This is a genomic window from Bradyrhizobium sp. Mp19, assembly GCF_029952935.1.
Classification (GTDB): Bacteria; Pseudomonadota; Alphaproteobacteria; order Rhizobiales; family Xanthobacteraceae; genus Bradyrhizobium; species Bradyrhizobium elkanii.
Genome location: NZ_JASAUT010000003.1, coordinates 1 through 115065 on the forward strand (window position 1 = coordinate 1; position 115065 = coordinate 115065).

Below are 115065 nucleotides of genomic sequence, written 5' to 3' on the forward strand. Positions count from 1 at the left end.
TGAAAGCAGAGAATCATTCGACTCACCGTTCCGCAAACGGAAACGCCTCAAATCACATAGATTCACAGCCTCTCAGGGTGACGGATCGGGCTGGTGCGCAAGCCGCGCTATCGCAACGCCCGCGCAGCTTCCACCAAGCGGATGCTGCTGCTCGCGGTCGCGAGCAGCGTGCCGTCGGCGGCGGTCAGCCTCCCCTCGACAAAGGCGATGGTCTTGCCGAGCTGGGTCACCGTGGCCTCGCCGGTGATCGGTCCGGGCTTTGCCGGCGCCAGGAAATTCACGGTCATCGTGATGGTCGTGGTGAAGAGCCGGCCCTCGGTCATCACGAACACCGCCGGCCCCATCGTGTCGTCGAGCATTGCCGAGAGCATGCCGCCCTGGATGAAGCCGGCCGGATTGCAAAACTCCTGCTTGCCGTCGAAGGCCATTTTGATCCAGCCCTCCCGCGGACGTGCGTCAACGAGACGCCAGCCGAGCAATTTGGCGACTGATGGCATCGGGATGTGGTCGAGCGCGGTTGCGATCATGGCGGGCCTCCGTTGTGGCGGAGGTGATAGCCGAACGCTGCTGCCAGCATGGTGTCAGCAGAAGAACACGCGTCAGAGATCGAGCCCATGCGCGATGACCTTGCGCATCACGTTCGGAAACGCCTCGCCGTCCAGCGTCGCCACCGGCACCCAGCGCATGCCCTCCGGCGCGCGGCTCCGCGGCGGAACGCTGGCGGTATAGACGACGAGTTCGAGGGGGAAGTGCGTGAACACGTGACTGACGACGCCCGCCTTGCGGTGCCAGCGCATGACGCCTTTCAGTTCCGGCGCCTGTGCCAGTGCCGCCGCATCGTCCTGCCCGGCAAGCCATTGCGACCCCGGCACCTCGGTCATGCCGCCGAGCAGGCCTTTTTCCGCGCGCGAGCGCACCAGGAGCTCGCCGCCCCGCGTCACCACGAAGGCCGCGCCGCGGCGCAAGATGCCGCTCTTCTTCGGCGCCTTGCGCGGGAACGCTTCCTGGTCGCCGCGCGTGCGCGCCGCGCAGTCGTCGTTCAGCGGACACAATGCGCAGGCCGGCTTCTTCGGCGTGCAGATCGTGGCGCCCAAATCCATCAGCGCCTGAGCACTGTCGCCGGCGCGGGACGGACCGAGCAATGTCGCCGCCATCTCCTTGATCAGCGGCTTGGCCTGCGGCAGCGCCTCCTCGATAGCATAGAGCCGACTGACCACGCGCTCGATGTTGCCGTCCACCGGCATGGTGCGGCGGTCGAAGGCGATGGCGGCGATCGCGGCCGCGGTGTACGGCCCGATGCCGGGCAGCGCGCGCAGGCCGCCCTCGGTGTCCGGAAACACCCCGCCATGGTTGCCCATCACCGCGACCGCGCAGGCGTGCAAATTGCGCGCCCGCGAATAATAGCCGAGCCCGGCCCACATCCTTAAGACGTCGTCGAGCGAGGCACGCCCAAGCGCGGTCACGTCGGGCCAGCGCGACACGAATTTCTCGAAATACGGCCCGACCGCCCGCACCGTGGTTTGCTGCAGCATGATCTCCGACAACCAGACGCGGTACGGATCGGCCCGCTCCCCCGCCACCGCGCGCCACGGCAGCGTCCGACGATGCCGGTCATACCAGGCGAGCAGCCGCGCCGGGCGGTCGGCCTGCTGATCGGTCGATTTGATTTTGGCGGCCGCGCGAGAACTCATGAACGTATCTTAAGCCACATCTCGCCATGTCATGCCCGGGCTTGACCCGGGCATCCACGTCTTTCTTCGCCCGGCACGGAAAACGCCGCCACAATGATGAACACGGTTTCAGCCACATCACCACCACTGCTATAACCCTCCCATGTCCAAACCTGGCCCGATCAGCGCCAAGCCCCTGTCGATCCTGCTCAGCGACGTCTTCACCGACGCCTATGCCAAGCAGGGCTTTGCCGCGCGCGAATTGGTGACGCGCTGGACCGAGATCGCGGGCGAGCGGATCGCCGCCTATTGCGAGCCGCTGAAGATGCAGTGGCCGCGACCGGTGGAGGGAAAGCCGCAGGAGCCGGCGACGCTGGTGCTGCGGGTCGAAGGCCCGATGGCGCTGGAGATCCAGCACTCCTCCGACGTCATCCTGGAACGGGTGAACCGCTTCTTCGGCTGGCATGCGGTCGGCCGCCTGACCATCCGGCAGGCGCCGCTGTCGCGCCGCAGCCGCCCGGTACGGCCGCGCCCGCCGGACGCCAAAACCGTGGCCCGGGAGGCGGCCAACCTCGCGGCCGTCGAGGACGACGATCTGCGCGCGGCGCTGGCCCGTTTGGGTGCCTCGATCAAGCGAAATTGACGCTTTTCGGCAGGCCGGCCGCGAGACCGCGGCATTGCCACAATGGCCGTTTCAAGCTAGCGAAGGCTTCCTTTTTCGGGACCCCTTCATTGTGGCGTGAATGCGCCAATCCGGGAGCTGACCTTGATCATCACGCGCCGCGCTTTCACCACCGCTCTCTCGCTGACCGGGCTCGCCGCCCTCGCCGGCCTGTCGCCGCTGCGCCTGATCACCGACGCGTTCGCGCAGACCGCCGCCGAGGTCGCCAAGCCGCAGTCGCTGCCGGACATGGGGCTCGGCCCGCAGGACGCCAAGGTGACGATCGTCGAATACGCCTCGATGACCTGCCCGCATTGCGCCAATTTCAACGAGACCGTGTTCCCGAAGATCAAGTCGACCTACATCGACCCCGGCAAGGTCCGTTACGTGTTCCGCGAATTCCCGCTCGACATCAAGGCCGCCGCCGGCTCGATGCTGGCGCGCTGCATCGCCAAGGACGACGCGCCGAAGTATTTTGCCGTGATCGACCTGTTGTTCCGCCAGCAGAACGACTGGGTGGTGAAGAACACCACCGAGACGCTGACGCGGATCGGCAAGCAGGCCGGCCTCACCCAGCAGCAGGTCGAGGACTGCCTGAAGGATCAGAAGCTGCTCGACAAGATCGCGGCCGACCAGAAATACGCCAACGAGGTGCTGAAGGTGAACTCGACGCCGACCTTCTTCGTCAACGGCGAAATGCTGAAGGGCGAGACCTCGTTCGAGGAGTTCAGCAAGCACATCGATCCGCTGCTGAAGAGCTGATTGCGCGTCGTTGAGCCTGACGTCGTCGTGCCCCGCTTTTGAGTCGGGGCACGATAATTGTGGATGATTTGCGATCACGGCATGCGGCCGTCGCATTATTTCGTTGTTGAAAACCTGATTCGCGTGATGCGAATCTCCGAGGACATGCAGAGGCCACAAAACCCCTGCAAATCCCTTGGGAAAAGCTTGGTCAAGCGGTTGCCCTGACGCACGGGCATCGCCATTGTCGCCGCTCATGAGAGCTGCACGCAGCAACTCACCCACACACCGACATTGCCTTCCATGGTATTGTCACGGCAGGGAGATTCGCGCCCGGCCAAACGAGATTTGTGTACATGAAGCTCACGCGCCTCCGCCTGCACGGTTTCAAGTCGTTCGTTGAACCCACCGATTTCATGATCGAGCCGGGCCTGACCGGCGTCGTCGGACCGAACGGCTGCGGCAAATCCAATCTCGTCGAAGCGCTGCGCTGGGCGATGGGTGAGACCTCGCACAAGTCGCTGCGTGCCGCCGACATGGATGCGGTGATCTTCGCCGGTTCGGGCAACCGTCCGGCGCGCAACCACGCCGAAGTCGTGATGACGATCGACAATTCCGATCGCTCGGCGCCGGCCGCGGTGAACGACAGCCAGCACTTGGAAATCTCTCGCCGCATCGAGCGCGAGGCCGGCTCGGTCTACCGCATCAACGGCCGCGACGTCCGCGCCCGCGACGTGCAGATCCTGTTCGCCGACGCCGCCACCGGCGCGCGTTCGCCGGCGCTGGTCCACCAGGGCAAGATCGGCGAGATCATCCAGGCCAAGCCCGAGCAGCGCCGCCGCGTGCTGGAAGACGCCGCCGGCGTGGCGGGCCTGCATGCCCGCCGTCACGAGGCGGAACTGCGGCTCAAGGCGGCCGAAACCAATCTCACCCGCGTCGAGGACGTGATCGGCCAGCTCACCGGCCAGATGGAAGGCCTGAAGAAGCAGGCGCGCCAGGCGATCCGCTACCGCGAAGTCGCGGCCAAGGTGCGTAAGTCCGAGGCGATGCTGTTCCATCTGCGCTGGATCGAGGCCAATGCCGACGTCAACGACGCCGCGCAGACCCATGATATCTCCGTGCGCGAGATGGCCGAGCGCACCCGCGAGCAGGCCGAATCCGCCCGCATCCAGGCGATCCGCGCCGCCGAATTGCCGGCGCTGCGCGATGCCGAGGCGCGCGCCGCCGCCGGCCTGCAGCGACTGACCAACACGCGCGAGATGCTCGACCGCGAGGAGCAGCGCGCCAAGGAGCGCGTCGGCGAGCTCGATCGCCGCCTCACCCAGTTCGCCCAGGACATCGCGCGCGAGCAGCAGCAGACCTCGGATGCCGACATCGCGCTGCATCGGCTCGACACCGAAGACGCCGAGCTCAAGGAAGAGATCAAGTCGCGCGTCGAGAAGCGCTCCGGCGTCGACGAGCGCGTCGCCGAGGCCGAAGAGATCCTGGCCGCGACCGAACGCCAATTCTCGGAGCTGACCACGCAGCTCGCCGATCTCACCGCCAAGCGCAACCAGCTCGAAGCCGGCGTGCGTACGCATCGCGAGCGGCTGGCCCGGCTCGATCAGGAGATCGCCAACGTCCAGGCCGAGGAAACCAAGCTCGCGCAGGAGACCGGCAATCTCGGCGACATCGACGCGCTCGCCGCCGCCATGGAGATGGCGCAGCAGACGCTTGCCGAGTCCGAGGCCGCCGTGCAGACCAGCGAGGCGCATCACGCCGCCGCGCGGCAGACGCTGGAAGCCTCGCGCAATCCGCTCACCGAAGCCGAGAAGCGCGTGCAGCGGCTGGAGACCGAAGCCCGCACCATCTCCAAGCTCGTCACCAGCGAGACCAAGAACCTGTGGCCGCCGATCATCGACGGCATCACCGTCGCCAAGGGCTATGAGAAGGCGATCGGCGCGGTGCTCGGCGACGACCTCGATGCGCCGGTGGATTCCTCCGCGCCGATGCGCTGGACCAATATCGGCGTGGCCGGCGAAGATCCGGCGCTACCCGATGGCGTCGAGCGGCTGGCCGACCATGTCCAGGCGCCGCCGGAACTGGCACGCCGCCTGGCCCAGATCGGCGTCATCGCCAAGGAACGCGGCGCCGCGCTGGTGTCGCAGCTGAAGACCGGCCAGCGGCTGGTGTCGCTCGAAGGCGACGTCTGGCGCTGGGACGGCTTTGTCGCCGACGCGCATGCGCCGACCGGCGCCGCCCGCCGCCTCGCCGAGCGCGCCCGCCTGGTCGACATCGAGCACGAGCTGGAACAGGCCCGCATCGACGCCGCCGCCAAGCGCCAGGCGCTGGAGACGGCCGAAGAAGAATTGCGCTCGGCGTCCGCCGCCGAGGGCGCCTCGCGCGAAGCCGTGCGCGCCACCCGCCGCGAGGCCGACGCCGCGCGCGAACGCCATGCCGCCACCGAGCGCGAGATCAACCGCCACGCGGCGCGCAAATCGGCGCTGACCGAGGCGCACAGCCGCGTCGCCGCCGACCGCGCCGAGGCCGAAGCCGCGCATGAGAGCGCGGCTGCCGCGCTCGCCGAACTGCCGCCGGGCGTCGAGACCGAGGCCCAGCTCGCGGCGGTTCGCGCCGAGATCGACAATCAGCGCCGTGCCGCGGCGCAAGTCCGCGCCGAGGCGCAGGCGCTCGCCCGCGAGGCCGAGCTCGCCGACCGCCGCGTGCAGGCGATCGTTGCCGAGCGCAATGAGTGGCAGAACCGCAAGACCAGCGCCGCTTCGCAGGTCGAGACCGTCGAGGCGCGCATCGCCGAAGTGTCGGCCGAGCGCGAGGAACTCGCCAATGCGCCGGAAGTGTTCGCCGAGAAGCGCAGCGCGCTGATCACGGAGATCGAGCACGCCGAGGGCGATCGCCGCATCGCCGCCGACGCGCTGGCGACCGCGGAAGCCGCGATGGCGGAAACCGATCGCCTCGCCAAGGCCTCGCTCGAAGCGCTCTCCTCGTCCCGCGAAGCCACCGCGCGCGCCGAGGAGCGCATGGAAGGCACCCGCCGCCGCCTCTCCGACATCGAGCGCGAGATCCACGACATGCTCGAGGTCGAGCCCAGCGCGGTCGTCGGCATGGCCGAGATCGAGCCCGGGCAGGAGCTGCCGCCGGTCGCGCAGGTCGAGGAAGAGCTCGAAAAACTGCGCCGCGACCGCGAGCGGCTTGGCGCCGTCAATTTGCGCGCCGAGGAAGAGCTCAAGGAAGTCGAGACCCAGCACACCGCGCTGACAACCGAACGCGACGATCTCGTCGAAGCGATCAAGCGGCTGCGGCAGGGCATCCAGAGCCTCAACCGCGAAGCACGCGAGCGCCTGCTGACCTCGTTCGAGACCGTCAACAACCACTTCAAGCGGCTGTTCACCGAGCTGTTCGGCGGCGGCGAGGCCGCACTGCATCTGATCGAGAGCGACGATCCGCTCGAGGCCGGCCTCGAGATCATCGCCAAGCCGCCCGGCAAGAAGCCGCAGACGCTCTCGCTGCTCTCGGGCGGTGAGCAGGCGCTGACGGCGCTCGCGCTGATCTTCGCGGTGTTCCTGACCAACCCGTCGCCGATCTGCGTGCTGGACGAGGTCGACGCGCCGCTCGACGACCACAACGTCGAACGGTTCTGCACCCTGCTGAACGAGATGACCGGCTCGACCGAGACACGCTTCATCATCATCACGCACAATCCGATCACGATGGCGCGGATGAACCGGCTGTTCGGCGTCACCATGGCCGAGCGCGGCGTGTCGCAGCTGGTGTCGGTCGACCTGCAGGGCGCGGTGGACATCCTCGACCAGAACGTGGCGTAGGCGTAGCACCTGCGCGTCGACGTCATTTCGTGATACCTGCGCCTACGCATCGTCATTGCGAGGAGCGATAGCGACGAAGCAATCCATACCTCAGCACGCGGCGCTATGGATTGCTTCGCTCCGCTCGCAATGACGTGGGATAGTCCGTCACATGACTTCGCCCGATCTCCCCGCCGAACTCAGAGCAGCCCTCAACGCCCGCCTCGAAGGCCTGTCGCGCAGCGACGCCGCCGGCCGCGCGGCGGTGATCTCGCAGACCTATCGCGAAGGCGGCGGCTCCTCGACGATCAGGACCGCGACCGATGCGCTGGCCTATGCGTTGGCGCGGATGCCGGCGACCTATGCCGCCGTGGTGGCGAGCCTCAATGCGCTGACGGAGATCAGGCCGGACTTCGCGCCGGCACGCCTGCTCGATGTCGGTGCCGGTCCGGGCACCGCGACCTGGGCCGCTGCGGAGGCGTTCACGTCGCTGCGGGAATTCAGCCTGCTCGACGCCAACAGCGCGCTGCGGTCATTGGCCGAGGAGCTGTTTCACGGCAGCATTCGCCTGCACGACACCAGCTACGAACTCGGCCAGGCGCGTGCGCTGCTCGACAAGGCCGAAGCTGCCGACCTCGTCGTCGCCAGCTACATGATCGGCGAATTGAGCGAAGCCGAGCGCGCGGCACTGGCCGATGCGCTGTGGGCGAAGACCGGCGACACGCTGCTGGTCGTCGAGCCCGGCACGCCCGCCGGCTATGCGCGGATCATCGCATTGCGCGCACGCCTGATCGCCGCCGGGGCGCATGTCGTGGCACCCTGCCCGCATGACGGCGGCTGTCCGCTGGTCGCGCCGGACTGGTGCCACTTCTCGCAGCGCCTGCAGCGCTCCCGCGCGCACAAGCAGGTCAAGGGCGCCGAGCTACCCTTCGAGGACGAGCGCTTCGCCTATGTCGCGCTGAGCCGCGCGCGCGTTGAGAACAGGCCATCGCGCGTGCTGGCGCAGCCGGACGTCGGCAAGGTCGAGGTTGCGGCCAAGCTGTGCACGCCCGAGGGCGTATCGGTTGCGAGGATCCCGCGTCGCTCCAGGGCCGAATACGCAAGCGCCCGGCGCTGGCGCTGGGGCGATGCGGTATCTCGTCGTCCCGGCGAAAGCCGGGACCTATAACCACCGAGGTTTGTTGTGAGTGAAGCCGTCGCCGCTTGTGCCCCTTCCGCGGGCCGCGGCGTATGGGTCCCGGCTTTCGCCGGGACGACGGAATATATTGAACCGATGTCGGCCAACCTTCGACTAACGCTTGCCCACCTTTCCGCGGCGGGCTGCCCTGCGCCCCGATCTTGGGCTACGGTGCCGCCGTCTCGTCCATCAGGAGCTGCCCCGTCATGTCGACCAGCTGGATCGTTATCGGCGTCATCGTGCTTCTCGTGCTGTTTGCGTTCGGCGCCTACAACCGCCTCGTGGCGCTCAGCCAGCGGGTCGGACAGGCCTTTGCCGACATCGACGTGCAACTCAAGCAGCGCCACGACCTAATCCCGAATCTGGTCGAGACCGTGAAGGGCTACGCGGCGCATGAGCGCGGCACGCTCGACGACGTCATCAAGGCGCGCAATTCGGCAATGTCGGCGCAGGGCCCAGCCCAGGTCTCGGCGGCGGAGAACCAGCTCTCCGGCGCGCTCGGCCGGCTGATCGCGCTGTCGGAGGCCTATCCGGACCTCAAGGCCAACGCCAATTTCCAGCAGCTTGCCTCCGAGCTTTCCGATCTCGAGAACAAGATCGCCGCCAGCCGCCGCTTCTTCAACAACGCGGTCCAGGAATACAACACCGGCATCCAGCAGATGCCGGCCGCGCTGTTCGCCGGCATGTTCGGCTTCACCCGCAAGGATTTCTTCGACCTCGGCACTAGCCGCACGGAGGTCGAGGCGGCGCCCAGCGTGAAGTTCTGAGGCGCAACGCGCGCCGGCGAGAGGCTGCTCCGTCATGGCCGCCTATGGTCTCTACACGCATATCGCATCGAACAAGTTTCGTTCGATGCTGCTGCTTGCCGGCCTGTTCCTGCTGATCTACGTGCTGGTCTATGCCGGCGCACTGGTCGCGGAGGTGATGATCGATAGCGGCCGCACCGTCGACTATTACCTGACGCGGGCCTTGCGCGACCTGGTCTCGGCCTTGCCGTGGGCGACGATCGCGGCGGTGGCCTGGATCGCGATCGCCTATTTCTTCCACCAGAAGATGATCGACGCCGTCACCGGCGGCGAGAGCGTGACGCGGCAGCAAGAGCCGCGGCTCTACAACCTGCTGGAAAATCTCTGCATCTCGCGCGGCATCCCGATGCCGAAGCTGAAGGTGATGGACAGCCCGGCGCTGAATGCGTTCGCGACCGGATTGAACCGGAGCCAATACGCCATCACGGTCACCACCGGCCTGTTGAACGCGCTGAACGATAAGGAGATCGAGGCCGTGCTCGGCCACGAGCTCACCCATATCAAGAACGGCGACGTACAGCTGATGGTGATCGCCGTGATCATCGCCGGCGTGGTCGGCTTCTTCGGCGAGCTGTTCTTCCGCCTGTTCACAAACCTGTCGTGGAATTCGAGCGGCGGCGGTGGCGGCTGGTCGTCATCCTCACGATCGTCGTCATCCTCGTCGGACCGCGACAGCAAGGGCTCGGGTGGCGGCGCGATCATCGTGATCATCATCGCGGTCGCGTTGATCGTGCTGGCCTGGCTGCTGTCGCAGGTGGTCAAGCTCGCACTGTCGCGCTCGCGCGAATTCCTCGCCGATGCCGGATCGGTCGAGCTGACCAAGAACCCCGATGCGATGATCTCGGCGCTGCGCAAGATCGAGAACCGCGGCGAGCTGCCGGACGCCACCTCGGCCGTGATGGAACTCTGCGTCGACAACCCGCGCGAGGGGTTTGCCGACCTGTTCGCCACCCATCCCTCGGTGAAGTCCCGGGTCGATGCCCTGGTGAAATACGCCGGCGGCCACGATCCCGGACCGCTGGCGCTGCCGGACGAGACGGAGCCGCAGGATGAGCCGTCCGCGGCGGGCGACCGGCCTCCGCCAGCGACCCATGGCCCGTGGGGCGACAAGCCGCGTGCACCGGCGAACAATCCGCCAGCGCTGCCGGGCAACAACCCCACGCAGGGACCATTGGGTCCTCTCCAGGGCCCTTGGGGACGACACCGCTAATCGCGCCCTAGCCTACTCAGTCCATTAAGGAAATTCCCACCAAACCGATCGTGGGCGCCTTAAGGAATTGAATTCTCCCTCGTTTCTGCCATGTTCGCGCCCAAAGCAGTGTGGGGACTTGCCGATCGCCATCGCGGTCGGGAGCGCGCTTTAAGGGACTTCCATGGCAAAGCCGGTTGTGATCGTGGTGGGCGCCGACAAGGGCGGGGTCGGCAAGACCACCGTTTCGCGGACGCTCCTGGACTATTTCAGTGCCAACAACGTGCAGACCCGGGCGTTCGACACCGAATCGCCGCGCGGCACGCTGAAGCGCTTCCATCCTGACATCACCGAGATCGTCGACATGACGACGACCGCGGACCAGATGAAGATCTTCGATACGCTGAACTCGGGGCCCTCGGTCACCGTGATCGACGTCCGCGCCGGCCTGTTGTCGCCCGCGCTGGCCTCGCTGCGCGATATCGGCTTCCTCGACGCGGCGCGCTCCGGCCAGATCACCTTCGCCGTGTTCCATATCCTCGGCCCGTCGATCGCCTCGCTGGACGAGATCGCCGAAACCGCCAACTTCATGAGCGGCGCGAAGTATTTCCTGGTGAAGAACTTCATCAACGACACCCAGTTCTTCCAGTGGGACCAGGCGACCTACAATTCCTACTTCCATCGCATCAAGGACGCGACCGACCTCACGATCCCCAAGCTCAACGAAATGGCCTATGAGCAGGTCGAGGTCTCCTCGGTTCCGTTCCTGAAATTTGTCGCCAACAAGGGCAAGGAAGACGAGGCCGCGAACTACTCCTTCGTGCTGCGCGGCTATGTCCGGCACTGGCTCGCCAATGTCTGGAGCGAGTTCGACCGGATCAAGCTGACCGACTTGGTCGGCGCCAAGTCGGCCAAAGGCGAAAAATAGTCGGACCTTCGACCTTGATGGGGCTGGATTAGGCGAAAATTTGGCCTGATATAGCGGGCGATGTCGTCCACGCCTGTTTACATCATCTGCTCGCCCCGCCCGCAGGTCGGCAAGACGCTGATTGCGCGGCTGCTCGGCGAATTCCTGTTGCTCAAGAACGGCGACGTGGTCTGCTACGACATCAATCTGAAGGAGCCGTCGCTGCTCGACTACCTGCCGCGGATCACCGAAACCGCTGACGTGATCGACACCTACGGCAAGATGCAGCTGATGGACCGCGTCATCGCCAATGACGGCATCGGCAAGGTGATCGACCTCGGCTACCACGCCTTCGACGAATTCTTCAGAATGTGCGACGAGATCGGGCTGATGAAGGAGGCGCTGCGTCGCCGCGTCGCGCCGATCATCCTGTACGTCGCCGATACCGACCGCGCCTCGGTGCGCGCCTACCAGACGCTGCACGGCATGATCCCGCCGAATGCGCTGATCGTCATCGACAACGAGTTCGTGGTGCGCGGCGAGTTGCCGCCTGCCATGACCGCCAGCCGGGTGCTGCGCTTCCGCGCGCTGCCGGTGTTCCTGAAGACCTATATCGACCGGTTGAACTTCTCCTTCACCGGCTATCTGCGCCAGGAAAAGGATTCATCGACCGAGCTGCATCAATGGATCCGGCGGAATTACACCACGTTCCGCGATCTTGAATTGAGCGTGCTGTTGCAGAGGTCGTAACTGTCGTCCCGGCCAAGCGAAGCGCGAGGCGGGACCCATAACCACCGCAGTGCGTTTGGTGAAGGCTGGGGCTGCAGCGGTCTTCATAACCACTATTGGTGGTTATGGGTCCCGGCCTTCGCCGGGACGACTATGTGGAGAGAGTGGCGCTAATGCCCCTCGAACGCCATCAGCGTGCGCACCGGAACGTCCATCGCGCGCAGCTTGGCGGCGCCGCCGAGATCGGGGAGGTCGACGATGAAGCAGGCCGCGACCACATTGGCGCCGATCTGGCGCAGCAGCTTCACCGCGCCCTCCGCAGTGCCGCCGGTCGCGATCAGATCGTCGACCAGGATCACGCGCTCGCCCGGCTGCACGGCGTCGGCATGCATCTCCATCTCGTCGATGCCGTATTCCAGCGAGTAGGCGATCCGCACCGTGGTGTGCGGAAGCTTGCCCTTCTTGCGGATCGGCACGAAGCCGGCGGAGAGTTGATGCGCCACCGCGCCGCCGAGGATGAAGCCGCGGGCCTCGATGCCCGCGACCTTGTCCACCTTCGCCCCCGCCCAGGGATGCACCAGCTCGTCGACGGCCCGGCGGAAGGCCCTGGCATCCGCGAGCAGCGTCGTGATGTCGCGAAACAGGATGCCCTTCTTCGGGTAGTCCGGGATGGTACGAACGGTCGCCTTGATGTCGTGGTCGAAGGTCATTGGTCTCGCAATCCTCAATTGGCCGGCGGATTAAGCCGGAATGCATTCTCGACAATGCGCAGGCCGACCTCGTTGCCGAGCGACATCAGCGATTCCGGATGGAATTGCACGCCGCCGACCGGCAGGGTCTTGTGCTCGATCACCATCGCGACGCCGTCTTCGGTGGTCGCGGTCACCGCCAGCACCTCGGGCACGCTGTCGCGCTCGACAAACAGCGAGTGGTAGCGGCCGATCACGATCTCATTGGGCAGGTTCCGCATCAGCCGGCCGCCGCGCACCTGGACGCGCGACGGACGGCCATGCGCGGGCTGACCGAGCTGGCCGAGCTGGCCGCCGAAATACTCGCCGATCGCCTGCACGCCGAGGCAGACGCCGAAGATCGGCAGCTTCTTTTCCAGCGCGGTATCGATGGTTTTCGCGATGCCGAAATCCTCCGGCCGACCCGGTCCGGGCGACAGCACCAGCAGGTCCCAGCCCTTCTTCTTGAGCATGTCCTGGGCATGGATATGCCTGACCACGGTGACGTTGGCACCGACCTGGCGGAAGTAATCGGCCAGCATGTGCACGAAGCTGTCGTCGTGATCGATCAAGAGCACGTTCTTGCCGGAACCGGTGGCGTCGGGCGCGAAATCCGACAGCGGCTTCGGCGGATCGCCGCGCAACGCCTGGAACAGCGCCGCGGCCTTGACCTGGCACTCGCGGTCCTCGGCGGCGGGATCGGAGTCAAACAGGCAGGTCGCGCCGACGCGCACCTCGGCGAGACCGTCTTTCATGCGGATGGTGCGGATGGTGAGCCCGGTGTTGATGCTGCCGTCGAAATTGACGCAGCCGATCGCGCCGGCATACCAGCGCCGCGGCGACCGCTCGTGATCCTCGACGAACTGCATCGCCCACAGTTTCGGCGCGCCGGTCACGGTGACCGCCCAGGCATGGGTCAGGAAGGCGTCGAGCGAATCGAAGCCCGGCCGCAGCATGCCCTCGACGTGATCGACGGTGTGGAACAGCTTTGAGTAGGTCTCGATCTGACGCCGCGCCAGCACCTTGATGGTGCCGGGCACGCAGACGCGCGCCTTGTCGTTGCGGTCGACGTCGGTGCACATATTGAGCTCGAACTCGTCCTTCTCCGAGTTCAACAGCTTGCGGATCTGCTCGGCATCGCCGATCGAGTCCGAGCCGCGCGCGATGGTGCCCGAGATCGGGCAGGTCTCGACCCGGCGGCCGTCGGAGCGCACGAACATCTCCGGCGACGCGGAGACCAGGAATTCGCCGTCGCCGAGATTCATCAGCGCGCCATAGGGCGACGGGTTGATGCGGCAGAGCCGCTGGAACACTTCCGCCGGCGAGCGCTCGCAGGGCTCGGCAAACAGCTGCCCGGGCACCGCCTCGAACAGGTCGCCGCGGGCAAACGCCGCGCGCGCGACCTCGACAGTCGCCTGATATTCGCCGGGCGCGTGATCGGCAAAGCCCTGCCGGCCGTTCCTGGCGTAGAGGCTCGGTGCGGTCTCCTGCGGCAGGCCCGCGGTGAATTTGCCCTTCCACGCGAACTCGTAAGTGAGCGCCACGCCGCGGCCGGTGGCGCGGTCATAGGCCAGCAGCCGGTCCGGCACGTAGAGCACGATGTCGCGCTGGTCGGCCTCGCGGGCGCGCTTCTGCACGAGGTCCTCGATCTGGAACACGAGGTCGTAGGCGAAGGCGCCGAACAGGCCGAGCAGCGGATCGGCATTGGAGGTGAACGCCGCCACCATGTCGCGCACCAGCGACATCACGCTGGCGCGGCGGGTGCGCTGGTCTTCTTCGACCGGCGCGGCGCCGCGGATAATTTGGCCGGCGAGCCGCGTTGGAGTCCGCTCCGATATCACGACGCAGGCATCGCGCAGCACGTCGCCGAGGAAGGCGATCAACACCTCGCCGCGCGGGTTCAGCGCCTGCAACGAGAAGTTGGTGCCTGATGTCTCCAGCACCAGCGGCGGATCGGCGAAGCCGAGGTCAAAGCTCTCGTAGCGGCCCGGTACCGTCGTGCCTGAGGACAGCACCACGCCGCGGCGGCGGTCCAGCAGCGCGATCAAATCGTCGAGGCGGTTGGCGCCGCCGGTGAACTGCTCGACCACGCGCGCGACCGCAAGGCCGCCATTGGTCAGATATTCGCTCTTGGCCGGCAGGGAGAAGACTGTCCTGTTCATGTGATCCTCTTACGAGACTTGCCGGGAGAGCGCCACACAGGACAAACGAAGGGCAAATAAACTAACCATCGGTCGCACTGCGATGGCGACCTTCGACGTTTGTGAAAAAAGAAAACGCACCGGCCACCTATGAGAAGGTGGGCCACCAACGACGGGATGGGCTGGCAACGGTGCTCATGGCACGTTACTCACCACCGGGCGCGGGCCGTGTCAAGAGTTGGCCCGGCACCCCTGCCCCAAGGCGGGACGCCCCCTGGACGGCATTTTCGGGGTTTGAAGGGGCAAGAAACCGCGTAGCATTTGACGAAATGGCGGCCGGCCGGCCGCCCAAAAAACGGACAGATGGCGGAGGCGCAGATGGCGATTTTGGGTCTCGGATATGCCGGCTTCGGCTCCGACGCGCTCGACGACTGGCGGCAGTTCGGCACTGGCCTCGTCGGGCTGCAGGCGGTCGAGCGCGGCAACTCGTTGCTCGCGTTCCGGATGGACGACCGCAAGCAGCGCATCGTGATCGACCGCGCCCAGGGCGAAGGCACCCGGTTCTTCGGCTGGGAGGTGGCTGACCGTGCGGCCCTCGACGCGCTGGCGGCACGGCTGGAACGTGCCGGCGTCGCCGTAACCGCGGAGCCGCAGGCGCTCGCTGACGCGAGGCGGGTGCGCGGCCTGATCTCGTTTCGCGACCCCGCCGGCAACCGTCTCGAGGCGTTTCACGGCGCCGAGATCGACGACACGCCGTTCAGGCCGGGGCGCTCGATCTCCGGCTTCCGCACCGGGCCGCTCGGCCTCGGCCACGCGGTGCTGACGGTCGAGCACATCGCCCCGGTGATGAGCTTCTATGTCGACGTGCTCGGTTTCGGCTTAAGCGACTACATCGAAAAACCGTTCCGCGCCTATTTCTTCCACGTCAACGCCCGCCACCACTCGCTGGCGCTGATCGAGACCGGCACGAACGGCATGCATCATCTGATGGTGGAGCTGTTCTCGCTCGACGATGTCGGCCAAGCCTATGATGTCGCCCAGCAGGAAGACCGGGTCAACGTCACGCTCGGCCGTCACACCAATGATCTGATGACGTCGTTCTACGCCAGGTCGCCGTCCGCCTTCATGGTCGAGTGCGGCTGGGGCGGCCGCGAGATCGATCCGGCGAACTGGACACCGTTCGAGATGCATGACGGCCCGAGCCTGTGGGGCCACGAGCGGGTCTGGCTGTCGCCGGAGGACCGCGCCGTCGCGCGCGAGATGCGAATGCGCGCCGCCGCCGAGGGCAAGCGCGCACCGGTGCAGGTGATGGAAGGCAATTTCGGGCTGATGTCGGGGACCTGCCCGTGGTGGGACGGGGTGAAGGCGGAGAGCTAGATCTCGCCGTCGTCCCTGCCTAGTGCGCAATTGCGCACGGGAGCAGGGACCCATAACCACAGGGCGTAGTTATTTTGGCGAGATGACTGCCCGAGTGCCTATTACGACGGCCGCGGCGTATGGGTCCCTGCTTTCGCAGGGACGACACAACGTGTGCGCGTCGTACCTCTACCCCAGATGCTTCTTGAAGAAGTCCGTGGCGCGGCCCCAGGCGAGTTCGGCGGCCTCGCGGTCGTGCACCGACTGGCGCTGCTCGTTGACGAAGGCGTGCTCGGCGTCATAGCGGAACAGCTCGAGCGACTTGCCGGCAGTCTTCATCGCCTTCTCGAAATTGCTGACGAGCTCCGGCGTGCACCAGTCGTCCTTGTTGGCGAAATGCGCCTGCAGCGGAATCCTGACGTCGGCGGGCTTGGCGGCCTGCTCCGGCGGGATGCCGTAGAACACGACGCCCGCGGTCAATTCCGGCACATGCACCGAACCGACGATGGTCACCGCGCCGCCGAGACAGAAGCCGGTCAGGCCGACCTTGGCGCCGTTCTTGGCGAGATACTGCGCGGCGCCGCGCACCGTCTGCGTGGTGGCGTCCATGAAATCGAGCGAGTTCATCTCTTTGCCCGCGGCATCGGTGTCGTGATACGGCACCACCTTGCCCTTGTAGAGATCGGGCGCCAGCGCATCGAAGCCGGCCACCGCGAAACGGTCGCACAGGCCCTTGATCTGGTCCGACAGGCCCCACCATTCCTGGATCACGACGACGCCGGGCGCGTTGCCGCGCGCCGCATTGGCGAGATAGCCCGACGCTTCCTTGCCGTCCGGACGCTTGAAGCTGATGCTGGTACCCATGAGTTCCTCCGCAATGTTTGCCGGCTGATTGGCCGGCATCTTGTCCGCACTCGGCGGCCGACGCAATTGACGACACTGTCATTCCGGGTTCGATGCTACCGCGTCACCCCGGAATGACGGAGAGATTGCAAACAAAAAAGCCCCCGAAGGGGCTTTTTCAAAGTCGCTATACCGTACCCGAGATCAGTGGGCGTTGGCCCAGACCTTGCGCTTGGTGAAGTACATCAGGAAGGCGAAGACGACCAGGAAGAAGAACACCTGCATGCCGATCCGCTTGCGCTCCTCCATGTGCGGCTCGGCGGCCCACATCAGGAACGTGGTGACGTCATGCGCGTACTGCTTGACCGTCGCCGGCGAACCGTCGTCGAAGGTCACCTGACCATCGGTCAGCGGCTTCGGCATCTTGATGGCGTGGCCGGGGAAGTACTTGTTGTAGTAGGATCCCTCCGGGATCGTGACGCCTGCCGGAGCCTTGTCCTCGAAGCCCTGCAGGATGGCGTCGACGTAATCAGGTCCCTGCTCCTGGTACTGGGTGAAGAAGTCGATCGCGAACTGCGGGAAGCCGCGCTTGTAGGACCGCGCCTTGGTGATCAGCGAGAGGTCGGGCGGCGCCGCGCCGCCATTGGCCGCGCGCGCGGCCTGCTCGTTCGGGAACGGCGACGGGAAGTAATCCGCCGGACGGCCCGGACGCTCGAACATCTCGCCCTGGTCGTTCGGACCGTCCTTGATCTTGTACTCGGACGCGAACGCCGCCGCCTGCGCCGGCGAATAGCCGGGGCCGCCGGGATCGGCGAGGTTGCGGAACGCGACATAGGACAGGCCGTGACAGGCGGCACAGACTTCCTTGTAGACCTTCAAGCCGCGCTGCAGCGAGCCACGGTCATAGGTGCCGAAAGGACCGGAGAACGACCACTTCTGGGCCGGCGGCGCGTTGCCACCCTCCTCGGCCTTGGCGTTCTGGGAGCCGCCGACGAGTAGGCTGCCGGCCACCACCATCGCGAGCATCACAGAGGCCGCGGTCGCGGCCCTGCCCTTGCTCTTCGCCAGCACGTCGTCGGCGATCGAGTTCGGCACCGGACGCGGGGTCTCGATGCGGGCGAGCAGCGGCAGCACGATCAGGAAGTAGGCGAAGTAGCAGACCGTCAGGATGCGGCCGGCGATTACATAGATGCCTTCCGGCGGCTGCGAGCCGAGGTAGCCGAGCAGGATGCAGACCACCACGAAGATCCAGAAGAACTGCTTGGCCAGCGGACGATACTTCGACGAACGGGTCCGTGCGCTGTCGAGCCAGGGCAGGAAGCACAGGATGATGATCGCCGAGAACATCGCCACGACACCGGCGAGCTTGTTCGGGATCGAACGCAGGATCGCGTAGAACGGCAGGTAGTACCATTCAGGCACGATGTGCGCCGGCGTCACGCCCGGGTTCGCCGGGATGTAGTTGTCGGCGTCGCCGAGATAGTTCGGCATGTAGAAGATGAACCAGGCGAAGAAGATCAGGAAGCAGGACACGCCGAACATGTCCTTGATCGTCGCATACGGCGTGAACGCAACGGTGTCCTTCTCGGTCTTGGCCTCGACGCCGGCCGGGTTGTTCTGACCCGCGACGTGCAGCGCCCAGACGTGCAGCACGACCACGCCGGCGATCACGAACGGCAGCAGATAGTGCAGCGAGAAGAAGCGGTTCAGCGTCGGGTTGCCGACCGAATAGCCGCCCCACAGCAGGGTCACGATGCTCTCGCCGAAATAGGGCACGGCCGAGAACAGATTGGTGATGACGGTGGCGCCCCAGAAGCTCATCTGGCCCCACGGCAGCACGTAGCCCATGAAGCCCGTCGCCATCATCAGGAGGTAGATGATGACGCCGAGGATCCACAGCACCTCACGCGGCTCCTTGTACGACCCGTAATAGAGGCCGCGGAACATATGGATGTAGACGGCGAAGAAGAACATCGACGCGCCGCACGCATGCATGTTGCGCAGCAGCCAGCCGTAGTTGACGTCGCGGACGATCAGCTCGACCGACTTGAAGGCGAGGTCGGCGTGCGGCGTGTAGTGCATCGCCAGGATCACGCCGGTCAGGATCTGCAGCGCCAGCATCATCGAAAGGATGGCGCCGAAGGTCCACCAATAGTTCAGGTTGCGGGGCGTCGGATAGGCCACGAACGAGGAGTGGATCAGGCCGAAGATCGGAAGGCGCCGTTCGATCCACTTCAAGGCGGGGTTGCTCGGTTGGAAATCAGATGGTCCGCTCATTGATGCGATCCTGAAGAAGAAAAACGACGCGATGGGTCCAAGTGGAAGCCGAAATCCCGGAGGGGCCGGGACTTAGCCGATCTGGATTTTGGTGTCGGAAAGGAAGGCGTAGGGCGGCACCGCCAGGTTGGCGGGCGCCGGCCCCTGGCGGATACGACCGGAGGAGTCGTACTGCGAGCCATGGCAGGGGCAGAAGAAGCCGTCGTAATTGCCTTCATGGGCGATCGGGATGCAGCCGAGATGGGTGCAGATGCCAATCACAACCAGCCACTGGTCGTGGCCGGCCTTGACGCGGGCCGAGTCGGGCTGCGGATCGGGCAGGCTCGAGAGCGCCACGCTCTGGGCCTCCTGGATCTGCTTCTTGGTGCGATGGCTGATGTAGATCGGCTTGCCGCGCCAGAAGACCTTGACGTCCTGGCCCTCGGCGATCGGCGTCAGATCGACCTCGATCGGCGCGCCGGCCGCGATCGTCGCGGCATCCGGGTTCATCTGGGCAACCAGCGGCCAGACGGTGGCGGCTGCGCCGACCGCGGCGGCAGCTCCGGTTGCAACAAAGAGAAAATCACGGCGTGTCGGATGGTCCGCCGAAGACGCTGTCGTCACGATTCCTAGCCCTTTCTTTTCTGCAGCCGGTGGAACCGCCCTGGAGACGCAGGACGCGCCCCAAGAAAGGCTGCCGGCGCCCGCGGCCCCCGCGGCGGCAGAAAACCGCTATTCCCCACCCCAAATGGCGGAACAGCAGTCCAGAATCGTTCTATTGGCACCCTTGCCGGACGAGCGCAAGCCCGCTATCGGCTCGCACACGTGCAATGCACGAAATCCGCGCCGAGCGATGTTTTATTGAGACAATTTCATCCGGATTTCACAGGCCGCCCGCACCATGCAGATCGCGCTGTTCCAGCCCGACATCCCCCAGAATACAGGGACGATTCTGCGCCTCTGCGCCTGCCTGGACGTGGCGGCCCATATCATCGAACCGGCGGGATTCGACACCTCGGATCGGAATTTCCGCCGGGCGGGTATGGACTATCTCGACCATGTGCGGTTGAAGCGTCACGACTCATGGTCGAAATTCGAGGAATGGCGGGCCGAGGCCGGATGCCGGCTGGTGCTGTTCACGACCAAGGCGGCGAAATCCTACCTTGATTTCGCGTATACGGCCTCCGATGTCCTGCTGTTCGGGCGCGAGACGGCAGGGGTGACCGCCGCGGTGGTGGCCGCAGCGGATGCGCGGCTGGTAATTCCGATCCGGCCGACCATGCGTTCGCTCAATGTGGCCGTCACGGCGGCCATGGCCGTCGGCGAGGCGCTGCGGCAGACCGGTTCAGGAATTGCCGGTTCGGCAACTTAAGGGATTTTTGGTGAGCTACGCGGTCAACGAGATCTTTCTCACCCTGCAGGGCGAAGGCGCCCATGCGGGCCGGGCCTCCGTGTTCTGCCGCTTCGCCGGCTGCAACCTCTGGAGCGGCCGCGAGCAGGACCGCGCCGGCGCCGTCTGCAAATTCTGCGACACCGATTTCGTCGGCACCGACGGCACGCTCGGCGGCCGTTATGCGACCGCGGAAGAGCTTGCCGGCACCATTGCCGCGCAATGGACCGGAGGCGAGGCCGACCGCTACGTCGTCCTGACCGGCGGCGAGCCGCTGCTGCAGGTCGACGCGGCCCTGATCGAGGCCCTGCACGACCACGGCTTTGCGATCGCGATCGAGACCAACGGCACCATCGCCCCGCCCGACGGGCTCGACTGGATCTGCGTCAGTCCCAAGGCTGCAGCCGAGCTCGTGGTGCGCAAGGGGCACGAGCTCAAACTGGTCTATCCGCAGGTGGAGAACACTCCGGAGGATTTCGCGGGCCTCGCCTTCGAGCGCTTCTCGCTGCAGCCGATGGACGGCCCCGACGTGATCGAGAATACCGAGCGGGCGATCGCCTATTGCCTGAAGCACCCGCAATGGCGCCTTAGCGTGCAGACGCACAAGACGCTCGGGATTAGATGAACTAACAGAATCGGATTGTTGAACGAGATGTGGGAATTGACGAAAGCGTTTCGGTTCGAGGCTGCGCATGCGCTGTCCGGAACGACATTTGGCACCGCCAGCGAGGAGATTCACGGCCACTCCTTCCGCGCCGAAGTCACGGTGCGCGGCACGCCCGACCCGAAAACCGGCATGGTGATCGATCTCGGCCTGCTCGAACGCGCGATGGCCGAGGTGCAGAAGACGCTCGACCATAAGTTCCTGAACAAGATCGAGGCGATCGGCGTGCCGACGCTGGAGAATCTGTCGCGCTTCATCTGGGAGCGGCTGCAACACGCAGGCAAGCTGAGCCGCGTCAGCGTCCATCGCGACAGCTGCAACGAGAGCTGCACCTACTTCGGCCCGCAAGGTTAGTCATGCTGCCAACAGACCCCGCCATCATCGAGGACCGCAAGGCGCGTGCGCGCGGCTGGTTCGAGGCGCTGCGCAACGACATCTGCGCGGCCTTCGAGAAGCTCGAGGACGACGCCCCATCCAGGCTTTATCCCGGCGCCGCCGGCCGGTTCGCGCGGACCCCCTGGGACCGCACCGACCACACCGGCAAGCCGGGCGGCGGCGGCGTGATGTCGATCATGAAGGGCCGGCTGTTCGAAAAGGTCGGCGTGCACTGCTCGACCGTGCACGGCGAGTTCGCGCCCGAATTCCGCGCGCAGATTCCAGGTGCCGCCGACGATCCACGATTTTGGGCCTCGGGCATTTCGCTGATCGCGCATTTGCGCAATCCGAACGTGCCTGCCGTGCACATGAACACCCGCTTCGTCGTCACCACCAAGGCCTGGTTCGGCGGCGGCGCCGACCTGACGCCGGTGCTGAACCGCAGGCGCACCCAGGAGGACCCCGACACGGTCGCCTTCCACGCCGCGATGAAGGAGGCGTGCAACGGGCCGAACGGCGTCGCCGACTACGACAAGTACAAGAAATGGTGCGATGACTATTTCTACCTGCCGCACCGCAAGGAAGCCCGCGGCATCGGCGGCATCTTCTATGACTGGCACGACAGCGGCGACTGGGAGGCCGATCTCGCCTTCACCCAGGACGTCGGGCGCAGCTTCCTGAAAATCTATCCCGACCTGGTGCGGCGCAATTTCGAGGCCGCCTGGAGCGCGGAGGATCGCGACGAGCAGCTGGTCCGCCGCGGTCGCTATGTCGAGTTCAACCTGCTCTATGATCGCGGCACCATCTTCGGCCTGAAGACCGGCGGCAATGTGGATTCGATCCTGTCGTCGCTGCCGCCGGAGGTGAAATGGCCGTGATGAACCTGCCGCGCGCGATGCTGATCGACATGGACGACACCATCCTGTCGGCCTATGGACGCCCCGAGATCGCCTGGAACACGATCACCACGGAGTTCGCCGCGGAGCTGGCGCCCCTGCCCCCGGATCAGGTCGCGACGGCGCTGTTGGCCTATGCGCGGCAATTCTGGTCAACCGCCGAGCCGATCTGGCGGATCAAGCTCGGCGAGGCGCGACGGCTCACCGTGAAGGGCGGCTTCGCGGCGCTTGCGGCGGCCGGTCACCGCGCGCTGCCGGACGATCTCGCCGACCGCATCGCCGATCGCTTCACCGCCTATCGCGAGGAGGAGATGTTCGTCTTCCCCGGCGCGCATGAAGCGATCGATGCCTTGAAGGCGCTCGGCATCAAGCTCGCGCTGGTCACCAACGGCGCCGCCGACATGCAGCGCGCCAAGGTCGAGCGCTTCGCGCTCGGCCATCGCTTCGATCACATCCAGATCGAGGGCGAGCACGGCTTCGGCAAGCCGGAGGAGCGCGCCTACCTGCACGCGATGGAAGCACTCGGCGTCACCGCATCCGACACCTGGATGATCGGCGACAATCTCGAGTGGGAAGTCGTGGCGCCGCAGCGGCTTGGCATCTATGCGATCTGGATGGACGTGCACGGTGTCGGGCTGCCGCCGGGATCGACCATCAAGCCCGACCGCATCATCCGCTCGCTGAGCGAACTGGTTCCTGCCGCGCGCAAATAGCGCATCGCGGCCGTTTTCCACGTCAATTCCATTCAAGCTGCCGCCGGCCGTGATTTGACTGTCATCACCGGTCGCTAGCCTGCCGTCCGCGTCATCCAGCGCGGAGGGAAAATCATGGAACTGAAACCAGGCGATGTCGTCATGCTGAAGTCCGGCGGCCATCCGATCACGGTCGTCGAAATCGACGAGGACAAGGTCGCGTGTCTGTGGATGGGCACGGACGGCGACCTGTTTCGCGAAACCTTGCCGCTCGTCGCACTCGAATCGACCGAGCTCGATCCGGAGGACGATGAAGAGGAAGACGACGAAGACGAGGACGACGAGGAAGAAGACGACGAGGACGAAGACGGCGACCGCAAGAAGAAGCGCAAGGCGGCGTGAGATCCGTTGGCGCGATGCTGACTGGCAGGCGCCGGCAGCATCGCCTCCGCCTCCCGTCAGAGCGCGCGCAGCGCGCTTGCAATCATCACCACGCCGCCGGTGACCACGGCGGCATCGAGGATCGCGGTGTGGATATGCACCGGCATCCGCTCGACAAAGGCCTTGGCCAGGAACGCGCCGGGTATGGCGACCAGGCCGATCAGCAGCGCAAGCGCCAGCACCTGCGCGGTGATGACGCCGGTCAAGCCGAACACCGAAATCTTGACCGCGGCACTTGTCAGCGAAATCACCGCATCGGTCGCGACCACGGCGGCGCCTTCGAGCCCGGCCGCCATCAGCAGCGACAGCAGGATGACGCCCGAGCCCGCGGTGCCGCCGACCACGACGCCATAACCGACGGCACCGGCCGCAAGGCCCCGCTCACCGATCCTGACGCTGTGCTTGCGCAACAGCCGCCTGAGCGGCACGCTCAGGATCAGCATGCTCCCGATCACGAGCGAGGCGCCGGCACTGGTCAGCCTTGTATAGCCGTAGGCGCCGAGCGCCGTGGAGCATAGCGCCGCCGCGATCACGATGATTGCCTTGCGGCGGTCGGCAAACCTGACAAAGGCGACGAAGCGGCTCGAATTGGTGAAGATCGACGAGATCGCGATGATCGGCACGACCGGCTCGGCACCGACCATCGGCACCAGCACCAGCGGCATCAGGGCGCCGGTGCCATAGCCGGCAAGACCACCGATCACGGAAGCAAACAGCGCAACGGCTGCGACAAGCAGAATTTGAAGGAGCGAGATATCTGCGAAGCCGGAGAGGAAATTCAAAGCCGATGATCGCGGGTGAAACGGGAAACGGTCTGGTCGGCGATGCCAGACAACACCTGCGGATCCAGCGGGAAATCCGCGGCTAGCCAAGCATCCTCGGCCAAGGTCAGTACATGCCCCAGTGCCGGTCCCTCGGCAATGCCGCGCGCGACGAAATCCGACGCCCTCAAGGGAAAGTGAGGCGCGCGCCAGCGCTCTGGCAGCGTGGCGAGCGCGCGCCATTGATCGACATCCTGGCCCGCGCCGGTGCGCGCCCAAGCGAGCAGCAACCGGTCGCGATACGGCCCCTCGTCGAGCCGGTAGAGCCTGCGCTTGGCGTGCGCCTCGTCCATGCCGGGCAGGCGCCACCAGCGATGCCCCATCGAATCGAGCGCCTTGGCCTCGGCGTTGGAGAGCCGCAGCCGGCTGGCGATGCGCCGCGCGTCCTCGGTCACGGCGACCGTCAGCGCGGCCAGCCTTCGCATCGCGCTCGGCGCGAGCTTCATCAGTTGCTCGATCTCGATCATCGCCGCGAACGGGCCGGTATAGGCGACGCCGCCGAACAGCGGCTGCAGCAAGCCGCCGTCACTCATCGCGACCACTGCACTCGCGGCGCCGTTCGCGACCACGAGCTTGAGCATCTCCATGCGAATCCGCTCGGCCGAGAGGCCGGCCAATCCGGCGCGCCCGCTGACGCAGGCGAGATAACCGGCGCGATCGACCTCGCCCGCGCCATAGGCGGCATGGAAACGGAAGAAGCGCAGGATGCGCAGATAGTCCTCGGCAATCCGCTGCGCGGGATCGCCGATGAAGCGCACGCGCCTCGCTTCGATGTCGGCGAGGCCGCCGACGTGATCGTGCACGACGCCCGAGGCGTCGACCGACAGGCCGTTGATGGTGAAGTCGCGCCGCTCGGCGTCGCGCACCCAGTCGCGCCCGAACGCCACCCTGGCCTTGCGGCCATAGGTCTCGGTATCCTCGCGCAGCGTCGTCACCTCGAAGGGCTGGCTGTCGACGACCAGGGTCACCGTGCCGTGCTCGATGCCGGTCGGCACGCTCTTGATGCCCGCCCGCTTGGCGCGGCGGATCACCTCCTCCGGCAGCGCCGTGGTGGCGATGTCGATATCGGCGAGCGGAATCTGCATCAAGGCGTTGCGCACGGCCCCGCCGATCACCCGCGCTTCCTCGCCATCGGCATTGAGCAGGCCGAGCACGTGCGCCGCGGGCCCGGAAGCGAGCCATGGCGCGTCGGACAACAGGCGCACCTCGCTCATTTCTCAACTCCCGGCACCAGCTTGCCGTTCTCGATATGGGCGGGAACGTAGGTCGAGTTCGGCGGCGCGCCGGTCAATTCGGCCAGCAGCACGAAGCTCACGATCACCATGACCAGCGCCACCAGCGTCAGCTTCGCCAGCATGTCGAGCGGCCATGACGCCGGCAGCGTCACGCCGGACCGCGTCGCGATGAGGAAGATGGCATAGACCGCGAACGGGACCAGAAAGATTCCGATCTCGGTCAATACCGTGCGGATCATGACAGATAGATCCGCTCATACAACACCCGCAGGATGCCCGCGGTCGCGCCCCAGATGTAGCGCTCGGCGAACGGCATCGCGTAATAGGACCGGTCCATGCCGCGGAATTCCTTGGTGTGGATCTGATGATTCTCGGGATTCATCAGGAAGGCGAGCGGCACCTCGAACGCATCGACCACCTCCGCCTCGTTGATCGCAAGCGTGAATCCCGGCTTCACCTTGGCGACCGTCGGCAGGATGCGGAAGCCGAACGCGGTACCATAAAGGTCGAGATAGCCGACCGGGTCGATGAATTCCCGCTTCAGCCCGACTTCCTCGCAGGCCTCGCGCAGCGCGGCATCGAGCGGCGAGGCGTCGGTGGCGTCGATCTTGCCGCCGGGAAACGAGATCTGGCCGGCATGGCTCGACAGATTGGGCGAGCGCTGCGTCAACAGCACGGTCGGCTCGGGGTGATCGACCACCGGGATCAGCACCGCGGCCGGCCGCACCGGCTGCTCCTGCGCCACGATCTCGAGCATGCGGTCGTTGCCGGAGTCTCCGGTGCGCGGAATGATATGCGGATCGACCAGGCCCGGCGGCACATCGAAAGTGAGCCGCGTGCGGGCCCGCGCGAAGAATTCCGTCGAGCTGATCGTCGCCGGCTCCACCTTCAGCAACGGCTCGTTCAAAGTGCGTCCCTCACCTGACTGGCATCGGCCATCGCGAAGAACTCGCCGCCGGACTCGATACCGAACATCTCTTGACCATCGACCATCCGCTGCTCGCCCATGTCAACCAGATCGTAATAGAGCGCGCGGGTGACCTTGGCCCACAAATCGGCGCGGACATGCAGATAGGGCGTCAATCCGCCGTCCTCGGCCGCCTCGAATCTCAGGCCGTGGCCTTTCTCGCAATCGACCCAATCGTCGACATTGGTGCGGAACCTGAGCAGGCGGCCGCGCGCGTCTTCCCCGGTCTGCATTTCCACGGCAAGGAACGGCGCGTCGTCGACGCGGATGCCGACCTTCTCCACCGGAGTCACGAGAAAGTGCTTGCCGTCCTCGCGCTTCAGGATCGTGGAGAACAGCCGCACCAGCGCGGGGCGGCCGATCGGCGTTCCCATGTAGAACCAGGTGCCGTCAGGCGCGATTCGCATGTCGAGATCGCCGCAGAATGGCGGATTCCACAGGTGAACCGGCGGCAGGCCCTTGCGTCCGGCCGGACCGGATGTTGCAGCTTGATTGGCGGCCGTGGTGAGCCCTTCGAGACCCTTGCTCCCGAGGCCCGTAGTTTCCCTGCCGGAATCGCTCTGCCCTTGCTTCGCCATTGTTTGCCTTAAGGTTTCCTACCTTCAATCTGGCACGTTTGGTGCACATATCCTGAGATGTGGTCGGGATGTCATTCTCGCCACATCGTGATGCCGTTCATACCCTGAAACACCGATAAGGTGGGGATAGTTTAATTCAACGAATACATGGCCTTCGCTCAGGTTTAGCATGAGGGCCAAGATGACGACAGGTGATGACGACAGATGACGGCGCGCCAATGTGCGCGCATCGTCAAGAAGGAGCGGATCGAATGGCTGGTGCAGACAGCGTCGAGAAACTGGAGGATGTGATCGTCCGTTCGGCCGAGCAGGTCGCGGGGCAGATCAAGGCCGCCAAGGAAGCGGTCTCCACCGTCATCTTCGGCCAGGAGCAGGTGATCGAAAACACCCTGGTGACGATCCTGTCCGGCGGCCACGCGCTGTTGATCGGCGTGCCCGGCCTCGCCAAGACCAAGCTGGTCGAAACGCTCGGCGTCACGCTCGGCCTCGATGCCAAGCGAATTCAGTTCACGCCGGACCTGATGCCGTCGGATATTCTCGGCGCCGAAGTGCTCGACGAGAGCTCGGCCGGCAAGCGTTCGTTTCGCTTCATCGCAGGTCCGGTGTTCGCGCAGCTGCTGATGGCCGACGAGATCAACCGCGCCAGCCCGCGCACCCAGTCGGCGCTGCTGCAAGCCATGCAGGAGCAGCACATCACCATTGCCGGCGCGCGGCATGATTTGCCAAAGCCGTTCCACGTGCTCGCGACCCAAAACCCACTCGAGCAGGAAGGCACCTACCCGCTGCCCGAAGCGCAGCTCGACCGCTTCCTGATGGAAATCGACGTCGACTATCCCGATCGCGACGCCGAGCGGCGCATCCTGTTCGAAACCACCGGCGCCGAAGAAGCGCGTGCCACGCCGTCGATGGACGCCGAGACGCTGCTCACCGCGCAACGCCTGGTGCGGCGCCTGCCGGTCGGCGATTCCGTGGTCGAGGCGATCCTGACGCTGGTCCGCGCCGCGCGTCCCGGCACCGAGGGCGGCGAGGCCGGCAAGCTGATCGCATGGGGACCGGGTCCGCGCGCCAGCCAGGCCTTGATGCTCGCGGTGCGCGCCCGTGCATTGCTCGACGGGAGACTCGCGCCGTCGATCGACGATGTGCTCGATCTCGCCGAGCCCGTGCTCAAGCACCGCATGGCGCTGACCTTCTCGGCGCGCGCCGAGGGCCGCACCATTCCCGACGTGATCAAGCAACTGAAGACCCGGATCGGTTGATGGCCGCAGACAACAGGCACCAGAACGAGGAGATCCTTGCGGTTCGACGTGCCGATGGCGAAAGCCGAACGCTCGCCGCGTCGCTGCCGCGTCTGGTGCTTGAGGCCCGCCGTGTCGCCGCCAACGTCATCCATGGGCTGCACGGCCGCCGCCGCGCCGGCTCGGGCGAGAATTTCTGGCAATACCGCCGCTTCGTCTCCGGTGAGCCGTCGCAGCGCGTCGACTGGCGCCGCTCGGCACGCGACGACCATCTCTATGTCCGCGAGCAGGAGTGGGAAGCCGCGCACACGGTGTGGATCTGGCCCGACCGCTCGCCGTCGATGGCCTTTGCCTCGCGCGAGGCGCGCGACAGCAAGCTGGAGCGCGGACTGATCGTCGCCTTCGCGCTCGCCGAGTTGCTCGTTGCGGGCGGAGAACGCGTCGGCATTCCCGGCCTGATGAACCCGACCGCAAGCCTCAACGTGATCGACAAGATGGCGGAAGCGATGTTGCACGACGAGAAGACGCGCGCGAGCCTGCCGCCGTCCTTCGTGCCGTCGTCGCTGGCCGAAGTCGTCGTGTTGTCGGATTTCTGGTCGCCGATAGCAGAAATCACGGCGATGCTGGCCGGGCTTTCCTCCTCCGGCGCGCACGGCGCCATGATCCAGGTCGTCGATCCGGCCGAAGAGACCTTCCCTTATTCCGGCCGTGTCGAATTCGTCGAGCCGGAGGCCGGCAGCGTCATCACCGCGGGCCGCGCGGAAAGCTGGGCGAACGACTATGTCGCGCGCGTCGCGCTGCATCGCGACCAGATCCGCAATGAGACCAACCGGCTCGACTGGCTGTTCTCGACCCACACCACCAGCCGCTCCGCGGCCGAGCTGCTGTTGTTCCTGCATGCCGGCATGATGGTGAGCAAGGGCGGCGGTCGCTCAACAGTCAAGGCGGGACGCAGCGCATGATCGCAGGGCTCCCCCTCTCCTTTGCCGAACCGCTGCTGCTGCTGGGGTTGGTCAGCCTGCCGGTGCTGTGGTGGCTCTTGCGCGTGATGCCGCCGCGGCCGCGCCGGATCGAATTCCCGCCGACGCGGCTATTGTTCGACATCGCGCCCAAGGAGGAGACGCCGTCGCGCACGCCATGGTGGCTGACGCTGCTGCGGCTCGCCGCCGCCGCGCTCGTCATCTTCGCCGCCGCCGGCCCGATCTGGAATCCGCAGACCGGCGTCGCCGCCGGTAAATTGCCGCTGGTGATCTTGCTCGACGACGGCTGGAGCGCGGCCTCGAGCTGGGATGCGCGGATCAGGGCCGCGGACGAACTGGTCGCCAACGCCGACAGCGACCGTCGCGGTGTCGCGCTGGTGCCGCTGTCCGAGCCCGCGCGCGACATCACGCTGATGCCGGCCGGCGCCGCGCGCGTCGCGCTGCGCCAGCTCGCGCCAAAGCCCTACTCGGTCGATCGGGTTGAAACCCTCAGTGCGCTGGAACGTTTCCTCAAATCGACCGGCGACTGCGACATCGCCTGGCTGTCCGACGGGGTCGACACCGGCCGCGGCAGCGAATTCACCGGGGGGCTCGGCAAGGTGATCGAGAGCCGCAATCTGACGATCTATGCGGGCGGAGCGCAGTCGGCGCAGGCGCTGGTCGCGGCCGAGAACGCCGCCGCCAAGATGACGGTGAAGGTGCTGCGCACCGAGAGCGGCATCGCGGCGGGAACGGTGCGCGCGGTCGACGCCAAGGGCTCGCCGATCGGCGAGGCCCGCTACACATTCGGACCGCAGGATCGCGAGACCGACGCCGCCTTCGATCTTCCGGTCGAGTTGCGCAATGACATCGCACGACTCGAAATCTCCGGCGAGCATTCGGCCGGCGCCGTGCAGCTGCTCGACCGGCGCTGGCGCCGCCGCGCCATCGGCGTGGTCTCGGGTGCGAGCAACGACACCGCGCAGCCGCTCTTGGCGTCGACCTTCTATCTCTCCCGCGCGCTGTCGCCATTCGCCGATGTCAGGCTCGGCGATCGCGGCGCGCCGCAGCAGGTGATCGGGCAATTCCTCGACCAGCGGCTGCCGATGATCGTGATGGCCGACGTCGGCACGCTATCGCCGGAGATCCGCGACCGGCTCAATGCCTGGATCGAGCAAGGCGGCGTGCTGGTGCGCTTCGCCGGTCCGCGCCTCGCCCAAGCCGATGACGACCTCGTTCCCGTCAAGCTGCGCCGCGGCGGACGCACGCTCGGCGGCAGCCTGACCTGGGAGAAGCCGCAGCACATGGCCTCGTTCGCCGCCGATGGCCCGTTCTCGGGCCTCACCGTGCCGAAGGACATCACCGTCAACCGCCAGGTGCTGGCCGAGCCCGACGCCGTGCTCGCGACCAAGAGCTGGGCCTCGCTGGAGGACGGCACGCCGCTCGTCACCGGCGAGCGTCGCGGCAAGGGCGTGGTCAGCCTGTTCCATGTCGGCGCCGACATGCGTTGGTCGGATCTGCCGATGTCCGGCACCTTCGTCGAGATGCTGCGCCGGCTGATCGACATGTCCGGCTATACCTCGAAGCCCGGCCCCGGCGTCGCCAGCGATCCCAACGCCGAGACGGTGGCGCCGCTGCGCACGCTCGACGGCTTCGGCGTCTTCGGGCCGCCGCCATCGAGCGCCAAGCCGATGTCGGCAGACTATCGCGATCGCGGCACCGCCGACCATCCGCCCGGCTTCTACGGCACGGTCGAGAGCCCGATCGCGGTCAACACGCTCGCCTCCGCCGATCGGATCGCGCCGCTCGACACCTCGGCCCTGCGCGCGACGCGTGCGAGCTACACCAACGCCGAGCCGCGCGACCTGCGCGGCATCATGCTGTCGACGGCGCTGGCGCTGTTCCTGCTCGATGCGATCGTGGTGGCCATGCTCGGCGGCGGCCTCGCCGCGCTGATCCGGCGGCGCGCGGCACCGGCCGTGCTCGCGCTGGCCTTCATCCTTGTGACCACGATGGTGCCCTCGCCGAGCCGCGCGCAGAACGCCAGCAGCGACGACTTCGCCATCAAGGCGGTGTCGCAGACGCGGCTGGCCTATGTCGTCACCGGCAATGCCGACGTCGATTCCATCGTCAAGGCGGGGATGTCCGGACTGACGCTGTTCCTCGGGCAGCGCACCGCGCTGGAAGCCGGCGATCCCGTCGGCATCGATCCCGCGCGCGACGAGCTGGCGTTCTTCCCCTTGATCTACTGGCCGATCGTGCCGGGCGCGCCGAAGCCGCCGCAGGACGCCATCAACAAGATCGACGCCTACATGAAGCAGGGCGGCACCGTCATCTTCGATACCCGCGACGCCGTCGAAGCGCCGCCGGGTGACAACGGCTCATCGCAAACGCCCGGCATGCAGACGCTGCGCGAATTGCTGTCGACCCTCGACGTGCCCGAGCTCGAGCCGGTGCCGCGCGAGCACGTGTTGACCAAGACGTTCTATCTGCTGCGCGACTTCCCCGGCCGCTTCAACTCCGGCCAGACCTGGGTCGAGGCGCTGCCGCGCGAGGACGACGACGAGGCTGCACAGCGCCCGGCGCGCGGCGGCGACGGCGTCTCGCCGATCATCATCACGTCGAACGACCTCGCCGGTGCCTGGGCGATCCGCCCCGACGGTCAGCCGATGCTGCCGCTGACGCCGGGCGAGCCGCGCCAGCGCGAATTCGCCTTCCGCGCCGGCGTCAACATCGTGATGTACACGCTGACCGGCAACTACAAGGCCGACCAGGTGCACGCGCCTGCTTTGATCGAGCGGCTGGGACAGTAGAGATGCGAGTGATTCAGCTGCCAACACCGTCATTCCGGGATGGTCCGAAGGACCAGACCCGGAATCTCGAGATTCCGGGTTCGATGCTTTCGCATCGCCCCGGAATGACGGAGTGACGTCATGAACTACGGCATCGCGTTCACACCGCTGGTTCCTTCGCTCGTGCTGTGGCTCGCGCTCGGCGCGATCGTCGTCATCGCCGTGCTGCTCCTGGTGTCGCGCGCACGGGGCGCCGCGGTGCGGGTCGCGGCGCTGGCGCTGATCCTGCTGGCACTGGCCAATCCCTCCTTCACCCGCGAGGACCGCGAGCCGCTGTCCTCGGTCGCGGCCGTCGTGGTCGACAAGAGCCCGAGCCAGAATTTCGGCACGCGCAACCAGGAGACCGACAAGGCGCGGCAGGCGCTGGTCGACAGCCTGAAGCAGATCAAGGGCCTCGAGGTCCGCGTCGTCGAGGCCGGTCAGGCCGATGGCGAGACCGACGGCACAAAACTGTTCGGCGCGCTGACGTCGGCGCTGTCGGACGTTCCGGTCGAGCGCGTCGCCGGCGCCTTCATGATCACCGATGGCCGCGTGCATGACATTCCCGCCAATGCCCAGGCGCTCGGCTTCCAGGCGCCGGTCCACGCGCTGATCACCGGCCGCAAGGACGAGCGCGACCGCCGCATCGCGATCACAGCCGCGCCGCGCTTCGGCATCGTCGGCCAGACCCAGACCATCACCTTCCGGCTCGACGACCAGGGCGTCACCGGCGAGCGCGCCAAGGTCACGGTCCGCCGCGACGGCGAAGTGATCAACGAGCGCACGCTGACCAGCGGCCAGACCTCGAGCGTCGACATCGACATCAAGCACGCCGGACCCAACATCGTCGAGATCGAGGCCTCGCCGCTCGAGAACGAGCTGACGCCGGTCAACAACCGCGCCGTGGTCGCGATCGACGGCGTCCGCGACAAGCTGCGCGTGCTGCTGGTTTCCGGCGAGCCGCATTCCGGCGAGCGCACCTGGCGCAACCTCTTGAAGTCCGACCCCAGCGTCGATCTCGTGCACTTCACCATTCTGCGTCCGCCGGAGAAGCAGGACGGCACGCCGATCAACGAGCTGTCGCTGATCGCATTTCCGACCCGCGAGCTGTTCCAGCAGAAGATCAACGAATTCCAGCTGATCATCTTCGACCGCTACGCCCGCCAGGGCGTGCTGCCGATCGCCTATTTCGACAACATCGCGCGCTACGTCCGCGCCGGCGGCGCGGTGCTGGTGTCCGCCGGCCCCGACTACGCCTCGACCACCAGCATCTGGCGCACGCCGCTGGACTCGGTGCTGCCGGCCGAACCGGTCGGCGTGACCGAGAAGCCGTTCTACGCGCATCTGAGCGATGCCGGTAAGCGCCATCCGGTGACGCGCGGGCTGGAAGGCTCGAATGCCGAGCCGCCGCATTGGAGCCGGTTCTTCCGCACCGTCGATACCCGCAACGCGATCAATCCGCCGGTCATGACCGGCGCCGACGGCAAGCCGCTGCTGCTGCTGTCGCGCTTCGGCGAAGGCCGCGTCGCGCTGCTGCTCTCCGACCACATCTGGCTGTGGGCGCGCGGCTACGAGGGCGGCGGCCCGCATCTCGATTTGTTGCGGCGGGTGTCGCACTGGCTGATGAAGCAGCCCGACCTCGATGAAGAGGCGCTGCGCATGCAGGTGCAGGGCAAGGATCTCATGGTGGTGCGCCAGACCATGGCCGACACCGTCTCGCCGGTCACCGTGACCTCGCCGAGCGGCACCACGCGCGAACTGACGCTCACCGCCGGCGATACCGGCGAGTGGCGCGCGACGCTGCCCGCCAACGAGCTCGGCCTGTGGCAGGCCACCGACGGCACGCTGAAGGCGCTGATCAATGTCGGCCCGACCAACCCGAAGGAATTCTCGGAGGTCACCTCGACCACCGACATGCTGAAGCCGCTGGCGCAGACCACCGGCGGCGATGCACGGCGCATCGTCGACGGTTCGAGCCTCGATATGCCGCGCGTCGTGCCGGTGCGTTCCTCCTCGATCTTCCGCGGCGACGGCTGGCTCGGCGTCAAGATGCGCGACGCCAGCGTCGTCAAGGGTGTCGGCGTGCTGCCGATGTTCGCCGGCCTGGTCGGCCTGCTGCTGTTGCTCGGTGCATTCGCGGCAACATGGCTGCGCGAGGGACGCTGAGCCCGGCCGGGCTCAGGTCTGCGTTGCATCAAGCACACACAGGCAACGCATCGACACGGTTTGTCTGAACGCTGGTTGACATCGCGCACGCCATCCGATGTTATAATGTAACATCGGGGCGCTGGGGTGTTGATGCGCTCCCGACGGGTGGGCGTTATCGGCATGCAGTGGTTCCGGCGACACATCAAGACTGGCTCGCGGCTGGCGCTGTTCGCGCTCGCCGTCCAGTTCATGCTGTCGTTCGGGCATTTCCATCCGATCGCGGCCGCGCAAGCGGCGCCCGCGGTCCAGACCGGGCTGTCGCTGGTCGATCTCGCCTATATCGGGACCTCCGCGACGCCGGACCTCGCGGTCCAGGTGACCGGGACGCCACAGCCTGCCAATCACGACAACGACCGGCATCCGGCCGACAATTGCGCGATCTGCGCCGTCATCTCGCTCGCGAGCAGCATGCTGTTCACGGCGCCGCCGGTGCTGTTGCTGCCGGAAGCCATCGAGCTTCTGTTCCGCACCACCAATGCCGAATTCGCCCATCTGAAATCGGCGCCGGCGGCCTTCCACTCCCGCGCACCTCCCCTGTCCTGACATCGACTGATTGCTGCACGCCCTGAGCGGACGGCCGCGTCACATTTGCGGCCTGCGCCAGCGGGGCAAATCGGAATCGATCCGTCATTTCGACGGGCCTGGATCGGGACAATGACACTTCAGAAGAAACGAGCACTCCACATCGGGAGCGTGAGTTGCCTATTGCTGGGCGCGATGAGCCACAATGCGCTGGCCGACGACACGCCGACGCAACTCCCTGACATCACCGTGACGGCACCGAGCCCGATCCAACGGCACCGGACCGCGCCAACGCGCACGCCGAGCCATGTTGTCCGGGCCGCGCCGAGCCGCAACCGCGAACGCGCCGCGGCCGTGCAACCGGCGCCTGCGGCACCCGCGCCGGCACCGCAGCAGGGCGTGCTGCCCGTGGTTACCAATCAGTTCGCCACCGTCACCGTGATACCCAACGAGGAACTGCGGCGCTCCGGCGCCGCCACGCTCGGCGATCTCCTGTTCTCCAAGCCCGGCATCACCGGCTCGAGCTTCGCGCCCGGCGCGTCGAGCCGGCCGATCATCCGCGGCCTCGACGTCAACCGCGTCGGCATCGTCGAAAACGGTCTCGGCGGCGGCGGCGTGTCGGATCTCGGCGAGGATCATTTCGTCCCGATCGATCCGCTCTCGACCAACCAGATCGAAGTGGTGCGCGGCCCGGCCGCGCTGCGCTACGGCTCGACCTCGATCGGCGGCGTCGTCAGCGCCACCAACAACCGGATTCCCGATGCGATGCCGACCTGCGCGGCGGCGCCGTTCCAGAGCTACGGATTGCCGGTGAAGGCTCCGCTGGCCGACGCCGGCGCGCCGGGTTGCCTCAATGTCGAGACCCGCACGTCGGTCAGCTCGGTCAATCGCGCCGTCGAGGGCGGCATGCTGCTGGACGCCGGCGGCAACAATGTCGCCGTGCATGCCGATGTCTATGGCCGCACCACCAGCGACTACAGCATCCCCAGCTATCCTTATTTATTTGTGCCCGGCCAGCCATTCAACGGCCGTCAGCCGAACTCCGCGACGCAGTCGGACGGCGCGTCGGTCGGCGCCTCCTATTTCTTCCAGGGCGGCTATGTCGGCGCGGCGATCACCCAGAACGACTCGCTCTACCATATCCCCGGCATCGACGGCGCCGATCACCAGACCCGGATCGACGCGCATCAGACCAAGATCGCGGTCAAGGGCGAGTACCGGCCCGATGCTGCTGCAATCGACGCGGTGCGGTTCTGGGTCGGCGCGACCGACTATCGACACAACGAGCTCGGCCTTGCCGATCCGACCGACCTGTTCAGCGACGGCGTGCGGCAGACCTTCACCAACAAGGAGCAGGAAGCCCGCGTCGAGGTGCAGATGATGCCGTTCAACGCGCGCTTCGCCACGGTGACGACCGCGTTCGGCGTGCAGGCCGGGCATCAGGAGCTGACCGCGCCGAGCCCGGACGATCCGACCTCGCTGTTCAACGGCCTGTGGAGTCCGAACAACAACAACCGCGTCGCGGGTTACGTGTTCAACGAGTTCAAGTTCACGGATTCGACTAAGGCGCAGATCGCCGGCCGCATCGAGCATGTCGACCTGCACGGATCGATGCCGAATTTCCCGGCGGACTATCTGCCTGACGGCGCACCGCAGAGCTCGATTGCACGCAATCCGTCCTACACGCCGGTCAGCGGCAGCATCGGGCTGCTGCAGAACCTGCCCGGCGACCTCGTCGGCAGCATCACTGCGCAATATGTCGAACGCGCGCCGAAGCCTGCGGAGCTGTTCTCGCGCGGCGCGCATGATGCGACCGCGACTTTCGACATCGGCAATCCGAACCTGACCATCGAGACCGCGAAATCGGTCGAGATCGGCCTGCGCAAGGCGACCGGACCGTTCCGCTTCGAGGCCACCGCCTACTACACCCGCTTCAGCAACTTCATCTATCGCCGCCTGACCGGGGTGATGTGCGGCGACGATTTCGACTCCTGCGGCAATGGCGATCCCAACAATGAGGCGCGGCAGGCGGTTTATTCGCAGCGTGACGCGATCTTCCGCGGCGCCGAATTCCAGAGCCAGTTCGACATCGGCCCGCTCAACGGCGGCATCTGGGGCATCGAGAACCAGTTCGACGTGGTGCGCGCGACCTTCACCGACGGCACCAACGTGCCGCGGATTCCACCGGTGCGGCTTGGCGGCGGCTTCTATTGGCGCGACAGCAACTGGCTGACCCGCATCAATCTGGTGCACGCCTTCGCGCAGAACGACATCGCCGTGATCGGCGAGACCCCGACCGCGGGCTACAATCTCCTCAACGCGGAGATCACCTACAACACCAAGCTCAACCAGTCATGGATCGGCGCGCGCGAGATGACGCTTGGCCTGGTCGGCAACAATCTGCTCAACCAGAACATCCGCAACTCGGTGTCCTACACCAAGGACGAGGTGCTGATGCCGGGCCTCGGCGTGCGGGCGTTCGCCAATCTGAAGTTCTGAGCCGAGTATGTCCCTCTGCCGTACGCGGCAGAGGGATTTTTCGCGTAGCCCGGATGGAGCGCAACGCAATCCGGGAACAGCGCAATCCGGGAACACTGTGTCCGCGGTTGCCGATCCCGGATTTCGCTTCGCTTCATCCGGGCTACGAACATGTCCGATGGACGAGCGTGTGAGCCTTGCCGCCCGCGTCGACGATCAGTGGCCGACGACGACTTCGCTGATCTGAATCACCGGCTGCTGATCGGTGTAGTTCGGGATGTCGCCCAAGATCTCCTGGGCGTGCTTGCCCATGCCGGCCGCGAAGGCCTCAACCGAGTCGCAGAAGATGTGGCACATCCCGACATAGGTTGCGGGTTGCCCCGGGGCGCCGCCGGCGAGCCCCTTGTCGACGGTGTAGTATTTGCATGCGTCGCCGAGGCGCGCCTTCACCAGCGGCATGTGCTTGTCGCGATAATAGTCGTGATCAAAGCGTGCGCCTGGATTGTTCGGATACATCACACTGACCTTGATCATGACGCGCACTCTCCCTGTTGATATGACATGCGCCGGTCTTGTCCCGGCGCTTGCCTCAACTGTGCTTCAGTTTCCGATAGCGCGCAACAGTTCCGGCGACGCTCGCGAGAACGTCAGATCGCCTTGCTCCAGTCCGGCTGGATCGGTCCGGACACGCCCTCGGCCGCGCCGTCGACCAGTTCCATGACAAGCAGGCGACTGTAATCGACCGGACCGGGCATGGTCATTTGCCCCTTCGGGACCGGCTTGAAGCCGACCCGCGCGTAGTATGGCTCGTCGCCGACCAGCACGATCAGCCGGTGGCCCTTAGCGCGGGCGTCGTTGATCGCACGCTCGAGCAGCGCACGGCCGACGCCGCGGCTGCGAAACGGCGGCTCGACCGTTAGCGGCCCAAGCATCAGCGCCGGCGTATCGCCGATCGTGATCGGCAGCTGGCGCACCGAGCCGACCAGCAGCGTGCCGATCCGCGCCGTGAAGGAGACATCGAGCAGATGATCGACATGCTCACGCAGCCGGTAGGCGCTGAGCACGAAGCGGCCGGGCCCGAAGGTGCGCTCGTGCAGGCGCTCGATCGCCTGGGCGTCTTTCGGGGTCTCGGGCAGGATGGTCAGGGACAATTCGGTCATTGTGGGGCGCGGGATAGCATCTGGCGCGGGCGCGGTCCATCACCGCCATGTCGCCGTCGGCGGCTTGCCTTCGAGTACCTCCGCGATCCGCAGCCGCGTGCCGGGGGTGGTCTCGTCAGGCAGATCAGCCGGATCGAAGAAGCCGCAGGCCACGATCTCGCGATTCGGCTCCGGCAGGCGGTCCTGCCGGTAGTTTCTGACGACGTAGACCGCGACATGATCGCGCGGCGAAACGTGGCTGTTGTGGAAGATGCCGTGCAGCACCGGCTCGCCCTTGAGCTCGATCCGCCCCTCCTCCTCCAATTCGCGCCGCAGCGACTCGATAAAACTTTCGCCGACCTCGACCCCGCCGCCAGGCAGATACCAGCCATGGACGTAGCTGTGCTTGACCAGGAACACCCTGTTGTCGGCATCGAGCACGACGGCACGGACCCCGAGCGTCATGCTGCGGACCAGCCGCCAGTAGAAATGAAACACCCATCTGATCTGCGGCTCGTAGCGCTTGCGTAAATCGAGCAGGACCGTCACTGAACCCTCGACATCATGGTGTTTGATTCGTGCTTTGATCCTTGCGCGCCTGCGCAGCTCTTGCCAATACAGGGCAGGACGTTCGGGATAGCACGACATGACCGGCTGCCGGCCACTTTTCGCGGACAATCCGAAGGGAATCGCATGATGGCGGCGTTCCGCCTCGCGCATCTGTCGGACCCGCATTTGCCGCCGCTGCCGGCGGCGCGGCTGCGCGATCTGGCCGGCAAGCGCGCCTTCGGCTACCTGAACTGGACGCGCAACCGTCACAAATATCACCGCCGCGACGTGCTCGACGCGCTGGTGTCGGACATGCAGGCGCAGCAGCCGGACCATATCGCCGTGACCGGCGACCTCGTCAATCTGGCGCTGGATGCCGAGTTCAATCCGGCCCGGCAATGGCTGGAGGGCGTGGGTTCGCCTGCCGACGTCACCGTGATCCCCGGCAACCACGACGCCTATGTGCGCGCGACCCGGCATCGCTTCGTCAGTCACTTCGGCGACTATCTGCGCGGCGACGCCGATGGCGCGGCAACGCATTTTCCGTTCGTGCGCCGTCGCGGGCCGCTGGCGCTGATCGGCGTCTCCTCGGCGGTGCCGACGCCACCGCTGATGGCGACCGGCTGGCTCGGCCATCCCCAGCTCGATGCGCTTGATGCGATCCTCGCGCAGCTGTCGCGGGAGGATGCCTTCCGCGTGCTGCTTGTGCATCACCCGCTGCACTCCGACGGCCGCGCCAAGCGCCTGACCGATTCGCATCAGCTGCTGGCGCTGCTCAGGCGCCACGGCGTCGAGCTGGTGCTGCATGGCCACGACCACATCCATTCGACGATGTGGTTCGACGGCCCGGAGCGGAAGATCCCGGCGATCGGCGTGCCGTCGGCATCGGCGCTGGCGCGCAAGCACTATCCGGCGGCGGCCTACAATTTGTTCTCGATCGAGCGTGACGGCAATGCCTGGCGCTGCGAGCAGACCGTGCGCGGCCTCGGCGATCACGACGGCATTCGCGAATTGAAGCAAGTACGACTGTCCTAATCGCCGCCCCCGCCGCCGCCACAGCCACCGCCGCAGCCGCCTCCGCTGTCGCCACCACCACTGTCGCCGCCGCCATCGCTGCCACTGCTCCCGTCGCTGCCGGCATCGCCGAAACCCGCTGACGATCCGTCGATCGACGAGTCGGAGAAATCGCCGCCGCAATAGGGACTGCTGCCGCCGATGCCGCTGCGGCGCAGCGCCTCGCAGTCGGTGTGGTAGATGAAGCCGTTCGCGATGTTCAGCTTGGCGTCGAGCGCGAACAGCAGCGGCAGCCGCGTCGGCCTGACCGGATCGATGTTCTCGTATTTGCAGCAATACCACCAGACCCGCCGCAGCCCCTCATTGCTCCTGCGCCGCTCCTTCACCAGGACGACCGCGGGGGTGTGATGCATGAAGCCGCCGAAGGCGCGGCGACAGAACGCATCATACTCGCGGGTGTAGAGAATGAATTCGTGCCAGAGGTCGTCGGCCGCTTGCGAGGGCATCGAGACGTAACGCTTGCCGCTCATCAGATAGGCGAGCAAGAACTGCCGCAGGCCGCGCGAGACCAGCGCGCTGTCCTTGCGGGTGAAGCCGGGGTGACGCTTCTCGAGCCGCGCCAACAGGCCCGCCGGCCAGTGAAAGGTGCGGATGTATTCGGCGCGCCGCAACGTCTGCCACTTGCCGAACAGCACGGCGCTGCCGACCACCGCGGCGGCCGCCAGGACGCCGAAAAATGCCGAGGCGGGTGTTATGACCACGATGCCCCCGCCCCTCGAGCGGCTAGAAGTTTTGCAAGCTCGCAAACAGCGCGAGACCGAACAGCGCGAGCGCGCCCATGACGAAGCCGAACACGAACATGCCGATCCCGCCGCGGCGCTTCGGCGCCACCACCGGGACGGGCGGCGGCGCCGTCGGCTCGGCGACCGGAAGCGGCGTTGCCACCATCGCATGCTCGCGCTCGATCAGGCGGCGCGCGACATAATCGGTGACGGCATCGACGATCGCGGCGACGTCATGCGATTCGGCGAGCACGATGCGGCCGAACCTCGTGTCCTGCACGAAGCGGTAGATCCGCTTGTCGCGCCCCATCAGCACATGCGCGACGACGTCGATCCACAGCCGCGGCGTCTCGCCCTGGCTGATGCCGCGGTCGAACAGATCGACCTTGTCCGGCACCTGCGCGAACAACGGATCGAGCGCATCGTTGAGGATCTCGAGCCGCGCCACCTCGGCGTCGCGCAACTCGACGACGACACCGGTGCGATCGGCCGCCTCGATCCGCGCCCGTCGCAGCGCCTCTCGCAGCGTCGGCCGCATCTCGCGCGCCTCGCTGCCGGTGTTCTGCGGATCGGACATGCCTTGCGGTCTCGTGGTGACGGGTTTCCTGCGCATTAACCTATCAGCAACCAAGATGTCCGCAAAGGGCGTTGGTTCCCAAGCACTTAGACCGCCACTTATCCCCAGATCAAAGACCTGACGCTGTCCCAAAAGCGGTCGACCCCACCCGGATGAAACCGGATGGGGCCGCCGTCCTTGGACGTTTTCTTAGCTGCGTTAGGATGCGATTGCGTATCGCGACGTCATCTCTTGTTTGAGCATGATCTCCGCGCAAACGCTTGCGTTAGTCGCGAGGGAAAACCGGTTCCCACTTTTCCCGATCATGCTCGTTCAGGCCGAAACCCGCGACGGCTCCTCGACGATGGAGAAGCGCACGCCGGCCTTGTGGCGGCTCTCTTCCGAAACTTCCTTCCAGCACTCTTCGGCTTCCTTGCGGGTCTTGAACGGACCGCGGACCTGGGCCGAGCCTTCGACCAGCTTGTGAAAGTTCATCGAACCGAACTCGCCGCCGATCACCCAGAAATTGCTGCCCTTGCTCATCGTCAGTCTCCTTCAAAATCGGGCTGCCTTTGCCCAGCCGCCTGCACCTGATCCCCGCAACCTGCTCGCCGGATCGACATTCTTGACAGAGCATTGCGAACTGCGTGTCAGGAGATAAACGCGAAAACGCGAAGTTCGTATAGATGCCTTGTTTTTTATTTGTGATGTCATGTAACATCTGAACTTGTAATAAATGTCGATTTGTAAATCTTGTCACAAAATAGGTCAGGAAACCTGCCATGCCCGCCGGTCTTTCTTCTCCCTCTCCCCGTTCTTACGGGGAGAGAGTTGGGGTGAGGGGCTGTCTCCGCAGCGAGACTCGCGGAGAGTCCCCCTCACCCGGATCGCATCTAGCGATGCGATCCGGCCTCTCCCCGCGCGCGGGGCGAGGCGGTCAGAATTTGCTGCGGCAATCGAGACCAACCCGTGCCCGGTGAGTCCGGAAAGAAGCTGTTCGTCGGTCCGCGCTTCCGGCGGATCCGCCAGCAATTAGGGCTGTCGCAGACCCAGATCGCCGAGGGGCTCGGCATCTCGCCCTCCTACATCAACCTGATCGAGCGCAACCAGCGCCCGGTGACGGCGCAGATCCTGCTGCGGCTGGCCGAGACCTACGACCTCGATTTGCGCGACCTCGCCACCGCTGACGAGGATCGCTTCTTCGCGGAACTCAACGAGATATTCTCCGATCCCCTGTTCCGCCAGATCGACCTGCCGAAGCAGGAGCTGCGCGACCTCGCCGAGCTCTGCCCCGGCGTGACGCATGCGCTGCAGCGGCTCTACGCCGCCTACACCGAGGCGCGCCGCGGCGAGACGCTGGTGGCGGCGCAGATGGCCGACCGCGAAGGCTCGCAATTCGACGCCAATCCGATCGAGCGGGTGCGCGACCTGATCGAGGCCAACCGCAACTATTTTCCGGAGCTCGAGACCGCCGCGGAGAGTTTGCGCGACGAGCTCAACGTGCCGACCGAAGGCCTGTTCACGGCGCTGACTACGCGCTTGCGCGAAAGACATTCGATCCTGACCCGCGTGATGCCGGTCGACGTGATGCGCGAGACGCTGCGCCGTTTCGATCGGCACCGCCGGCAGCTCTTGATCTCCGAACTCGTCGACAGCTCCGGCCGCAGCTTCCAGCTTGCGCTGCAGATCGGCTTTGTCGAGTGCGGCGCCGCGATCGACGCCATCGTCAGCCGCGCCGGTCCGCTCGACGATACCGCGCGCCGGCTCTACCGCATCACGCTCGCCAATTACTTCGCAGCCGCTGCGATGATGCCCTATCAGGCGTTTCATTCCGCAGCCGAAGCCTTGAGCTACGACGTCCATGTACTGGCGCAGCGCTTCAACGCCGGCTTCGAGCAGGTCTGCCACCGCCTCACCACGCTGCAACGGCCGAACGCGCGCGGCGTGCCGTTCTTCCTGCTCCGCGTCGACAATGCCGGCAACGTGTCGAAGCGGTTTTCCTCGGGCACCTTCCCGTTCTCCAAGTTCGGCGGCACCTGCCCGCTCTGGAACGTGCACTCGACCTTCGACATGCCGGATCGCCTGCTCAGCCAGGTGATCGAATTGCCGGACGGCACGCGCTATTTCTCGATCGCACAGATGGTGCGCCGGCCGGTGGCGCCCTACCCGCAGCCGCAGCCGCGCTTTGCGATCGGGCTCGGCTGCGAGATCCGTCATGCGGCCAAGCTCGTCTATGCCACCGGCATGGATCTGGAAAAGGTCGAGGGCACCCCGATCGGCGTCAACTGCCGGCTCTGCGAGCGCGAGAATTGCAGCCAGCGCGCCGAGCCGCCGATCACGCGCACCCTGATCCTGGACGAGACGACGCGGCGGGTGTCGTCGTTCGCGTTCTCGAATGCGCGGGAGTTGTGAGCCAAGGATCAGTCCACCGCGGCAAAGGCCTTGCACCAGCCGTCCTTGCTGATCGGGCCCTCGACCACCTTGCAGCCATCGGGTGCGACGAACAGCGTGCACATCTCCTGCACGAGGCGCTGGTCCGGCGCGGCGCCTGGCCGCCGAAAACGGAGGAGGATTCGACCGAGGACGACGTGCGCTAAAGCAGGATCCGGAAAAGTGCGAAGCGGCTTTCCCTCGCGACAACGCGTTTGCGCGAATCACACACCAAACTAAAGCGCGATGACGATTCGACCCAGCGCGTGTACTCGACGCGACTAATCCGTTGACGTCGTGACCTGACCGCAGGTTCACCCAATGAAAACGGCGGGAGGAACTTTCGGTTCCGCTGCGAGTCATGTTTGTGACGCGATGTGGCCTGGGCCGCCAAGGGAGAGACCGAGGGAGAGATCATGTCAAAGTCCCGCCTTGGAATGGCTGCGGCCGGCGTTGCAATTGGCGTTCTGGGAGCGCTGCCGAGCGCGGCCGAGGCGGGTTTCCGCCTGCGCGTTGGCGGCCCCGTGAGTGTCGCGCGCTTCGCGATGGCCGGCGTGCTGTCGGTCGCAGGTCTCCGCCACGCACGCATGGCGGCGCGCCACAGCCGCGTCCGCATGGCTGCTCTAAGACCGCAAGATCTTCGCCCCGCCGCCGAGTCGATCGGCCCGAGTGAGCGCGCGCAGCTCACTGCCGTCGCCGCGCTGGCCGGCTGGCAGGGCGGCCGAGCTGCGCAAGGCTGGTGGCAGCACTCCGACGGTTCATACGGCTGGGTCGGTCCGCTCTTCTGGCCGTTTGCCTATAGCGATCTCTATGACTACGCGCTTCTCAATGATGGCAGCGGCTTCTGGGCCTATGGCTACGGCGATCTCTACGCCGCGATCTTCTCGCCTTACGCTGCGAGCGATCTCTCAGCGTTTGCGGCCGAGCGCCCCGCCGGGAAGCGGCATCGCAAAGCGCCCTCGGTGCAGGAATTCTGTAGCGGCGACACCGCCGAGACGACCGGCCTTCCCCTCGAGCGGATCGGCCTGGCGGTCGCGGCGAACGAGGCGCAGCGCGCAGCCTTCGACGAGCTCGCGAGCGCCTGGATTTCCGCCGGCAACACCATCCGCGCTTCCTGTCCAGCACAGACCGCAACCACCGCGCTGGAGCGACTCGCGGCCATGCAGAGCCGCGTCAACGCGATGCTGAGCGCAGTTGCGACCGTTATGCCGCCATTTCAAAAATTCTACGATCTCCTAAGCGATGAACAGAAGGCCCAGCTCAACACGCCCGAACGTGACCGCCGCGCTAACGCTGCGGCCGCGAAGCTGAAGGAGATGCAGGACGCCGCCTGCCAGGCGAGCCGTGAACCGCAAGACGAGCAACAGGCCGAAAAGCAATACCGCCAGCTCGTCGCCCAGCAATGGCCCCTCGACGACATCGTCGCCAGCCTGAAACTGAACGATACGCAACGCGCCGCGCTCGAAGTGGTGCAGGATACCACGATGGGCACCATGGAAGCCTTAAACCCATGCCCGCCAAAGGACGCGCTCACCCCGCCGGCCCGCCTTAAGGCCGCAAAGGGGCGGTTGGAAGCGATGAGAGAGGCGATCATCAGCGTGAACGACGCGGTCGACGATTTCCGTTGGAACCTGAGTGACGAGCAGAAGACGCAGTTCGAGGGGCTCGGTCTGAAGAAGCGGGGGGTGTGATTTTTCCATCCCCAAGCGGCGCTGGTCGGCCAAGGCGATACTTCGCATCCCCTGTCGCATTTGCTAGTCGTCCGCTAAGAAGGGCTGTACATGCGAGCATGCGTTATAGGGGCGGGCTCTAAGTAGTTCGGTCGCGCGACCGAGACGCCGTTCAACATGAACTTTGAGGCCCGCACGTAGTCAACTGAACTTCTTTGGATGTTGCTTATTGGCCCAAGGCCGACATACGGCAATGTCGGCCTCAACGTCAGCTTCCGAGATCAAAGCGGACGCGAAGAATTCATGAGTACACGCCCTGATCTCATCGCGCCTTAGCGCGTACCGCGCTCGACTTGCCCAAGCGGAGGCCGAGCGAGGCGGCGGACGTCATGCGACGGCACAACCAGCCGGGGCTTGCGAGCCGGCATGCGCGCAGGACATCCGCCTGAGCGACTGCCCATCCGTCGACCGCGCCCCGGATCTGTGGCGCGCAACGGCCCTCGCCTTCGCGCGGCGCGCCGGAAAGCGCAGCCGCGCGAGAGAGACGACAGCGTCAGATCAATCTGCGCCGTTTTGGATCGCTCGGCCTGCTAACCGCCGGGCGGCGTGTAGGCGGCCTTGAGCTTGGTCGCGTGCTGACGCACCACCTTGATCTCGTCCTGGGTAAAGAGCCGGATCAGCCTCACATTCTGCATGGCACCGGCCGCGACGACCACGCCGCTGACCGCAGGCGCGAAGCTCGGATCCGGCACGTCGAAGATCACCATCACGCCGGGACCATCGGTCGCCGTGCTGTACATCGAAATCAGTTTCCCGCCGGCGGCCTCGATCAACTTCTTCGCGGCCTCGTATCGATTGGTCGTCGGGTTTTCCATGATGTTGTTCAGGGAACGCGGGGTGTATTCACCAGAGAAGCAGAAATGCATGGCAATCGCTCCATTTGGTTGGAATGAAAAAACATTCACCCAGGCGCGCGGCCCGGGCAGAGCATTTCGTACTGAAAAATGGGAAGAAATGGCCTGCCGATGGCCAGTCGCGCTGCCGCTCATTCTCCGGATTTCGGCGCAACCGGTGGCAGCTCACTGCGCAATCTACATCAAATAGCCGGCAAATGAAATCGCGCTCTATCGAGGTGGCACCGTAGGGCAGCCTGCCTGACACACGAGCGAGCATGGTGAGTCCACGACCAACTCGGACTTCACCCGCACCCTTTGCCTCACATCACGCGACAGGCACCAACGCCTTGCAAACAAGGGCGATCTGCCTCAGTGTCCGGCGCCCGCCACCAAGAACAAGCGAAAGAAAACTCATGAAGCATCGCGCGCTCGGCCGCTCCGGCCTCACTGTTCCTCCCCTGTGCTTCGGCTGCAATGTATTCGGCTGGACCGTGGACGAGACGTCATCGTTTCGCCTGCTCGACACCGTGCTCGATCAGGGGCTGACCTTCCTGGATACGGCGGATGTCTATTCACGCTGGGTGCCGGGCCACAGCGGCGGCGAATCCGAGACCATCATCGGCAAATGGATGAAGGCGCGCGGCAACCGCAACCGCGTCATCCTCGCCACCAAGGTCGGCATGGACATGGGAGACGGCAATGTCGGGCTGAAGCCGGACTACATCGCGCGCGCCGTCGAGGATTCGCTGCGGCGGCTGCAGACCGATTTCATCGATCTCTACCAGTCCCACAAGGACGATGAGACGACACCGCAGGAAGAGACGCTCGCGGCCTACGACAAACTGATCAAGGCCGGCAAGGTCAGGGCGATCGGCGCCTCGAACTTCTCGGCGGAGCGGCTCCAGAGTGCGCTCGACATTGCCAAGGCAAACGGGTTGCCGCGCTACGAGAGCATGCAGCCCGAATATAGCTTGGCGGAGCGCTCAAGCTACGAAGGCGCGTTGCAACGCGTCTGCGAGGCGAACGACGTCGGCGTGATCACGTTCTTTTCGCTCGCCGCAGGATTCTTGACCGGCAAATATCGCTCGGAGAGCGACTTCGCCAAGAGCCCGCGCGGTGCGCGCAGCATTCCGAAATACATGAACCCGCGCGGCATGCGCATCCTGGCCGGTCTCGACGAGGTCGCCGCGGAAACCCGCGCCGAGCCGGCCGCGGTCGCGCTCGCCTGGCTGATGGCAAAACCCTCGGTCACCGCGCCGATTGCCAGCGCCACCAGGCCCGAGCAGGTCGCAACGCTGGTCGCGGCGACCAAACTTGAGTTGAGCAAGGACCAGGTCGAACGGCTGGACGCCGCGAGCGCGTAGCGCGGCTCCACTTCACCTCGCCCCGCGTGCGGGGAGAGGTCGGAACGCATCGCTAGATGCGTTCCGGGTGAGGGTGAGCCTCCGCGAATGCAGCTATCGCCGGATCTGCGGAGACAGCCCCTCACCCCAACCCTCTCCCCGTAAGAACGAGGCGAGGGAGCACACCGCCTTCGCGGCTGCCGTTCAATCCCGCCTCACCTCGCCTATCCCCACGGGCCGCGCTGGCTCGACGATCCGCCCCACGGGCTGCGCGGCGGATAGCTTCCACCGGCCGGGCGCGGCGCGGTTTGGGTGCCGAGCTCGGCGGCGAGCTGCTGCAGCGCGGCGATGCGGTTCGCGGTCGAGGGGTGGGTCGCGAACAGGTTGTCGACGCCGTGGCCCGACAGCGGGTTGATGATGAACATGTGCGCGGTGGCCGGATTGCGCTCGGCCTCCATGTTCGGCACCTGATGCGCGGCGTTCTCGATTTTCGCGAGCGCCGAGGCCAGCCACATCGGCTGGCCGACGATGCGCGCGCCGTAATTGTCGGCGGCGTATTCGCGGGTGCGGCTGATCGCCATCTGCACCAACATGGCGCCGAGCGGCGCCAGGATCATCATCGCGATCGAGCCGACGATGCCGGGGCCGTTGTTGTTGCGGTTGCCGCCGAAGAACATGCCGAACTGCGCCAGCATCGAGATCGCACCGGCGATCGTCGCCGTGATCGTCATGGTCAGCGTGTCGTGGTGCTTGATATGCGCAAGCTCATGCGCGATCACACCGGCGAGCTCCTCGCGGCTGAGCTGCTGCATGAGGCCCGTGGTGACGGCGACCGCCGCGTTCTCCGGATTGCGGCCGGTCGCGAATGCATTGGGCTGCGCCTCGTCCATCAGGAACACGCGCGGCATCGGGAGAGCGGCGCGCTGCGCCAACTCGGCGACGAGATTGTAGAGTTCGGGCGCCGAGCCCGCATCGACCTGATGGGCGCCGTACATCGACAGCACCATGCGATCGGAATTCCAGTAGGCGAACAGATTTGTCGCAGCCGCGACCATCAGCGCGATCACGGCGCCGGTGCCGCCGCCGATCAGATAGCCGACCCCCATGAACAGGGCGGTGAGGCCGGCAAGCAGGAGCGCGGTGCGGAAATAGTTCATCGTTGTTCCCTCACGGCGAGCGGAATGCTGCCACAACTGACGCCGCTCAGGTAGGGATTTTGACGCTGAAGCCGCAAGGGGAACCAGTGCGTCGCAGCGACGCGGCGCGGGTTAATGATTGGTCATGTGCGGCGCCGTTCGTAGCCCGCATGAGCGAAGCGACATGCGGGGGCACCGCCCCGGATATCGCTTCGCTCATCCGGGCTACGAGATCGTGCCTACGCCGCCGGTTCGGAAGCACGCTACGCCGCCGGCTCCTGCGCGATCACCGCTTCGTCCTCGCGCAGCGCGACGCGCAACATGCGGGCGAGCTCGGCGCGGCTGTAGGGTTTTGCCAGGAACAGGATGCCCTGTTCCAGCTTGCCGTCCTGGTCGATGGCGTCATCGGTATAGCCCGACGTGAAGAGGACGCGGAGACTCGGGCGACGCTTCCGCGCCTCGGTGGCAAGGTCGCGCCCGTTCATCGCGCCCGGCATGATGACGTCGGTGAACAAGAGATCGATCGGCGCGCCGCTGTCGAGCACGGCAAGGGCTTCGCGGCCATCATTGGCCGACAGCGTGGTGTAGCCGAGGCTCTCGATCTGGGTCAGCACATAAGAGCGCACCAGCTTGTCGTCCTCGACGACAAGCACGATTTCCCGCGCGCCGCGCGCGTCCGGCTGCCGCCGCTCGGGCACTGCTGCCGGCGAGACCACCGCCGCGCGCGGCAGATAGAGCATCACCCTGGTGCCGCGGCCGACCTCGCTGTCGAGCACGACGTGGCCGTTGGATTGCCTGACGAAGCCGTAGACCATGCTCAGCCCGAGCCCGGTGCCCTTGCCGACGTCCTTGGTGGTGAAGAACGGCTCGAACACCTTGGCCAGGTCGGCTTCCGCAATGCCCCGGCCGTTGTCGGTCAGCGCGATCGCGACATAATCGCCGGCGGCAAGCCCGTCATGGCCGTTCACGTCCGATGGCTTGAGCTCGGCGGTGCGGGTCTCGATCGTCAGCCGGCCGCCCTTCGGCATCGCGTCGCGCGCGTTGAGCGCAAGGTTGATGATCGCGGTGACGAGTTGGTTGCCATCGACCAGTGCGCGCGGCAGATCGGGTGCGGAGTGAAAATCGATGTCGACATGGTCGCCGATGGTCGGCCGCAGCAGCTCGATGGTGTCGACCATCAACGCGTTGACGTCGACGTCGCTCGGCTGCAGCGGCTGCTTGCGCGCGAAGGCGAGCAGATGCCGCGTCAGCGATGCGCCGCGCTCGGCGGCGTCGCGGATCAGCGAGGTGATCTCGGTGAGTTGGCGGTTGTGGGTGACTGCCTCGGCCAGGATGTCGATGGTGCCGGTGATGACGGTGAGGATGTTGTTGAAGTCGGGCGCGATGCCACCGGTGAGCTGGCCGACCGCTTCCATCTTCTGCGCCTGGCGGATCTTGCTCTCATTGGCCTCGGCCTCGCGGAAACGCTCGAGCAGGAATTCCGAGCGCTGGCGCTGCCGTTCCTCCTCGGCGAGCGCAACATGCGCCTCGCGCAGCTGCGCTTCGGTCGGGATCGCGAGGATCAGCGGGATCAGCGGCCAGAGCAGCACGGCGGTGAAGATCGATGCGACAGCGGTGAGCGCCTTGAGCAGGCCCTCGAGACCGTAGATCGGCACCCACAGCGTGTAGATCGAGAACACGTGGGTGAGGCCGCAGGCGAGGATGAACGCGGCGAACGGCCAGGCCATCCAGCCGAACTGGAAATCGCGCCGCTTGGAGACGAGGATCGCCAGCGCAAACGGGATCGAGAAATACGAAGCGGCAATGATCGCGTCTGAAATCACGTGGAGCCAGATCAGCTCCGGCTCCCACAACAGGCAGATGCCGTGCGGCGAAAACGTCGACGAATCCAAGAGACGCTCGAGAAAACTCCACATGGGTCCCTCCGGGCGTGATCGATCCGCCGACACCCCTGCCCGCGAATCACCGGCCGATCATAGCCGCGGCGGCTGAACCTACCTCAGCCCAATTGGTCTAAGAGCGGCACCCCCGTTGTTGCCCGGTGTCGCGCTGGTGTATGCAGATTGGGCTTCAATTCCCCTTTTTTCCAGCCGGTGACATCGATGCCAGCCTCTCCCCTCCGCGCCCCGATCATGATCGCAGCGATCGCGGGGGCGCTGGCCCTCTCCACCCTCGCCTCGGCGCAGCAGCCGCTGCCCAGCCCGTTGAATCCCGCGCCAGTCAGGCCGCGACCTGCCGCCGTCGCCTCGCCGAGGGCTGCGTCCTGCCACAACGGGCAAAACTTCGATCGCTTCCTCGCCGAGCTGAAGCAGAAGGCGGTCGGCGCCGGCGTCTCGCAGCGCACGATCGCGGAGGCCGCGCCCTACCTGATCTACGACCAGGGCATCGTCAACCGCGACCGCGGCCAGCGCGTGTTCGGGCAGATCTTCACCCAATTCGCCGGCCGCATGGCCGCGAACTATCGCATGCAGCAGGGCCAGCAATACATCCGGACCTATGCCGCCGCGTTCGCGCGCGCCGAGAAGGAGTATGGTGTGCCGCCGGCGGTGATCGCCGCGTTCTGGGGGCTGGAGAGCGATTTCGGCGTCCAGATGGGCAATTTGCCGACGCTGAAATCGCTGGTGTCGCTGGCCTATGATTGCCGCCGCTCGGAGATGTTCCAGGGCGAGACCATCGCCGCGCTGAAGATCATCGAGCGCGGCGACCTGACGCCCGACGAGATGATCGGCTCGTGGGCCGGCGAGCTCGGCCAGACGCAATTCTTGCCGACGCACTATTTCAACTACGCGGTCGACTATGACGGCGACGGCCACCGCAATCTCCTGCAAAGCGGCCCCGACGTGATCGGCTCGACCGCGAACTACATCGCCACCGGATTGAAGTGGCGGCGCGGCGAGCCGTGGCTGCAGGAGGTGCGCGTGCCGCAGGCGGCCAATTTCCCGTGGGACCAGGCCGATCTCACCATCAAGCTGCCGCGCTCGAAATGGGTATCGCTTGGCGTCAGCTTGACCGACGGCAAGCCGCTTCCGAGTGATGAGATGCCGGCCTCGCTGCTGCTGCCGATGGGCCGGATGGGTCCGGCGTTCCTCGCCTATGCGAACTTCGCCGCCTACACCGAGTGGAACAACTCGCTGATCTATTCCACCACCGCCGGCTATCTCGCCGGCCGCATCGCGGGCGCGCCGCCGATGCAGCGGCCGCACGCACCGGTCGCGCAACTGCCGTTCGGCGAGATCAAGGAGTTGCAGGGATTGCTGGCGCGCGCCGGCTACGACGTCGGCAAGATCGACGGCGTGCTCGGACAGGCAAGCCGCAGCGCGGTGAAGACGATGCAGATGAAATACGGCCTGCCGGCGGATTCCTGGCCGACCGCGGAGCTCCTGGCGCGGATGCGCGGCGGGCCCCGCACCCAGCCGGCCGCCGATGCCGCGGCACCGGGGATGCGGTAGAGCAAACGCCCATTTTCCGTAGCCCGGATGCAGCGCAGCGAAATCCGGGACAAGCCCCGATGCGCCTCCCCGGATTGCGCTGCGCTCCATCCGAGCTACGCAGACTATGGTGAACCGTCATCCTGAGGTGCGAGCGGAGCGAGCCTCGAAGGATGAATCGGCCACACTGGGGGCCGTCCATCCTTCGAGGCTCGCCGAAGAGGCTCGCACCTCAGGATGACGGGTCCAAGACAGGTGCTGCGCGAAATATTTGACCAAGTGTTACAGCTCCCCGCAGTTGTATTCTTCCCCTTGCCGCCCCACTTGCAGCATCGCCGTTCGGTAACATCCGGATTTCATCAGAACAGGGAGCATCACATGTCCTTTCATGACGCCGTCGTCCCCGCTTATTTGCAGATCCTCAACAGCCTCACCGGCGAGCTGACCAAGGCCGAGGCGCATTGCGAGGCCAAGAAGATCGCGCCCGAGGTGCTGCTGGGATCGCGGCTCTATCCCGACATGCTGCCGCTGACCAAGCAGGTGCAGCTGGTCTGCGATCACGCCGCACGCGGCTGCGCGCGGCTGACCCATAGCGAGGTGCCGTCGACGCCCGACACCGAGAAGAGCTTCGGTGAACTGAAGCAGCGGCTCGCCAAGACCATCGACTATGTAAAGTCGTTCAAGCCGGCGCAGTTCGACGGCGCCGACGCCCGGGACGTCACCTTCCCGATCGGCCCCGATCGCACCATGACCCTGAAGGGTCAGCAATTCCTAAGCGCGTTCTCGTTCCCGAACTTCTACTTCCACGCCGTGACCGCGCACGACATCCTGCGCCACAACGGCGTCGAGATCGGCAAGCGCGATTTCCTCGGCGTGGCCTGACGCGCTTCGTCCCTCATGGTGAGGAGCGCGTCTTCGCGCGTCCCGAACCATGAGGCCCCACTCGGGCCACATCCTTCGAGACGCCGCTTCGCGGCTCCTCAGGATGAGGACCTACAAGGGCCGGGGTAATCGATATTCCCCGGCGCGGGATTTTCCGCCTTCGCCTAGGCTGCGGCGCGACACGTCGCCTCGCATGCGCAGCCGTGCTACTGCTCCCTGACAACAACAAGACGTCAGGGAGCACGCCATGTCGACCACAACCCACGCACCGAAAGCCATCGATCCGTCCGCTTCACTGCATGCCGAAGCGCTGGGACTGGCGAAGAACCACGGCCGCCTCGCCGGGCGGCGCATCATCGTGGTCGGCGCGGGACAGCGCACGACGGTGGATGAAGCGCCGCCGATCGGCAACGGCCGCGCCATGAGCGTGCTGTTCGCGCGCGAGGGCGCCTCGGTCGCCTGCCTCGACCTCAACAAGGACGCGGCCGACGACACCGTCGCGCAGATCACAGGCGAAGGCGGCAAGGCCTTCACCGATGTGGTCGATGTCTCCGACATCGCGGCGATCGCTCCCGCGGTCGAACGCTGCGCGCAAAGGCTCGGCGGTCTCGACGGGCTGGCGCTCAATGTCGGCATCTCCTCCGGCCTGTCGCTGCCCAAGATGACGGCCGAAGCCTGGGACCGCGACTACGCCGTCAATGTGCGCAGCCACATGCTGTTCGCGCAGAAGGCGCTGGAGGTGATGGCGCCGGGTGGCGCGATCATCCTGATCTCCTCGATGGCGAGCCAGCGCGCCGGCGGCCGCAACCCGGCCTATGAATCCTCCAAGGCGGCGCAGATCGCGCTGGGGCGGGCGATCGCGCGGGCCGGCGAGGAAAAGGGCATTCGCTGCAATGTGATCGCGCCCGGCTTCATGGACACGCCGATGGGCCGCGACGCCAGCCGCAGGCGATCGGACCGCGCCGTGACAGTGCCTTTCGGCCGCCAGGGCACCGGCTGGGAGGTTGCCTATACTGCGCTGTTCCTGGTTTCGAATGAATCCTCCTACGTGAACGCGCACACCCTGTTCCTCGATGCCGGCCACATGGGCGGAATTGTGCGCAGCTAGCCTGCGGAGCGCGAATACCTCGGGCATTGCGCTCGTCGCGGCAATGCACAATTCTCCTCCATCAGTCATCCTCTGGAACATTTACATGAGCCAATCGACCAAACTTCTCGAGCCCTACAAGCTCGGCGCGCTGACGCTGCCGAACCGCCTGGTGATGGCGCCACTGACGCGCAACCGCGCGGTGCCGCCCGGCATGGTGCCGAGCCCGCTCGCGGTGGACTATTACAGCCAGCGCGCCTCCGCCGGCCTTCTGATCACCGAGGCGAGCCAGGTCTCGCAGCAGGGCCAGGGTTACCAGGACACGCCCGGCATCTATTCGAAGGAACAGGTCGAGGGCTGGCGCAAGGTCACCGATCGCGTGCATGAGCGCGGCGGCCGCATCTTCATCCAGCTCTGGCATGTCGGCCGCATCTCGCATGTCGCACTGCAGCCGAACGGCGGCGCACCGGTGGCGCCGAGCGCCATCAAGGCCAAGACCAAGACCTTCGTAAACGGCACGTTTGCCGATGTCTCCGAGCCGCGCGCGCTCGAGCTGTCGGAAATTCCCGGGATCATCGAGGACTTCAAGCGCGGCACGGCGAATGCGCTGGCGGCCGGCTTTGACGGCGTCGAGATCCACGGCGCCAACGGCTATTTGCTCGACCAGTTCGCCCGCGACGGCACCAACAAGCGCACCGACGCTTATGGCGGCGGAATCGAGAACCGCGCCAAGCTGATGCTGGACGTGTCCAAGGCGGTCGCCATCGAGGCCGGCGCCGATCGCACCGGCATCCGGATCTCGCCGGTGACGCCGGCCAACGACATCACCGACTCCAATCCGCAAGCGCTGTTCGACTACATCGTCGACCAGCTCAGTGCGCTGAAGCTGACCTATCTCCACGTCGTCGAGGGCGCGACCGGCGGCCCGCGCGATATCGCGCCGTTCGACTACGCCTCGCTGCGCAAGCGCTTCAAGCAGGCCTATGTCGCCAACAACGGCTACGATTTCGCGCTGGCGGAGAAAGTGCTGGAGGCCGGCGCGGCCGACCTGATCGCGTTCGGCAAGCCGTTCATCTCCAACCCCGATCTGGTCGAGCGGCTCAAGACCGGCGCGAGGCTCAACGAGTGGGACAAGGCGACCTTCTACGGCGGCGGCGCCAAGGGCTACACCGACTATCCGACGCTGAAGGCGACCGAGGCGGCGGAGTAGGGAGCGCTCCTCTCTCCACATCGTCATTCCGGGGCGATGCGAAGCATCGAACCCGGAATCTCGAGATTCCGGGTCTGGTGCTTGCGCACCATCCCGGAATGACCTGGCAAACAACAAAAAGGCCGGGATCGCTCCCGGCCTTTCGTCGTTCTCGGATGGCGTGGGCTGGTACGCCTTACTTCGCTTCGGCGCGCTTCGGCGGGTTGGCCGGCCACGACTTGATCAGCGTGTCGTAGTCGATCGTCTCGCCCTTCGGCTTCTCGTTCGCGAGCTTGCGCTGCGGAGCGATGGTGCCGTCCTTCTCGGCCTTCTTGTACCAGAATTCGGCGGATTCCTTCTTGTTCAGCTTCGGTCCGCAGGCGCCCTGCACACCGGACTTCTCAAGACGCTCCATCACCGAATCCTGGGCCGCGGCCAGCGCGTCCATCGCCTGCTGCGGCGTCTTGGTACCGGACGACGCATCGCCGATGTTCTGCCACCACAGCTGCGCGAGCTTCGGATAGTCGGGCACGTTGTTGCCGGTCGGGGTCCACTGCACGCGCGCGGGCGAGCGGTAGAACTCGATCAGGCCGCCGAGCTTCGGCGCACGCTCGGTGAACGACTTGTCCCAGATATCGGACTCACGGATGAAGGTGAGACCGACATGGCTCTTCTTCAGCGACACCGACTTCGAGATGATGAACTGCAGATAGAGCCAGGCCGCCTTGCGGCGATCCGGCGGGGTCGACTTCAACAGCGTCACGGAGCCGGCGTCCTGATAGCCGAGCTTCATGCCTTCCTTCCAGTAAGAGCCGTGAGGCGACGGAGCCATACGCCACTTCGGCGTACCGTCCGCGTTCATCACGGCGATGCCCGGCTTCACCATGTCGGCGGTGAAGGCGGTGTACCAGAACATCTGCTGGGCGATGTTGCCTTGCGCCGGCACAGGCCCTGCTTCCGAGAAGGTCATGCCCTGGGCCTGCGGCGGGGCATACTTCTTCAGCCAGTCGAGATATTTGGTGATCGAGTAGACCGCGGCCGGGCCGTTGGTGTCGCCACCACGTTCGACCGAGGAGCCGACCGGGCGGCAGCCTTCCATGCGGATGCCCCACTCGTCGACCGGCAGGCCGTTCGGGATACCCTTGTCGCCGTTGCCGGCCATCGACAGCCAGGCGTCGGTGAACCGCCAGCCGAGCGAGGGATCCTTCTTGCCGTAGTCCATATGGCCGTAGATCTTGACGCCGTTGATCTCCTTGATGTCGTTGGTGAAGAACTCGGCGATGTCTTCATAGGCCGACCAGTTCACGGGCACGCCGAGCTCATAGCCATACTTGGCCTTGAACTTGGCCTTGTACTCGGGGTTGGTGAACCAGTCGTAGCGGAACCAATAGAGGTTCGCGAACTGCTGGTCGGGCAGCTGGTAGAGCTTGCCGTCCGGCGCCGTGGTGAACGACTTGCCGATGAAGTCATCGACGTCGAGCATCGGGTCGGTGACCTCCTTGCCCTCACCCTTCATGTAGTCCGACAGGATGATGGTCTGACCGTAGCGGAAGTGGGTGCCGATCAGGTCGGAGTCGTTGATCCAGCCGTCATAGACGTTCTTGCCCGACTGCATCTGGGTCTGCAGCTTCTCGACGACGTCACCTTCCTGGATGATGTCGTGCTTGAGCTTGATGCCGGTCAGTTCGGAGAACGCCTTGGCCAGCGTCTGCGATTCATATTCATGCGTCGTGATCGTTTCCGAGACGACGTTGATCTCCATGCCCTTGAAGGGTTCGGCGGCCTTGGCGAACCACTCGAGCTCCTTCTTCTGGTCTTCCTTCGACAGCGTCGAGGGCTGGAATTCCGCGATCCACTTCTGGATCACGGCATCGTCGGCGGCGCGGGCCGGCGTGGCGACCGCGAGCGAGGCTGCGATCAGCGCGGCGGCGCTGGTCATAGTCAAAAGACTATCCTTTGTCGTTCTCAAATGTCGCATTATGATTCCTCCGGTTGCAGCGACAAACCCCAGGCCCGGGTTGACCCCGGATCTGCTCTTCTTCGCTTTCGTCAGACGGTGCGAAAGATCGCCACGGCTGAAAGAAGCGAAATCAGCGTTGCGAGCCACAGGCTCGAAATTTCCACGCCCTCGCCGATCGGCAGGGTGAGGATCGGATCGGTGCCGACGAGGCCGATCCACACCAGGTGGATCACCGCCGCCAGCACCAGCGAAATGAACAAACGATCGCCGCGCGTGGTCGGGATGCGCAGCACGCCGACCCGCTCGGCCTCGGGATAGACCGCCGCGAGCCAGGTCATCACGCCGAGCGTCGAGGCCAGCAGCACGAAGAAGATCGCGGTCGGCAGCGTCCAGGCCATCCATGCGATGCTTTCCATGATCGCCTCCTAGACCCGGCCGAGCGCGAAGCCGCGCGCGATGTAGTTGCGGACGAACCAGATCACCAGCGCGCCCGGAATGATGGTGAGCACGCCGGCGGCGGCAAGCAAGCCCCAGTCCATGCCGGCCGCCGAGACCGTGCGCGTCATGATCGCCGCGATCGGCTTGGCCTGCACCGAGGTCAGCGTGCGCGCCAGCAGCAGCTCGACCCAGGAGAACATGAAGCAGAAGAAGGCGGCGACGCCGATGCCGCTCGCGATCAGCGGCACCAGGATCTTGATGAAGAAGCGCGGGAACGAATAGCCGTCGAGGAAGGCGGTCTCGTCGATCTCGCGCGGCACGCCGGAGACGAAGCCTTCGAGGATCCACACCGCCAACGGCACGTTGAAGATGCAGTGCGCGAGCGCGACCGCCCACGGCGTATCGAACAGGCCGATTGCCGAATAGAGGTTGAAGAACGGCAGCGCGTAGACCGCCGCCGGCGCCATGCGGTTCGACAGCAGCCAGAAGAACAGGTGCTTGTCGCCGAGGAAGCGGTAGCGCGAGAACGCATAGGCCGCCGGCAACGCCACCGCGATCGAGATGATGGTGTTGAGCACGACGTATTCGAGCGAATTGATGTAGCCCGAATACCAGCTCTCGTCGGTGAAGATGCGCTTGTAGTGCTGCAGCGTCGGCGTGTGCGGCCACAGCGTCATCGTCGAGACGATCTCGGCGTTGGTCTTGAAGCTCATGTTGACGAGCCAGTAGATCGGCAACAGCAGGAAGATCAAAAACAGCGCCATGATCAGGCGGCGGCCGGGGATCGAATGCATCACGCCGCTCCTTCCTTGGCCGGACGCTCGGAGCCGGCATTGACCATCACGGTGTAGAACACCCAGCACACGATCAGGATGATCAAATTGTAGACCAGCGACAGCGCCGCGGCCTTTCCGAGGTCGAACTGGCCGAGCGCGATCTTGACGAGCTCGATCGAGACGAAGGTCGTCGAATTGCCGGGGCCGCCGCCGGTGACCACGAACGGCTCGGTGTAGATCATGAAGCTGTCCATGAAGCGCAGCAGCACCGCGATCAGCAGCACGCGGTTCATCTTCGGCAGCTGGATCGCCTTGAACACCGCCCAGCGCGAGGCGCCGTCGATCTGCGCGGCCTGGTAATAGGCGTCGGGGATCGACTTCAGGCCGGCATAGCAGAGCAGCGCGACGAGGCTGGTCCAGTGCCAGACGTCCATCACGATGACCGTGACCCAGGCGTCGACCTCGTTGGACACGTAATTGTAGTTGAGGCCGAGGTGGTTCAGCACATAGCCGAGCAGGCCGATATCGGGCCGGCCGAATATCTGCCAGATGGTGCCGACCACGTTCCACGGAATCAGCAGCGGCAAGGCGAGGATGACGAGGCAGGCCGCGACGCTCCAGCCCTCGCGCGGCATCGACAGCGCGACGATGATGCCGAGCGGCACCTCGATCGCGAGGATCACGGCAGAGAAGAACAGGTTGCGGCCGAGCGAGGCCAGGAAGCGCCCGCCGAGATCGGTCGATGGATCGAGCAGCTCCTTGAACCAGCCGACGCCGTTCCAGAAGAACTGGTTGTTGCCGAAGGTGTCCTGCATCGAATAGTTCACGACGGTCATCAGCGGCAGCACCGCCGAGAACGCGACCACCAGGAACACCGGCAGCACCAGGAACCAGGCTTTTTGGTTGATCGTCTTGTCCATCAGGCGACCCCCTCCACCAAATGGCTGTCGGCATAGACGTGGACATGCGCGGGATTGAAGATCAGCCCGGCGGTATCGCCGGAGACCGAGAAGCCCGGCGGCACGCGCGCGGCGAATTTGGTATCGCCGACCCGCACGCGGGCGAACTGGATGCGGCCGAGATCGTCGATCCGCTCGATGGTGGCCGACAGCAACCCTGACGCCGGCGACGCGACGTCGACGAATTCCGGCCGCACGCCGATCTCGATCTTCTTGCCCGCAGGCAGCACACCATAGTTTCGATGCAGGCCGATGACATGGCCGTCGATCCGCGCCTCGTGACCACTGACCTCGGCGCGCACGATGTTCATGCCGGGCGAGCCGATGAAGTAACCGACGAAGGTATGCGCCGGCTTGTCGAACAATTCGGCCGGCGTGCCGCTCTGCACCACGCGACCGTCATGCATCACGACGACGGTGTCGGCGAAGGTCAGCGCCTCGGTCTGGTCGTGGGTGACGTAGATCATCGTGAGGTCGAGCTCGCGATGCAGCGCCTTCAGCTTGGAGCGCAGCTGCCACTTCAGCTCGGGATCGATCACCGTCAGCGGTTCGTCGAACAGGACGGCCGCGACGTCGGAGCGCACCAGGCCGCGGCCGAGCGAGATCTTCTGCTTGGCGTCGGCGGTGAGCCGCGTCGCCTTGCGTTTGAGATAGGGCTTGAGGTCGAGCAGATCGGCGATCTGCCTGACCCGCGCGTCGACCTCGGCCTTCGCGACGCCGCGATTCTTCAGCGGGAAGGCCAGGTTCTGGCCGACCGTCATGGTGTCGTAGATCACCGGGAACTGGAACACCTGCGCGATGTTGCGCTTTTGCGTCGACAGCGGCGTGATGTCGCGGCCGTCGAACAGAATCTTTCCCCGCGACGGCGTCACGATGCCGGAGATCAGGTTGAGCAGCGTGGTCTTGCCGCAACCGGACGGCCCGAGCAGCGCATAGGCGCCGCCCTGCCGCCAGGTCATGGTGACCGGCTTCAGTGCAAAGGATTCCTGCGGCGCGTCGTTGCCGCCGTAGGAGTGCGCGAGATCGACGAGGTCAATGCGGGCCATGGAGCATCTCCCTCACTTGCCGTTGCCGGCTGACGCGTTTGCCGCACGCGCACTGCGATGCACGTTGCCCGAAAACGCGGTCGCGGGCGACGCGACGAGGCGGTCGGCCGCGTCGAACACGAAGATGTTGTCGGGATCGAGCGCGGCGTCGAGCACCTGCCCGGGTTCATATTCGTGCACGCCGTGCAGCACCGCAACCCAGTTCGAGCCGTGGACATGGACGTGCACAAAGCTCTCCGACCCGGTGATCTCGGTCACCGTCACCGCGGCGGAAAATTTGTGACGGCCGGCCGCGACATTCCCGACCTCGAGCTGGTGCGCACGGAAGCCGGTCCGGTAAGCGCCGTCGGGCAGATTGGCGTAGAGGCCGGCCGCGGGCGCCTGCTCGCCGCCGGCATAGATCACTTGCGCGCCCTTCTTCTCGATGCCGATGATGTTGAGCGGCGGATCGGAAAACACCTGCGCGACGCGCAGCGTGTCGGGATGACGGTAGACCTTGGGCGTCGCGCCGGTTTGCAGCGCCCGGCCCTGCCACATGCAGACCGTGTCGCCGCCGAGCAGCAGCGCTTCCGACGGTTCGGTGGTGGCGTAGACGAAGATCGCGCCGGAGGCCTCGAAGATGCGCGGCAGCTCGGCGCGCAGCTCCTCGCGCAGCTTGTAGTCGAGATTGGCGAGCGGCTCGTCGAGCAGCACAAGGTCGGCGCCCTTGACCAGCGCCCGCGCGATCGCGGTGCGCTGCTGCTGGCCGCCGGAGAGTTGCAGCGGCGTGCGCTTCAGGAACGGCTCGAGCCGCAACAGGCTGGCCGCTTCCACCACGCGCCGCTCGATCTCGGCGCGTGGCTTGCCCTGCACGCGCAGCGGCGAGGCGATGTTCTCGTAGACGGTCAGCGAGGGATAGTTGATGAACTGCTGATAGACCATCGCGACCGAACGCTGCCGCACGTCGGCGCCGGTGACGTCCTTGCCGTCGACCAGCACGCGGCCGGTGGTCGGCTTGTCGAGGCCGGCGAGCAGCCGCATGATCGAGGTCTTGCCCGACAGCGTCGGCCCGAGCAGCACGCTGAGCGTGCCACGCTCCAGCGTCAGCGAAACATCGCGGATGGTCGGAATGCCATCCACGGTTCGCGTGACATTCTGCAGTGTGACGCTCATGCCCGTCCTCCCGCTTCGCGGAGGGGACGTTCACCGGACACGCGGTTGGCGAGCATCCACTCGTCGAGCGCGGCGATTTCACCCGCCGTCATCCGCAAGCCCAGCTTGGATCGTCGCCAGACGACATCGTCCGCAGTCCGAGCCCATTCGTTCGCCATCAGGTACCTGACTTCGCTTTCCGTCAAGGTGGCGCCGAAGGAGCGGCCGAGATCGGCCGTCGATGTTGCGTTGCCCAAGATTTTGCTGGCGCGCGTGCCATAGGCATGGGCGAGACGATTGGCGTGCGATTGCGCGAGAAACGGATAGTTGCGGATCAATTCGGCGCTCAGCGCCGCGACCGCGGATACATCCATGTCGCCGCCGGGCAGCGGCGCCTTGCCGGTCCAGCCCTCCTGCGCCTTTGTGCCGCGGAGATAAGGCGACAGCCGCTCCAGCGCCTCTTCGGAGAGGCGGCGATAGGTCGTGATCTTGCCGCCATAGATCGACAGTAGCGGCGCACCGCCGGGTGTATCGAGCTCGAACACATAGTCGCGGGTCGCGGCCTTGGCTTCGCTCGCGCCGTCGTCATAGAGCGGACGCACGCCGGAGTAATTCCAGACCACGTCCTCGGGCTTCACCGGCTTGGCGAGATAGGCGCTGGCGGACGCGCAGAGATATTCGATCTCCTCCTGCGTCGCCTTCACCTTGGCCGGATCGCCGTCATAGTCGCGATCGGTGGTACCGATCAGCGAGAAGTCGTTCTGATAGGGAATGACGAAGATGATGCGGCCGTCGGCATTCTGGAAGATGTAGGCACGGTCGTGGTCGTAGAGCTTCGGCACCACGATGTGCGAGCCCTGCACCAGGCGCACCTTGGCGCGCGCGTTGACGCCGGCGCCCGAGGCCAGGACCTGTTCGACCCAGGGACCGCCGGCATTGACCAGCACACGTGACTGGATCGTATCGCGGGCACCCGTAACACTGTCCTCGACCGTGACGTGCCAGACGCCGTCGACCTGCCTGATCTCGACCGCGCGGGTGCGGGTGCGGATTTCGGCGCCGCGATCGGCGGCATCGCGCGCGGTCAGCGCAACCAGCCGGGCGTCGTCGACGAAGCAGTCGGAATATTCGAAGCCCTTGGTGTAGCGGCCCGGAATCAGCGGCTTGCCGACCACGTCGCGGGTCAGATCGACCGAGCGCGTCGCCGGCAGCAAATGCCGGCCGCCGATGTGGTCGTAGAGGAAGAGGCCGAGCCGCAGCAGCCAGGCCGGGCGCAGGCCGGCGTGGTGCGGCAAAACGAAACGCAGCGGCCGAATGATGTGGGGCGCGATCTGCCAGAGGATTTCGCGCTCGATCAGCGCCTCGCGCACCAGACGAAACTCGTAATATTCGAGGTAGCGCAGACCGCCATGCACGAGCTTGGTCGACCAGGACGACGTCCCGCTGGCCAAGTCGTTCATTTCACAGAGGAAAACAGAGTTACCCCGGCCCGCTGCATCGCGCGCGATGCCGCAGCCATTAACGCCGCCTCCGATGATGGCGAGGTCGTAAATCTGATCCAAAGAACGCTTCCCCCGGCAACCGCCTTCGCTTTGACGGTTTTACTTTCGGATTGGAGTAAATCACAACCAAAAACGAAAGCAAAGTGAAAACGGGGAACTTTGTCTGGGGATTCTTTGGGCGGAGTGCTCGCGGTCAGGGCTTTTGGGGAGGACGGGACGAGCAACGCTTGGGGTGACGCCAGGCAAGGCGGTGGTGGGCGATCAGGGACGCTGTGGCGATCGTCCGACGCGCAATTCCGGCAGAGCCTTTTCGGGATAGTAGGTACGGCGAACTTCACCGCCTACCCGCTTGGCGCAAGCTCGGCTGTCGCGCACAAAGTAGGCCGCGAGCAAAAGCACACCGGTCGACGCGACGAATGTATGACGGCTGGCGAACAGGACGTAAAAGACCAACGATGCGACGAAAAGGCTCGCATACCATTTGAGCGCGAAGCGGAGATAGATTCGCCCGATCGAGCGATCCCTGTTCATCGGATCGCCCGATTGCCTGGCAGCGACGCCGACAGCACGAGAAAGAAGAGCGGAAAGAACACGAAGACCGCGACATAGGCCCAGAGGTGTCCGCCGCCGAGCGCGACTTGCAGGGCACTATATCCCGATGATTTTCGGTGCGCCAGGAGTGCCCAGAATGCAAAGCAGAACAGCGGCATCGTGAGATACTTCCACTGCTCTCGCCAGTCGCGCAGGATGGTCGCGAGATCGCCAAGCAATGCGATCAGGAACAGGGAAAACGTGACGGCGTAGAGCGAGACCAGCGGCAGGAAGAGGTGCTCGAACCTCACCCGCGCGATTGTTTCCGCCGACATCGGGATGCCGTCCGCAAACAGGCTGCCGAACGGCGGGACCACGAACAGGCGCATGTCAAAGCCCATCGCCTGGCCAAGCCAGAACACGACGATCGCCACCAGGCCGATTACCGACTGCGCGAGGAAGGCCCCGCTCGCGATGCGCTGACACAGCGATCCCGAAAAGAAGATCCGCGACAGTCCGTAAAGCAGTTTCCTGCCACGGCCGTTCTGTTGTTCCAGCTCTGAAAGCCAGGCCGGGCGGCTCCCGCTGCCGAAGCGAAAGATGTCGGCACGGACGCTCTTCGATGGCGGCTGGGTCTCACCATCGAACGCACGCATGACCACAAGCGCAGAAACACCGCCGGCCAGCGCCGTCGCGCACGCGGATGCGACGTTAAAGCCAAGGACAAACGAGACGATGCCGAACATCGCCGCCATGCCCAATGCCGTGACGATCTTGAATTGCGTGCTGACCAACGAACCGCTCCACCTCAGGCAGGCTACAGCAGCGGCCGAAAGGCATCCGAAACAGGTTCGCTAAAACTTGAGCGATCAAGCGCCTTGCGCGCTGCGCAGCGTCGCGGGTGCCGCGTCGGCGCCGTTGTCGTCGAGATCGACTTGCGGCTTGTCCATCGCGACGACCACCTCGATGCCGCGGCTATGGCAGATATTGGCGAGGCCCGCGGGGAGCGGTGAATCGGTGACGAAGGTCTGGATCTGGCTCATATGGGCGATCCGCACCGGCGCGCTGCGGCGGAGCTTGGTCGAGTCCGAGACCAGCATGACGTTGCGCGCATTGGCGATGATCGCCTGCGCGACCTGCACCTCGCGATAGTCGAAGTCGAGCAGCGCACCCTCCTCGTCGATCGCCGATGCGCCGATGATGGCGTAGTCGACCTTGAACTGGCCAATCAGCTGCGTCGCGGTGGAGCCGACCACGGCGCCGTCGGCGCGGCGCACCGTGCCGCCAGCCACCACCACCTCGATGCGCGGATGGCGGTACAGCAGCATCGCGACGTTGAGGTTATTGGTGATGACCAGCAGATCCTCATGCGAGGTCAGCGCGCTCGCGACCTCTTCCGTGGTGGTGCCGATATTGATGAACAGCGAGCAGCCGTTCGGAATCCGTGCCGCCGCGGCAGCGCCGATCGCCTTCTTCTCCTCGGCGGCGACGAAGCGACGCGCCTCGTAGGCGAGGTTCTCGACGCCCGAGGCGATGATCGCGCCGCCATGGATGCGGGTCAGCGAGCGCTGGTCGCAGAGATCGTTAAGGTCCTTGCGGATGGTCTGCGCCGACACCTCGAATCGCTTGGCGAGGTCTTCGACCATGACCCGGCCGAACGCGCGCGCGATGTTGAGGATTTCAGTCTGGCGATGGGAGAGTCCGGCCACGGCGGCCCCCTTGAAACGGCGAGTCGCCTATCGTGCGACCGTTCGGCACGGAGGTCAACGTGCAGTGCCGGATCAGGCACGGCCGGGCGAAGGTGGACGCTTCGCCCGGGCCACGCGCTATCGCGCAGCAAAGATGTTCTACGACGCCACCTGCATGGATTGACCGGTAAGCAGCCGGCGCGCCGCGCGCTCGGCCTCGCGGGCATTGCGGAAGATCTGGCCTTCAAGGCGGTCGAAAAGGTGCGATGCAGCAAAGAACTGATAACCACGCGTATCGCGCACCACGATACCCGCCGTCTGCGAACTCACTTCGATCACGTAACTGTCGGACATTGTCAGCCTCGGTTTGACTCCGGCCCGACAACGGAATCGCTGGCTGTTTGTTCCTCAGTTATTTTGCGAGGCGAAGCGCCGGAATCCGATGCTTTTTGCAATCAAACCACGCTCCGGACTCAGTTTCGACGCGTTTGCTCCCGCGCCGAATCAGCGGCACTGGCGCGACGAATGTCAGGTCGCGATCATGGCGCCGTCGCGCTGGATCGGTTGCGGATGGCCCTGCTCGTCGATCGAGACATAGGTGAAATTGCCGTCGGTCACGAGGATCGACTGTTGCTCGCGACGGCGCAGCACCCAAGCCTCGAGATGCACCGTGATCGAGGTGCGGCCGATGCGCACGAGATTGGCATGGACGGAGACGAGATCGCCGACATTGACCGCCTTGCGAAAATTCATCGCGTCGATCGCGACCGTCACGGTGCGCGACTTCGCCACCTTGGAGGCGAACACACCGCCGCCGAGATCCATCTGGCTGAGCAGCCAGCCGCCGAAGATGTCGCCATTGGCATTGGTGTCGGCCGGCATCGCCAGCGTGCGGATGCAGAGATCGCCCTTCGGCTCAGCATCGTTGCGCAGCGGCGCGTGAACATGGGTGTCGGTCACTTGCGAGGCGGTCACCTGCGAATCGGTCACTTGAAGGCCTCCCAGCAGGGATCCGGCGCAAATCGTCCGCCGAACTTGCGCATCAAGGCCTGCATCGCCGACACCACATTGTCGACGCCGCGGCTGCGCGCATAGTTGAGCGGGCCGCCGCGGAACGGGGCATAGCCGGTGCCGAAGATCATCGCGCCGTCGACCATGTCGGGATTGTCGACGATGCCCTCGCGCACGGCGGCGACGCAGACATTCGAGATCGGCAGCACCAGGCGGTCGATCATCTCGTCGCTCACTTTCGGTCCGGTCTCTGGCAGCGGCGCCTTCTCCGCCTTGCCGTCCTTCCAGGTGTAGAAGCCCTTGCCGGTCTTGCGGCCGAGCTCGCCCCTGGCGACTTTTTCTCGCAACCACGCAGGCGCTGGCGGCAGCGTATCGCCGAACTTCGAGCGCAGCATGTCGCCGACATCGAGGCAGATATCGAGGCCGACCTGGTCGGCGAGCTCGATCGGCCCCATCGGCATGCCGAACTCGACGGCGGCCGCGTCGATCAGGCGCTGGTCGGTCTTCTCGTCCAGCATCATCATCGCTTCCAGCATGTAGGGCGTCAGCGCGCGGTTGACGAGGAAGCCCGGCGAGCTCTTCACCGACAGCGGCAGGCGGTCGATGGCGCCGACGAAAGCGAGCGCCTCCTTGAGCATGCCGGTATCGGTGCCGTCATGGCTGACGACCTCGACGAGTTGCAGCCGCGACACCGGGTTGAAGAAGTGCAAGCCGAGCAGCCGCTCCGGCCGTACCAGCGTGGTGCGCAGATCCTGCAGCGGGATGCTCGAGGTGTTGGTAGCGAGGATCGCGCCGGGCTTCATCTTCGGCTCGAGGGAGGCATAGACCTTCTGCTTCAGCTCGAGCTTTTCCGGCACCGCCTCGATGATCAGATCGGCGTTGCGGACGCCCTCGCCGTCCATGTCGGGAATCAGGCGGTCGAGCGCATCGCGCTGGTCGATCCGCTTGCGCATGATCTTGCCGAACAGCTCCGCGGCGCGCTTCATCGCGCCCGCGATCGGCTCGGCCTTCATGTCGGCGAGCGTCACCCGCATGTCCTGGTTGGCGCACCAGGCCGCGATATCGCCGCCCATCGCGCCGGCGCCGATGACATGGACATGCGCAACCTTGTTGCCGCTGCCGGCGACCTTCTTCATCTGCTCGCGCAGGAAGAACACGCGGATCAGATTCTGCGCGGTCGGCGTCACCATCAGATTGGCGAACGAGGCCTTCTCCGCATTCAGCATCGCCGCGCGGTTGCCGGCGTGCTTCTCCCACAGCTCGATCAGCGCATAGGGCGCCGGGTAATGCTTGCGCGGCGCGGCCTTCTCGGCCTCGCTGCGCATCCGCGAGGCAAGGAAGCCCCTGACTGGACCGAGATTGAGGATCGAGTTGAGCGCGCCCGGCCTGGCGCGCTTCAGCCGGCCGAACACCGCATCCTTCACCGCGTTGCGGACATGGCGTTCCTGGGTGACGGCGTCGACCAGGCCGAGCGACTTGGCGCGGCGCGCGTCGATCGTCTTGCCGGTCAGCATCAAGGTCATGGCCTGCATCGGGTTGATCAGCTCGGTGAAGCGCACGGTGCCGCCGAGACCGGGATGCAGGCCGAGCATCACCTCGGGGAAGCCGAACCGCGCGTCGTCGATCGCGATTCGCATCTGGCAGGCCAGCGCGACCTCGAGGCCGCCGCCAAGGCAGAAGCCGTGGATGACGGCGACCGAGGGCACGCGCAGCGCCTCGAGCCGGTCGATCACCGCGTGGGCGCGGCCGATCGCGGTCTCGACCGCGCTGGAATCGCTGGCGCCGCGAAACTCATTGACGTCGGCGCCGGCGATGAAGCCGCTCTTTTTCGCGGAGCGCACCACGAGGCCGGTCGGCCGCTGGTTCTCCAGCGCCGCGACGACGGCATCGAGCTCCTCGAGCAGATCGGCGGACAGTGTGTTGGCGCTGGCGCCGGCGCGGTCGAACAGCAGCCAGGCGATGCCGTCGTCATCGCGCGTCAGCTTGAAATTCCGGTAGGGGCCGTCGGCGGCAGGCTTCGGCCCAAGTTCGAGCACGCGATCGGCGAGAACGTCCATGATCCGTGAATCCATGATCACACCGTCTCTATCAACATCGCGCCGCCCTGCCCGCCACCAATGCATTCGGTGGCGACGCCGCGCCTGGTGCCGAGCCGCTTCATCGCATTGACCAGATGCAGCACGATGCGGTTGCCGCTGGTGCCGACGGGATGACCGAGGCTGATCGCGCCGCCGTCGACGTTGAGCTTGGCGCGGTCGATCTCGCCGGCCGCGCCGTCGAGCCCGAGAATCTCGCGGCAGAATGTCTCGTCGTTCCACGCCGCGAGGCAGCCCAGCACCTGGGTGGCGAAGGCCTCGTTGAGCTCCCAGGTCTCGACGTCCTGCAAGGTCATGGCGTTGCGCTTGAGCATCGCGCTCGCCGACAGCACCGGGCCGAGGCCCATGATCGAGGGATCGAGCGCCGACCATTGGCTGTCGAGGATGACGGCCTTCGGCGTCAGCCCGTGCTTGGCTACCGCCGTCTCCGACGCCAGGATCACCCAGGAAGCGCCGTCGGTGATCTGCGAGGAATTGCCGGCGGTGACCTGGCCCCAGGGCCGTTCGAACACCGGCTTCAGCTTCGCCAGCGTCTCGGGCGTCGAGTCCGGGCGGACGCCGTCGTCGTGGTCGTAGAACTTGCCGTCGCGGGAGAACGCGGTCTCGACCTCGCCCTTGAGAAAGCCTTGCTTCTGCGCGTTGGCCAGCCGCTGATGGCTCTCGGCGGCATATGCATCGGACTGTGCGCGCGTAATGCCGAAGAGATGGCCGACCTTCTCGGCGGTCTGCCCCATGTTGAGCTCGGTGATCGGGTCGGTCAGCCCGCGTTCGAGGCCGATGATCGGCTTGAAGTAGCTCGGCTTCACCTTCAGCGCCGCGGCGACCTTGGCACCTAGCCCCTTGGCGCCGGCAAAGCCGGCAAACCAGCGCACGCCGGAATTGGGCCAGACTAGCGGCGCGTGGCTCAAGGCCTCGGCGCCGCCGGCGAGGATCAGGTCGGAGGTCCCCTCGCGGATGTAGCGGTAGCCGGTGTCGATCGACTGCATGCCGGAGCCGCAATTGATCTGCACCGTGAAGGCGACCATCTCTTCGCCCATGCCGAGCCGGAGCGCCGCGACGCGTGCCGGGTTCATCTCGTCGGCGATCACGTTGACGCAGCCGAGGATCACCTGGTCGAAGCCGGTGGGCGCGAACGGCTGCCGGGCCAGCAGCGGCCGGCCGCATTGCACGGCAAGATCGACCGGGGTGAACGGGCCGGGACCGGAGCGCGCCTTCAGGAACGGCGTCCGGCTGCCGTCGACGATAAAGACTGGTCGCGCCATCAGCTCGCCGCCCTCTGCTCACCAAGCTCCTGGAAGAACTGATGCACGTCGGCGGATTTCTTGTAAATCGGGGACAGCGCCTCAGGCGCAAAATCATCGACCTCGATGACTTTGGCGACGGCCTCGTGAGCGGCCGCGAGTTTCTCGCCGTCGGCCTCGGTGATGACGCCCTTCTTGACGGCATCCTTCCAGTCATGCAGCCGCGCCGCGCGCAGCTGCTTGGCGGCATCCTCGGCTTCGGTGACGAGGCGGAAGGCCTTTTCCAGCCGCGCGATGCCGCCGTCGTCCTCGACAAAGGCGAGGTCCGGCGTCAGCCGGTCGCGCGCCGCCGACGGCGACAGCACGAGCTGCGCGCATTGCTGCACGACGCGATCCGACGGGCCGGTAACGCGGGCGCCGAACGGCTGGATCAGGAATTTCAGCAGCCAAGCCACCGGGCGGTTCGGCAGATTGGCGAAGATTTCCGCAAAGCGGTTCTCGATGGTCTTGAAGCCGGATGCCATGCACCATTGGAGCGCGGGAATATCCTCCTTCTGCCGGCCCTCGTCCTGCCAGCGCTTGAGCGCGGCGGAGAGCAAATAGAGCTCGGAGAGGATGTCGCCGAAGCGCGCGGAGAGCATCTCCTTGCGCTTCAGCGCGCCGCCGAGGGTGAGCAACGCCATGTCGGCGCTCAGCGCGAACGCCGACGAATAGCGCGACAGCTGGCGATAGAACTCGGTCGCATCGCCGGCATCCGGCGCCGGCGCAAACAGGCCGAAGCTCCAGCTGCGACCCCAGGCGCGGAACATGGTCGCGAAGCTGTGGCCGACATGCTTCCAGAACGCGGTGTCGAACGCGGTGAGGCCCTTGTCGCGGTCGGGCTCGCCGAGCGCGTTCATCTCCTGCAACAGATAGGGATGCGCGCGGATCGCGCCCTGCCCGAACACGATCAGATTGCGGGTCAGGATGTTGGCGCCCTCGACCGTGATGCCGACCGGCACCGAGCGGTAGAGCCCGCCGAGATAATTCTGCGGCCCGTCGATCACGGCCTTGCCGCCATGGATGTCCATGGCGTCGTCGATCGCGATCCGCATCCGTTCGGTGGCGTGCAGCTTCATGATCCCGGAGATGACGGCGGGATGATGCCCTTCGTTCAGTGCCGCACAGGTCAGCCGCCGCGCGGCGTCGAGCAGATAGGCCGTGCCGGCGATGCGGGCGAGCGGCTCCTCGATGCCCTCGAACTTGGAAATAGAAATGCCGAACTGCTCGCGGATGCGGGCATAGGCGCCGGTGGTGCGCGCGGCATAGGCAGCGCCGGCCGCCGACAGCGACGGCAGCGAGATGCCGCGGCCGGCGGCGAGCGCCGTCATCAGCATCTTCCAGCCCTGGCCGAGCCGCTCCTGACCGCCGATGATGTAGTCGAGCGGAATGAAGACATCGCGGCCCCAGTTCGGGCCGTTCTGGAACACCTGCATCGCCGGCAGATGGCGGTGGCCGATCGAGACGCCGGGCAGATGGGTCGGGATCAGCGCGACGGTGATGCCGAGCTCCTCCTCGCTGCCGACCAGGTGATCGGGATCATAGGCCTTGAACGCAAGCCCGAGCAGCGTCGAGACCGGACCGAGCGTGATGTAGCGCTTGTGCCAGTTGAGCCTCAAGCCCAGCACCTCGCGGCCTTCGAAATCGCCCTTGCAGATGATGCCGGTGTCGATCATCGAGGCGGCATCGGACCCTGCCTCCGGGCTGGTCAGCCCGAAGCATGGAATGTCCTGACCGGAGGCGAGGCGCGGCAGCCATTTGTCCTGCTGCTCCTTGGTGCCGAAGCGCATCAAGAGTTCGCCCGGCCCGAGCGAGTTCGGCACCATCACGGTGACGGCCGCGGTCAGCGAACGCGACGAGATCTTGCGCACCACTTCGGAATGCGCGTAGGGCGAGAAGCCGAGGCCGCCGAATTCCCTGGGGATGATCATGCCGAAGAATTTCTTGGCCTTGATGAAGGCCCAGACCTCGGGCGGCAGATCGCGCCATTCCCAGTTGATCTTCCACTCGTCGAGCATCCTGCAGAGCTCGTCGACCGGACCGTGCAGGAAGGCTTGCTCTTCGTCGGTCAATCTGGCCGGCGCGAACGCCAGCAATTTCGACCAGTCGGGATTGCCGGTGAACAGATCAGCGTCCCACCAGACGTCGCCGGCCTCCAGCGCCTCGCGCTCGGTGTCCGACATCGTCGGCAGCACGCCACGCGCCCAGGAGAAGATCGGTTTTGTCATATAGTCGCGGCGGAAGCTCATGGCGGATCCTCATGAAACGGCGGCGCGGATGGGTGATCTTATCGGAAAGTGCCGTTCACCGGTGAACACTTCGCTGTTCAAATAAAGCGAAATTGACGCGGCCCAGGCGCCATTCTGTTAACGGCAGGCCACGCGTTCAGTTCCGAAAGCTGAGGTGCGACAATCAGGTAGCGGGGCGATAGCGAATCGCGCGGGACGGCCAAGGAGGCCGCTCTGGCGGCCACCTCTCCCTTGGGAGAGGTCGGCGCGCAGCGCCGGGTGAGGGGTTGCGGTCTCTCGTTGGAGCGGCTCCCCCTCACCCGATTTGCTGCGCAAATCGACCTCTCCCCGCTGGGGAGAGGTGAAGTGAAAACCGAGATCAGGCCGGCCCCGCTCCCTGGGTTGCGGTATAGACCGCGTAGAGCGACTGGCTTGCGGCCATGAACAGGCGATTGCGCTTGGGGCCGCCGAAGGTGATGTTGCCGCAGACCTCGGGCAGCCGGATGCGGCCGAGCAGCTTGCCTTCGGGCGACCACACCGTCACGCCGCTGTAACCGACCGCGCGGCCGGCATTGCTCGAGCACCAGACATTGCCGTTGACGTCGCAGCGGATGCCGTCCGGTCCGCACTTCACGCCGTCGATCGTGAAATCGCTGAACCGCTTGCCGTTGGAAAGCTTGTTGTCGGCGCCGACATCGAACACGAAAACGTCGCCCTTGCCGCCGGGGCCGCTATCGCCCGGTCCCTTGCCGGTCGAGACCACATAGAGCTTCTTGTAGTCCGGCGAGAAGCAGAGGCCGTTCGGATCGGGCACCTGGTCCTCGCTGACCACGAGATCGACACGGCCGGAGGGATCGATGCGATAGCAATTGGTCGGCAGCTCGCGCTTGGCCGGCACGAAGCCCGCCGGCTGCCCGATCCGGGGATTGAGCTTGCCGGCCGGATTGCCTGGGCCGCTCGCGGCGTCGGGTTCGCCCTCATAGAGCTGGCCGCCATAGGGCGGATCGGTGAACCAGTAGCTGCCGTCGGGATGCGCGACGACGTCGTTCGGCGAGTTCAGCCGCTTGCCTTGATAGTTATCGGCGAGCACGGTCGCGGTGCCGTCATTCTCGCAGCGCGTCACACGGCGGGTGAGATGCTCGCAGGACAGCTGGCGGCCCTGGAAGTCGAACGAATTGCCGTTCGAATAGTTCGACGGCATGCGGAAGACGCTGACATGGCCGTCGTCTTCCGACCAGCGCATCTGCCGGTTGTTCGGGATGTCGCTCCACAACAGATAACGGCCCTGCGAACTCCAGGCCGGGCCTTCCGCCCACAACAGGCCGGTGTGGAGGCGCTTGATCGAGGTGTTGGGCTGGGCAAGGTCGTTGAAGGATGGGTCGACCGCGATGATGTCGGGGTCCCAGAAATAGGTGGTCGGCGCACCGCGCGGACTGAAATCGCGCGGCGGGCTGGTGATCGTCGTCGGCGGCCCGACCGGCGCGGGCGCGTTCTGAGCCAGCGCACTGCCGATGCCCGCGACGGCGGCGGCGGAAGCCGCCAGCCCCTGAACCAGCGTGCGTCGTGAAACATTCGGATCGCGTTGTTCTTCGTTAGGATCGCGCCGCGGTTGGCGTGTCATCGCATCCTCCCACTCTGTTGGCCGGCCGTTGATCCGGTCTGGCGGGTGAAGGTTAGACTGCTCCCGGAGAGGTTGCGAGTGATGGTTTTTCATCCCCGCGCGCGGAAATTTCACATTGTTGTGGTGCGGGCCGTCGTTGCGGAGCGACGTCTCTTGCCTCGCCCCGCTTGCGGGGAGAGGTCGGTTTGCATCCCAAGATGCAATCCGGGTGAGGGGTACGGTCTCACGACGATTATAACTTGCAGAGGCTGCCCCTCACCCCTGCCCTCTAAGAGCGAGCTTCGCTCGTCTCGACCCCGCAAGAGCGGGGCGAGGGAGAAGGAAGAGCTAATCCGGCCGGATCATCTCGAACATGTTTTCCGGCTTGATCTCGAAGTAGTCGCCGCGGCGGCCGGCGCGGACGATCGGGTGCGCGAGGCCGGTCTGATAGACGCCGTCCTTGATGAAGGCCTTGTCGATGTGGACGGCGACGACCTCGCCGAGCGTCAGCCACGCCTCGGCCTTCTTGCCGTCGGCGCCCTGGAGCTGGACGATCTGGCTCACCTTGCATTCGAACGACACCGGGCTTTCGGCGACCCGCGGCACGTTGACGAGCTTGCCGGCGACCTGCGTGAGCCCCGCGAGCTTGAACTCGTCGACATCGCGCGCGACATGCGCCGCCGTCGCGTTCATGTGCTTGGCGAGATCCATCGTCGCCAGATTCCAGACGAACTCGCCGGTGTCCTGGATGTTGGCGACGCTGTCCTTCCAGTTGGTGGAGGAGAAGCCGATGATCGGCGGCACGTAGCAGAACGCGTTGAAGAAGCTGTAGGGCGCGAGATTGACGTTGCCGCCCTTGTCGCGCGAGGAGATCCAGCCGATCGGCCGCGGCGCTACGATGGCGTTGAACGGGTCGTGCTTCAGGCCGTGGCCGTTCTTCGGCTCGTAGAAATGCAGGTCTTTGGCGGTCACGGTCAGTTCCTCGTCATTCCGGGATGGTGCGTTAGCACCAGACCCGGAATCTCGAGATTCCGGGTTCGATGCTTACGCATCGCCCCGGAATGACGAGCGAGTCAACTGACGAAAATGTCAGGGCTGGCGCTCAATTGGCGCGGCTGCGCGGCGATAGGCCGGCGATCACGAAATCGATCATCTGGTCGATGGTCGGGCCCGGCTTGGTGGCACATTGGGCGATCATCTGCGGATGGAAGAACCGCATCATCGCCGTGCAGGCGCACAGCGAGGCGAGTTGCAGGTCCGTGATCTCGAACTCCCCCGACGCCGCTCCTTGCGCGATCACCTCGCCGATAATGGAGGCGATGCATTCCATATGGGCGACACAGACGTCCCAGTCCTCCTGCATCGCGATCTCGACCATCTCGTGCAGCTTGGAGTCACCGACATAGCGTTCGGTGTTCATGCGATTGATGGTCGTCATCAGCTGGCGCAGGCGCGGCGCCGCCGGCCCTTCCGAGCGCGCGATGCGCTGTGCCTCGATCTCGACCTCGCCCATCAGGCCGCGGGCCACGCTTTCGTGGATCGACTTCTTCGAATCGAAGAAGCGGTACACGTTGGCGGGGCTCATCCGCAGCTCTTTGGCGATGTCGGCGACCGTCGTCTTCTGGTAACCGATCTGCCGGAACAAGCGCTCCGCCACCACGAGAATCCGCTCGCGGGTGTCGGTTTCGCTATGTTCCGAGATCAGTGTCATGTTGGCCTGCTCAATCTTCAATTATTCGGCCGCCTCAGCAAGCGGAAATGCGCGTTGCGCATCGCCGGCATGCTGCGGCGCAGTATCGGTTTGCTCGGAGCCGCTCTCCTCGAGGGTCTTGCGGAACCAGAGGGCGTAAAGGCCCGGCAGATACAGCAAGGTCAGGAAAGTCGCAACAAACAAACCGCCCATGATGGTGATCGCCATCGGGCCCCAGAACGCCGAGCGCGACAGCGGGATCATGGCGAGGATGGCGGCCAGGGCCGTCAGCACCACCGGCCGGGCACGCCGGACGGTGGCTTCGACGATCGCCTCGCGCCGGGTCAGGCCGGACGCCACGTCGCTCTCGATCTGATCGACCAGGATCACGGCGTTGCGCATGATCATGCCGGCGAGCGCGATCAGGCCGAGCAGCGCCACGAAGCCGAACGGCTGGTTGGCGACGTTCAGGCCCAGCGAGGCGCCGACGATGCCGAGCGGCGCGGTCAGGAACACCAGGAACAGGCGCGAGAAGCTCTGCAGCTGGATCATCAGCAGCGTCAGCATCACCATCACCATCACGGGGAAGAGGATGAAGATCGACGCATTGCCCTTGGCGGATTCCTCGAACGCCCCGCCCGGCTCGATCCGGTAGGCCGGCTCGAGATGGGCCTGGATGTCCTTCAGCTTCGGCGAGATCTGGTTGGTGACGTCGGGCGCCTGCACGCCGTCGACGACATCCGACCGCACGGTGATTGCCATGTCGCGGTTGCGCCGCCACAGGATCGGCTCCTCATGCGCATATTCGATCTTGGCAATCTGCTGCAGCGGGACGGCGACGCCGTTGCGCGTGGTGATGGTGAGATCGCCGACGCGGCCGAGATCGAGCCGCTCGGACGGCACCGCGCGGGCGACCACGCCGACCTTCTCGATGCCGTCGCGGATCGTCGTGACCGGCGCGCCCGAGATCAGCATCGCCAGCGCCTGCGAGACGTCCTGCGGGGTCAGGCCGAGCGCGCGCGCCCGATCCTGGTCGACGGCGAGCTTCAGGTAGGGCGACTGCTCGTTCCAGTCGAGCTGGACGTCCTTGACGTTCTTGTTCTGGCGCATGACGTCGCGCACCTGGTAGGCGATGTCGCGCACCTTGTTGGCATCGGGGCCGATCACGCGGAACTGGACCGGGAAGCCGACCGGCGGACCGAAGTTGAAGCGGTCGACCCGGACCCGCGCCTCGTTCAGCGCGCCATCGGCGGCGGCCTGCTCGATCTTGGCCTTGACGCGCTCGCGCGCCTCGACGTTCTTGGCGAGGATCACGATCTCGGCAAAGGCCTCGTTCGGCAGCTGCGGGTTGAGGCCGAGCCAGAAGCGCGGCGAGCCCTGGCCGACATAGGCGGTGTAGGTCTGGATGTCGTCATCGCCCTTCAGCAGCCCTTCGGCCTTCTTCACCGTCTTCTCGGTGACGTTGAAGGCGGTGCCCTCGGGCAGACGCAGCTGCAGGAACAACTCGGGCCGCTCCGACAGCGGGAAGAACTGCTGCTGGACGTGGCCGAACGCAACGATGGACGCAACGAAGACGCCGACGGTAGCCGCCACCACCTTGATGCGGTGATCGACGCACCACTGCACGACGCTGCGCAGGCCGCGATACATCCGCGTCTCGTAGATCGCGTGCGGATCGTGATTCTGGTGCACCTTGATGTTGGGCAACAGCTTGACGCCGATATAGGGCGTGAAGATCACCGCGACGAACCAGGACGCGACCAGCGAGATCGCCACGATCCAGAAGATGCCGCCGGCATATTCGCCGACCGCAGAATTGGCAAAGCCGATGGGGAGGAAGCCAGCGGCCGTGACCAGCGTTCCCGTGAGCATCGGAAACGCGGTGGATTCCCAGGCAAAGGACGCCGCCTTCATGCGGTCCCAGCCTTGCTCCATCTTCACCACCATCATCTCGACCGCGATAATGGCGTCGTCGACCAGAAGGCCGAGCGCAATGATCAGCGCGCCGAGCGTGATGCGGTGCAGGTCGAGCGACATCGCGTTCATCACGATGAAGACGATACCGAGCACCAGCGGCACCGACAGCGCGACCACGATGCCGGTGCGCCAGCCGAGCGCGACAAAGGAGACGAACAGCACGATCGCGAGCGCCTCGACGAAGGAGTGCACGAACTCGCCGACGGCGTGCTCGACCACCTTGGGCTGGTCGGCGATCTGCTGGACATCGACGCCCTGCGGCACCGCCTTCAGGAACTCGGCGGTCGCCTTCTGGACCTCCTTGCCGAGCTCGAGGATGTTGGCGCCCTTGGCGGTGACGACGCCGATGCCGAGCGCCGGCTTGCCTTCCTGACGCACCACGAAGCTCGGCGGATCGACATAGCCGTGAGAGACGGTCGCGATATCGCCGAGCCGGAACACGCGGCCGTTGCTCTCGACCGGCGTTTCGGCAACCGCCTTGACGCCGTCAAGCGCGCCGGTGACGCGCAGCGGCACGCGCTGCGATGAGCTCTCGACGGTACCGGCCGGGGTGACGTTATTCTGCTTGGCGAGCGAGTCGAACAGCGCCTGCGGCGTGATGCCGAGCGTCGCCAGCTTGGCATGCGAGAACTCGACGAAGATGCGCTCGTCCTGGGTGCCGTAGAGATCGATCTTGGTGACGCCCGGCACCTTCAGCAGGCGCTGGCGAAAACCCTCCGCGACCTTCTTGAGCTGCGCATAATTGGCGCCGTCGCCGGTCATCATATAGAGGATCGAGTCGACGTCGGAGAATTCGTCGTTGACCACGGGACCGAGGATGCCGGAGGGCAGCTCGCCCTGCACATCGACCAGCTTCTTGCGCAACAGATAGAAGAGATAGGGCACGTCCTTCGGCGAGGTCGAATCCTTGAAGGAGACCTGCATCGCCGTGAAGCCCGGCTTGGAATAGGTCTGCACCTTGTCGAAGAACGGCAGCTCCTGCAGTTTCTTCTCGATCGGATCGGCGACCTGCATCTGCATTTCCTGCGAGGTCGCGCCCGGCCACATCACCGAGACGTTCACCACCTTGACGGTGAAGAACGGATCCTCGGCGCGGCCGAGCTTCTCGTAGGAGAAGAAGCCGGCGGCGCCGAGAATGATCATCAGGAACAGGACCAGCGTCGGATGGCTGACCGCCCAGGCCGAAAGGTTGAAGCGCTTCATCGAACTCTCCAGGTCCAAATCGTATCGACTTCAATCGTCATTGCGAGCGAAGCGAAGCAATCCATTCTTCAGCGTGTGGCGACGTGGATTGCTTCGTCGCGTCGCTCCTCGCAATGACGCGGGACTAAAACGACAGCGACGACACGACCCGCACCTTCTGGCTCGGATCGAGTTTCTGCACACCGAGGGCGACCACCTTGGCGCCATCGTCGACGCCGCCCGAGATGACGACGTTGTTGCTCTCGTAGGCCTTCACCTTGACCGGCTTCAGCGCGATGTCGCCCTTGTCGTCGACGATGTAGAGCGAGGGATCGCCGCCCTGGCTGTACAGCGCCGACAGCGGCAACTTGGCGACGCGCTCGCTCGCCTTGTCGGCCAAGGTCAGCGTCGCGGTCATGCCGAGCGAAACCGCCTCGTCGGCGTCCGGCAGCGAGAATTTTGCGAGATAGGTACGGGTAGCGGGATCGGCCTGCGGCGCGACCTCGCGCAGCCTGGCGGCATAGCTCTTCTTGGCGTCCGACCACAGCGTCACCGTGGCTACGCCCGACCTGGCACGAGCGAGAAGCGTCTCGGGGATCGCGACGACAGCTTCCTTCTCGCCAAGTCGGGCGACACGGATCGAAGCCTGGCCCGCGGCAACCACCTGGCCGGGCTCGATCATGGTCGCTGTGACGACACCCCGGGTGTCGGCCACCAGCGTTGCGTAAGAGAGGGAATTCTTGGTCAGCTCGACCGAACGCTCGGCGCGGTTCAGCCGGGCGCGGGCCTCGTCGCCGGCGGCCTTGGCGGAGTCGAGCGCCGCATCGGTGGTCCAGCCCTTGGCCTTCAGATCCTTGGCGCGCTGCTCGGCGGCTGCGGCCTGCGCCAGCACGCCGGTGGCGGCGCGGAATTCGGCCTCCGCCTGCTCGGCCTGCAGCTTCAGGTCGACCTCGTCGAGGGTGGCCAAGGGCTGGTCGACGTCGACTGTCTGTCCGACCTCGACCAGCCGCTTGGCCACCTTGCCGGCAACCCGAAAGCCCATATCGGCTTCGATACGGGGCTTGATGGTGCCGACAAAGCTGCGCTCAGGGGTTTCCGCTTCGTAATGGACGGTCGCCACCAGAACGGGGCGTCCCGGATCGGCGTTTTCGGCCGCCTTTTCATTGCAGCCGGTCAGCGCGAACACCGCAAAAGCCAACGATGCCCCCGTCAAGAGCCTGGAATAGCTCGAGAAAACGGAACGAACGAACATCTGAAATCTCCATCGGGCTGACGACTGATGAAGAGTATCGATTTATCACTGATGAATGTCAATATTCGTCAGTGATAACCAATTCGTGAGCGAGGATCGGAAGCGTGCGAGATTTGCGGTGTGGAACTCGGAAAAAGCGTAGCCCGGATGAAGCCAACGGGTCGCGCGAACGCGCGCCCGATGACCGGCTCCGCGAAATCCGCGACCGTGCCGGCGGCGTGAGGATACCCGGATTACGCTACGCTTCATCCGGGCTACGGCATCGACGGTCCGTAGGATGGGTAGAGCGAAGCGAAACCCATCGTCTCACCGCGCGTGCCAATGATGGGTTTCGCTGCGCTCTACCCATCCTACGAAGGCCTACGCAGCTGCGTCGCTACTTCGCGCCGGCGAACTCGGTCTTGGTCTCGTGGCTGCCGAGGAAAACCAGCAGGCCCGCCGCGAGCGGCAACAGCGACAGCACCAGCAGCCCGGTCGACGTGCTGCCGGTGGCTTCCTTGACCCAGCCGATCAGATAGGGCCCGCCGAAGCCGGCGAGGTTGCCGATCGAGTTGATCAGCGCGATCGCGCCGGCGGCGGCGGTGCCTGACAGCCAGGCGGTCGGCAGCGTCCAGAACACCGCGAAGGTGCAGAACACACCGATCGCGGCGACCGTCAGCACCACCATCGTCATGACCGGATCGGTGATGTAGCTGGAGACGGCGAGCGCCAGCGCGGTCAGCAGCAGCGGCGCGCCGACATGGAACACGCGCTCGCGCGTGGCATCGGAACGGCGTGCCCACAGGATCATCGCGATCGTGCCAAACAGATAGGGAATTGCGGTGACGAAGCCGGTCTGCGCATTGGTCAGCCCGAACGCTTTGACGATCTGCGGCAGCCAGAACTGCATGCCGTAGAGCGAGGCGACGAAGCCGAAATAGATCGCGCTGAGCGCCAGCACCTTCGGCGAGGACAGCGCCTCGCCCAGCGTGAAATGCTTCGCCGCCTGCTTGGCCGCGACCTCGGCGTCGAGCTTCGCCTTGAGCCACGCCTTCTGCTCGGCCGAAAGCCAATCGGCCTTCTCCGGCCGGTCGGTCAGATAGAACCAGGTGACGATGCCGAGCAGCACCGAGGGAATGCCCTCGATGACGAACAGCCACTGCCAGCCCTTCAACCCCATCACGCCGTCGAGGCCGAGCAACAGGCCGGAGATCGGCGCGCCGATCACGGTCGAGATCGGCACCGCGAGCGCGAAGGCGGCGAGGAAGCGCGCACGATATTCGGCCGGGTACCAGTAGGTCAGATAGAGGATGATGCCGGGGAAGAAGCCGGCCTCGGCCACGCCGAGGAAGAAGCGCAGCGCGTAGAAGCTGTGCTCGTCATAGACCGCCGCCATCAACGCCGAGAGGATGCCCCAGCTCACCATGATGCGGGCGATCCACCTGCTGGCGCCGAACCGCTCCAGCGCCAGGTTGCTCGGCACCTCGAAAATGAAATAGCCGATGAAGAAGATGCCGGCGCCGAACGAGAACACCACCGGCGAGAACTTCAGCTCGCTGTTCATGGTGAGCGCGGCGAAACCGAGATTGACGCGGTCGAGATAGGAGAAGAAGTACGCCAGGATCAGGAACGGGATCAGCCGCCAGGAGATCGCGCGGATCGTCGACGTCTCGATCTCGCTGCGGGCGCCGCGATCAGGCGCGATGGTTGCTGTCTGGCTCATAAGCGTCCCCCGGGTGTTGCTTGCCGTGAGGATTATTGGCTGGCTTCGCTTTGAGCAATGGCAAAAACTCATAGCTCACAGCGCAAACGGGAACCCTTGCGACGTCATTGCGAGGAGCGGTAGCGACGAAGCAATCCAACTTCCCACTCGCGGCCCGATGGATTGCTTCGCTCCGCTCGCAATGACGCGGTGCAATAGTCCTTAGTCCGCCAACTGGAAGCGCTCGAAGCGGTCGAGCTCTTCCTCGATGCGGCGCTTCAGCTCCTTGCGTGCCGCCTGCTTCTTGCCGTTGCCGACCCAGCTCCATTTCTGCATCAGGAGCTTCTTGTTCTGCCGGTCGGTCTTGAGGTCGAGGGCGGCGACGATGTCGTCACCGACCAGCACCGGAAGCGCGAAATAGCCGAACAGGCGCTTCTCCTTCGGCACATAGGCCTCGAAACGGTGGCCATAGCCGAAGAACAGCTCGGTGCGCTTGCGCTGGATGATCAGCGGATCGAACGGCGAGAGGATGTGAACCAGGGTGGGATCACCCTCGCCGGTCGCTTCCAGCACCTCGGGCCGCGCCCAATGTTCCTGCTTGCCGGCGCCTTCCAGCGCGACCTGGACCAGCTCCTTGCGGCGCAGGCGCGCCTCGATCAGGCTGCGCACCGCCTTCTCGCTCGGCGCGTCGAGATGGCAGATCGAATCCAGGCTGACGATGCCCTGCGAGCGCAGCGCGCGGTCAAGCAGATAGGCGGTCCGGGCCGAGGCCGGGGCCGGCTTCGGCGGCTTGTCCCAGCCGAAGTGCCGGGTCATCAGCTCGTAGGTCTTCAGCATGCCGGCACGCTCGCTGATCGTGACCACACCGCCATAGAAGGCGAGCTGCAGCGCGCGCTTGGAGGGCTTCCGGCTCTGCCAGAGATGCTCTTTCTCGGTCAGCACGTCGTCGTCGATGTCGCGGATGGTCAGCGGACCGGCACGGAGCAGCCGCAGCACCTTGCGCGTATCCGCCGGGGTCACCGACGAGAACCATTTGTGGCCCTCGCGCTTATGCGCCTTCATCGCCGGCAGGAAGATGCCGATGTCCTTGGACGGAATGTAGGACAGCGCGTGCGTCCAGTACTCGAACACGCTCTTGTCCCGGCTCTGCGCCTGCTTGAGGTCGGCGCGGCGGTAGTCCGGAATGCGGGTGAACAGGATGTGGTGATGGCAGCGCTCGATCACGTTGATGGTGTCGATCTGCACATAGCCGAGATGATCGACGGCGGCCGCCACCGCTGACGCCCCCTCCCCGAACGGCGCCTTTGTATCGAGCCGCTGCGCGCGCAGCCAGATGTGGCGGGCGCTAGCATTGTTCAACGAAAGGGGTTCGGCGGCGCGGGGCATTGCCCCAGCAATGTAGTGAGATTCGCGCCGCTGTGGAGAGCCGCGCGAGGAAAATCAGCTCCGCATCATTCGGAGCGGCTACGTCGATCCGACGACCCGCCGCAACCACGGAACGTCCCCGACCGCCGCGGCCAGGGCCGCGCTTTCCTCATGGAAGATGCGGGACGAATGACCGCCAACCGGAAACCACCCGCGGCCGTCTTCGACGTCCCGCCGATATTCTTCGAAGCCGATGCTGCCGTCCGGGCGCAGGAAGATATCGACGCAGCGCGAGGCGTCTTCGTCATTGATCGAGCGGAGGACGCGATTGACGTGGGCCATGATGTCCTCGCTCCCCCGTCTGCCTGCCTGGCGCAAGGCGGGACGGCGCACCGAACCGTGACCCAGATCACATTCTGGGCTTTGAACCGGTCCTATTCTCCCAGCATCAAAACGACAGCAAGCCGGATTGGCTAGCCCGACATTTGAGGACGAAAACCATGACCCGTTCTTTTTCCCTGTCACTTCTGACAATCGGCGCCGCGCTGTCGATGACGGCGGGCGTCGCACTGGCCGGCAGCGAGGCCGTTCCGGCCGCCCAGATCCTCAATGCGCTGAAGCCGAAGTCGGCCACCCGCGGCCTTTCCGCCGGCACGCAGGTCGACCTAGCGGCTTCCGCCAAGGAGGCAAGCTTCCTCAACACCGTCCGCAACCGGCAGACCCGTTCGTTGTCGCGCGTTGAACGCCAGGAGATCGCCGAGATCGCGGCGAACAAGCCGAAGATCGATCTGGAGATCCACTTCGACTACAACTCCGCCGACATCAGCAAGGGCTCGACCCAGGCGGTGCAGGAGCTCGGCAAGGCGCTGTCCGATGCCAGCATGAAGGGCTCGACCTTCGTCGTCGCCGGCCATACCGACGCGATCGGCGGCGAGGCCTATAACCAGGACCTGTCGGAGCGCCGCGCCGACACCATCAAGAAATATCTGGTCGAGCATTACGGCTTGAACGGCTCGGATCTCGTCACCGTCGGCTACGGCAAGACCCGGCCGAAGGACCCGAGCGCGCCGATGGACCCGACCAATCGCCGCGTGCAGGTCGTCAACATGGATACCAAGACCGCGTCGCAGTAATCTCTTTGCATTCTCGATCCGCCTGCCGGTGCGGCAGGCGGATCAATCATATCCAGCTCTGGAACAGCATCAGCCGGTTGAACGTCGCCATCGACGTCTCGATGACAGCGGCCGTGACCGGCAGCATCGCAACAAACCCTGCGCATCCAACCGCGACGAACGCCCACAGCAGCCAACGCGGCGCACCCTTGCGCGTCAAGGCGTAGACCAGCACGAAACTCGCGGTGGTCGCCGACGGCAGATAGTAATAGATGAAACCGAGCGTGCGCGGCAGCAGCGCCCAGGCGAGATACGGGCCGAGGTAGAACGCCAGCACGAGAAATGCATCACGGCCGCGCCCGACGATCCAGTCGCGCAGCGCAATGATCACCGCGATCAATGCCGGCCACAGCACCAGCGGGTTGCCGAGGAACACGATCGCGGCGAACCTGTCATCGCCGACCTTCTCGAACAGGTACCAGACAGGGCGCACCAGGAACGGCCAGGACGGCCATGAGCTCATATAGGTGTGGCCCGCGATGGCGGCCGTGGTGTTGTCGGCAAAGATGCGGCGCTGCGCCTCCATGATATCCGTGAACGAGAGGCCGTAGAGCGGCACGAATGTCGCGAGATAGACGGCCGCCGGGATCAGCACGAAGCAGACGATGAAGTGCGGAAGACGAAAGTCCGGCCACAGCTCCGGCCGGTACCAATCCTCCGCATTGGCGTCGGCAAAGCGCGTGCGCCAGCCCTGCATCAGGCGGATCACCACGATGATCGCGATGCAGGTCGCGAGCACGAACAGCCCGCTCCATTTGCTGGCAGTGGCAAGCCCCGCGAAGAATCCCGCCAGCGCAAAGGCGGATTGCGGCCGCTTTTGCCTGAAGCCGTGGACGAACGCCGCGATCGCGAACAGGCCGAAGGCGAGCGCGAAAATATCCAGCATCGCGATCCGCGACTGCACGAACAGCATCTGGTTGAAGAAGGCGAGCAGCACGGCTGCGATCGCGCGTTGCTGCGACGCGAACAGCGCAAGCCCGCCGAGATAGACGCCGACCAGCGCCAAGGCACCGAACAGCGCCGCGGGATAGCGCCATCCGAGCGGCCCATCGCCGAACGCCGTGATCGAGAGCGCGATGATCTCCTTGGCGAGCGGCGGATGCATCGGGTTGAGGATCGGGCCCTCGCGCACCGGCAACAGCATCTGCCGCGCCGCCGGCACGTAATGCACCTCGTCGAAATAGAGCTTGTCCGGCGCGGTGATCCCGAACAGCAGCACGACATGGGCCACGATGAAGACGATGGCCGCGACGATCGCCGTGCGCGCGGCGGGACGTCGTGGAACAGAAGGAGATTTGGATACGATGTTCAAAGGGCAAGCACGGTGCGAGGGGAACGCAGCTTGCGACAATTATACGATATCAGCTGCATCCGCGATCCGTCGCCACGGTCATGTGACGGAACCATCGTGCCCATACTGTCTTGCCCCGCTTCATGCGGGGCATCCAGCGCGCCGCGGCCTATCGGCCGAGCACCGACGTCTCTGGAATACTGGATCGCCCGGTCGGAGCCGGGCGATGCCAGCGAAGCCCTACCTCACGCCGCCGCCTCGCCCTCATAGGCCCGGCGCAGGCCTTCGATATCGAGCTTGATCATCCCGAGCACGGCCTGCATCACGCGCGCAGCGCCGGCGGCGTCGGAACCACCGAGATATTGGCGGACCGCCGCCGGCACGATCTGCCAAGCGACGCCGTAGCGATCGCGCAGCCAGCCACACTGCTCGGCCGTGCCGCCGGCCGCGAGCAACGCGTCCCACAGGCGATCGACCTCGGCCTGGTCCACACAGTCGATCGCGAACGAGACCGCGTGGGTATGCTCCATCCTCATCCCGCCGTTCAGCGCCATGAAGCGCTGACCGGCGAGCGTGAATTCGACCAGCAGCACCGTGCCGGCCTTTCCGCCGGGGCTGTCGATGACGTTCTTCTGGACGGTCTCGATCCGCGAATTGGGCAGCAGCGAGACGTAGAGGTTCGCGGCCTCCTCGGCCTCGCCGTTGAACCACAGGCAGGGAGATACCTTGGACATGCTTGAGCTCCTCGTGATGGCAGGATGCGATCAGGCGGTCGCCGCGGCGGACTGCGCCTTCATCGCCGCCTCGACGTCCATCCACATCACCTCCCAGATGTGACCATCGGGATCCTCGAAGCTGCGGCCGTACATGAAGCCGTAATCCTGCTGCGGCGACGGATCGGCGTTGCCGCCCGCGCCCGTTGCCTTGGTGACATAGCCGTCGACCGCGTCGCGGCTGTCGGCGGACAGGCAGATCAGCACTTCGCTCGTGGTCTTGGTGTCGGCAATTTTCTTCGGGGTGAACTCGCGGAACTTGTCGTGTGTCAGCAGCATGACGTGAATCGTGTCGGAGATCACCATGCAGGAGGCGGTGTGGTCGGAAAATTGCGCGTTCTTGGTCGCGCCGATCGCCTCGTAGAACGCAGTGGCATGGGCGAGATTGCTGACCGGCAGGTTGACGAAGATCATTTTGGGATTGGCCACGCGAAGAACTCCTGTTGGCGGGGTTGTGCCCCGAGGACGAACCGCATAGCCGGATCCCGACATCGCCGTGCAGATTTTTATTGCGGCGTCCTGCCGCAGGTTTCAGGTCACGATCGGCGCCGGCATGGTCAGGAATGCCCGCGTCACATGCCAGAACAGCTCCCGATTGGTGGCAAGCGCCACCGAATGTGCGGTGCCGGGCAGGATGACGAACTGCCGGTCGCCGTTCGGCAGCTTGTTGAAGAACTCCTCGAGGTCCGGAACAGCGGCGATGCCGTCATATTCACCCCGGACCAGCAGCACCGGCGCCAGCACCTTCTCCGGATGCACCACCGGCAAATTGGCGGTCATGTCCAGATAGGTGCCGGTTGGGATCTGGTCGCCGAACTGCATCTCGACATCGGCCAGCACCTCGACCACGGCAGGATCCGACGTGCCGGGCCTGTCGCGGGTCGCGATCGAGCGGATCATGTCGCGGTCGCGCTTGCGCATGTTGTGGCTGCGGTAATAGGCGAGTTGCTCGGCGCGCTTTGCCAGCGTCGGCGAGCCCTCGCCCTTGTAGGTGAAGGCCGCGAACACCAGGCGGTCGATGCGCTCGGGCGCGGCCATCGCGAAAGCCCCGGCCCGCAACGCGCCCGAGGATTCGCCGACGAAGTGATATCGGCTCTGCCCGGTCTCATGCGCGATCACCTCGACGGCGGCCTTCAGATCCGCGACGCCGCTCGCAATATCCGCATTGCCCGAGGTGCGGCCGGACTTGCCGTAATTCTCGTGATCCATGGTCCAGCAATCGAAGCCGTAGCGGGCAAATGTGTTCAGCAGCGAATACTCGCCCTTGCCGGGCACCGTGATGTCGAACACCCGTGATGTCACCGACGAGCCGTGGACGAAGAACACCACGGGCCGCGCCGGCTCGCCCGGCTTCGGCGCGCCGATCCGCTTGCGGAACATCCACAACGGGATGTCACCCTTCTTCGCCCAGTATTCGTTGCTCCATATTTCTCCCTCGGCAGGAACCGCGCTCGCGGCCTGCGCCCGCGCTTCGCCGAGCATGCCTGCTGCCGTCGTAACACCAATGCCCTTGATAATGCTGCGCCGCGAATGATCTGACGGCATCATGGTTCGTCTCCCTTCCGGATTTCTTCGTCCGATCCGGTGCGATCGAGCATAGCAGCGCGCAAGGCAGGCTGCGCGACGCCGGCTTCTCGGCGCGGCAAATAGGATGCACGATTTTGTGAACGCGGTTTCCGGCCAACGGCGCGGACGACGAACGGACTTGGTCCTAGTCTCCGCGGCGGTCCGACCGGAAAAATCCGGCGAGAAGCGGGAGCGAAGAATGAGCAGCAATCTCACCGACGAAGAACTTGCCGCCTTGATGCCCTCCGAACTGTGCCGGCACCAGACGCCGATCCCGACCCAGATCGTCTCCAGCGACGAATTCTATCCGGACCCGCAGAACGAACGTCAGCGCGAGGTCGAGGCGCGGCTGCTCGCGATGGCCGACGATCTCGGCGGCAGGCAGGGCCTCGATCGCCGCAGATTCTTCCAGACCGCGGCCGGAATGGCCGCCTCCTTCGTCGCGATGAACCAGGTTTACGGGGAGCTGTTCGCTGTGACGCCGGCGGAAGCCGCGACCCCGGCGATGGCGCAGGAGCGCGCCAACGGGTTGAAGGACCAGTTCATCATGGACATGCATACGCATTTCCTGCGCGACGACACTCGCATCATGGGTTTTGTGGAAATGCGCAAGGCGGTCGGCAAGGCCGGCTGGAATAAGGAGCTCAACGATCACGAGCAGACCATCGAGGATCTGAAGTTCAACAACTACAAGAAGGAGATGTTTCTCGATTCCGACACCAAGATCGCGCTGATCTCCTCGGCGCCGTCGGATATCGAGCAGGACTGGTTCCTGACCAACGAGCAGATGGCCGACGCGCGCAAGAAAATGAACGACGAGGCCGGCTCGCGACGCGTGTTCTGCCACGCCATCTTCACGCCCGGGCAGCCCGGCTGGCTCGACAAGCTCGACGCCGCATTGGCGCTGAAGCCGGAATCCTGCAAGGGCTACACGATCGGCGACAACACCCACAAGGAGATCAGCCGCTACCCCTGGCGGCTGGACGACGAGAAGGTCGCCTATAAGGGCTATGAGAAGATGGTGAAGGCGGGCATCAAGAATGTCTGCGTCCACAAGGGACTGTTTCCGCCCGGGATCGAGAAGCAGTATCCGAATCTGCGCGGCTTCGCCGACGTTGCCGATGTCGGCCAGGCGGCCAAGGACTGGCCGCAGCTCAACTTCATCATCTACCACTCGGCCTATCGCCATGTCGGCGGCGATCCGAAGGTCGCGCTCGCCGAGTTCGAGCGCACCGGCCGCATCGCCTGGACCTCGGATCTCGCCGACATCCCGGCGCAGTATGGCGTCAACAATGTCTATGGCGACGTCGGGCAATTGTTCGCGACCACGCTGGTCGCCGAGCCCAATGTCTGCGCTGCGCTGATGGGCACATTGATTAAGGGGCTCGGCGTCGACCACGTCTGCTGGGGCACCGATGCGCTGTGGACCGGCGCGCCGCAATGGCAGATCGAGGGCCTGCGGCGGCTGGAAATCCCGGAGATGATGCAGAAGAAGTTCGGCTATGCACCGCTCGGCTCGGCCGACGGGCCGGTGAAGACGGCGATCTTCGGCGACAACAACGCCCGGCTCTACAACATCCAGCCAAAGCGCGTGATGCTCGACCTCAAGGGCGATCGCTTTGCGATGATGAAGGCGCAGTATGAGAAGGCAGGCCCCGAACCGTCGAATACGCGTTACGGCTATGTCGTGCCGAACGGTGTGATCGATCACCGGGTGTTTGTGTAAGTCTCACCCTCCGTCGTTCCGGGGCGACGCGCGAGCGTCGAGCCCGGAATCCACTTCGCAGCGATTGTTGCGGCTAGATGGATTCCGGGCTCTCGCTTCGCGAGCCCCGGAATGACGAAGCTATGGCCGCCTCTCGCCCTATCTCCCCGTGAAATTCGGCTTGCGCTTCTCGCTGAACGCCTTGGCGCCTTCCTTGAGGTCCTCGCTGTCCTTGATGGCATCGAGCTGCCGGCGCACCTCCGCGACCGTCTCCAGCGGCCCCTTCGGCATCGCGTCGCGCGCGAGTTTCTTCAGCGCCTGCACCACCAGCGGCGCGTTGCCGGCGATCTTGGCCGCCAGCTCCTGCGCCGCCGCAAGGTGCTGGCCCGGCGGCGTGATGCGGTTGACGAAGCCGATCTGGTAGGCTCGCTCGGCCGAAAGCTCCTCGCCGACAAGCAGGAACTCCATCGCGATCTTGTGCGGCATGCGCGCCAGCACCGAGGAGACGCCGCCACCGGTGGTGCCGATCTTGGCTTCCGGATAGACGAACCGCGTCGTCTCCGAGGCGACGCAGATGTCGGCCATCTGCACCAGAACGAAGCCGCCGCCCACCACCCAGCCCGACGTCGCCGCGATCACCGGCTTGTCGAGCTCGACGCCGAGCCCGGGCACCGCCTGCCACATATTGGCGGGGAAATCCCGGACGTCTGCGCCGACACAGAAGTACTTCTCCTCGGCCGAAGCCAGCACCGCGACGCGGTCATCACTGTCGCGAAAGCGCCGCCAGGCTTGCTGCAGCTCGTCGCACAGCGCGTTGTTGAGCGCGTTGTGCGACGCGACGCGATCCATCGTGATGGTCGCGACGTGGTCGGCGCTCTCGTAACGCACGAGCGTCATGCTGGCCTCCTACCCTAGACTGTCATTCCGGGGCACGCGAAGCGTGAACCCGGAATCTCGAGATTGTGGCGCGAGATTCCGGGTTCGATGCTGCGCATCGCCCCGGAATGACGTTGCAGCTCAGCCGCAACGTCACTTCTTCTCATCGGGATGGCGGTGCACCGGGTCGACCCACAGCACGGTCTCCGGTTTCTCGATCGGCTCGATGTCGAGATTGATCGCGACCGCTTCGCCGTCGGAGCGCACCAGCACGCATTCCAGCACCTCGTCGCGGCTGGCATTGATCTCCTGATGCGGCACGTAGGGCGGCACGAAGATGAAATCGCCGGGGCCGGCCTCGGCGGTGAACTGCAGCTTCTCGCCCCAGCGCATCCGCGCCTTGCCCTTCACGACGTAGATGATGCTTTCCAGATGGCCGTGATGATGCGCGCCGGTCTTGGCGTCCGGCTTGATGCTGACGGTGCCTGCCCACAATTTCTGCGCGCCGACCCGGGCGAAATTGATTGCGGCCTTGCGGTCCATGCCGGCGGTCGACGGCACATTCGGATCGAGCTGGTTGCCCGGAATGACGCGGACGCCGTCGTGCTTCCAGCGCTCATCGTCGTGATGGTGATGGTCGTGGGAATGGGTGTGATCGTGGGAACCGCTCATCGTTCTTGCTTTCGTTGGTCTCATTTCGTGCGTGGAACGCTAGCGAAAAGCAGGCGCGCAGGCGAGCGGAAAATCGGAACGTTGCCAAATCGGAACATCGCCATGTGTCGGCGCGTTGTCTCAGCGTATTCCGAAGGAGTAATTTCATGGGTAGCACGACCGATAGGATCAAGGGCACGACCAACGAGGCGATCGGCAGGTTCAAGCGGCGTCTTGGCAAGGTCACCGGCTCTCCCGCGATGCAGGGCAGAGGCGCGATCCTGGAAGCCAAGGGCAAGGGACAGAAGGCACTCGGCGGCATCAAGAGGATCGTCGGCAGGGTGACCGCCGCGGCTCACTGGCCTCGCTGAACGAGAGATGACACGGCTGCCCCATCGAGCCGGCCGTTCGAGCATGAGCGATGCTGGTCAGCCACGCGGGTGGGGATGTGCCAGCACATCCGGATGTGTCAGCACATCCGGATTGACGACGTTGGTCGGCGTACCGGCCGCGTAAGCCAATATCTGGTCGAAGATGTCGGTGAACTGGATCTCGTACTCGTCGCGCGAAACGTAACCGAGATGCGGCGTGCAGACCACATTGTCCATGTTGAGCAGCGGGTCCGCCGTGTCGCGCAGCGGCTCCTTCTCGTAGACGTCGATCGCGGCCATCCCGGGCCGGCCGGCACGCAGCGCATCGACCAGCGCGCCGGGCTCGATCAGCGGCGCGCGGCTGGTGTTGACGATCAGCGCGGTCTGCTTCATCCGCGCGAGGTCTTCCGCCTTGACGATGCCGCGCGTCGCGTCCACCAGTCGCATATGCAGCGACAGCACGTCGCAGCGGGCAAAGAAATCCGCTTTGCCGGCCGCGGTCTCGTAGCCGTCGGCGCGCGCCTTCGCCATCGCCGGCTCGCGCGCCCAGACCAGCACGTTCATGCCGAACGCCTTGCCGTAACCCGCGACCACCGCGCCGATGCGACCATAGCCGTAGATGCCGAGCGTCTTGCCGCGGAGCGTATGACCGACGCCGATCTGCCACTTGCCAGCCTTCAGCGCCGCCATCTGTTGCGGAATCGCGGCTGCGGCGCGGTTGCGATCGCCCAGCTCGAGGACACCGCCTGGACCCTGGAATGAACGATGTCCGGCATCGCATAGCCGGTCGCCAGCACCACGGCTCTCGCGGCGATTTCGCGGTCATTGTCGAACCCGACCGTGACCGCCGCGCCTGCCGGGTCGAAGGCTATGGCCTCGGCATCGAACGACCGCGCACCGCGCGCGACCGCGAGCCTGAGCAGACTGTGGGCAAGCTGCAGCGGATCGGCATCCGCCGCGCCGGATGACACGATCGCGGCGGCGCGCGCCATGCCAAATATCTCGAGCAGCTGGCCGTGGTCGAGGAAGTCGCCGGGCAGGCCGGCGCGGCTGCGCAGCCGGTGTTCGTCGCGCAATTCGGCTGTGGAGCTTCCGGTCGCCAGATAGAGCGAGCGTTTGGCCCTGATCTCGCTCGAAACGTTGGTGCTGCGGACCAGCGACAGCAGGCCGGTTACCGCCGCCAGGCTCGCGCGGTAGGCGCAGACGGCGCGTTCGAAGCCGTAGATCGCGGCCAGCTCGACCAGCGGACGATCGATCTCCCAGAGCAGCATCGAGGTGCTCGCCGCGGTGCTGCCGTGGCCTGGATGCTCGCGATCGACGATGACGACATCGAGCCCCTGACGCGTCAGCCGCTCGGCGACCAGCGCACCGGTGATGCCGGCGCCGACGATAAGCGCATCGCAGGAGAGATTTTCAGCGAGCGACGGCGGACGCTTCGACGCCGCACGCCAGGGTGGAGAGCCGCCACGCAGATCGGCCTGTTCGGTCTCGTCTGAATCGAGGGTGCGGATGGCGGACCTCGCGGGGATGGGCTTTCAGCACCAACCCTCGCGACAATTTCTTGTTCCGTCCGTCGAGCCTACCGGCCACGACAATCAATAGCCGAGCGCGCAGCCGTCCTTGCGCGGATCGGAGCCGCCGGTCAGCGTCCCCTTGTCCCAATCGATCCAGATGCCCTGCCCACCGCCGAGCGGCGCGACCACGCTGGTGGTCTTGTGACCGATCTTCTTCAGGCCTTCGACGATCTCCGCCGGCACGCTGTCCTCGAGCTGGTAGACGCCTTCGTAGTGCAGGCCGCGCGGCATATCGATGGCTTCCTGAATGTCGCAGCCATAGTCGAGCATGTTGGTCAGCACACGGGTCTGGCCGACCGGCTGGTACTGCCCGCCCATCACGCCGTACGGCATCACCGCACGGCCGTTCCTGGTGGCCAGCGCCGGGATGATGGTGTGCAGCGGACGCTTGCCCGGTGCGATGCAATTCGGATGTCCGGGCTGGATGCGGAAGCCGCCGGCGCGGTTCTGCAGCAGGACGCCGGTCTTGTTGGAGACGATCGCCGAGCCGAACGAATGCGCGATCGAATTGATGAACGAGCAGACGTTGCGATCCTTGTCGACCACCGTGATGTAGACCGTCGACGGATTCATCGGCGGCGCAACGTTCGGCAGTTCAAGCAGCCGGTCCATCCGGATGTTCTTGATGTGCTCTTCGGCGAATTCCCTGGCGAGGATGCCGGCGACGTCGACATGCACGTGCTGGGGATCGCCGATATGCTGCTCGCGCATCATGTAGGCGATGCGTGCCGCCTCGGCCTCGAGATGGAAGCGCTCGATGCTGAGCGGCTTGAACTTGGTCAGGTCGAAGCGCGACAGGATGTTGAGCATGACCAGCATGGTGATGCCGGGGCCGTTCGGCGGGCACTGCCAGACGTCGTAGCCCTTGTACATCGTGCCGATCGGCGAGGTCGCCTCGGTCGAGTGCGCAGCGAAGTCCTCGAGCGTGTGCAGGCCGCCGATGCCGCGCAGCGTGTCGACCATGTCGGCGGCGATTTCGCCGCTATAGAAGGCGTCGCGGCCCTTTTGCGCGATCGCGCGCAGCGTCTTGCCGAGCTCGGGCTGGCGGATCACGTCGCCGGCAACCGCGGGCTTGCCGTGCGGCAACAGATAGCGCTCGGTGTTGGTGCCGTTCTTCAACTTCTCGAAGCCGTTCTTCCAGTCGAAGGCGATACGCGGAGCGACCACGTAGCCCTCTTCGGCGGCCTTGATCGCGGGCTGCAGCAGCCGGTCGAAGCCGAACTTGCCGTGGTCCTTCAGGATCACGTCCCAGGCATCGACCGCGCCGGGAATGCTGACCGCATGTGCCGAGGTCAGCGGCACCGAATGGATCTTGCGCTCGAGATACCAGTCGGCGGTCGCCGCCATCGGCGCCCGGCCGCTCCCGTTATAGGCGGTGATCTTGCCTTCCCCCCTCGGCTGGATCAGCGCGAAGCAGTCGCCGCCGATGCCGGTCGATTGCGGCTCGATGACGCCGAGCAGCGCGCAGGCCGCGACCGCCGCGTCGGCCGCCGTGCCGCCCTCGCGCATCACCTCGATGGCCGCGAGCGCCGCCTCTGGATGCGACGTCGCCACCATCGCGTTCTGGGCGTGGACCGTGGAACGGCCGGCGAAATGGAAATTCCTCATGACAGAGTGCTCGCTTGATCGTGATGGTCTGATGCGGCTGCGGCGGATGATGCCAAGTACATGGCACACTCATCCCCGGCTGAGCAATGCCTGGCATGCCAGGGGAATTATCCCGACAATGCATGGCTTTGCGGGTTTCGCCGGCCTGGCCGGCCTGATAAACCCCGGCGATGCCCTTCAAGGTCGCCGCCTTCTACCAGTTCGCCGCGCTGCCCGACTTCCGTGCACTGCGCGAGCCGCTGCGCGCGTTCTGCGCCGGGCTCGATCTCAAGGGCAGCGTGCTGCTCGCCCATGAGGGCATCAACGGCACGATTGCCGGCACCGACCAGGGCATCGACGACTTCGTTGCGGAGCTCAGGCGCGGGCCGCTGTTCGGCGGCCGCCTCGACAATCTCGAGCTGAAGTTCTCCGAAGCCGCGCAAATGCCATTCCAGCGGCTCAAGGTGCGGCTCAAGAAGGAGATCGTCACGCTCGGCGACACCACGGTCGATCCGACGCGGCAGGTCGGCACCTATGTCGATGCCGCCGACTGGAACGAGCTGATCGCCGCGCCTGACATCACGGTGCTCGACACCCGCAACGCGTTCGAGGTCGCGATGGGCACATTCGAAGGCGCGGTGGATCCCAGGATCGCGAGCTTTGGACAATTCAAGGAATTTGCGGCGCAAAACCTTGATCCGGCGAAGCACCGCAGGATTGCGATGTTCTGCACCGGCGGCATCCGCTGCGAGAAGGCCAGCGCCTATCTGCTCGCGCAAGGTTTTGCCGAGGTCTATCACCTCAGGGGCGGCATCCTGAAATATCTCGAGGAAACGCCGCAGCAGGACAGCCGCTGGCGCGGCGACTGTTTTGTGTTCGACGAGCGTGTCGCGCTCGGCCACGGCCTGCGCGAGCGCGCGGGAGCGCTTTCGAGCGACGTGGGGAGCGCGGGTGCCCCCTGCGAGGCTGCCGTCCATGAATGACACGGCAAAGCTGGGCGAGCGGATCGATGCGCTGGAGGTCCGCCTGACCTATCAGGACGCAGCCATCGAGACGCTGAACCAGACCATCACGGCACAATGGAAGCAGATCGACGCGCTGACGCGCCAGATCGCCGAGTTGCGCGACCGGCTTCAGGAGGCTGAACGCCATGCGCCCGGACCCGCCAACGAGCGCCCACCGCACTATTGACCGGGGCCGGCGGACCGCGGCAGCACCGGCTACATGTTGCTCACCTGACGCATCGGCTTCGCGCCGCCGAAGAACAGGCTGGATAACCGCTGCACCATCGCCGTGGCGCGGCTGCCTTCGAGACCAGGGCGAACGCACAGCAGGCGCTTCTGCACCGGAAGCTCCGGAAGATAATAGTCCTTCGCCGAAATCAGCGAGGACGGGATCATCCGCTCGGGGCACGCCGTCAGGCCGTATCCGGCCCGTGCGGCTTCCAGACGCAGCTGGTGGTTCGGGCTCCTGAACACGATCTTGTACGAGATGTTGTGCTTGGTGAGCGTCCGGATCATCCAGTCGTCGCCGGGCCAGGCCAGGATCGGGATCGGGGCGCCCGGCCGCAGCACAAAATCGCGCGATCGCACCCACACCGACCGCTCGTCGGCCTCCGCGGCGATCGTCACCTCGTCCTCGTTCTCCAACGAAGGGTTGCTGTAGACGAACGCGATGTCGATGTAGCCGTCGATCAATCCCCTGATGACGGCCGGTGACATGTCGGCGTGAAGCAGAACGTCGGCGAGCGCATCGGATGGATGCAGCTTCAGGAATTCCTCGGCGAGCATCGTGCTGATTCCCAGCCGCAACGGCTGGGGTCCTTCATGATTGCCGCCGAGCCGAAGCAGCTGATCGTTGGCTTCGAGGATGCGCCTCGCCTGCTGCACGGCGACCTTGCCGAGCTCGGTGGTCGTTGTGCCGTTTGCGGTTCTGACGAAGAGCGCACCACCAATCAGGCTTTGCAGTCGCTTGACCTGCGAACTGATCGCCGGCTGGCTGAGGCCGAGACGCTCCCCGGCTTTCGACAGGCTGCCTGTCTCCGCGATCGCAACAACGGTGCGAACGATTTCAGTAGGAATATTCAAATGCTGACGCGGTCTATGCATCGCGAGCCCTCCAATCTCAGCACGGGACGCAATTCCAATCTCCACAGTATGTGATCAGGCTATACTAACATTTGGTTGCACTTTCGTTTAGGTACAATTACCGCCAAGGCACTGATATTGCAGGCCATATGTATTGTTACGTGCATTGCTCCGCATATCACGGTATCCGACAACTACATCTGCACACGCCGCAGCACCTCAACCGCGCCACACCCCGGGTTTTTGCGGATATCGCATCAAATATTCTGATCGCCCCATAACGTTTCACTGACCCGATAAGCCTGAATTGCCGCCGCTGATTCGTGAAAGCGTTTTCATAGTTTTCCTTAATCAAAGCCTCGCAACGTGACGTCGTAGTCGGCGTTTCGAGGTGTGTTGCAATGACCAGGTTTTTTCGCTGCCGAAGCGGTGCATCTGCCGTCGAATTCGCGCTGATGCTGCCGCTGTTTCTTGCCTTCATTTTCGGCATCATCGTCTTCGGCTCGTATCTCGCCATGGTGCATGGCGTTCAGCAACTCGCCGCCGAAGCGGCGCGGTCATCCATCGCGGGAATGACCGACACCGAACGCAACAGCCTCGCGACGAACTACGTCACCGCCAACGCGTCGACCTATCCGTTGCTCGTTCCCGGCAATCTCACGGTCAATGCCGCGCCGTCTCCATCGAATGCCAACGTCTACGTCGTGACGGTCAACTACAACGCGGCCGGCAACTTCATCTACAAGCTGCCCTTCGTCCCCGCGCCGGCGAGCACCATCGTCCGCTCCGCGGCGATTCAGTACGGGGGATTCTAGGATGAGAGGCGTCCTCATGCTGATGCGGCGCTTTGGCGCCGACGAACGAGGAAACTTCGCGATAATCAGCGCCGGCCTGATGACGCTCCTGATCGGGTGCGCCGGGCTCGCCATCGATCTCGGCACGATCTTCGCCGACCGGCGCAAGACGCAGAGCACCGCCGATCTCGCCGCGATCGTCGCCGCCGCCAACCTGAACAATCCGGTCAACGCCGCCACCGCGACCGTGACGCAGAACAAGTACCCGGCCAGCGCGCTGGTCAAGGTCGAGACAGGAACCTACACCGCAAATAGCGCCATCGCGCCGCAGGCCCGTTTCGTGACCCCGGCGGTTGGCACTCCCAACGCCGCGCGGGTCACGCTGAACACCCAGACTCCGCTCTACTTCGCGCGCTACCTGACCGGCGCGAGCAGCTTCACGATCAAGACGACCGCCACCGCGACATCGACCGAAATGGCCTCGTTCGCGATCGGGTCGAGGCTGCTCTCGGTCAACGGCGGCGCGCTCAATGCGCTGCTCGGCTCGATGCTCGGCACCACGCTGTCGCTCTCGGTGATGGACTACAATGCGCTGATCAGCGCGAAGATCGACGCACTGGACTTCCTGTCGGCACTGGCGACCCGGGTCAACCTGACCGGCGTCACCTATAGCGACCTGCTGAGCAGCAACATCAAGGTTGGCGACATCGTCGCGTCCGCGCTGACCACGCAGCAGATCACCAACGGCGCCAATGCCGCGACCACCGCGCTGTCGACGATCTCCCAGGCCGTCACCGGCTCCACCACCAAGATTTCGCCGGGCACGCTGGTCGACCTCGGTCCCTTCGCCAATCTCACGGTGGGGCAGAAACCCAAGGTCGGCGCCAGCGTTTCGGTGTTCGACCTGATTTCCACGGTGGCGCAGATCGCCAACGGCAACCATCAGATCGCAACCTCGATCAATCTCGGCCTGCCCGGCATCGCCAACGTCTCCGTGATCGCAACGATTGGCGAGCGCCCGGTCGGATCGAGCTGGATCGCGATCGGCACCCAGGGTGTGAGCGTCCACACCGCGCAGACCAGGATCCTGGCGACGATCAATGTTCTCGGCTCCGGCACCGTGTCTGCGATCAATCTCCCGGTCTATGTCGAGGTCGCCTCGGGTACCGCGACACTCAACGCGGTGTCCTGCGGCCACCCGAACATCAGCACCTCGCAGGTCACGATCGGCGTGACGCCGGGGATCGTGGATGCATGGATCGGCAACGTCACGGTCGCCGACATGACCAACTTCACGACCAAGCCCAATCCGCCGCCGGCGACCCTGGTCAACCTTGGTCTCGCCACCGTCACCGGCCGCGCCCATGCCGGCATGGGCAACACCACGCCGACCAATGTCAACTTCAGTTACAGCGACATCCAGTCGGGCACCAAGAAGACGGTGACGACGACCAACTTCCTTTCATCGCTGACAGGAAGCCTGCTCGGCGACATCTCGCTGACCATCAATCTCGGCCCGCTCGGGCTGCCAATTCCGGGATTGGGGGCGCTCGTCATGAGCATCCTGAATGGCGTGACGAGTTCAGTCGATCAGGTGCTGGCGTCGCTACTCGCGACGCTCGGCATCGGGCTCGGCCAGGTCGACGTTTGGGTGCTGGGCATCCGCTGCGACGGCGCCGTGCTGGTGAACTAGAGCATGATCCGGAAAAGTGCGAAGCGGTTTTCCCTCGCGACAAACGCAAAGCGTTTGCGCAGAGATCATGCACAAACAAGAAGAGAAAGCGCGACCATCGCGCTTGAGGGGACCGGTCGCGACGGGCATCACATGGGGGGTAGGAGACTGCCGTGAGCACAACGATAAGATACAAGACCGACAGCCAACGAACGATCCTGCTGAAGCGCGGGACGATCTTCTTCCGCAACACCAGTGTCGGGTGTCTCGTGCTCAACCTCTCGACCGGCGGCGCGGGGCTCGCCGTGGAAAGCGACGTCGCAATCCCGCTCGCGTTCGAACTCGAGATCGAGAGTGAACCGATCCGGCGGCACTGCATTGTGGCCTGGCGCCTGGAGCGGCGGCTCGGCGTGACCTTCGAATCTGACCGGATGCAGCGCCCCGCAAGCGGCCCCGTCTAGTTTATCCCGGCAATCAGGGTACACGGATGGCTCGGTCGCTCCGAGCCAACGCTCCGCGGCGAGCAGGTCGCCGCAAGTTGAACTCACTTGGCATCGTGGTTAGCAGCCGCTGGGATATACCAGCTAATTGTCCCGATTGCCGTCGTGCTTCGAGGGCGCGGGCTGCGTGGCGCTGACCGGATCGGAGGCCGGGAAGGTATCCTCGAGCCCCTCCTTCAGCCGGGCGCGAGCCTTGCGGTCGGCAGCCTGCGCCTCGTGCGGCTTCTCGGCATGCTTGTCGTGCGGGGCAGGATCGAATTTGTCGGCCATGTCGTCCCTCCATTCGCGGGGACAACGCGGCCACGCAAAGGGGGGTTCCAGAACCGCCTTGGCCCATTGCGCTGCAGCGTGTATCAGGGGCGCAAATTTTGACCGTGATCAGGAACCATCCGCGTGCCCCAGGATCCCACCAAGAAGCCGCTCATCGACGTGCTGTCGGGCCACCGGCAGGCCGTGCCGCCGCTCTGGATGATGCGGCAGGCCGGCCGCTATCTGCCGGAATATCGCGAGCTGCGCGCCAAGGCCGGCGGCTTCCTCGATCTCTGCTTCACGCCCGAATTCGCCGCCGAGGTCACGCTGCAGCCGATCCGCCGGTTCAACTTCGACGCCGCGATCATCTTCTCCGACATCCTGGTAATCCCCTACGCGCTCGGCCGCTCGGTGCGCTTCGAGGCCGGCGAAGGACCCCGGCTCGATCCGCTGGCAACGCCCGGCGAGATCGCAACGTTGGCGACCCATGCCAACTTCGACCAGCTCGAGCCGGTTTTTGAAGCGTTGCGTCGCGTCCGTCGCGAACTCGCCCCCGAGATCGCGCTGATCGGCTTCTGCGGCGCGCCGTGGACGGTCGCGACCTACATGGTGGCCGGACAGGGCACGCCGGACCAGGCACCCGCGCGGATGCTTGCCTACCGCCATCCGGACGCGTTCGCCAAGATCATCGATGTGCTGGTCGAGAACTCGATCCACTATCTGGTCGGCCAGTTGAAGGCCGGCGCCGACTGCCTGCAGATCTTCGACACCTGGGCCGGCGTGCTGCCGCCGCGCGAATTCGCCCGCTGGTCGATCGAGCCGACCCGGCGCATCGTGGCCGGGGTGCGCAAGCAGGTCCCCGATGCCAGGATCATCGGCTTCCCGCGCGGCGCGGCAGGCCTGCTGCCGGCCTATGTCGAGCAAACCGGCGTCGATGCGGTCTCGATCGATTGGGCCACCGAGCCGTCAATGATCCGGGAGCGCGTGCAGAGCCGCGTCGCGGTGCAGGGCAATCTCGATCCGCTGGCCCTGATTGCCGGCGGCGCCGCGCTCGACCGCGCGGTGGACGATGTGCTGGAGAACTTCGGCAAGGGGCGGCTGATCTTCAATCTCGGCCACGGCATCCTGCCCGAGACCCCGATCGCCCATGTCGAGCAGATGGTCGCGCGGGTGCGCGCGTATAAGGGCTGAGGTCTTGTAGCCCGGGTTGCGAGCCGATCACCGTCATCCTGAGGTGCGAGCTCTTGCGAGCCTCGAAGGATGCGCGGCCCCAGTCGGGCCGTCGACCCTTCGAGACGCGCTACGCGCTCCTCAGGGTGACGGATCGAAGAGCGGACTCCTACCGCGCATCCTCCAAAATCATGTCCGACGCCTTTTCCGCGATCATGATCGTCGGCGCATTGGTATTGCCCGACATCAGGTCCGGCATGACGGACGCATCGACCACGCGCAGACCTTCGATGCCGCGCACCTTGAGCCGCTGGTCGACCACCGCGAGCGGATCGTTGCCCATCCGGCAGGTCGAGGTCGGATGATAGACCGTGCTGCCGGTGCGCCGGCAGAAATCGAGCAGGTCGTCGTCGCTGACCACCGTGGCGCCGGGATCGACCTCGCCCACTGAGTAGGATTTCAGCGCCGGTGCGGCCAGTATCTTGCGCAGGATACGGATGCCGTCGATGAAGGCGCGGCGATCGGTCTCAGTCGCCAGATAGTTGATGCGGATTTCCGGCGGCACGCCCGGGTCCGCGCTCCTGATCTTCAGCGAACCGCGGCTCTCCGGACGCAGCTGGCAGACCGAGGCCGTGAAGCCCGAGAACGGATGCAGCTTCTCGCCCATCTTGTCGGTCGAGAACGGCAGGAAGTGGATCTGGATGTCGGGCGAGGCAAGCCGCGGGCTGGTCTTGAAGAATGCGCCGGAGGTGCCGGCGGCGATCGTCAATGGTCCTTTGCGCAGCGCGGCGTAGCGGAGGCCCGCCATGACGCGGCGTACGGGATGATTGATGACGTCGTTCAGCGTGACGGTCTGCGCGCAGCGCGTGACGATGCGGACCTGCATGTGATCCTGCAGATCGTTGCCGACGCCGGGCGCATCGAGCACGACCTCGATGCCGTGCTGCCTCAACAGATCGGCCGGGCCGACGCCGGAGAGCTGCAACAATTGCGGCGAGTTGTACGCACCGCTCGATACCAGCACCTCCTTGCGCGCCTTGGCCTTGCGCAATTGCCCGTTCTGCCTGTAGGCGACGCCGCTCGCGCGCTTGCCGTCGAACAGGATGCGCTGCGCCAGCGCCGAGGTCTCGACATGGAGATTGCCGCGCGTCAACGCCGCCCGCAGATAGGACCGCGCCGTCGAGGCGCGCCGGCCGCGCCGCGTCGTGGTCTGGAAGAAACCCGCGCCCTCCTGGGCCGCGCCGTTGAAATCCGGATTGGTGGGAATGCCGACTTCGGCTGCGGCATGCACGAAGGCCTCCGACAGCGGATCATGATGCCGCCAATCCGACACCGGCAGCGGGCCGCCGGCACCGTGATATGTGTTGGAGCCGCGCTGCTGATCCTCCGCCTTCCTGAAATAGGGCAGGACGTCGTCATAGCCCCAGCCGGCATTGCCGCGCTGTCGCCAGCGGTCATAGTCCTCATGCTGGCCGCGCACATAGAGCAGGCCGTTGATCGAACTCGAGCCGCCGAGCACCTTGCCGCGCGGCTGGAACACCTGCCGGCCGTTGAGGCCGGGCTCCGGCTCGGTCTGGTACATCCAGTTGACGGATTTTTCCTTGAACAGCTTGCCGTAGCCGAGCGGGACATGGATCCAGATGTTGCTGTCCTTCGGTCCGGCCTCGAGCAGCAGCACCGAGTGCTTGCCGTCAGCGCTCAGGCGGTTGGCGAGCACGCAGCCGGCCGAGCCGGCGCCGACGATGACGTAATCATACTCCGCCGCATCATGATTGTTGTTCACTGGTTTCCCCCGGAATTTCTTTCTTCCGGTGGTACAGACAAAGCGCCGGCTTGAAAAGACTAGCGCCCTGCGCTGAGGTTCTGGAGCAGTTGCCCGACAAGCATATTGAGCTCGTCGGCGCTGCCGGCCGAGCCGAACACGTAGCGATCGGGCCGCACGATGACCGCCGCGGCGCCATGTTGCCGCATCCAGTCGGCGAACAGCCCGTCGCGCTCGACCACGGTCAGGATACCGTTAGTCTCGCCACTTTCGCCTGACGTGGTGATGACGACGCGCTCACCGCAGAGGCCCTGCCAGGCGGCACGGGACGTGCCCGACAGCCACGCCATCGGCTCCGCCGCCGTCGTCACGATCGCGAATTCCGGTTTCAGCAGATCGTCGAGCCGGCGCGTCCGCCCATCCGGCGCGCGCACATGCGGCTGCACGAACAGCCGCCCGGCAAGCGCAGCATCGCGCGCGATCAGGCCGGAGACGAGATCGGGGATGAATTTCTGCCTGATGGTTTCGGCCTTGCCGGCCTTCAGATCGGCGCGCAGCCGCAGGTCGCGTTCGACGGCGGCCACCGGATCGAGCTCGCCGATGATCTTGCCGAACTCCTTGGCGCTGGCGACCACGGCGCGGACATGCGGCTTGCGCTCGATCTCATAGCTGTCGAGCAGCGCATCGCCCGCGTCGCCACGAAGAACCAGCCTCAACTTCCAGGTCAGGTTCACCGCATCGCGGATACCGGCGCACAGCCCTTGCCCGAGGAACGGCGGCGTCTGGTGCACGGCATCGCCCATCAGCAGCACACGGCCGTCGCGCCAGCGCTGGCCGAGCAGCGCGTGAAAGCGATAGACCGCCGAGCGCCAGATCGTCAGATCGGAGATATCGGTGAACCCCTTGAGCAGCTTCACGACGTTGTCAGGCGCGCCGGCCGCCTCGGGGTCCTCGCCGGGCAGCAACTTGATCTCCCACCGCCGCAAATTGCGCGGACCCGGCACGAAGGTGCCGGGGCGCGACGGCCAGCAATACTGAAAGCTCCTGGCGGGCCGCCTGGCGGGATCGCCGGTCAGCGTGTCGACCACCATCCACCATTCATCGAAGGCGAGGTCGTCCAGACCGATGCCGAGCTGCTTGCGGACGAAGCTGTTGGCGCCGTCGCAGCCGACCAGATAGCGCGCGCGGATCAGGAACTCCTCGCCGGACTCGCGGCGCGCGGTCAGCGTCACCGCGCCGTCATCCTGCTCCAGCGCCACTCCTGTGGCCGCAAGGAAGACGTCGGCATGCGGATAGTCGGCGAGCCTGTCGCGCAGCGCCTGTTCGACGTCCGGCTGCACGAAGGTCACGTTCGGAATCCAGCCGAGCGGAAATGGCGGCGGCATCGGGTCGAAGATCTTGATGATCTCGCCGTCGACGCCGAGATAGTGCGAGCCGTTATGCGGGGCGATCGCCTGTTCCATGAAATCGCCGAGCCCGATCGCCTGCAGCACGCGCAGCGCTTCATGGTCGAGCGTGATCGCGCGCGGCTTGTCATAGATGTCGGCAACGCGCTCGACGACTGCGACCCTCAAGCCGGATTTCGCGAGCAGGTTGGCAAAGATGGCACCGACCGGCCCGAGGCCGACGATGGCCACGTCATGGATGGGATTATCGGCTGGTATCGACATGTTACTTCGCGAGGTAGCTCTCGAGCGTCAGCGGCTTCGGCTTCACCTGGGGCTCGCTGATCGCGACACCTTCGAACGGCGTCGCCTCCTCAAACCAGGCCTGCCGCGCCGGCAACCCCCACGGGAACGAGATCGTATGGTCCGACGGATCCCAGGCGACCGGCTCGTTCTCGATGTCCATGATCTGGTAGTGCGTGTTGAACAGCTCGACGCGATGCCCATCGGGATCGCGCATGTAGACATACATCGCGTGTCCCGGCCCATGGCGCCCGGGGCCGCGTTCAACGGCCGCGCCATAGCCGAGCTCGCCGGCAATATCGCAGGCGTTGAGCAGATGATGAACCTCTGGCGCGAGAAACGCGAAATGATGCAGCCGCGGTCCGGCACCGTTGAAGAACACGATATCGTGCGGATTGCCCTTGCGCTGCAGGAACACGCCGCGCAGATCGAATGTATCAGCCGGCGCGATATACTCGCTGAGCCGAAAGCCTGCCGCGGTGTAGAACTCGCACGCCTTGCGCACTTCGGGCGTCAGGACCTGGTAGTGATCGAGCCGCAACGCCGAGCCGCCGGCATGGCGGGTGAATTTGGTGATCATGCGCGGCTCGACCGGCATGGTCGCGCAGAACTCCAGCGGCGTGCCGGCCGGATCGGTCGCATGCAGGGTGCGGCCCTGATGCGGCACCTCGGCCCAGGCGGCCCGGCATCCCTGCGCTTCGAAGAACGCCTTGAGCCGGTCGAGGTCATCGTCCTGAAAGACCCGCAGGCCGAGCCGCGCACAGGCGGCGCTCTCGCCCCTGAGCAACACAAGACTGTGATGACAGGCCTCCTCGACGCCGCGGAAATAGAGCGCGCCGCCCTCCTCCGCGGTCAGGATCAGCCCGATCACCTTTTCGTAGAACCGCCGGCTCGCCGCGAGATCACGAACGGTCAGGACGACATGGCTGGCCCGCGTAATCCGGAACCCGGGATCGTGGTTCGTGATCGGGAGGCTCATGCGCACCTTCTGGTTTTTGCCGTTCGCGGGAACCCAACTCATTGCGAAAAACCCGCGGGGGATCAAGCAGCGCAGCGTCGGGCAAGCTTTGCCGCTTCGTGACCTCGCGTCACGCATTTGTATCGATTTGTTAGCAATGCCCGCCGGTGGAACCGAAACGGGACCCCGCCGGGACACGGTCCGTTCCAATAGTTCATAGTTTGTCAAAGGTTTGCAGAGAATTCTTCGCCACGGCGCCATGGCCAACCGGGCAGGCAACGTAGTGATGCGTACCCATCTGAGATCATATTTCGCGGCCCTGTTCGCAGGCGACCTCGCGGCCTTCGGTGCACCATCGGCGGATGAAGCGCTTGCCGGCCACATCCGCGCCGAACAGGTCTCGCTCGTGCTCGGCTACTCCTTCGGCATCATGCTGGCCAACGCCTGCAACGCGCTGGTGCTCGCGATTGCGCTGTGGCAATCGCCGGACTGGGCCTTTGCGCTGGTGTGGGCGGCCGCGGTGGGCAGCGCGGCGCTGTTCTTCGGCTTGCAGGCGCGGGCAGCGCGCCGCATCGCCAAGCCGCAATTCGTGTCGCGCCGAACCATGTACCGGCTGGTGCGCAATGCGCTGGCGCTCGGGACGGCCTGGGGCGTCGTCCCCGTCGCCTTCTTCGCGAACGCATCGAGCGGAGCCCAGCTCGTCATCACCTGCCTGTGCGCCGGAATGCTGGCCGGCGGCGCCTTCGCGTTCTCCACCATCCCGATCGCCGCGATTGCTTTCACCGCACCGATCTTCGTCGGCACCGCGATCTGCCTCGGCCGGGACGGCGATTTCGTCTACCTGCTGATGGCCGTGCTGGTGCTGGTCTACGGTTCGGTGCTGCTGCGTGGCGTGTTCCTCAACGCGTTCGAGTTCAGGCGGCGGATCATCGCCCAGCACGAGGCCGAGCGGACGGTGCGGCAGGATCCGCTGACGCATCTGCCGAACCGCGTCGCCTTCAATGAGGCGCTCAACGACGCACTGAACCGGCTGGCGCGGTCGGGCGAGGAATTCGCGGTACTGCTGCTCGATCTCGATCGCTTCAAGGAGGTCAACGACAGGTTCGGCCATCCGGCCGGCGACGAGTTCCTGGTGCAGGTGGCGGCCCGGTTGCAGCGCTGCACGCGCGCGGCCGAACATGTCGCACGGATCGGCGGCGACGAGTTCGCCCTGATCATGTCGAATCTGACGAGGCCCGAGGACGCGTTTGCGATCGCCGAACGGTTCGTCGCGGCCTTTGCCGACCCGTTCCCGATCGACGGGCTAGAGGTCGTCAGGACGATCAGCATCGGCATCGTGCTGGCGCCGCGGGACGGCAGCACGTCCCACGATCTGCTCAAGCATGTCGACATCGCGCTTTACCGGGCGAAGAAATCCGCGCCCGGCACCATCTGCTTCTTCGAGGCCAGCGACGACCAGTCGGCGCGCGACCGCCGCGCCCTGCAGCGGGATCTCGAGCATGCCATCGAGGCGGACGAGCTGTTTCTGGTCTACCAGCCGTTCCTCGACATCCGCAAAGGCCGCGTCACCGGCTTCGAGGCACTGCTGCGCTGGCAGCATCCGACGCGCGGCCTGATCCCGCCCACCGTCTTCATCCCGATCGCCGAGGAGAGCGGACTGATCCACCAGCTCGGCGAGTGGGTGATCCGCCGTGCCTGCGCGATGCTGTCGCGCTGGCCGGACGACATCCGCATCGCGGTCAATTTCTCCGCGGTCCAGTTCCAGAACGTCGGCATCCTGCAGACGATCGTCGACGCGCTGGCCGAGGCGAATGTCGCGCCGAACCGTCTCGAGATCGAGATCACCGAGTCGATGCTGATCTCGAAATATGGGTCGGCGCCCGCGATCCTGCACGCGCTGCTCGAGCTCGGTTTGACGGTCGCGCTCGACGATTTCGGCACCGGCTTCTCGTCGCTGACCTATCTGCGCAAGCTGCCGTTCAGCCGCATCAAGATCGATCAGTCCTTCATCCGGGACATGCTGACCCAGCCGGATTGCGCCGCGATCGTCAAATCAGTGATCGGCCTCGCGCAGGAGCTGCAGATCGGCGTCGTGGCCGAAGGCGTCGAGACCGCAGACCAGCTCGAATATCTGCGCCAGACCAGCTGCGACGAGGTTCAGGGCTATCTGATCGGCCGGCCGATGTCGGGCAGCGAGATTTCCGCACTGCTCGATCACGATCCGCAGCACTCGGTACACGCGGCGTAGCGCCATCGAGGGCGCGCGGGATGAGCGCGTCGGTCGGACTGTGTCGCTTCTTCTGCTGATCCCGGGAGGCTGCGAGCAAATTCCGCCGTCATTGCGAGCGAAGCGAAGCAATCCATCTGTCCGCAAACGCGGCTGGATGGATTGCTTCGTCGCTATCGCTCCTCGCAATGACAGCGGAGAAAGACTCGCGCCGCAGTAAAGTTAGAGCACGTCGGCGCGATGCAGGGTATCGACCGTGATGGTGCCGCGTGCACGCGAAACGCAGGCGCAGATCTTGCGGCTCTCCCGCTTCTGATGGTCACTGAAGAAAACGTCGCGATGGTCGATCTCGCCGTCGACATCGACCACGTCGAGTGCGCAGACCCCGCATTCGCCGCGCCGGCAGTCGCTCATCACCTCATGGCCGGCTTCGTTGAGCACGTCCAGCATCGACCGGTCGCGCGGGATGACGAACTCGGTCCCTTCACCACTGAGCCGCACGCGGAACGGCTCGGTCGGCAGCAGCCCGCTCGATCCAAAGGTCTCGTAGCGCAAATCGGAGAGCGGGCGGCCGGACGCTTCCCAGGCGCGCCGCGCCGCGTCCAGCATCCGGATCGGGCCACAGAACAGTGCCATCGTGTCCCGCGGCAGCGCCGCAAAGACGCGCTCGAGGTCGAGCCGCCTGCCTTCGTCGCCGGCATGGACGGTGAGGCGGTCGCCGAGCAGACGCTCGAGCGGTTCGAGACAGACCGCATCGCCGCGCGTGCGCACGGCATAGTGCAGCGTCACGCCGGCGTCGCGGCGGGCGAGCGCCTGTGCCGCACCGACGATCGGCGTGATGCCGATGCCGCCCGCGATCAGGCAATAGTGCCGCCGCGTCCAGTCGAGCTGCACCAGCGAGGTCGGCAGCGTGATGTTGAGCCGCGCCCCCGGCGCGAGCGACCACATGTAGCGCGAGCCGCCGCGGGAATCCGCTGCGTGCCGAACTGCGATCCGGTAGCCCTGCGGATCGGCTTCGCCGACCAGCGAATAGGAGCGGGTCTGCGGCTGGCCTTCGATGGTGACGCCGACATCGATATGGCTGCCGACGGGATAGGGCGCACCCACAAAGTTATCCGGCCGCAGCAGGAATTCACGGATGCCGGGCGTGAGGTCACGCACAGCGAGCAGCGTGGCGGATGTCCAGGTCTCGATGAATCGCATGGCGTTCTCCGCTTAGCCGGCTGCCGAATTGATCAGCGCCAGCGCCGGCAGCAGATCGAGATGGCTGCGGTTGCGCAGCGCCAGCCGCAGATTGCGTGCCGCAAGCCTTGCATGCTCGCGCATGATCGCCTCGGCGCGCGCGCCCTCGCGGTTCTCGATGGCGTCGACCACAATGCGATGGTGATCCTGCGCGATCAGCAGGATCTGGCGCGCCTCGGGCAAGGCCGATTGCGCCATCACGAAGCCGCTCGGCGAGGCGAATGGCAGCGCCGAGGCGCGGTCGATCTGCCGGATCAGCGGCGGGCTGCGCGACAGCTCGGTGAGCAACGCGTGGAAGCGCGCGTTGAGCGCGACATAGGACGAAAAGGCTTCGACCGAAATCGGATCCTGCCGCACCAGGCCGTCGATCTCGTTGAGGCATTCCTTCAGCGGCTCGAGATCGCGCGACGAGACGCCGCGCTCGGCGGCGAAGCGCGCGGCCAGGCCCTCCAGCGTGCCGCGCAGCTCGATCGAATCGAGAATGTCGCGCTCGGAAAACGCCTTGACCATGAAGCCGCCGGAGGGGATCGCCTCCAGCAGGCCTTCCTCTTCCAGCCGCACCAGCGCCATCCGCACCGGCGTGCGCGAGACCCCGGTGAACTCGACCGCCTGCAGCTCCGAGATGCGCTCGCCGGGCCGCAGGCCGCCGGAGAGAACGAGGTCGCGCAGCGCAAGCTGCGCCCGCACGGTCTGCGACACTGAACGATCGGCTTCGCGTTCCGCCATGGCCCGCCCCTCGCCTACTCGGCAGCCTGCAGCTGCGGCGGCGGATTTTCCTTCGCCACCATGCGGTCAATGACGCGCCGCGCCCACATCGCGCCGGCGTCGATGTTGAGATTGTAGAATACCCGGTCCGGATTCTCGTCCATCGCCCGCTGCTGCGCTTCCAGGATGATCTCGTCCTCATGGAAGATGCCGGCGACGCCGTCGCGGATTTCCGAGGTCAGCCGCTGCTCGGTGATGCGGTGATTGCGGACGAAGGCCCAGAAATAATGGCAGGTCTTCTCGGTCTCGGGCGTGATCGTGTTCAACACATAGCCGTTGACGCCCTGCGAACGATCGCCCTCCGGCGCGCCCGAACCAGCCGGCGCGACGCCGACGTCGATGTTGACCGTGCACGGCGCTTCGAAGCGGATGATCTGCCAGCGATCGACCGGGCCCGGCTTCTGTAATTGCTTGGCCCAGAACGGCGGCGCCTCGATGCCCTTCATCCAGCGCGTTACGGTGACCGTCTTCTCGCCATGGGTGACGTCGAACGGCGCCTCGGCGACCGCATCATTGCCGATGCTCGAGCCGTGCACGAAGGTCTCGTGCGTCAGGTCCATCAGATTGTCGACGACGAGGCGATAGTCGCATTTGACATGAATGGTCTTGCCGTCACCGGCCCAGGCCGGATCGTGGTTCCAGTGCATGTCGGGTACCAGCGCCGGGTCGGCAAGCGCGGGATCGCCCATCCAGAGCCAGATGAAGCGGTGGCGCTCGACGACGGGATAGGCGCGCACGCAGGCCGACGGATTGATCGTCTCCTGCGAGGGCATGAAGGTGCAGCGGCCCTGCGCATTGTATTTCAGGCCGTGATAGCCGCAGACCACGGCATCGCCATCGAGCCGGCCCTTGGAGAGCGGCACGAGGCGATGCCAGCAGGCATCCTCCAGCGCCACCACCTCGCCGTCGCCCGTCCGGTACATCACGACATGCTTGCCGCAGATCGTCCGCGGCAACAGCGCATGCTTGATCTCGGCATCCCAGCCGGCCGCGTACCACGCGTTCATTGGAAAGGGCTTTGGCACTGGATCCTCCCTAATGCATCCTGGCTGTATACATAATTTGCTTTAATGAGGCAATATCCAGCGATAAAGGCCAAAATTGACGCTATTCAGTATACATTCAGATGAAAATCGAGAGTGGCTAAAAAAATCGATTTTCGATTGACGGCCACAAGACCGTCGGCCAGTCTGCCGGCCATGAACATCGGGTTGAGTTTTCGCGAGGGCTTGGCCGGCGACGGGCCGCGAAGCCTGACATCGGCGGTCCAGGAGCGGCTGCGGGCCGACATCCTGTCGACGCGGCTGCTTCCCGGCCAGAAGCTGCACATCGCCGGCCTCGCCAAGCAATTCTCGGTCAGCCTTGCCGCCGTGCGCGAGGCGCTGTCGCGGCTGGTGGCTGACGGATTGGTACAAGCGTCCGATCAGCGCGGCTTCCGCGTCTGTCCGGTCTCGCTCGCCGACCTTGCCGATGTCACGCAGACACGGATCGACATCGAGGGACTTGCGCTGCGGCGCTCGATCGAGCGTGGCGACGAGGCATGGCTGTCCTCGGTCGCGGCGGCCTGGGACGCGCTGAAGGCCGTGCCCTATCGGTTTCCCGACGATCCCACCGTGCATTACGAGGAATGGGTGGTCCGCCACCGCATCTTCCATCGCGCGCTGGTCAATGCCTGTGGCTCACAATGGCTGCTCGGCTTCCGCGACGTGCTGCACGAGCAGAGCGAGCGCTATCGGCGGCTTTCGATCCGACGCGAGGTCGGCCGGCCGCGCGACGTCGAAGCCGAGCATGCCGCAATCGTGGACGCTGTATTCGCGCGCGATGCGGATGCGGCGATTCGCGCTTTGTCGGTGCATTTCAGCACCACCATGGAATTCGTCGAGCTCGCCGCTCCGCGCATTGCGGAGGTCAACACCACCACCTGATTCTGCGGCACGAGACGCGCCGAAAAACAACAACAATCGATATCCGGGAGAAACAGAACCATGAACATCACGCGCCGCTGTGCGCTGGCAACCCTGATCGCCACCACCTTGCTGGCCGGCCCCGCCTTCGCGGCGGACACGATCCGCGTCGGCTTGCCCACCAAGACCTATTGGCCGACCACGATCGCCGAGACCGCCGTGCGGCAAAAGCTGTTCGAGAAGGAAGGCATCAAGGCCGAGCTGACGATCTATCGCAGCGGCGCCGAGACCTTCGAGGGCATGGCCGCGGGAGCAGCCGACATCATCCTCGATCCGCCGTCGCTGGTGTCCGCCGGCCGCAAGAAGGGCGTGATGTCGCGGATCGTCGCCAATGCCGCGATGGGCAATTTCGGCTGGCAGTTGATGGTGCCGGCCAAATCGACGCTCGAGGTCAAGGATCTCAACGGCAAGAAGGTCGGGATCACCGCAGCAGGGTCCGGTTCGGACCTGCTGGCGCTGTGGACCATCCAGGACAGGAAGATCGACTTCACCCGCGTGCCGGTCGGCGGCGGCGGCCTGGTGCCGAACCTGCTCGCCGGTAATGTCGACGCCGCCGTGGTCTATTCGCCGCTCAGCTTCCAGGTCGCCAAGTCGGGCGAGGCGAAGACCATCCTCGACTACGCGACCGCGGCGCCACCAAACCTCACCGCAGGCTGGATCGTGCTCGACAAGTTCGCCGAGGCCAAGCCGGAGGTGGTCCAGAAGGCCGTCAATGCGCTCTATGGCGCGCTGCAATTCATGCGCGCCAACCGCGACGTCACCGTGAAGCTGATCGCCGACCTCTACGAGATGCCGGCCGAGATCGCCGCGATGGAATATGACAACACCATCATGAAGCTGGAGACCGACGGCAACATGGGCGCGGCCAATGTGCCGGCAGCGGTGCAGCTGTCGCTCGATCTGGCCAAGCTTGGCGGATTGAAGGACATCGTTCCGGTCGAGGATGTGATCTCGACCAAGTTCAAGCCGGTTCCGACCAAGCCGTAACATGCAGGCTACTCTGACCATCAAGCTCGCGCGGGTCGCGATCGTGGTCGCGATCTTCGCGCTGTGGGAGATGCTGTCGCGGGCCGGGCTCGTCAATCCGCGCCTGTTGCCGTCGGCATCGGACACGCTCGTGACGCTCGGCGACCTCCTGCAACGATCGAGCGTCCGGACCGACCTTCTGGTGACCGCGACCGAGGTGCTGACCGCCTTCGCGCTGGCGGTGCCGATGGGGGCACTGATCGGGTTCCTGATCGCGGAGAACCGCTATTTTGCCGATGTCGCAAAGCCGCTGCTGTTCTTCGCCTTCAGCATCCCGAAATCGATCTTCCTGCCGATGTTCATCCTGGTGTTCGGCGTCGGTTTCGCCCAGAAGGTCGGCTTCGGCTTCTTCTCGACCATCTTCATCGTGATCATGTCGACCACGACGGCGGTGGAATCGGTCAAGGTCGAGCACCTGACGGTGGCCCGCTCCTATGGCGCCACGCGCACGCAGACCGCGTTCCGCGTCTATCTGCCGAGCATGCTGCCGGTGCTGCTGGAAGCGCTGCGGATCTCGATGATCTTCAACCTCACCGGCGTGATCCTCGCCGAGATGTACGCCTCGCGCGACGGCATCGGCCACCAGATCGCGACCTGGGGCGAGAATTTCCAGATGAAGCAGCTGCTCGCCGGCGTCGTGATGGTCGCCGCGATCGCCATGACCTTCAATGAACTGATCAGATGGGTGGAAACACGATGCAGCCATTGGCGAACGTGACACCGTTGAAGCCTGCCTCGCGCGCCGGCGCGATCGAGGTCAGGAATGTCGGCCAGGTGTTCCGGACGAAGTCCCAGGACGTCGTCGCGCTGGAAGACGTCTCGCTCGACATCAAGCCGGGGCGCTTCGTCGTGCTGGTCGGCCCGAGCGGCTGCGGCAAGTCCACGCTGCTGATGATGATGGCCGGGCTGCGCGCGCAGACCTCGGGCACCATCACCATCAACGGCGCGCCGATCCCGCAGCCCGACCCGAACCGCGTCGGCGTCGTGTTTCAGGAAGCGAGCCTGTTTCCGTGGCTGACCGCCGAAGACAATGTCGAGTTTCCGCTGGCGCTGCGCGGCGTCGCCAAGGCGGAGCGCCGGGCCAAGGCGGAGGACGCGCTCAAGCTGGTCGGCCTCGAAGGCTTCGGCAAACGCCACCCGCACGAACTGTCGGGCGGCATGAAGCAGCGCGTCTCGATCGCCCGCGGCCTGGTGCAGGATCCGCCGGTGCTGTTGATGGACGAGCCGTTCGCCGCGCTCGACGAGCAGACCCGGATGACGATGGGCGACGAGCTGCTGCGCATCTGGGCCGCGACCGGCAAGACGGTCGTGTTCGTCACCCACAGCCTGACCGAGGCGGTCTACCTCGCCGACGAGGTGATCGTGATGTCGCCGCGGCCCGGCCGCATCGTCGACCAGCTGCAGGTCAGTTTGCCGCGGCCGCGGACCTACGAGATGCTGAGCGGCGACGCCTTCGGCGCGCTGCGCGACCGCATCTGGCGGCACATCCGTAAATCGGCGTGAGATGATGATGAGCGCGAAAGCACTTCGCTATTCGATTGTCATCAGCCTGATCGTGCTGTGGGAGCTGCTGCCGCGCACCGGGCTGATCCCCGAATTGTTCCTGCCGTCGCTGTCGTCCACGCTGCTCGCCGGCTGGAACGAGGCCGCCGAATATGGCCACGCGCTTGCGGTGACGCTCTACGAGGTCGCGGTCTCGATGGCGTTCGCCTGCGGCGGCGGCATCCTGCTCGGCGCCATCGTCGGCAGCCTGCCGCGCCCGCGTCTTCTGATCATGCCGATGGTCTCGAGCCTCTATGCGGTCCCGCTCGTGATCCTCTATCCCGTGTTCACGGTGTGGCTCGGCATCGGTTCGGAGTCCAAGATCGCCTTCGCCTCGATCTACGGCTTCCTGCCGACCATGCTGGCGACCGCCGCCGGGATCCAGACCATCGACCCGCAACTCTTGCTCGCCGCCCGCAGCATGGGCGCGACGCTGAGCCAGCGGCTGGTCCGCGTCATCATCCCCGCGGCGATCCCGACCGTGCTGTCGGGCCTGCGGGTCGGCGGCGCGCTCGTCATCGTCGGCGTCGTGGTCTCGGAGATGCTGATCTCCTCGACCGGGATCGGCTACCTGATCTCGCGCTACCGCACCATTCTCGACAGCCCGCACGTGTTCGTCGGCGTGCTGCTGGTGTTGTTCATGGCGATTGCCTTCAACACCGCGATCCGCTGGGTCGAGCGCAAGGCCGCGATCTGGCAGACCGGCACGCGCGCCGGCCAGAGCGCCGCCGACGAGGTCGGTTCCGGCGCGATGCAGCCGGCGACGTAAGGGGATCGCGACGTGTTCGACCTCACCTTGACGTTCGACAACGGACCCGAGCCCGATGTCACCCCGCTTGTGCTCGGCATCCTCGGCGAGCGCGGCATCAAGACCACGTTCTTCGTGATCGGCGAGAAGCTCGCCGACCCCGCGCGCCGCCGCCTCGCTGCCCGCGCGCGTGACGAAGGCCACTGGATCGGCAATCACACCTATACGCACAGCACACCGCTCGGCGAGCAGCCCGGCGCTGACACGGCACAGCAGGAGATCGGCCGGACCGAGGCCGCGATCGGCGAGCTCGCC

Annotated in this window: 107 protein-coding genes (1 of these 107 only partly in view); 46 read left to right on the forward strand and 61 right to left on the reverse strand. The window is 65.4% G+C overall.

The window, feature by feature from the left end; all coding sequences use genetic code 11:
- Window positions 1-107: 107 nt before the first annotated feature.
- Complete coding sequence (locus QJT82_RS05020) at window positions 108-527, reverse strand: PaaI family thioesterase (protein ID WP_028338654.1); 420 nt, start codon at window positions 525-527, stop codon at window positions 108-110.
- A gap of 72 nt (window positions 528-599) precedes the next feature.
- Window positions 600-1691: an A/G-specific adenine glycosylase gene (mutY, locus tag QJT82_RS05025; RefSeq protein WP_028338653.1), complete on the reverse strand. Its 1092-nt coding sequence runs from the start codon at window positions 1689-1691 to the stop codon at window positions 600-602.
- A gap of 142 nt (window positions 1692-1833) precedes the next feature.
- Here mutY and QJT82_RS05030 point away from each other — a divergent pair, with 142 nt between their 5' ends.
- The 8 genes from QJT82_RS05030 (at window position 1834) to QJT82_RS05065 (ending at window position 11701) form a co-directional block, all read left to right on the forward strand.
- Entirely contained in the window at window positions 1834-2313 is a 480-nt protein-coding gene (locus QJT82_RS05030) for a DciA family protein (protein WP_028338652.1), read from the forward strand.
- Window positions 2314-2436: 123 nt separating this feature from the next.
- Window positions 2437-3093 (forward strand): DsbA family protein, encoded by a 657-nt coding sequence (locus QJT82_RS05035; RefSeq protein WP_028338651.1) that lies wholly within the window; start codon window positions 2437-2439, stop codon window positions 3091-3093.
- A gap of 335 nt (window positions 3094-3428) precedes the next feature.
- A complete protein-coding gene (gene smc, locus QJT82_RS05040; RefSeq protein ID WP_028338650.1) occupies window positions 3429-6893 on the forward strand; it encodes a chromosome segregation protein SMC in 3465 nt (1154 codons plus the stop codon).
- 151 nt (window positions 6894-7044) lie between these two features.
- On the forward strand, window positions 7045-8040 hold the full coding sequence (locus QJT82_RS05045) for a small ribosomal subunit Rsm22 family protein (protein WP_028338649.1): 996 nt from the start codon (window positions 7045-7047) through the stop codon (window positions 8038-8040).
- Window positions 8041-8255: 215 nt separating this feature from the next.
- Entirely contained in the window at window positions 8256-8816 is a 561-nt protein-coding gene (locus QJT82_RS05050) for a LemA family protein (protein ID WP_028338648.1), read from the forward strand.
- Between the two features lie 34 nt (window positions 8817-8850).
- The gene (locus tag QJT82_RS05055; RefSeq protein WP_028338647.1) at window positions 8851-10065 is read left to right on the forward strand and encodes a M48 family metallopeptidase; all 1215 of its coding nucleotides are present in this window, start codon (window positions 8851-8853) and stop codon (window positions 10063-10065) included.
- Between the two features lie 163 nt (window positions 10066-10228).
- A complete protein-coding gene (locus QJT82_RS05060) occupies window positions 10229-10972 on the forward strand; it encodes a hypothetical protein (RefSeq protein WP_028338646.1) in 744 nt (247 codons plus the stop codon).
- A gap of 60 nt (window positions 10973-11032) precedes the next feature.
- The gene (locus QJT82_RS05065) at window positions 11033-11701 is read left to right on the forward strand and encodes a hypothetical protein (protein WP_028338645.1); all 669 of its coding nucleotides are present in this window, start codon (window positions 11033-11035) and stop codon (window positions 11699-11701) included.
- A 149-nt stretch (window positions 11702-11850) separates the two neighbouring features.
- Here QJT82_RS05065 and QJT82_RS05070 read toward each other — a convergent pair whose 3' ends face one another.
- Entirely contained in the window at window positions 11851-12390 is a 540-nt protein-coding gene (locus QJT82_RS05070; protein WP_018273383.1) for an adenine phosphoribosyltransferase, read from the reverse strand.
- 14 nt (window positions 12391-12404) lie between these two features.
- The gene (locus tag QJT82_RS05075; RefSeq protein WP_028338644.1) at window positions 12405-14570 is read right to left on the reverse strand and encodes an anthranilate synthase component I; all 2166 of its coding nucleotides are present in this window, start codon (window positions 14568-14570) and stop codon (window positions 12405-12407) included.
- Between the two features lie 357 nt (window positions 14571-14927).
- Here QJT82_RS05075 and QJT82_RS05080 point away from each other — a divergent pair, with 357 nt between their 5' ends.
- Window positions 14928-15926, forward strand: a complete 999-nt coding sequence (locus QJT82_RS05080; protein ID WP_028338643.1) for a VOC family protein — start codon at window positions 14928-14930, stop codon at window positions 15924-15926.
- 168 nt (window positions 15927-16094) lie between these two features.
- Here the strand turns inward: QJT82_RS05080 and QJT82_RS05085 are convergent, their stop codons facing one another.
- The 3 genes from QJT82_RS05085 to petA all read right to left on the reverse strand — a co-directional run bounded on the left by QJT82_RS05085 (window position 16095) and on the right by petA (window position 19628).
- Window positions 16095-16769 carry a dienelactone hydrolase family protein gene (locus QJT82_RS05085; RefSeq protein WP_028338642.1) on the reverse strand — a complete coding sequence of 225 codons (675 nt, stop codon included), beginning with the start codon at window positions 16767-16769 and terminating at the stop codon, window positions 16095-16097.
- Window positions 16770-16952: 183 nt separating this feature from the next.
- A complete protein-coding gene (locus QJT82_RS05090) occupies window positions 16953-19025 on the reverse strand; it encodes a cytochrome c1 (protein WP_028338641.1) in 2073 nt (690 codons plus the stop codon).
- A gap of 72 nt (window positions 19026-19097) precedes the next feature.
- Window positions 19098-19628 carry a ubiquinol-cytochrome c reductase iron-sulfur subunit gene (petA, locus tag QJT82_RS05095; protein ID WP_028338640.1) on the reverse strand — a complete coding sequence of 177 codons (531 nt, stop codon included), beginning with the start codon at window positions 19626-19628 and terminating at the stop codon, window positions 19098-19100.
- 277 nt (window positions 19629-19905) lie between these two features.
- On the opposite strand from petA, the gene QJT82_RS05100 reads away from it, so the two are divergent.
- The 6 genes from QJT82_RS05100 to QJT82_RS05125 all read left to right on the forward strand — a co-directional run bounded on the left by QJT82_RS05100 (window position 19906) and on the right by QJT82_RS05125 (window position 23423).
- A complete protein-coding gene (locus tag QJT82_RS05100; RefSeq protein WP_028338639.1) occupies window positions 19906-20376 on the forward strand; it encodes a tRNA (cytidine(34)-2'-O)-methyltransferase in 471 nt (156 codons plus the stop codon).
- Window positions 20377-20386: 10 nt separating this feature from the next.
- On the forward strand, window positions 20387-21019 hold the full coding sequence (gene queE / locus QJT82_RS05105; RefSeq protein WP_028338638.1) for a 7-carboxy-7-deazaguanine synthase: 633 nt from the start codon (window positions 20387-20389) through the stop codon (window positions 21017-21019).
- A gap of 27 nt (window positions 21020-21046) precedes the next feature.
- Window positions 21047-21412 (forward strand): 6-carboxytetrahydropterin synthase, encoded by a 366-nt coding sequence (locus QJT82_RS05110; protein WP_028338637.1) that lies wholly within the window; start codon window positions 21047-21049, stop codon window positions 21410-21412.
- A 2-nt stretch (window positions 21413-21414) separates the two neighbouring features.
- Window positions 21415-22311 (forward strand): oxygen-dependent coproporphyrinogen oxidase, encoded by an 897-nt coding sequence (gene hemF, locus QJT82_RS05115; RefSeq protein WP_028338636.1) that lies wholly within the window; start codon window positions 21415-21417, stop codon window positions 22309-22311.
- Window positions 22302-23042 (forward strand): HAD family hydrolase, encoded by a 741-nt coding sequence (locus QJT82_RS05120; RefSeq protein ID WP_028338635.1) that lies wholly within the window; start codon window positions 22302-22304, stop codon window positions 23040-23042. Before hemF ends, QJT82_RS05120 begins: the two co-directional genes overlap by 10 nt.
- A gap of 114 nt (window positions 23043-23156) precedes the next feature.
- Window positions 23157-23423, forward strand: coding sequence for a DUF2158 domain-containing protein (locus QJT82_RS05125; protein ID WP_028338634.1), 267 nt, complete (start codon window positions 23157-23159; stop codon window positions 23421-23423).
- A gap of 56 nt (window positions 23424-23479) precedes the next feature.
- Here the strand turns inward: QJT82_RS05125 and QJT82_RS05130 are convergent, their stop codons facing one another.
- Genes QJT82_RS05130 through QJT82_RS05150 form a run of 5 tightly spaced genes read right to left on the reverse strand, consistent with a single transcriptional unit; the run spans window position 23480 to window position 27063 of the window.
- Window positions 23480-24244 (reverse strand): TSUP family transporter, encoded by a 765-nt coding sequence (locus QJT82_RS05130; protein WP_028338633.1) that lies wholly within the window; start codon window positions 24242-24244, stop codon window positions 23480-23482.
- Window positions 24241-25497: a CCA tRNA nucleotidyltransferase gene (locus tag QJT82_RS05135; RefSeq protein WP_028338632.1), complete on the reverse strand. Its 1257-nt coding sequence runs from the start codon at window positions 25495-25497 to the stop codon at window positions 24241-24243. The genes QJT82_RS05130 and QJT82_RS05135 overlap by 4 nt, the downstream gene beginning before the upstream one ends.
- Window positions 25494-25757, reverse strand: coding sequence for a DUF6111 family protein (locus QJT82_RS05140; protein ID WP_028338631.1), 264 nt, complete (start codon window positions 25755-25757; stop codon window positions 25494-25496). Before QJT82_RS05140 ends, QJT82_RS05135 begins: the two co-directional genes overlap by 4 nt.
- Complete coding sequence (locus QJT82_RS05145; protein WP_028333190.1) at window positions 25754-26425, reverse strand: CoA pyrophosphatase; 672 nt, start codon at window positions 26423-26425, stop codon at window positions 25754-25756. The genes QJT82_RS05140 and QJT82_RS05145 overlap by 4 nt, the downstream gene beginning before the upstream one ends.
- The gene (locus tag QJT82_RS05150; RefSeq protein ID WP_016839726.1) at window positions 26422-27063 is read right to left on the reverse strand and encodes a DUF1285 domain-containing protein; all 642 of its coding nucleotides are present in this window, start codon (window positions 27061-27063) and stop codon (window positions 26422-26424) included. The genes QJT82_RS05145 and QJT82_RS05150 overlap by 4 nt, the downstream gene beginning before the upstream one ends.
- 251 nt (window positions 27064-27314) lie before the next feature.
- Here QJT82_RS05150 and QJT82_RS05155 point away from each other — a divergent pair, with 251 nt between their 5' ends.
- The 6 genes from QJT82_RS05155 to QJT82_RS05180 all read left to right on the forward strand — a co-directional run bounded on the left by QJT82_RS05155 (window position 27315) and on the right by QJT82_RS05180 (window position 37317).
- Entirely contained in the window at window positions 27315-28319 is a 1005-nt protein-coding gene (locus tag QJT82_RS05155) for a MoxR family ATPase (RefSeq protein WP_028338630.1), read from the forward strand.
- On the forward strand, window positions 28319-29260 hold the full coding sequence (locus QJT82_RS05160) for a DUF58 domain-containing protein (RefSeq protein WP_028338629.1): 942 nt from the start codon (window positions 28319-28321) through the stop codon (window positions 29258-29260). Before QJT82_RS05155 ends, QJT82_RS05160 begins: the two co-directional genes overlap by 1 nt.
- Window positions 29260-32070 (forward strand): DUF4159 domain-containing protein, encoded by a 2811-nt coding sequence (locus QJT82_RS05165; RefSeq protein WP_028338628.1) that lies wholly within the window; start codon window positions 29260-29262, stop codon window positions 32068-32070. The genes QJT82_RS05160 and QJT82_RS05165 overlap by 1 nt, the downstream gene beginning before the upstream one ends.
- 120 nt (window positions 32071-32190) lie before the next feature.
- On the forward strand, window positions 32191-34254 hold the full coding sequence (locus QJT82_RS05170) for a membrane protein (protein ID WP_028338627.1): 2064 nt from the start codon (window positions 32191-32193) through the stop codon (window positions 34252-34254).
- A 162-nt stretch (window positions 34255-34416) separates the two neighbouring features.
- Window positions 34417-34839, forward strand: coding sequence for a DUF2946 family protein (locus QJT82_RS05175; RefSeq protein WP_028338626.1), 423 nt, complete (start codon window positions 34417-34419; stop codon window positions 34837-34839).
- Between the two features lie 111 nt (window positions 34840-34950).
- Entirely contained in the window at window positions 34951-37317 is a 2367-nt protein-coding gene (locus tag QJT82_RS05180; protein WP_028338625.1) for a TonB-dependent receptor, read from the forward strand.
- Between the two features lie 195 nt (window positions 37318-37512).
- Here the strand turns inward: QJT82_RS05180 and QJT82_RS05185 are convergent, their stop codons facing one another.
- The 3 genes from QJT82_RS05185 to QJT82_RS05195 all read right to left on the reverse strand — a co-directional run bounded on the left by QJT82_RS05185 (window position 37513) and on the right by QJT82_RS05195 (window position 38984).
- Entirely contained in the window at window positions 37513-37830 is a 318-nt protein-coding gene (locus tag QJT82_RS05185; RefSeq protein WP_028338624.1) for an EthD family reductase, read from the reverse strand.
- Between the two features lie 113 nt (window positions 37831-37943).
- Window positions 37944-38456 (reverse strand): N-acetyltransferase, encoded by a 513-nt coding sequence (locus QJT82_RS05190; RefSeq protein ID WP_028338623.1) that lies wholly within the window; start codon window positions 38454-38456, stop codon window positions 37944-37946.
- A gap of 39 nt (window positions 38457-38495) precedes the next feature.
- The gene (locus tag QJT82_RS05195) at window positions 38496-38984 is read right to left on the reverse strand and encodes an NUDIX domain-containing protein (RefSeq protein ID WP_016839736.1); all 489 of its coding nucleotides are present in this window, start codon (window positions 38982-38984) and stop codon (window positions 38496-38498) included.
- 147 nt (window positions 38985-39131) lie between these two features.
- On the opposite strand from QJT82_RS05195, the gene QJT82_RS05200 reads away from it, so the two are divergent.
- Window positions 39132-40019, forward strand: a complete 888-nt coding sequence (locus QJT82_RS05200) for a metallophosphoesterase (RefSeq protein WP_028338622.1) — start codon at window positions 39132-39134, stop codon at window positions 40017-40019.
- Here QJT82_RS05200 and QJT82_RS05205 read toward each other — a convergent pair.
- From QJT82_RS05205 to QJT82_RS05215, 3 genes are all read right to left on the reverse strand, one after another.
- Window positions 40016-40759 carry a hypothetical protein gene (locus tag QJT82_RS05205; protein WP_028338621.1) on the reverse strand — a complete coding sequence of 248 codons (744 nt, stop codon included), beginning with the start codon at window positions 40757-40759 and terminating at the stop codon, window positions 40016-40018. The genes QJT82_RS05200 and QJT82_RS05205 overlap by 4 nt on opposite strands.
- Window positions 40760-40781: 22 nt before the next feature.
- Window positions 40782-41357: a hypothetical protein gene (locus QJT82_RS05210; RefSeq protein ID WP_028338620.1), complete on the reverse strand. Its 576-nt coding sequence runs from the start codon at window positions 41355-41357 to the stop codon at window positions 40782-40784.
- 312 nt (window positions 41358-41669) lie between these two features.
- A complete protein-coding gene (locus QJT82_RS05215; RefSeq protein WP_016839740.1) occupies window positions 41670-41879 on the reverse strand; it encodes a hypothetical protein in 210 nt (69 codons plus the stop codon).
- A 426-nt stretch (window positions 41880-42305) separates the two neighbouring features.
- Here QJT82_RS05215 and QJT82_RS05220 point away from each other — a divergent pair, with 426 nt between their 5' ends.
- Together QJT82_RS05220 and QJT82_RS05225 are read left to right on the forward strand one after the other, a co-directional pair.
- Window positions 42306-43748, forward strand: a complete 1443-nt coding sequence (locus QJT82_RS05220) for an XRE family transcriptional regulator (RefSeq protein ID WP_028338619.1) — start codon at window positions 42306-42308, stop codon at window positions 43746-43748.
- 455 nt (window positions 43749-44203) lie between these two features.
- Window positions 44204-45457 (forward strand): Spy/CpxP family protein refolding chaperone, encoded by a 1254-nt coding sequence (locus tag QJT82_RS05225; protein WP_035630852.1) that lies wholly within the window; start codon window positions 44204-44206, stop codon window positions 45455-45457.
- A gap of 569 nt (window positions 45458-46026) precedes the next feature.
- Here QJT82_RS05225 and QJT82_RS05230 read toward each other — a convergent pair.
- Window positions 46027-46485 (reverse strand): GYD domain-containing protein, encoded by a 459-nt coding sequence (locus QJT82_RS05230; protein WP_229193141.1) that lies wholly within the window; start codon window positions 46483-46485, stop codon window positions 46027-46029.
- Between the two features lie 260 nt (window positions 46486-46745).
- Between QJT82_RS05230 and QJT82_RS05235 the strand changes: the two genes are divergently transcribed.
- The gene (locus QJT82_RS05235) at window positions 46746-47696 is read left to right on the forward strand and encodes an aldo/keto reductase (protein ID WP_028338616.1); all 951 of its coding nucleotides are present in this window, start codon (window positions 46746-46748) and stop codon (window positions 47694-47696) included.
- A 203-nt stretch (window positions 47697-47899) separates the two neighbouring features.
- Here QJT82_RS05235 and htpX read toward each other — a convergent pair whose 3' ends face one another.
- Together htpX and QJT82_RS05245 are read right to left on the reverse strand one after the other, a co-directional pair.
- The gene (gene htpX, locus QJT82_RS05240; protein ID WP_028338615.1) at window positions 47900-48832 is read right to left on the reverse strand and encodes a zinc metalloprotease HtpX; all 933 of its coding nucleotides are present in this window, start codon (window positions 48830-48832) and stop codon (window positions 47900-47902) included.
- A 242-nt stretch (window positions 48833-49074) separates the two neighbouring features.
- Window positions 49075-50727, reverse strand: coding sequence for an ATP-binding protein (locus QJT82_RS05245; protein ID WP_051447703.1), 1653 nt, complete (start codon window positions 50725-50727; stop codon window positions 49075-49077).
- Window positions 50728-50913: 186 nt separating this feature from the next.
- Here QJT82_RS05245 and QJT82_RS05250 point away from each other — a divergent pair, with 186 nt between their 5' ends.
- The 4 genes from QJT82_RS05250 to QJT82_RS05265 all read left to right on the forward strand — a co-directional run bounded on the left by QJT82_RS05250 (window position 50914) and on the right by QJT82_RS05265 (window position 55418).
- Window positions 50914-52260: a lytic murein transglycosylase gene (locus tag QJT82_RS05250; protein ID WP_245288619.1), complete on the forward strand. Its 1347-nt coding sequence runs from the start codon at window positions 50914-50916 to the stop codon at window positions 52258-52260.
- Window positions 52261-52617: 357 nt separating this feature from the next.
- Entirely contained in the window at window positions 52618-53121 is a 504-nt protein-coding gene (locus QJT82_RS05255) for a DUF1993 domain-containing protein (protein ID WP_028338613.1), read from the forward strand.
- 247 nt (window positions 53122-53368) lie between these two features.
- Window positions 53369-54229, forward strand: coding sequence for an SDR family oxidoreductase (locus QJT82_RS05260; protein ID WP_028338612.1), 861 nt, complete (start codon window positions 53369-53371; stop codon window positions 54227-54229).
- A gap of 85 nt (window positions 54230-54314) precedes the next feature.
- Entirely contained in the window at window positions 54315-55418 is a 1104-nt protein-coding gene (locus QJT82_RS05265; RefSeq protein WP_028338611.1) for an alkene reductase, read from the forward strand.
- 175 nt (window positions 55419-55593) lie between these two features.
- On the opposite strand, the gene QJT82_RS05270 is transcribed toward QJT82_RS05265, so the two are convergent.
- From QJT82_RS05270 to QJT82_RS05380, 23 genes are all read right to left on the reverse strand, one after another.
- Window positions 55594-57336: an ABC transporter substrate-binding protein gene (locus QJT82_RS05270; RefSeq protein WP_028338610.1), complete on the reverse strand. Its 1743-nt coding sequence runs from the start codon at window positions 57334-57336 to the stop codon at window positions 55594-55596.
- A gap of 110 nt (window positions 57337-57446) precedes the next feature.
- Window positions 57447-57773 carry a DUF2160 domain-containing protein gene (locus tag QJT82_RS05275; RefSeq protein ID WP_016846242.1) on the reverse strand — a complete coding sequence of 109 codons (327 nt, stop codon included), beginning with the start codon at window positions 57771-57773 and terminating at the stop codon, window positions 57447-57449.
- A gap of 9 nt (window positions 57774-57782) precedes the next feature.
- Window positions 57783-58589, reverse strand: coding sequence for a carbohydrate ABC transporter permease (locus QJT82_RS05280; RefSeq protein ID WP_028333212.1), 807 nt, complete (start codon window positions 58587-58589; stop codon window positions 57783-57785).
- Window positions 58589-59491: a sugar ABC transporter permease gene (locus QJT82_RS05285; protein WP_028338609.1), complete on the reverse strand. Its 903-nt coding sequence runs from the start codon at window positions 59489-59491 to the stop codon at window positions 58589-58591. The genes QJT82_RS05280 and QJT82_RS05285 overlap by 1 nt, the downstream gene beginning before the upstream one ends.
- Window positions 59491-60576 carry an ABC transporter ATP-binding protein gene (locus tag QJT82_RS05290; protein ID WP_028338608.1) on the reverse strand — a complete coding sequence of 362 codons (1086 nt, stop codon included), beginning with the start codon at window positions 60574-60576 and terminating at the stop codon, window positions 59491-59493. Before QJT82_RS05290 ends, QJT82_RS05285 begins: the two co-directional genes overlap by 1 nt.
- Window positions 60577-60588: 12 nt before the next feature.
- A complete protein-coding gene (locus tag QJT82_RS05295; RefSeq protein ID WP_028338607.1) occupies window positions 60589-61728 on the reverse strand; it encodes an ABC transporter ATP-binding protein in 1140 nt (379 codons plus the stop codon).
- Window positions 61725-63269: a glycerol-3-phosphate dehydrogenase gene (gene glpD / locus QJT82_RS05300; protein ID WP_028338606.1), complete on the reverse strand. Its 1545-nt coding sequence runs from the start codon at window positions 63267-63269 to the stop codon at window positions 61725-61727. The genes QJT82_RS05295 and glpD overlap by 4 nt, the downstream gene beginning before the upstream one ends.
- A gap of 201 nt (window positions 63270-63470) precedes the next feature.
- Window positions 63471-63740: a hypothetical protein gene (locus QJT82_RS05305; protein ID WP_028338605.1), complete on the reverse strand. Its 270-nt coding sequence runs from the start codon at window positions 63738-63740 to the stop codon at window positions 63471-63473.
- Complete coding sequence (locus QJT82_RS05310; protein ID WP_028338604.1) at window positions 63737-64534, reverse strand: hypothetical protein; 798 nt, start codon at window positions 64532-64534, stop codon at window positions 63737-63739. Before QJT82_RS05310 ends, QJT82_RS05305 begins: the two co-directional genes overlap by 4 nt.
- Window positions 64535-64609: 75 nt before the next feature.
- Entirely contained in the window at window positions 64610-65449 is an 840-nt protein-coding gene (locus QJT82_RS05315; RefSeq protein ID WP_028338603.1) for a DeoR/GlpR family DNA-binding transcription regulator, read from the reverse strand.
- Window positions 65450-65587: 138 nt separating this feature from the next.
- Window positions 65588-65782 (reverse strand): hypothetical protein, encoded by a 195-nt coding sequence (locus tag QJT82_RS05320; RefSeq protein WP_028338602.1) that lies wholly within the window; start codon window positions 65780-65782, stop codon window positions 65588-65590.
- A gap of 174 nt (window positions 65783-65956) precedes the next feature.
- Window positions 65957-66418 (reverse strand): acyl-CoA thioesterase, encoded by a 462-nt coding sequence (locus tag QJT82_RS05325; RefSeq protein WP_035630847.1) that lies wholly within the window; start codon window positions 66416-66418, stop codon window positions 65957-65959.
- On the reverse strand, window positions 66415-68511 hold the full coding sequence (locus QJT82_RS05330; protein WP_028338600.1) for a 3-hydroxyacyl-CoA dehydrogenase NAD-binding domain-containing protein: 2097 nt from the start codon (window positions 68509-68511) through the stop codon (window positions 66415-66417). Before QJT82_RS05330 ends, QJT82_RS05325 begins: the two co-directional genes overlap by 4 nt.
- Window positions 68512-68513: 2 nt before the next feature.
- A complete protein-coding gene (locus QJT82_RS05335; protein ID WP_028338599.1) occupies window positions 68514-69797 on the reverse strand; it encodes an acetyl-CoA C-acetyltransferase in 1284 nt (427 codons plus the stop codon).
- Window positions 69797-72064, reverse strand: coding sequence for an acyl-CoA dehydrogenase (locus QJT82_RS05340; RefSeq protein WP_028338598.1), 2268 nt, complete (start codon window positions 72062-72064; stop codon window positions 69797-69799). The genes QJT82_RS05335 and QJT82_RS05340 overlap by 1 nt, the downstream gene beginning before the upstream one ends.
- A gap of 358 nt (window positions 72065-72422) precedes the next feature.
- Window positions 72423-73664: an SMP-30/gluconolactonase/LRE family protein gene (locus QJT82_RS05345; RefSeq protein WP_028338597.1), complete on the reverse strand. Its 1242-nt coding sequence runs from the start codon at window positions 73662-73664 to the stop codon at window positions 72423-72425.
- Between the two features lie 327 nt (window positions 73665-73991).
- Complete coding sequence (locus QJT82_RS05350; protein WP_028338596.1) at window positions 73992-74615, reverse strand: flavin reductase family protein; 624 nt, start codon at window positions 74613-74615, stop codon at window positions 73992-73994.
- Between the two features lie 130 nt (window positions 74616-74745).
- Complete coding sequence (locus QJT82_RS05355) at window positions 74746-75354, reverse strand: TetR/AcrR family transcriptional regulator (RefSeq protein WP_028338595.1); 609 nt, start codon at window positions 75352-75354, stop codon at window positions 74746-74748.
- 21 nt (window positions 75355-75375) lie between these two features.
- Window positions 75376-78513: an efflux RND transporter permease subunit gene (locus QJT82_RS05360; protein ID WP_259244745.1), complete on the reverse strand. Its 3138-nt coding sequence runs from the start codon at window positions 78511-78513 to the stop codon at window positions 75376-75378.
- Between the two features lie 124 nt (window positions 78514-78637).
- Window positions 78638-79744 carry an efflux RND transporter periplasmic adaptor subunit gene (locus QJT82_RS05365; RefSeq protein ID WP_028338593.1) on the reverse strand — a complete coding sequence of 369 codons (1107 nt, stop codon included), beginning with the start codon at window positions 79742-79744 and terminating at the stop codon, window positions 78638-78640.
- 376 nt (window positions 79745-80120) lie between these two features.
- Window positions 80121-81446 carry an MFS transporter gene (locus QJT82_RS05370; protein ID WP_028338592.1) on the reverse strand — a complete coding sequence of 442 codons (1326 nt, stop codon included), beginning with the start codon at window positions 81444-81446 and terminating at the stop codon, window positions 80121-80123.
- A gap of 201 nt (window positions 81447-81647) precedes the next feature.
- Window positions 81648-82811, reverse strand: coding sequence for a crosslink repair DNA glycosylase YcaQ family protein (locus QJT82_RS05375; RefSeq protein ID WP_028338591.1), 1164 nt, complete (start codon window positions 82809-82811; stop codon window positions 81648-81650).
- A gap of 78 nt (window positions 82812-82889) precedes the next feature.
- Window positions 82890-83132: a hypothetical protein gene (locus QJT82_RS05380; RefSeq protein WP_028338590.1), complete on the reverse strand. Its 243-nt coding sequence runs from the start codon at window positions 83130-83132 to the stop codon at window positions 82890-82892.
- A gap of 158 nt (window positions 83133-83290) precedes the next feature.
- Between QJT82_RS05380 and QJT82_RS05385 the strand changes: the two genes are divergently transcribed.
- The gene (locus tag QJT82_RS05385) at window positions 83291-83923 is read left to right on the forward strand and encodes an OmpA family protein (protein WP_028338589.1); all 633 of its coding nucleotides are present in this window, start codon (window positions 83291-83293) and stop codon (window positions 83921-83923) included.
- A gap of 46 nt (window positions 83924-83969) precedes the next feature.
- Here the strand turns inward: QJT82_RS05385 and QJT82_RS05390 are convergent, their stop codons facing one another.
- From QJT82_RS05390 to QJT82_RS05405, 4 genes are all read right to left on the reverse strand, one after another.
- Window positions 83970-85274, reverse strand: coding sequence for a phospholipid carrier-dependent glycosyltransferase (locus QJT82_RS05390; protein WP_028338588.1), 1305 nt, complete (start codon window positions 85272-85274; stop codon window positions 83970-83972).
- Window positions 85275-85498: 224 nt separating this feature from the next.
- Window positions 85499-85987, reverse strand: coding sequence for a VOC family protein (locus QJT82_RS05395; RefSeq protein ID WP_028338587.1), 489 nt, complete (start codon window positions 85985-85987; stop codon window positions 85499-85501).
- Window positions 85988-86017: 30 nt separating this feature from the next.
- Entirely contained in the window at window positions 86018-86440 is a 423-nt protein-coding gene (locus tag QJT82_RS05400) for a VOC family protein (protein WP_035630843.1), read from the reverse strand.
- A 117-nt stretch (window positions 86441-86557) separates the two neighbouring features.
- Window positions 86558-87574, reverse strand: a complete 1017-nt coding sequence (locus QJT82_RS05405) for an alpha/beta fold hydrolase (protein WP_028338585.1) — start codon at window positions 87572-87574, stop codon at window positions 86558-86560.
- 217 nt (window positions 87575-87791) lie between these two features.
- Between QJT82_RS05405 and QJT82_RS05410 the strand changes: the two genes are divergently transcribed.
- A complete protein-coding gene (locus tag QJT82_RS05410; protein WP_028338584.1) occupies window positions 87792-89318 on the forward strand; it encodes an amidohydrolase family protein in 1527 nt (508 codons plus the stop codon).
- Between the two features lie 138 nt (window positions 89319-89456).
- On the opposite strand, the gene QJT82_RS05415 is transcribed toward QJT82_RS05410, so the two are convergent.
- The gene (locus QJT82_RS05415) at window positions 89457-90194 is read right to left on the reverse strand and encodes an enoyl-CoA hydratase-related protein (protein WP_028338583.1); all 738 of its coding nucleotides are present in this window, start codon (window positions 90192-90194) and stop codon (window positions 89457-89459) included.
- A 132-nt stretch (window positions 90195-90326) separates the two neighbouring features.
- Complete coding sequence (locus tag QJT82_RS05420; RefSeq protein ID WP_028338582.1) at window positions 90327-90845, reverse strand: cupin domain-containing protein; 519 nt, start codon at window positions 90843-90845, stop codon at window positions 90327-90329.
- A 146-nt stretch (window positions 90846-90991) separates the two neighbouring features.
- Between QJT82_RS05420 and QJT82_RS05425 the strand changes: the two genes are divergently transcribed.
- Complete coding sequence (locus QJT82_RS05425; protein ID WP_028338581.1) at window positions 90992-91195, forward strand: CsbD family protein; 204 nt, start codon at window positions 90992-90994, stop codon at window positions 91193-91195.
- Between the two features lie 57 nt (window positions 91196-91252).
- Here QJT82_RS05425 and QJT82_RS05430 read toward each other — a convergent pair whose 3' ends face one another.
- Entirely contained in the window at window positions 91253-91885 is a 633-nt protein-coding gene (locus QJT82_RS05430; RefSeq protein ID WP_264641719.1) for an NAD(P)-dependent oxidoreductase, read from the reverse strand.
- Complete coding sequence (locus QJT82_RS05435; RefSeq protein ID WP_338150853.1) at window positions 91873-92586, reverse strand: FAD-dependent oxidoreductase; 714 nt, start codon at window positions 92584-92586, stop codon at window positions 91873-91875. Before QJT82_RS05435 ends, QJT82_RS05430 begins: the two co-directional genes overlap by 13 nt.
- On the opposite strand from QJT82_RS05435, the gene QJT82_RS05440 reads away from it, so the two are divergent.
- Complete coding sequence (locus QJT82_RS05440; protein ID WP_028338577.1) at window positions 92500-92691, forward strand: hypothetical protein; 192 nt, start codon at window positions 92500-92502, stop codon at window positions 92689-92691. The genes QJT82_RS05435 and QJT82_RS05440 overlap by 87 nt on opposite strands.
- A gap of 99 nt (window positions 92692-92790) precedes the next feature.
- On the opposite strand, the gene ggt is transcribed toward QJT82_RS05440, so the two are convergent.
- Window positions 92791-94377: a gamma-glutamyltransferase gene (ggt, locus tag QJT82_RS05445; RefSeq protein ID WP_028338576.1), complete on the reverse strand. Its 1587-nt coding sequence runs from the start codon at window positions 94375-94377 to the stop codon at window positions 92791-92793.
- Between the two features lie 170 nt (window positions 94378-94547).
- Here ggt and QJT82_RS05450 point away from each other — a divergent pair, with 170 nt between their 5' ends.
- Window positions 94548-95339: a rhodanese-related sulfurtransferase gene (locus QJT82_RS05450; protein WP_028338575.1), complete on the forward strand. Its 792-nt coding sequence runs from the start codon at window positions 94548-94550 to the stop codon at window positions 95337-95339.
- A complete protein-coding gene (locus QJT82_RS05455; protein ID WP_028338574.1) occupies window positions 95332-95547 on the forward strand; it encodes a SlyX family protein in 216 nt (71 codons plus the stop codon). The genes QJT82_RS05450 and QJT82_RS05455 overlap by 8 nt, the downstream gene beginning before the upstream one ends.
- Before the next feature lie 29 nt (window positions 95548-95576).
- Here the strand turns inward: QJT82_RS05455 and QJT82_RS05460 are convergent, their stop codons facing one another.
- On the reverse strand, window positions 95577-96464 hold the full coding sequence (locus QJT82_RS05460) for a LysR family transcriptional regulator (protein ID WP_245288618.1): 888 nt from the start codon (window positions 96462-96464) through the stop codon (window positions 95577-95579).
- Window positions 96465-96844: 380 nt separating this feature from the next.
- Here QJT82_RS05460 and QJT82_RS05465 point away from each other — a divergent pair, with 380 nt between their 5' ends.
- From QJT82_RS05465 to QJT82_RS05475, 3 genes are all read left to right on the forward strand, one after another.
- Entirely contained in the window at window positions 96845-97258 is a 414-nt protein-coding gene (locus QJT82_RS05465; RefSeq protein ID WP_028338572.1) for a TadE/TadG family type IV pilus assembly protein, read from the forward strand.
- Between the two features lies 1 nt (window position 97259).
- Window positions 97260-98930 (forward strand): pilus assembly protein TadG-related protein, encoded by a 1671-nt coding sequence (locus QJT82_RS05470; protein ID WP_028338571.1) that lies wholly within the window; start codon window positions 97260-97262, stop codon window positions 98928-98930.
- Window positions 98931-99082: 152 nt separating this feature from the next.
- Window positions 99083-99370 carry a PilZ domain-containing protein gene (locus tag QJT82_RS05475; protein ID WP_245288617.1) on the forward strand — a complete coding sequence of 96 codons (288 nt, stop codon included), beginning with the start codon at window positions 99083-99085 and terminating at the stop codon, window positions 99368-99370.
- A 123-nt stretch (window positions 99371-99493) separates the two neighbouring features.
- Here QJT82_RS05475 and QJT82_RS05480 read toward each other — a convergent pair whose 3' ends face one another.
- Window positions 99494-99679, reverse strand: coding sequence for a hypothetical protein (locus QJT82_RS05480; protein ID WP_028338569.1), 186 nt, complete (start codon window positions 99677-99679; stop codon window positions 99494-99496).
- A gap of 123 nt (window positions 99680-99802) precedes the next feature.
- Between QJT82_RS05480 and hemE the strand changes: the two genes are divergently transcribed.
- Window positions 99803-100849, forward strand: coding sequence for a uroporphyrinogen decarboxylase (hemE, locus tag QJT82_RS05485; protein ID WP_028338568.1), 1047 nt, complete (start codon window positions 99803-99805; stop codon window positions 100847-100849).
- Window positions 100850-100997: 148 nt separating this feature from the next.
- Here hemE and QJT82_RS05490 read toward each other — a convergent pair whose 3' ends face one another.
- Genes QJT82_RS05490 through QJT82_RS05500 form a run of 3 tightly spaced genes read right to left on the reverse strand, consistent with a single transcriptional unit; the run spans window position 100998 to window position 105257 of the window.
- Window positions 100998-102611: a choline dehydrogenase gene (locus QJT82_RS05490; protein ID WP_028338567.1), complete on the reverse strand. Its 1614-nt coding sequence runs from the start codon at window positions 102609-102611 to the stop codon at window positions 100998-101000.
- Window positions 102612-102670: 59 nt separating this feature from the next.
- A complete protein-coding gene (locus tag QJT82_RS05495) occupies window positions 102671-104260 on the reverse strand; it encodes a bifunctional 3-(3-hydroxy-phenyl)propionate/3-hydroxycinnamic acid hydroxylase (RefSeq protein ID WP_028338566.1) in 1590 nt (529 codons plus the stop codon).
- Between the two features lies 1 nt (window position 104261).
- Window positions 104262-105257, reverse strand: a complete 996-nt coding sequence (locus QJT82_RS05500) for a VOC family protein (RefSeq protein WP_028338565.1) — start codon at window positions 105255-105257, stop codon at window positions 104262-104264.
- 265 nt (window positions 105258-105522) lie between these two features.
- Between QJT82_RS05500 and QJT82_RS05505 the strand changes: the two genes are divergently transcribed.
- Complete coding sequence (locus tag QJT82_RS05505; RefSeq protein ID WP_028338564.1) at window positions 105523-107484, forward strand: EAL domain-containing protein; 1962 nt, start codon at window positions 105523-105525, stop codon at window positions 107482-107484.
- A gap of 201 nt (window positions 107485-107685) precedes the next feature.
- Here the strand turns inward: QJT82_RS05505 and QJT82_RS05510 are convergent, their stop codons facing one another.
- From QJT82_RS05510 to QJT82_RS05520, 3 genes are read right to left on the reverse strand one after another with little or no spacing between them, the layout of a single operon-like run.
- Window positions 107686-108666: a PDR/VanB family oxidoreductase gene (locus tag QJT82_RS05510; RefSeq protein WP_028338563.1), complete on the reverse strand. Its 981-nt coding sequence runs from the start codon at window positions 108664-108666 to the stop codon at window positions 107686-107688.
- 12 nt (window positions 108667-108678) lie between these two features.
- Window positions 108679-109431 (reverse strand): GntR family transcriptional regulator, encoded by a 753-nt coding sequence (locus tag QJT82_RS05515; RefSeq protein WP_028338562.1) that lies wholly within the window; start codon window positions 109429-109431, stop codon window positions 108679-108681.
- A 14-nt stretch (window positions 109432-109445) separates the two neighbouring features.
- Entirely contained in the window at window positions 109446-110495 is a 1050-nt protein-coding gene (locus QJT82_RS05520) for an aromatic ring-hydroxylating dioxygenase subunit alpha (protein WP_028338561.1), read from the reverse strand.
- A 138-nt stretch (window positions 110496-110633) separates the two neighbouring features.
- Between QJT82_RS05520 and QJT82_RS05525 the strand changes: the two genes are divergently transcribed.
- The 6 genes in view from QJT82_RS05525 to QJT82_RS05550 are tightly spaced (at most 60 nt apart) and all read left to right on the forward strand, a layout consistent with a single transcriptional unit that may run on beyond the window.
- Window positions 110634-111395: an FCD domain-containing protein gene (locus QJT82_RS05525; RefSeq protein ID WP_245288616.1), complete on the forward strand. Its 762-nt coding sequence runs from the start codon at window positions 110634-110636 to the stop codon at window positions 111393-111395.
- A gap of 60 nt (window positions 111396-111455) precedes the next feature.
- Complete coding sequence (locus tag QJT82_RS05530) at window positions 111456-112421, forward strand: ABC transporter substrate-binding protein (RefSeq protein WP_028338559.1); 966 nt, start codon at window positions 111456-111458, stop codon at window positions 112419-112421.
- A gap of 1 nt (window position 112422) precedes the next feature.
- The gene (locus tag QJT82_RS05535) at window positions 112423-113178 is read left to right on the forward strand and encodes an ABC transporter permease (protein WP_028338558.1); all 756 of its coding nucleotides are present in this window, start codon (window positions 112423-112425) and stop codon (window positions 113176-113178) included.
- Window positions 113157-113963 (forward strand): ABC transporter ATP-binding protein, encoded by an 807-nt coding sequence (locus QJT82_RS05540; RefSeq protein WP_051447701.1) that lies wholly within the window; start codon window positions 113157-113159, stop codon window positions 113961-113963. The genes QJT82_RS05535 and QJT82_RS05540 overlap by 22 nt, the downstream gene beginning before the upstream one ends.
- Window positions 113964-113970: 7 nt before the next feature.
- The gene (locus QJT82_RS05545) at window positions 113971-114771 is read left to right on the forward strand and encodes an ABC transporter permease (protein ID WP_028338556.1); all 801 of its coding nucleotides are present in this window, start codon (window positions 113971-113973) and stop codon (window positions 114769-114771) included.
- A 12-nt stretch (window positions 114772-114783) separates the two neighbouring features.
- Window positions 114784-115065, forward strand: partial view of a polysaccharide deacetylase family protein gene (locus QJT82_RS05550; RefSeq protein ID WP_028338555.1) — the beginning only. It continues 384 nt past the right edge of the window; only the first 282 of its 666 coding nucleotides appear in the window; its start codon is at window positions 114784-114786; the stop codon falls past the right edge of the window.

Coding starts and splice junctions, on each gene's coding strand:
- QJT82_RS05020 (WP_028338654.1), bottom strand. CDS start 527: ATGATCGCAACCGCGCTCGACCACATCCCGATGCCATCAGTCGCCAAA.
- mutY (WP_028338653.1), bottom strand. CDS start 1,691: ATGAGTTCTCGCGCGGCCGCCAAAATCAAATCGACCGATCAGCAGGCC.
- QJT82_RS05030 (WP_028338652.1), top strand. CDS start 1,834: ATGTCCAAACCTGGCCCGATCAGCGCCAAGCCCCTGTCGATCCTGCTC.
- smc (WP_028338650.1), top strand. CDS start 3,429: ATGAAGCTCACGCGCCTCCGCCTGCACGGTTTCAAGTCGTTCGTTGAA.
- QJT82_RS05045 (WP_028338649.1), top strand. CDS start 7,045: ATGACTTCGCCCGATCTCCCCGCCGAACTCAGAGCAGCCCTCAACGCC.
- QJT82_RS05050 (WP_028338648.1), top strand. CDS start 8,256: ATGTCGACCAGCTGGATCGTTATCGGCGTCATCGTGCTTCTCGTGCTG.
- QJT82_RS05055 (WP_028338647.1), top strand. CDS start 8,851: ATGGCCGCCTATGGTCTCTACACGCATATCGCATCGAACAAGTTTCGT.
- QJT82_RS05060 (WP_028338646.1), top strand. CDS start 10,229: ATGGCAAAGCCGGTTGTGATCGTGGTGGGCGCCGACAAGGGCGGGGTC.
- QJT82_RS05065 (WP_028338645.1), top strand. CDS start 11,033: ATGTCGTCCACGCCTGTTTACATCATCTGCTCGCCCCGCCCGCAGGTC.
- QJT82_RS05070 (WP_018273383.1), bottom strand. CDS start 12,390: ATGACCTTCGACCACGACATCAAGGCGACCGTTCGTACCATCCCGGAC.
- QJT82_RS05075 (WP_028338644.1), bottom strand. CDS start 14,570: ATGAACAGGACAGTCTTCTCCCTGCCGGCCAAGAGCGAATATCTGACC.
- QJT82_RS05080 (WP_028338643.1), top strand. CDS start 14,928: ATGGCGATTTTGGGTCTCGGATATGCCGGCTTCGGCTCCGACGCGCTC.
- QJT82_RS05085 (WP_028338642.1), bottom strand. CDS start 16,769: ATGGGTACCAGCATCAGCTTCAAGCGTCCGGACGGCAAGGAAGCGTCG.
- QJT82_RS05090 (WP_028338641.1), bottom strand. CDS start 19,025: ATGAGCGGACCATCTGATTTCCAACCGAGCAACCCCGCCTTGAAGTGG.
- QJT82_RS05100 (WP_028338639.1), top strand. CDS start 19,906: ATGCAGATCGCGCTGTTCCAGCCCGACATCCCCCAGAATACAGGGACG.
- QJT82_RS05110 (WP_028338637.1), top strand. CDS start 21,047: ATGTGGGAATTGACGAAAGCGTTTCGGTTCGAGGCTGCGCATGCGCTG.
- hemF (WP_028338636.1), top strand. CDS start 21,415: ATGCTGCCAACAGACCCCGCCATCATCGAGGACCGCAAGGCGCGTGCG.
- QJT82_RS05120 (WP_028338635.1), top strand. CDS start 22,302: ATGGCCGTGATGAACCTGCCGCGCGCGATGCTGATCGACATGGACGAC.
- QJT82_RS05125 (WP_028338634.1), top strand. CDS start 23,157: ATGGAACTGAAACCAGGCGATGTCGTCATGCTGAAGTCCGGCGGCCAT.
- QJT82_RS05135 (WP_028338632.1), bottom strand. CDS start 25,497: ATGAGCGAGGTGCGCCTGTTGTCCGACGCGCCATGGCTCGCTTCCGGG.
- QJT82_RS05140 (WP_028338631.1), bottom strand. CDS start 25,757: ATGATCCGCACGGTATTGACCGAGATCGGAATCTTTCTGGTCCCGTTC.
- QJT82_RS05150 (WP_016839726.1), bottom strand. CDS start 27,063: ATGGCGAAGCAAGGGCAGAGCGATTCCGGCAGGGAAACTACGGGCCTC.
- QJT82_RS05155 (WP_028338630.1), top strand. CDS start 27,315: ATGGCTGGTGCAGACAGCGTCGAGAAACTGGAGGATGTGATCGTCCGT.
- QJT82_RS05160 (WP_028338629.1), top strand. CDS start 28,319: ATGGCCGCAGACAACAGGCACCAGAACGAGGAGATCCTTGCGGTTCGA.
- QJT82_RS05170 (WP_028338627.1), top strand. CDS start 32,191: ATGAACTACGGCATCGCGTTCACACCGCTGGTTCCTTCGCTCGTGCTG.
- QJT82_RS05175 (WP_028338626.1), top strand. CDS start 34,417: ATGCAGTGGTTCCGGCGACACATCAAGACTGGCTCGCGGCTGGCGCTG.
- QJT82_RS05180 (WP_028338625.1), top strand. CDS start 34,951: ATGACACTTCAGAAGAAACGAGCACTCCACATCGGGAGCGTGAGTTGC.
- QJT82_RS05185 (WP_028338624.1), bottom strand. CDS start 37,830: ATGATCAAGGTCAGTGTGATGTATCCGAACAATCCAGGCGCACGCTTT.
- QJT82_RS05190 (WP_028338623.1), bottom strand. CDS start 38,456: ATGACCGAATTGTCCCTGACCATCCTGCCCGAGACCCCGAAAGACGCC.
- QJT82_RS05200 (WP_028338622.1), top strand. CDS start 39,132: ATGGCGGCGTTCCGCCTCGCGCATCTGTCGGACCCGCATTTGCCGCCG.
- QJT82_RS05210 (WP_028338620.1), bottom strand. CDS start 41,357: ATGTCCGATCCGCAGAACACCGGCAGCGAGGCGCGCGAGATGCGGCCG.
- QJT82_RS05215 (WP_016839740.1), bottom strand. CDS start 41,879: ATGAGCAAGGGCAGCAATTTCTGGGTGATCGGCGGCGAGTTCGGTTCG.
- QJT82_RS05225 (WP_035630852.1), top strand. CDS start 44,204: ATGGCTGCGGCCGGCGTTGCAATTGGCGTTCTGGGAGCGCTGCCGAGC.
- QJT82_RS05230 (WP_229193141.1), bottom strand. CDS start 46,485: ATGAGCGGCAGCGCGACTGGCCATCGGCAGGCCATTTCTTCCCATTTT.
- QJT82_RS05235 (WP_028338616.1), top strand. CDS start 46,746: ATGAAGCATCGCGCGCTCGGCCGCTCCGGCCTCACTGTTCCTCCCCTG.
- htpX (WP_028338615.1), bottom strand. CDS start 48,832: ATGAACTATTTCCGCACCGCGCTCCTGCTTGCCGGCCTCACCGCCCTG.
- QJT82_RS05245 (WP_051447703.1), bottom strand. CDS start 50,727: ATGTGGAGTTTTCTCGAGCGTCTCTTGGATTCGTCGACGTTTTCGCCG.
- QJT82_RS05250 (WP_245288619.1), top strand. CDS start 50,914: ATGCCAGCCTCTCCCCTCCGCGCCCCGATCATGATCGCAGCGATCGCG.
- QJT82_RS05255 (WP_028338613.1), top strand. CDS start 52,618: ATGTCCTTTCATGACGCCGTCGTCCCCGCTTATTTGCAGATCCTCAAC.
- QJT82_RS05260 (WP_028338612.1), top strand. CDS start 53,369: ATGTCGACCACAACCCACGCACCGAAAGCCATCGATCCGTCCGCTTCA.
- QJT82_RS05265 (WP_028338611.1), top strand. CDS start 54,315: ATGAGCCAATCGACCAAACTTCTCGAGCCCTACAAGCTCGGCGCGCTG.
- QJT82_RS05270 (WP_028338610.1), bottom strand. CDS start 57,336: ATGACCAGCGCCGCCGCGCTGATCGCAGCCTCGCTCGCGGTCGCCACG.
- QJT82_RS05275 (WP_016846242.1), bottom strand. CDS start 57,773: ATGGAAAGCATCGCATGGATGGCCTGGACGCTGCCGACCGCGATCTTC.
- QJT82_RS05280 (WP_028333212.1), bottom strand. CDS start 58,589: ATGCATTCGATCCCCGGCCGCCGCCTGATCATGGCGCTGTTTTTGATC.
- QJT82_RS05285 (WP_028338609.1), bottom strand. CDS start 59,491: ATGGACAAGACGATCAACCAAAAAGCCTGGTTCCTGGTGCTGCCGGTG.
- QJT82_RS05290 (WP_028338608.1), bottom strand. CDS start 60,576: ATGGCCCGCATTGACCTCGTCGATCTCGCGCACTCCTACGGCGGCAAC.
- QJT82_RS05295 (WP_028338607.1), bottom strand. CDS start 61,728: ATGAGCGTCACACTGCAGAATGTCACGCGAACCGTGGATGGCATTCCG.
- QJT82_RS05305 (WP_028338605.1), bottom strand. CDS start 63,740: ATGAACAGGGATCGCTCGATCGGGCGAATCTATCTCCGCTTCGCGCTC.
- QJT82_RS05320 (WP_028338602.1), bottom strand. CDS start 65,782: ATGTCCGACAGTTACGTGATCGAAGTGAGTTCGCAGACGGCGGGTATC.
- QJT82_RS05330 (WP_028338600.1), bottom strand. CDS start 68,511: ATGGATTCACGGATCATGGACGTTCTCGCCGATCGCGTGCTCGAACTT.
- QJT82_RS05335 (WP_028338599.1), bottom strand. CDS start 69,797: ATGGCGCGACCAGTCTTTATCGTCGACGGCAGCCGGACGCCGTTCCTG.
- QJT82_RS05340 (WP_028338598.1), bottom strand. CDS start 72,064: ATGAGCTTCCGCCGCGACTATATGACAAAACCGATCTTCTCCTGGGCG.
- QJT82_RS05345 (WP_028338597.1), bottom strand. CDS start 73,664: ATGACACGCCAACCGCGGCGCGATCCTAACGAAGAACAACGCGATCCG.
- QJT82_RS05355 (WP_028338595.1), bottom strand. CDS start 75,354: ATGACACTGATCTCGGAACATAGCGAAACCGACACCCGCGAGCGGATT.
- QJT82_RS05360 (WP_259244745.1), bottom strand. CDS start 78,513: ATGAAGCGCTTCAACCTTTCGGCCTGGGCGGTCAGCCATCCGACGCTG.
- QJT82_RS05365 (WP_028338593.1), bottom strand. CDS start 79,744: ATGTTCGTTCGTTCCGTTTTCTCGAGCTATTCCAGGCTCTTGACGGGG.
- QJT82_RS05370 (WP_028338592.1), bottom strand. CDS start 81,446: ATGAGCCAGACAGCAACCATCGCGCCTGATCGCGGCGCCCGCAGCGAG.
- QJT82_RS05375 (WP_028338591.1), bottom strand. CDS start 82,811: ATGCCCCGCGCCGCCGAACCCCTTTCGTTGAACAATGCTAGCGCCCGC.
- QJT82_RS05380 (WP_028338590.1), bottom strand. CDS start 83,132: ATGGCCCACGTCAATCGCGTCCTCCGCTCGATCAATGACGAAGACGCC.
- QJT82_RS05385 (WP_028338589.1), top strand. CDS start 83,291: ATGACCCGTTCTTTTTCCCTGTCACTTCTGACAATCGGCGCCGCGCTG.
- QJT82_RS05395 (WP_028338587.1), bottom strand. CDS start 85,987: ATGTCCAAGGTATCTCCCTGCCTGTGGTTCAACGGCGAGGCCGAGGAG.
- QJT82_RS05400 (WP_035630843.1), bottom strand. CDS start 86,440: ATGATCTTCGTCAACCTGCCGGTCAGCAATCTCGCCCATGCCACTGCG.
- QJT82_RS05405 (WP_028338585.1), bottom strand. CDS start 87,574: ATGATGCCGTCAGATCATTCGCGGCGCAGCATTATCAAGGGCATTGGT.
- QJT82_RS05410 (WP_028338584.1), top strand. CDS start 87,792: ATGAGCAGCAATCTCACCGACGAAGAACTTGCCGCCTTGATGCCCTCC.
- QJT82_RS05415 (WP_028338583.1), bottom strand. CDS start 90,194: ATGACGCTCGTGCGTTACGAGAGCGCCGACCACGTCGCGACCATCACG.
- QJT82_RS05420 (WP_028338582.1), bottom strand. CDS start 90,845: ATGAGCGGTTCCCACGATCACACCCATTCCCACGACCATCACCATCAC.
- QJT82_RS05425 (WP_028338581.1), top strand. CDS start 90,992: ATGGGTAGCACGACCGATAGGATCAAGGGCACGACCAACGAGGCGATC.
- QJT82_RS05430 (WP_264641719.1), bottom strand. CDS start 91,885: ATGGCGGCGCTGAAGGCTGGCAAGTGGCAGATCGGCGTCGGTCATACG.
- QJT82_RS05440 (WP_028338577.1), top strand. CDS start 92,500: ATGCTCGCGATCGACGATGACGACATCGAGCCCCTGACGCGTCAGCCG.
- ggt (WP_028338576.1), bottom strand. CDS start 94,377: ATGAGGAATTTCCATTTCGCCGGCCGTTCCACGGTCCACGCCCAGAAC.
- QJT82_RS05450 (WP_028338575.1), top strand. CDS start 94,548: ATGCCCTTCAAGGTCGCCGCCTTCTACCAGTTCGCCGCGCTGCCCGAC.
- QJT82_RS05455 (WP_028338574.1), top strand. CDS start 95,332: ATGAATGACACGGCAAAGCTGGGCGAGCGGATCGATGCGCTGGAGGTC.
- QJT82_RS05460 (WP_245288618.1), bottom strand. CDS start 96,464: ATGCATAGACCGCGTCAGCATTTGAATATTCCTACTGAAATCGTTCGC.
- QJT82_RS05465 (WP_028338572.1), top strand. CDS start 96,845: ATGACCAGGTTTTTTCGCTGCCGAAGCGGTGCATCTGCCGTCGAATTC.
- QJT82_RS05470 (WP_028338571.1), top strand. CDS start 97,260: ATGAGAGGCGTCCTCATGCTGATGCGGCGCTTTGGCGCCGACGAACGA.
- QJT82_RS05480 (WP_028338569.1), bottom strand. CDS start 99,679: ATGGCCGACAAATTCGATCCTGCCCCGCACGACAAGCATGCCGAGAAG.
- QJT82_RS05495 (WP_028338566.1), bottom strand. CDS start 104,260: ATGTCGATACCAGCCGATAATCCCATCCATGACGTGGCCATCGTCGGC.
- QJT82_RS05500 (WP_028338565.1), bottom strand. CDS start 105,257: ATGAGCCTCCCGATCACGAACCACGATCCCGGGTTCCGGATTACGCGG.
- QJT82_RS05505 (WP_028338564.1), top strand. CDS start 105,523: ATGCGTACCCATCTGAGATCATATTTCGCGGCCCTGTTCGCAGGCGAC.
- QJT82_RS05510 (WP_028338563.1), bottom strand. CDS start 108,666: ATGCGATTCATCGAGACCTGGACATCCGCCACGCTGCTCGCTGTGCGT.
- QJT82_RS05515 (WP_028338562.1), bottom strand. CDS start 109,431: ATGGCGGAACGCGAAGCCGATCGTTCAGTGTCGCAGACCGTGCGGGCG.
- QJT82_RS05530 (WP_028338559.1), top strand. CDS start 111,456: ATGAACATCACGCGCCGCTGTGCGCTGGCAACCCTGATCGCCACCACC.
- QJT82_RS05535 (WP_028338558.1), top strand. CDS start 112,423: ATGCAGGCTACTCTGACCATCAAGCTCGCGCGGGTCGCGATCGTGGTC.
- QJT82_RS05540 (WP_051447701.1), top strand. CDS start 113,157: ATGCAGCCATTGGCGAACGTGACACCGTTGAAGCCTGCCTCGCGCGCC.
- QJT82_RS05545 (WP_028338556.1), top strand. CDS start 113,971: ATGAGCGCGAAAGCACTTCGCTATTCGATTGTCATCAGCCTGATCGTG.